The following is a 110,780-nucleotide window of genomic DNA, read 5'->3' as shown; positions in this document are numbered from 1 at the left end:
CTACACGGTGGCACTCGGCCGGCCGCCTCAGTAGAGCCGCGTCTGGTAGGACGCGGCGATCGTCGCCTCGGCCTCCGCCACGTCGGCCGCCGCGGTCCGGTCGGACGGGATGCGGCCGAGGCTCGGGAAGCTGTTCCGCGCGGCGGGGCCGCGCCGGTCGAGCGGGATCAGGGCCAGACGCGGATCGCCACCGGGCGGCGCAGCAGGTCGCGGTCGGAGGTGATAGTGCAGCCCTCCGTGCGCAGGCTCGCGTAGGTCAGCAGCGCCCGGTCGCCGACGTCGTCGAAGTTGCGGCCGCGCGCGTCCGGGTCGAGCAGCGACGGGTAGGCGAGGAGCGGCGCCGTCGCCGCGCACGGGTCGTCGTAGAGGGTTGCGCCCTCGAGCAGCAGGCGCGGGCTGTCCCAGGTGATCAGGTCGCGGGAGGTGGTCCAGTAGAAGCCCGACCGGGGAAAGCCCTCCCCCGCCTTGGCCATGAACACGGCGATCCAGGCGCCCGTGCCGCGGTGTCGAACGACGGCGCCGACCGGGCCCGGGAACGGCCCGACCGGCCGGCAGGTCGCCGTGTTCGGGCGGGCAGCGCGGTAGGGGTCCGGGAAGGCGGCGTTGAAGCCGGTGCCGGTCCAGGCCCGCCAGCGGGTCGGATCGGCCGGGTCGTCGCTGCGGAACAGGCAGACCCCGGCCTCCTGACCGCTGCCCGGTCGGGTCCAGCCGGTGGTCGAGGCGAGGAAGTACCGCCACGTCCCGTCCGCGACGATGTTCGACGGGTTGAAGAAGCCGCGGTGGCGGCCCTGGTCGATCTCCTGCCGGAACGGCGCCCCGGCGACCACGACAGGCGGGCTCTGCCGCTTGAAGCTGCGGCCGCCATCCGTCGAGGCGGCGGCCGTGATCGTGTTGTACCAGCAGGCCATGTAGCTGGCCGCCGGGCAGCGGCCGGGATGTTCGTTGGCTTGGTACTCGTGGTGGAGGAGCGCGGCCACGCGGCTCCCGTCCTCGGTCCAGGTGGCGGTGATCCAGGAGCGGTCGTCGTAGGCGGCCGGGTCGGGCTTCTCGCCCGAATCGAGCACCACCGCGCAGTCGATCTTGAGATGCTCGAGGTCGGGACCGCGCAGCGCCCGGTTGCGGTAATGCATCCCGTAGAGCGCCACCGCGCCCGACGCGTCCCGGAAGGCGCGCGCCGGCGCGTCGGGCACGTCGGCGCCGTCGCAGGCGTCGCGCCCCGCCTTGAAGACGAGCGCGGGCGGCCCGACCAGCGTCAGCGCCGACAGCGGCGGCTCGGGCGCGGCCGCGGCAACGCGCGCGAGGAGCGCCAGGGATAGCGCCAGGGGGAGCGCCAGGGAAAGCGTCGGCAGGATCCGGCGCGCCGCCGTCCCGGAGCCGGTTGGGCGCGCGGCGCGCGTCCGTCCGGCGATCCCGTCCGCCCAGCCCATGGTCGCCATCCGGCTGCGTCCCGGCCGCGCCTGGACAAACAGGCGGAGATTCGCTTGAGAACCGTTACAGAGTGCTTGCCGCCGACCGACCGCGCGGCCCGACCGAAAGTCATCCATGGTTCTCCTGATCCTCGGGCTGGTGCTGTTCCTCGGCACCCACGCCTTCTCGATGGCCCGCACCCGCCGCGCCGCGATCGTCGGCCGGATCGGCGAGGGCCGCTACAAGCTCGGCTACACCGCCCTGTCGCTGCTCGGACTGGTGCTGATCGGGATCGGCTTCCACGATTACCGGCTCGCCGGCTACATCCCGGTCTGGGACCCGCCGGTCTGGACGCGCCACCTCGCCCTGACGCTGGTCTGGGCCGCCTTCGTGTGCCTCGCGGCCGCCTACCTGCCGGGCCACATCCGCGCCAAGGCCAAGCACCCGATGCTGCTCGCCGTGAAGATCTGGGCGACGGCGCACCTCCTCGCCAACGGCGATCTCGGCTCGATGCTGCTGTTCGGCGGCTTCCTCGCCTGGGCGGTGACCGCCCGGATCAGCGCCAAGCGCCGGAATCTCGCCCCGGGGGCGGTCGCGGCCCAGCACGGCGGTCCGGCGGCGGCCCCGCTGGGATGGCGCAACGACGTCCTGGCCCTGGTGATCGGCACGGCCGCGTGGTTCGTCTTCGCCCGCTACCTGCACTACCCGGTGATCGGCGTGCCGGTCTGGCCGGGCACCCCGGCCTGAGCCGCCCCCCGAGACGACACACGAGGCGGCCCCGAGACATGGCCTGTCGCCAACCCGGCGCCCGTGTGTTAGGCGCGGGGCCCGAACGCGACGAGGTGGCCCGCTGAGATCATGCGGGCCGGGATAGAATGGCCGAGAACAACGAGTTCCTCCGCGAAGTCGACGAGGATTACCGCCGCGACCGGATCCTCCAGATCTGGAAGCGCTACAGCGGCGTGATCATCGCGCTCGCCGTGCTCCTGGTGGCGGGCGTCGCGGGCTGGCGCTACTGGCAGGCCCAGCAGCGCGCGGCGGCCGAGGTGGCCTCGGTGCAGTTCGACGACGCCAACCGCCTCGCCAAGGACGGCAAGGTCGCGGAGGCCGACAAGGCCTTCGACGCCCTCGAGGCGCAGGGTCCGGCCGGCTACCGCCTGCTCGCCCGGTTCCGCGCCGCGGCGGAGACCGGCAAGCGCGACCCGGCGGCCGGGGCCGCGGAGTTCGACAAGCTCGCCGACGATACCGGCCTCGGCGACGGCCTGCGCGACCTCGCGCGCCTGCGCGCCGCGCTGCTGCGCCTCGACGGGCAGAACCCGGATCCGGCGCTCGCCAACCTCCAGGGCCTCGCGGCCGGGACCCCGTTCCGCCACACCGCCCGCGAGATGCTGGGCCTCGCCGCCCTGAAGAAGGGCGATTACGAGGACGCCAGCCGCTGGTTCGACCAGATCGTGGCCGATCCCGACACGCCACGGAACCTGCGCGAGCGGATCGAGGTCTACGCGGCGATCGTGGCGGGCGGTCCCGTGACGGTGACCGCGGCCAAGCCCGAGCCCGCCGCGCCGCCGCCGCCGATCACGCGCTGATTTCATCGTCCGGACTGTCTCGAGAACCACCATGGATATGCCGACCGTCGCGATCGTCGGGAGGCCGAACGTCGGCAAGTCGACCCTGTTCAACCGCCTCGTGGGCAAGAAGCTCGCGCTGGTCGACGACCGCCCGGGCGTGACCCGCGACCGGCGCGAGGGCGACGTCGCGTTCGGCGGCCTCCAGTTCCGGGTGATCGACACCGCCGGCCTGGAAGAGGCCGACGAGAAGACCCTCACGGGCCGGATGCGGATGCAGACCGAGGCGGCGATCCTCGCCGCCGACGTGGTCCTGTTCGTGATCGACGCCCGCGCCGGCGTGCTTCCGGCCGACCAGCCCTTCGCCGAGCTGGTGCGCCGCGCCGGCTGCCCGGTGATCCTGATCGCCAACAAGGCCGAGGGCGGCGCCGGCCTCGCCGGCGCCTACGAGGCCTTCACCCTCGGGCTCGGCGACCCGATCCCGTTCTCCGCCGAGCACGGCGAGGGCCTGGGCGAGCTGCACGAGGCGCTCAAGGGCGCCCTGCCCCAGCGCGACGAGGACGAGGAAGCCGACGACGACGCCCCCGGCGGCCGCGCCCTGAAGGTCGCGATCGTGGGCCGCCCGAATGCCGGCAAGTCGACCCTGATCAACAACATGCTCGGTGAGGACCGGCTGCTCGTCGGCCCCGAGGCCGGCATCACCCGCGACTCGATCTCCCTGGACTGGGAGTGGCGCGGGCGGCGGATCAAGCTGCACGACACCGCCGGGATGCGCCGCCGCGCCCGGATCGACGACAAGCTGGAGAAGCTCGCGGTCTCGGACGGCCTGCGCGCGGTGCGCTTCGCCGAGGTGGTGGTGGTGCTCCTCGACGCGACGATCCCGTTCGAGAAGCAGGACCTCACCATCGTCGACCTCGTCGAGAGCGAGGGCCGCGCCCTGGTGATCGGCCTCAACAAGTGGGATCTGGTCGCCGACCAGCCGGGCCTGCTCAAGCAGCTCCGCGAGGATTGCACCCGGCTGCTGCCGCAGGTGCGCGGCGTCGGTGTCGTGCCGCTCTCGGGTCTCGCCGGCGACGGCGTCGACAAGCTGATGCAGGCGGTGGTGCAGGCCGCCGAGGTCTGGGACCGGCGCGTCTCGACCTCGCGCATCAATGACTGGCTGAACGAGGCCACCTCCCGCAACCCGCCGCCGGCGGTGTCGGGCCGGCGGATCAAGATCCGCTACGCTACCCAGGTGAAGAGCCGGCCACCGCACTTCGCGCTGTTCGGCAACCAGCTCAACGCCCTGCCGAAATCCTACACGCGCTACCTCGTGAACGGCCTGCGCGAGGCGTTCGACCTGCCGGGCACGCCGATCCGCCTGTCCCTGCGCACCTCGCAGAACCCGTTCGACAAGGGCTGATCCGAGCTCCTGTCGTCCTTGCGAGCGGAGCGAAGCAACCCAGTGTCGCGCCGCGCTGGTCGAGGTCGCGGCACCCCGGGTCACGTCGCTCCGCTCGTGATGACGGCGCGGATGCGGCAGTGCTCAGCGCGCCGCGTCGGCGATCCAGTCCACCGCGGCCGCCAGCGCGGCGCGCTCGTCCTGATCCGCGGCGAGCGCGGCCTCGTAGGCCGCGATCTGCCCGTCCGCGCTGGTCCCCTCGGCCACGATCGCCCGCGCGCGGGCCACGTCCGCCGCGCAGCCGAGAGCGTCCGCGTCCTCGGCCACCAGCGTGAGCACCGCCTCCAGCGCCTCGGCGAACGGCACGGCCTCGCCGCGCGCCTCGTCGATCAGGGACGCGGCGACGCCGCTGTGCTGGGCGCGCCAGAGGTTCTCCGAGGCCAGCGCCCGCGAGACGCCGTCGAGCCCGGCATGGAGGTCCGGCCGGCGCGCGCACAGGCGTACGAGGCAGCGGAACAGCGCGGCGACGCAGAGCGAATCGTCGAGGCGCGTGCAGGCGTCGGCGATGCGCAGCTCCAGGGTCGGGAACTTGATGGAGGGCCGCAGCGACCACCACAGGAAGCTCGCGTCCGCGATGGCGCCCGACCGGGTCATGATGGCGACGAACCGCGCGTGGGCGTCCGAGTCAGTGAACAGTTCCGGCAGGCCGGTGCGCGGCAATTCCCCGAAGACGCTGAGCCGGTAGGCCCGCAGGCCCGTCGCCTCGCCCTGCCAGAACGGCGAGGAGGCCGACAGCGCGAGCAGCAGCGGCTGGAACGGCAGCAGCCGGTTCATCAGGTCGACCCGGGCGTCGGGGTCCGGAACCTGGACGTGGACGTGCATGCCGCAGATCAGGGCCCGCCGCGCCGCGATGCCGACATCCGACAGGATGCCCTTGTAGCGCGCGCCGTCGGTGGCGGTCTGGCGCGACCAGCGCGCGAGGGGGTGCGTGCCGCAGGCCAGCAGCCGGAGGCCGTTCTCGGCCGCGATCCCGGCGAGCTGCGCCCGCTGGCCGCCGAGGTTGTCGCGGGCGGCCGCCGCGTCGGTGAGCGGCGGCGTGCAGACCTCGACCTGCGCGGCGACCAGCTCGCGGCCCGTCTCGGGGAGCTCCGCCTTGACCCGCGCGTGGAAGGCGGCGAGGTCGCCCCGCGGCGTCCCCCGGGTCTCGGCATCGGCCAGGAAGTACTCCTCCTCGATGCCGAAGCGGTAGCTGGGGGCGCTCATCGTGGTCTCCGGAAACGCGACGCGTGCGCCAACGCGCCGGCCCGCAGGAAGGTGCCGCTCAGGGCGTCCGCAGCGGCCCGCCGACCAGCCAGGCGGGGTCGAACCAGCGGTCGGCCTCGCCGTCGTAGGGCAGGCGCGTGATGTCCCAGTTCTGGATGTACCGCGCGTAGACGTTCCACACCGCGATCCCGCCGCCGACGAAGATCCGCCGCCCGGGATAGCGCTTGAGCACCGCCTCCGGATCCTCGTGGCTGCGGATCACGTCGATGGTGCGGTCCTTGAAGGCGAATTCGGGTACCGAGGCCACCGTCTTCGGCCCGGCGATCAGCACGTGGCCCATGGTGAGGGCGAAGAAGCGCGTGACGTCCTCCACGAAGAGCGGGTCGGTGTTGCCCTCCCAGGGCAGGTGGCCGTTGAGGCCGAGCTGGCCTCGCAGGCCGATCGCGCAGATGCAGCGGACGTCGATCATCGTGATGAACTCAGAGAGGAAGATCAGGCCCGTCCCATACAACCCCTCATCCCGAGATGCCCGCGCGAGCGGACCGCGAAGGAGGGCTCCAGGGATCGCGCGACCTCCGGGCCGTTCTCTCGAGGCCTCCGCTTCGCTCCGGCACCTCAGGATGAGGCAGGCGGTGGGATGTGCGTTCGAATAGCAGCGCAGGGGCTCACTCGGGTGCGCGGAAACTCAGCACCCGGTCGGTGGGGAAATCGTAGAGCTTGCCGGTCTCGGCCCAGTCCGGCGCCGCGAGCCGCACGAAATGGGGGGCGAGCTCCTCGGGCGTCCGGAGGGTCTCGGGGTCCTCGCCGGGCATGGCCGAGCGGCGCATGCCGGTCCGCAGGGGGCCGGGATTGAGCAGCATGGCCCGGATCGCCGTGCTCTCGTTCTCGGCCGCGTAGGTCCGCACCAGGGCCTCCAGCGCCGCCTTCGAGACCGAGTAGGGCCCCCAGTAGGGCCGGCACTTCGAGGCCGCCCCCGACGAGACGAAGATCGCGCGGCCCGCGTCCGACATGCGCAGCAGCGGGTCGAGGGAGCGGATCAGGCGCCAGTTGGCGGTGACGTTCACGTCCATCACCTGCCCCCAGATCTTCGGGGTGATGTGGCCGATCGGCATGAGCGCGCCGAGGATGCCGGCATTGGCGACCAGGATGTCGAGGCGCTTCCAGCGCTCGTTGATCGCCGCGCCGAGGCGGTCGATGGCGTCGTAGTCGGCGAGGTCGAACGGCACCAGGGTGGCGCTGGAGCCGGCGGCGCGGATCGCGTCGTCGAGCTCCTCGAGGGCGCCCACGGTCCGGGCCACCGCGATGACGTGCGCGCCGGCCCCGGCCAGCGCGAGGGCGGCGGCGCGCCCGATGCCGCGGGACGCGCCGGTGACGACCGCGACGCGGCCTTCCAGGATTCTCTGAGACTCAGCCATGGCGAGGACCTAGCGCATTTCCGCGCGCAGGGGATGCCCGATCGCGCGAAACGGCCGGATCCTGTCAGTCGGCCTCGGCCAGCATGGCGAAGCGCTTCGGGCCGGCGATGGACAGGTCGGTCAGGCCCGTTGGGTAGTCGCCCGTGAAGCAGTGGTCGGTGTATTGCGGGCAGGCCGCGTTGCGCGCCTCCTCGCCCATCGCCCGGTAGAGGCCGGGAATCGACAGGAAGGCCAGCGAATCGGCGCCGATATACTTGCGCATGGCCTCGAGATCGTGGGTCGCGGCGAGCAGCTTCTCCCGCTCGGGCGTGTCGATCCCGTAGAAGTCCGGGTAGGTGATCGGCGGCGAGGCGATCCGGAAATGCACCTCCGCGGCGCCGGCCTCGCGCATCATCCGGACGATCTTCACCGAGGTCGTGCCGCGCACGAGGCTGTCGTCCACGAGGACGATGCTCTTGCCCTCGATCGCCGCGCGGTTGGCCGAGTGCTTCATCCGCACGCCGAGCTCGCGCACCGACTGGGTCGGCTGGATGAAGGTCCGGCCGACATAGTGGTTGCGGATGATGCCCATCTCGAACGGGATCCCGGTCTCCTGCGAGAAGCCGAGCGCCGCCGGGACGCCGGAATCCGGCACCGGCACGACGATGTCGGCGGGCGCCGCGGCCTCGCGGGCCAGCTCCCGGCCGATCGCCTTGCGCACCGCGTAGACGCTCTTGCCGTTCACCACCGAGTCCGGCCGGGCGAAGTAGATGTACTCGAAGATGCAGGGCCGCATCGGCACGGCGTCGGCGAAGCGGATCGACTCGATCCCCTCCTCGGAGATCACCACGATCTCGCCGTTCTCGATGTCGCGCACGAAGCGGGCGCCGATGATGTCGAGCGCGCAGGTCTCGGAGGCCAGCATGTAGCGGCCGTCGAGTTCGCCCAGCACCAGCGGGCGGATGCCCAGCGGGTCGCGGGCGCCGATCAGCTTCTTGTTGGTCAGCGCCACGATCGCGTAGGCGCCCTGAATCGCCTGCAGGGCGTCGATGAACCGCTCGATGATCCGCGGCTTCCGCGAGCGGGCCGCGAGGTGCAGGATCACCTCGGTGTCGGAGGTCGACTGCGTGATCGCGCCGTCGCGCACGAGGTCGCGGCGGATCGACAGGGCGTTGGTGAGGTTGCCGTTGTGGGCGACCGCGAGGCCGCCGCTGGCGAGCTCGGCGAAGAGCGGCTGGACGTTGCGCAGGATCGTGCCGCCGGTGGTCGAGTAGCGCACGTGCCCGATGGCGGCGCGGCCCTTGAGGCGGGCGATCGTGTCGCCGTCCGAGAAGGAATCGCCGACGAGGCCGGGGCGGCGCTCGGAGTGGAACACCGAGCCGTCGAAGGAGACGATGCCGGCCGCCTCCTGGCCCCGGTGCTGCAGGGCGTGCAGGCCGAGCGCGACGATCGCCGAGGCGTCCGGATGGCCGAAGATGCCGAAGACGCCGCACTCCTCGCGGAGCGTGTCGCCGTCAAGATCGAGATCGAAGGTGTCGGTGGAGGCGGCGGCGTGTGACATGGGGCTGTCGATCACTCACAGATCCCGGCGGCGACGGGCCGGCGCGCCGGTCGTCGCGGAAGCAATCCGTACACCACCGGAACCGCTATCTAGGCGTTCCGCGCGACAAGACCTACGGCGAATACCGCAGATCAGCGTCGCGTCGGGGTCGGCGCGGTCTCGGTCCGGCGCTGCGGCGCCGCGTCGGTCTCGGCCGGGGCGTCGGCGGAATCGCTCGGCGGCGCGCCGGTCTTCGGCTTCTTGAACTGCTTGAGGAAGCCTTCCGGATTCTCGGGCAGCTGCGCCACCAGGGCGTCGCCGGACTTCTCCAGCATCGGGCGCGTGCGGGCCTGGGCGGCCCAGTCCGGCACCTTGCCCTGCACCAGCCACGACAGGAACACCCAGCCGATCACGCAGATCAGGAAGCCGCGGGCCGCGCCGAACAGGAAGCCGAGGGAGCGGTCGACCGCGCCGATCCGCGAGTCGAGCACGACGTCGGAGATCTTCACCGTGATGATCGACACGACGATCAGGGTGCCGAGGAAGATCGCCGCGATCGAGGCGACGAGCGCCACGGTGTCGCTGTTCACGTGCTGCTTCACGGTGGGCAGCAGCATGGGGTGGAGCGTCCACGCGACCGCGGCGGCCGCCACCCAGGCGACGATCGCCAGGACCTCGCGGGTCACACCACGCACGGCCGCGAGCAGCGCGGAGACCGCGACGATGCCGAGCACGGCGAGATCCAGGACGGTAAACGGCATCGTTGAGCTTTTTGGTACCCGCGGGGATAGCGCGTCGGCCGTGCGGCTCCCCCGGGCCGCGGCGGATTTATACCAAGCCCGACCTCGGCCGTCACCCTGGCGCGCCCGCCTGATCGCGCGCCTGTGCCGTCCGTGCATCAGACCGTGCATCGGACGCGCCGATCACCGTGGCGCGCGCCGCCGCGCGGAATGCCCGGCTCCACCCGGGCACCGTCCCGGTGCTATGGGTCGCGCCCGGGGTCCGGTCCGCGCGTCCGGACTCCCGGTGGCGAATGGATGGAGGCGTTCCGCGTGTCCGAGGCCGGACCTGTGACGGAGATCGGCGCCCACGGCGCCCGGCTGACGATCGACCTCGGGGCGATCGCGGCCAACTGGCGGATCCTGGCGGCCCGCGGCGCAGGCGCCGACTGCGCCGCCGTGGTGAAGGCCGACGCCTACGGCTGCGGCGTCGGCCGCGTCGGGCCGGCCCTGTGGGCCGCCGGCTGCCGGACCTTCTTCGTCGCGCACCTGTCCGAGGGCGTCGCCGCCCGGGCCGCCCTGCCGGAGGCCGCGATCTACGTGCTGAACGGCCTGCCCCCGGGCGCCGCGGCGGCCTTCGCGGCCCACGGTCTGCGCCCGGTGCTCGGCAGCGTCGAGGAGCTGTCGGACTGGGCAGCGTTCCCGGGGAACCGGCCGCCCGCGGCGCTCCACGTCGATACCGGCATGAACCGGCTCGGCCTGTCGGTGCCCGAGGCGCTGGACCTAGCCGGGGACGCGCGGATCGCGGCGGCCGGGATCGACCTGCTCCTCAGCCACTTCGTCAGCGCCGAGAAGCCGGAGGACCCGGTCAACGCCCGGCAGATCGCCGATTTCGCGCGGGTCCGGGCCGCCTATCCCGGGCTCCGGGCCTCGCTGGCGAACTCGTCGGGAATCTTCCTCGACGGGGCCCGGCACGATCTGCTGCGGCCGGGCTACGCCCTGTTCGGCGGCAACCCGACGCCGGGCGCCGCGAACCCGATGCGCCCGGTGGTGCGGCTGGAGGCGGCGATCGCGCAGGTGCGCGGCGTCGCGGCCGGTGCCACCGCGGGCTATAACGGCCGCTGGACCGCCGCCGCGCCGAGCCGGCTGGCGACGCTCTCGCTCGGCTACGCCGACGGCGTCCCCCGGGCGATCAGTGGCCGCGGCCACGCGCTGGTCGGCGGCGTCCCGTGCCCGATCCTGGGCCTCGTCTCCATGGACCTGATCATCCTCGACGTCACGGCGGCACCCGCGGCCCGGCGCGGCGCGGAGGCGGTGCTGATCGGCGACAGCCTCGACATCGACGCGGTCGGCCGCGCCGCCGGCACGATCGGGTACGAGATCCTGACCGGGCTGGGTTCTCGGTATGTTCGAACTTATGTAGGCTGACGCGACTCCCCCTGAAACGCCGGACGGCCGGCGCCCGGACCCGAATGGCCAAGATCCACCAGACCTTCGTCTGCCAGTCCTGCGGGGCGGTCTACAACCGCTGGCGCGGGCGCTGCGAGGCCTGCAACGGCTGGAACACGATCGTCGAGGAGGCGCCCTCGGCGCCCGGCCAGTCGGGTCCCGCCGCGACCCGGCCGTCGCGCAACCGCGGCCGGGTCTTCCCCCTCGAGGGCCTGACCGGCGAGGCCAAGGAGGCGCCGCGCATCCCCTCGGGGATCGGCGAGCTCGACCGGGTGACCGGGGGCGGCTTCGTGCGCGGCTCGGTGATCCTGCTCGGCGGCGATCCCGGCATCGGCAAGTCGACCCTGCTGATGCAGGCCTCGGCCGCCATGGCGGGCACGGGCGAGCGGGTCGCCTACATCTCGGGCGAGGAGGCGGTCGGGCAGGTGCGCCTGCGGGCCGAGCGGCTGGGCCTGAGCGCGCGCCCGGTCCAGCTCGCCGCCGAGACCAACGTCGAGGACATCGTCGAGACCCTGAGCCAGGGGCGCCCGCCCGCGCTCGCGATCATCGACTCGATCCAGACCATGTGGACCGAGACGGTGGAATCGGCCCCCGGCACGGTCACGCAGGTGCGCTCCTCCGCGCAGGCGCTGATCCGCTTCGCCAAGACCACCGGCACGGCGGTGATCCTGGTCGGCCACGTCACCAAGGACGGGCAGATCGCCGGTCCCCGCGTGGTGGAGCACATGGTCGACGCGGTCGCCTCCTTCGAGGGTGACCAGGGCCACCATTTCCGCATCCTGCGCGCCGTGAAGAACCGGTTCGGGCCCACCGACGAGATCGGCGTGTTCGAGATGACCGACGCGGGCCTCAGCGAGGTGCCGAATCCCTCAGCCCTGTTCCTGGCGGGCCGCGACCATCAGGCGGCGGGCACCGCGGTCTTCGCCGGCATGGAAGGCACGCGGCCGCTGCTGGTGGAGATCCAGGCGCTGGTGGCGCCCTCCTCGCTCGGCATGCCGCGGCGCGCCGTGGTCGGGTGGGACCCGAACCGGCTGTCGATGGTGCTCGCCGTGCTGGAGGCCCACGGCGGCATCCGGCTCGGCAGCCACGACGTCTACCTGAACGTGGCGGGCGGCCTGCGCATCACCGAGCCGGCGGCCGACCTCGCGGTCGCCGCCGCCCTGGTCTCGTCGCTGTCGGGGGCCGTGCTGCCGCCCGAGACGGTCTATTTCGGCGAGATCGGCCTGTCGGGGGCGATCCGGCCCGTGGCGCAGGCCGGCTCCCGGCTGAAGGAGGCGCAGAAGCTCGGCTTCGCCAAGGCGCTGATCCCGCAGGGCCGCGGCGAGGGCGAGAAGGCGCTCTCCGTGGAGACGCTCCGCCACATCGCCGACCTGGTGGCGGGGATCAGCGCGGGCGCGCCGCGGCGGGGATCCGGCCAGCGCGGGCGGCAGCAGGCCCGCTACGCCGACGAGGAGATGTGAGCGCGTCCGTCATTGCGGGCGCAGCGAAGCAATCCAGGGATGCGCTACGGTCGGGAAGGGCCCGCTGCCCTGGGTTGCTTCGCTGCGCTCGCAAAGACGGAGGCGGTCAGCCCCCCGTCACGCTCATGTGCCGCGGCACGGCGGCCGGGCGCTGGCGCTCGATGACGAAGTCGTGGCCCTTGGGCTTGCGGGTGATCGCCTCGACCACCGCCGCGGCCAGCACCGCGTCGTCCTGGGAGGCGCGCAGGACCGCGCGCAGGTCGGCCGAATCCTCCTGGCCGAGGCACATGTAGAGCTGGCCCGTGCAGGTCAGGCGGACCCGGTTGCAGCTCTCGCAGAAATTATGGGTCAGCGGCGTGATGAAGCCAAGCTTCCCGCCGGTCTCCTCGACCCGCACGTAGCGCGCCGGGCCGCCGGTGCGGTCGGGCAGCGGCGTCAGGGTGTAGCGGGTCTCCAGGCGCTGCCGGGCGACCGACAGGGGCAGGAACTGGTCGGTCCGGTCCGCCTCGATCTCGCCGAGCGGCATGACCTCGATCAGCGTCATGTCCATGCCGAGGCCGTGGGCCCAGGCGATCATGCCGGGGATCTCGTCGGCGTTGACGTCGCGCAGCGCCACGGCGTTGATCTTCACCTTCATCCCGGCGGCCCGCGCCGCCGCGATGCCATCGAGCACCACCTTCAGGTCGCCGCGGCGGGTGATCTCCCGGAACTTGTCCGGGTCGAGGGTGTCGAGCGAGACGTTGATCCGGCGCACGCCCAGGCTCGCCAACTCGTCGGCGTAGCGCGTGAGCTGCGTGCCGTTGGTGGTGAGCGTCAGCTCCTCCAGCGCCCCCGAATCGAGGTGGCGCGAGAGCCGGCGGAACAGGTGCATGATGTCGCGGCGCACGAGCGGCTCGCCGCCGGTGATCCGGAGCTTGCGCACGCCCCGGGCGATGAACACGCCGCAGAGCCGGTCCAGCTCCTCCAGGGTCAGCAGGTCGCGCTTGGGCAGGAACTCCATGTGCTCGGACATGCAGTAGGCGCAGCGCAGGTCGCAGCGATCCGTCACCGAGATGCGCAGGTACGAGATCGCCCGCTGGAACGGGTCGATCAGCGGCGCGGGCCCGGCGGGCGCGCCGACCACGGACGTCTGCGGCGTCAGGGAGCTGTCATCGAGCATCGTCCGGCATATGATGCCACCGGCGGTCGCGGGCAAGCCGATCCCGCGCCGCAGTCCCAGATTGCGTGAGGAGTGTGACCCGTGAGCGAGGATCTGTGGCCGACCGAGATCCGCCTGTCGGCCGACCGGCGGGTGCTCAACGTCGCCTTCGAGGACGGGGCACGCTACGCCCTGCCGGCCGAGTACCTGCGGGTGTCGAGCCCCTCGGCCGAGGTGCAGGGCCACTCGCCGCTGGAGCGGAAGGTGATCGGCGGCAAGCGCGCCGTGGCCATCCTGGCGGTGGAGCCGGTCGGCAACTACGCGGTGAAGCTCGGCTTCGACGACATGCACGACACCGGCATCTACGGCTGGGGCTACCTCCACACCCTGGGCCGCGAGTACGAGACGCGCTGGAACACCTATCTCGGCGAGCTCGCCGAGCGCGGCCTCGACCGCGAGACCGCGCGCACCGCCCCGGTGAAGCAGGGCGGGGGCTGCGGGTCGGGCTCGTGCGGCTGCCACTGAGGGCAGCCGCTCCCGCTCACTCCGGCCCCGAGCCTCGTCTTTGCGAGCGGAGCGAAGCAATCCAGAGTGGCGCCACGATTTTCGGCGTCGCGCATCCCTGGGTCGCTTCGCTGCGCTCGTGATGACGGCGGCGTCGAGCCGCGCACCCGTCAGCCCGCACCTTCGGAGCCGCCATGGCCTTCGCCTGCACCATCCCCGCGACGCCCACGATCCAGCAGGACGACGCCGCCGTGCGCATCACGCGCTGGGATTTCCCGCCCGGCGGCGTGACCGGCTGGCACGAGCACGGCTGGCCCTACTTCGTGGTGATGCTGGTGGACGGGATCCTGCGCGTCCACGACGGCGCGGCGGTCAACGAGACGGCCCTCGCGGCCGGGCAATCGTACATGCGCCCGGCGGGCATCCGACACGACGTGATGAACGGGTCCGACCACCCGATCGCGTTCGTCGAGATCGAGGTGAAGCGCCCGGACGCGCTGGTGACGCTGCCGTGATCCGGTTTCCGTTTGAACGCTTCGGTTGATGTGCCTATCCCGTCATCACGAGCGAAGCGAAGTGACCCAGGGCAGCGCGACCTCTGCAGGCGTGGCGCCGCTGGATTGCTTCGCTCCGCTCGCAAAGACGGCTGTGCCGAAGCCATCGACCGGAAACCCTACGAAACGCAAAAAGGGCCGACCTCGCGGCCGGCCCCCTCGTCGAAGCTCCGAAAAGGAATCAGCGCTGGACGATGACCTTCGTGCCGACCTTGGCGCGGGTGTAGAGGTCCGTCACGTCGTCGTTGGTCATGCGGATGCAGCCCGACGAGACGGCCGTGCCGATCGTCTCCGGCTCGTTGGAGCCGTGGATGCGGTAGATCGAGCCGCCGAGATACATGGCGCGGGCGCCGAGCGGGTTCTCGAGGCCGCCCTTCATGTAGCGCGGCAGGTCGGGCCGGCGCTTCAGCATGGTCGACGGCGGGCGCCAATCCGGCCACTCGCGCTTCATCGTGATGGTCTGCACGCCGCCCCAGGTGAAGCCCGGCCGGCCGACGCCGACGCCGTAGCGCAGGGCCTGGCCGCCGCCGAGCACGTAGTAGAGCCGCCGCTCGGCGGTGGAGACGACGATCGTGCCGGCGCCGTAGGGGCCGTTATAGGCCACCGTCTCGCGCGGGATCGCCGACATCTGCGGGACCGCCGCGTCGGCGCTCAGCGGGTCGGCGGGGTTCAGGGCGGCGTTGGCCACCGGCACCGCGACGGTCTCGACGGCCTGCGGGCGGACGCGCACGGTGAGCGCGTCGTTCAGCGGCTGGCGGGTCAGCGGGTCGATCTCGTAGGCCAGTGCCGGCGCGGCGCAGGCGGCCGCGCCGAGAAGCCCGATCAGGGCGGGGAGAAAACGACGCATCAAAGCCTCTCGGGGCAGGCGCGGACTATGGCGGGAACGCGGCGAAGACCGCGGCACGATGCCGTGCCGATCCTCGCCAAGGGGTAAACGCTCGCGCCTCAAATCCAAGCCTGAAACCGCCCAGCCGGGGCGGTTCCGCCCGCCCGTGACTCGATGGCAACACTGTGGCAGCTTGGCCGTAAGAGCCGGGATGACGGACGCGGATCCGCGCGTTCGCGCGCCCCGTCAGGCCTCGTCGGCAGCGAGCCAGATCGCCGGCTCGCGCGCGGCGGGGCGGTGCGGGGTCGGCGCGGCGGGCAGGCCGCGCAGCTGGGCGAGTTCGGCGAGTTCCGGCGCCTGCGCGGTGTCGTCGGCGTTCAGGAACAGGCCCCGCGCCCGGGCGGCGCGGCCGAGATCGGCGCGGCTGGTCCAGACGCTCTGGGCCGGACTCGTGAGCAGCGCCAGGGCGATCGGCGCCAGCCAGAGGGCGAGCCACGGGTTCCCGACGAGGACCAGGGCGAGCACCATCAGCGCGCCGACCACCACGGCGTCGGCCTGGAGCCGGAACGCCTCCGCCCAGGAGACCTGCCGGTCGTCCCGATCCTGCGTCTCCCAGCGGACCACCCGGCCGAAGAAGGTCGAGACCACGGCGCCGGCGGTGAACAGGGTCAGGACCGGCCACAGGACCACCCACACCGCCTGCTCCAGGGCGGCGCTCGCGAGCAGCACCCGCGCGCCGCCGAAGGCCGCCCGGCGCTCCGCGGAGGCGAGGACGTGGCCGAGGCTCAGGAGCTTCGGCAGGGCAAGCACGGCGACGCTGAGGGCGGCGAGCGCGTGGGCGGCGGCGCCCTGCCCGGTCAGACCGTAGGCCAGGAGGCCGAGATCGCCGGTCCGGGCGGCCTGCCACGCGGCGAGGCCCAGGAAGGCGATCCAGAGCGGCAGCACCCCGTAGGAGAGGATGCCGACGAAGAGGTGCCAGCGGCTCGCGCCGTGAAGGCCCGCCCAGGGCAGCACCCGCAGGTGCTGGAGGTTGCCCTGGCACCAGCGGCGCTCGCGGCCGAGCAGGTCGACGAGGTTGGTGGGCATCTCCTCCCAGGTGCCGCCCATCTCGGGCAGCAGCCGCACCTCCCAGCCGGCGCGCACCATCAGCGCGCCCTCGACGATGTCGTGGCAGAGGATCTCGCCGCCGAGCGGCTCCCGGCCCGGGAGCTTCGGGAGCTGCGCGTTCTCCGCGAAGGCCTCGACCCGCAGGATCGCGTTGTGGCCCCAGTAGCTGCCCTCCGGGCCCTGCCAGGTCTCCAGGCAGCGCAGGGCCAGCGGCGCGTAGAGCCGGACGGCGAATTGCTGGATGCGGGCGAAGAGCGTGTCCCGGCCGGCCGCGTACGAGACGGTCTGGATCAGGCCGGTGCGCGGGCTCGCCTGCATCAGCCCGACGAGCCGGCCCATGGCCGCGCCGGTCATCAGGCTGTCGGCGTCCAGCACGATCATGAAGGCGTACTCGCCGCCGTAGGTGCGGCAGAACTCGCCGATATTGCCGGCCTTGCGGCCGACATTCTCCGTCCGGCGCCGGTAGCGGATCCGCGGCAGCGCCGGGTCGGAGGCCGCCCAGGCCTGGATGCGGGCGTACTCGTGCTCCTCCACGGCGGCGATCGCGCCGTCCCGGGTGTCGGAGAGGACGAAGATGTCGATGCCCCGCGCCTCGGCGCGGGCGAGCGAGCGGGCCATCACCCGCAGGCGGGCGAAGACCGCGACCGCGTCCTCGGCGTGGATCGCCACCACGGCGGCGGTGCGTCCGGCCCCGTCCGCCGCGGCGCCCGCCTGCTCGGAGCGGCGCTCCAGCGCGGATTTTGCCCGGTCGCCCAGGAGGGCGGCGACGAACCCGTAGACGTACTGGCAGGCGACGAAGGCCTGCCAGCCCATCACGAGGCCGAACAGCACCAGGACCGCCCAGGCCAGCGGGCTGACACCCGCCGGGTAGGCGAGCGCGGCGAGCCAGACGAGGCCGCCGGCGGTGGCGAGGCTCGGGACGGCCAGGGCGAGGCGGCGGGCGCGCAGGGCGCCGCGCGGCGCGTCGGTCCAGACCTCGCGGCAGGCTGCGTTCTCCGACGGATCGGGTATGGCGGGAGCCGCGTTCCGGTGCGACCGCTCGGCGGAGGAGGTGACGCGTGACGACATGGCGCGAGGAACTCGACCGTGGAAGGCTGCCGGCCGCCCGACCGTGCGGGGCCGGGAACCGATGACCGTGGATACCGATGTGCGGGGTGAGGATACGGAGCCGAGCCGGCAGCCCAGGCCGCCGGAAGCCGAACGGATCAATCCCCCCTCCCGGCGCCGCGTTCTTCGAACAGTCCTGGCCGCGGCTGCCGGCACGGTTCTACCTAGCGCGACGGATCTGAATGGGTCCAGAACGTGGGCCGGGCCGGCGCTTCCGCCGCAGGGCGACGCGATGACCTTCGAGAGCCTGTCGGCGCAGGCGGCGCAGCGCGCCGCAGCGCCCTACGCCCCGCCGCCCGAGGACCTGCCGCCGGCGCTCGCCGCCCTCGACTACGACGGCTACCGGGCGATCACCTTCCGGCCGGACGCGAGCCTGCGGCTCGGTGCGCATTTCAGCGCCCAGCTGTTCCACCGCGGCTTCCTGCAGCGCCGGCGCGTGGCGCTCCACCTCCAGCCGCTCCGGGGGCCCGCGCGGCCGATCCCCTACGACACGGGGCTGTTCGACCTGGGCGCGCGGCTCACCGGCCAGGGCTTCCCGGCGGATCTCGGCTTCGCGGGCTTCCGCCTGCACTACGCCTTCCCGGACACGCCCGCCTGGCGGCCGAAGGGTTTTCAGGAGGAGTTCCTCGTCTTCCTAGGCGCCTCCTACTTCCGCCTGCGGGCGGCCAACCAGGAATACGGGCTCTCGGCCCGGGGCCTCGCCATCGGCACCGGCGCGCCGGAGGGTGAGGAATTTCCCGACTTCGTGGCCCACTGGATCTGCGAGCCGGAGCCGGAGGCGCGCACCCTCACGGTGCTCTCCCTCCTCGACAGCCCGAGCGTGGCCGGCGCCTACCGGTTCGAGATCGCGCCCGGCGACCCGGCCCGGATCGCCGTCACCGCGGCGCTCCACCCGCGCCGGGCGCTCCCGAAGCTCGGGCTGGCGCCGCTCACCAGCATGTTCCTGTACGGCCAGAACGGGCCCGGGGCCCGGGGCGCCAAGCCCTTCGACGATTTCCGGCCGCAGGTGCACGACTCCGACGGGCTCTGCGTCGCGGCCGGGGCCGACCCGGCGCGGATCGACCGGATCTGGCGCCCCCTGGTCAACGGGCGGGCGCAGCCGCAGATCTCCGCCTTCGCGGCCCGGCCGCTCGCCGGCTTCGGGCTGCTGCAGCGGGAGCGGAGCTTCGCGGCCTACCTCGACGTGGAGGCGCGCCACGAGGCGCGGCCGGGCCTGTGGGTGGCGCCGGATTCCGCCGGGGGCGCCTTCGCGGACGGCGCCGTGCAGCTCTTCGAGATCCCGTCGGGCGAGGAGTACATGGACAACATCGTGGCGGCCTTCGTGCCGGCGGCCCCGGCGCAGCCCGGCGCGCCGCTGCACGTCCGCTACGGGCTGACCACGGTGGGGGCCGAGCCCGTGCCGGCGATCCCGGAGACCGCCCTCGCCCGGGTGACGTCGACGCGACTCGGCTCGGCGCAGCGCCTGCGCCCGTCGAACCCGCCCGACCCGCGGCGGCGGCTCTGCGTCATCGACTTCGAGGGTCCGGGCCTGCCGAAGGGTCCCGACGACGCGGTCGCCGCGGAGGTCTCGGCCAGCGCCGGCACACTGCACGATCCGGTGGCCAACTTCGTGCCGCAGACCGGAGGCTGGCGGATCTACGTCGAGTGGCGCCCGCCGGAGCCGGTGCCGCCGGGCGACGTCGTGCTGCGCGCCCGGCTGGTCCGCGGAACCGTCCCCCTCAGCGAGACCTGGGACGCCGCCGTCTAGGCTCCGTCATCGCGTCGCCACGCTCGCGAAGACGGCGTGTCTCAGGCGGTCCGGCGCTCCTGCTCCAGGCGCCGGGCCAGGCGGGTGGCGCCGTAGACCTCGCTCAGGCGGCGGCGGGCCGCGGTGACCGGCGGCGCCTGCCGCTCGTCGTGGGCGGCCGCGATGACGCGCAGGGCGGCCGCGACCGAACGCTCCAGGCGACGCTCGGCCTGGACGGCCGCGTCCCGATGATGGTCCAGCATGTGATGATCCCTCGTGCTGCGCCGTCTCCACCCTCTGGCGGGGCGGTATCCGGCAGCGCCGACACATTTCACATCCGGCTTGACCGTATCAAGGCAGCTTGGCCGTGAGCCGCGGCGCGTCGTTACCGCAATTCCTCGTGCCACGTCCGGCCGTCGCGCTCGATCAGCGCGATGGCGGCGGTCGGGCCCCAGCTCCCGGCCGGGTAGGGCCGGGGCGCCTCGGGCCGGTCGGCCCAGGCCTTGAGCACGCCGTCCGCCCAGGCCCAGGCGGCCTCGACCTCATCGCGGCGCATGAACAGCGTCGCGTTGCCGCGGACCACGTCCATCAGCAGCCGCTCGTAGGCGTCGGGGTAGCGCTGCTTGAAGGTCTCCTCGAAGGAGATGTCGAGGTCGGTCGGGCGCAGCCGCAGGCCGCCGGGCCCCGGGTCCTTGGTCATCACCTCGAGCTTCATGCCCTCCTGCGGCTGCAGGCGGATCACGAGGCGGTTCGGCTCGCGGCCGAAGGCCTCCTCGGGGAAGATCGAGAACGGCGAGGCGCGGAACTGCACCACGATCTCGGAGAGCTTCTGGGGCAGGCGCTTGCCGGTGCGCAGGTAGAACGGCACCCCGGCCCAGCGCCCGGACTGGATCTCGACCTTCATGGCCACGAAGGTCTCGGTCCGGCTCTCGTGGCCGAGCTCGGCGAGGTAGCCCTCGACCGGTTTGCCGTCGACGGCGCCCGCCACGTACTGGCCGCGCACCGTCACCAGCGGGATGTCCTGGCTGGTGATCGGCTTCAGGGCGCGCAGCACCTTGAGCTTCTCGTCGCGGACGGAGTTCGCCTCGAGATTGAGCGGGCTCTCCATGGCGGTGAGGCAGAGGAGCTGCAGGATGTGGTTCTGCAGCATGTCGCGCATCGCGCCCGACGTGTCGTAGTAGCCGGCCCGGCCCTCGACCCCCACCGTCTCGGCGACCGTGATCTGGACGTGGTCGATCACGTCGGAGGTCCAGAGCCGCTCGAAGATCGTGTTGGCGAAGCGGAGCGAGAGCAGGTTCTGGACCGTCTCCTTGCCGAGATAGTGGTCGATCCGGAAGATCTGCGATTCGGGGAAGACCTCGCCGACCGCGTCGTTGATCGCCCGGGCCGATTTCAGGTCCTTGCCGATCGGCTTCTCCAGCACGACGCGGGACTTCTCCCCCACGAGCCCGTGGGCGGCGAGGTTGCGGCAGATCGAGCCGTAGAGGTCGGGCGAGGTGGCGAGGTAGTAGGGCCGGACCTGGTCGGGCCGCTCGTCGAGCTTGGCGACGAGGTCGGTCCAGCCGCTGTCGCCGGCCCCGTCCACCGCGACGTAGTCGACGTGGTCGAGGAAGCGGTGGAGCATGTCGTCGGACAGGTCGGCCGCCGGCACGAAGCGCTTGAGCGCGTCGCGGGCGTGCTCGCGGAAGGCGTCGAGGGACAGTTCCGAGCGCGAGGCGCCGATGATCCGGCTGGTCTCGGGGATCTGGCCGTCGCGAAATCGGTAGAACAGGGCCGGCAGGAGCTTGCGCGCGGTCAGATCGCCGGTGGCGCCGAACACGACGCAGTCGAAGGAAGCGACGGGGATGATCGTGGCCAAGTGCGGCTCCCGGTTGTCGTGCGCTGGTCTCGTGCGGCGGCTGCGTCGCACTGACCTAGCCCGTGTGCAAGGGCTTCGCCAGACGAGGGGCGCAGGCCAGCGCTGTCCGGTTCAGGGGGCGGCCGGGACAGATCCGGGCAAGTCCACGCTGCCACGCTCCGTCCTTGCGAGCGCAGCGAAGCAACCCAGGGCAGCGCGGCGGCGCCGAAGGACAGCACGATGCGCGAGCCGGCCGTCTACATCATGGCGAGCCGCCGCAACGGCACGCTCTACACCGGCGTGACCTCGGACCTCGCACGGCGGGTCCACGAGCACCGGGATGGGCTGCTTCCCGGTTTCACGAGCCGCTACGCTTGCCAACGCCTCGTCTGGTACGAGCGCTATCCCACGATGAATGAGGCCATCACCCGCGAGAAGCAGATCAAGGCGGGCTCACGGAAGAAGAAGCTCGCGCTGATCGAGGCGATGAATCCGGACTGGAACGACCTGTATCCCGATCTCGCGTGAACGGGTCCGGCGTCGCGGATCCCTGGATTGCTTCGCTGCGCTCGCAAAGACGGCGAACGCGGCATCCCGCGCAGTCACGCAGCGGGTCTCGCTCCTCCGTCATCACGAGCGGAGCGAAGTGACCCAGGGCAGCGGGCCGCCGGGGGTTCAGCCCTCCATGTAGCGCTTGAACGCCTCGGCGTAGTCCGGATGCCAGCGCGAGAGGGCGGGCCGGTTCTCGACGATGTCGCCGGACGCCCAGGCGATCCGCTTCGCGTCCTGGGCGCGCGTGGTCTCGTTGTCGGGGCAGAGGATGTAGAAATCGCCGGCGGCGAGCCGCTCCAGCAGGAAGGCCACGGTCTCGTCGGGCGTCCAGGCCCCGGTGGGCTTCTCGGCGACGCCGCGGGCCTTGGTGAGCCCGGTATAGACGAAGCCCGGGATCAGCAGGTGGGCGGTGGTGTGGCAGCCCTCCCGGTTGCGCAGCTCGTGGGCGAGCGCCTCGGTGACCGCCTTCACGCCCGCCTTCGAGACGTTGTAGGGCGCGTTGCCCGGCGGGGTGGTGATGCCCTGCTTCGAGCCCGTGACGACGATCGCCCCCGGCCTGCCGCCCTCGATCATGCCGGGCGCGAAGGCGTGGATGCCGTTGACCACGCCGCCGAGATTCGTGCCCAGGATCCGCGTCCAGGTGTCGGCGTCGGAGAACAGTTTTCCGCCGGCCTCGATCCCGGCGTTCAGCATCACCAGGGCGGGCGGCCCGCCCTTGGCGACGGAGGCCGCCAGGGCCTCGACGGCGCCCCGGTCCGACACGTCGGTGGGCACGGCGCGCACCTCGACGGCGGCGAGTTCGGCGACGGCGGCCCGGGCCGCGTCCAGGGCCGGGCCCGGCAGGTCGGCGAGCCAGACGTTCATGCCGGCCTGGGCGAAGGCCTGCGCGGCGGCGAGCCCGATGCCGCTCGCAGCCCCGGTGACGACCGCGCTGCGGCCCGGACTGATCGCGGGGTGCTGGCTCATGACGGATCCTCGGCTGACGGGCGCCCATCAGATGGGGCGCCCCGGGGCGGAAGGCGAGTTCGCGCCGCGGTCCCGCGCCGCCCCGGCAGAACCTGCGGATCGCCGCCGCGGCGGCTTCTGCTAGGGTGGCGGGCACGTCACGGAACGAAGCACCCGGATGCCCCCTCTCCCGCACCGCCGGTCGATCCTCGCCGGCGCGGCCGCCCTCGGCCTCGCCGGCGCGGCGCGCGCGGCCGGCCCGGCGGGGTTCGGTCCCCTCGGCCGGCCGTCCTGGTCGGCCGACAGCCTCCAGGCCGCCGCGGCCGCCAAGGGCCTGACATACGGCTGCGAGGTGCCGTTCCACCGCTTCGACGCGACGCCCGCCTACCGGCAGGCGGTGGCGCGGGAATGCGGCATCCTCGTCTGCGGCACCGAGATGAAGATGGAGGAGGTCCTGCCGGCGCCGGGCAAGACCGACTTCGCCCGCGGCGACGCCATCCTGCGCTTCGCGAGAGCGAACGGCCAGCGCATGCGCGGCCACACGCTCGTCTGGCACGCGGCGCTGCCGCCCTGGGTCGGACCGCTGCTCGGCCGGGCGAGCGCCGTCCAGGCCGAGGACTTCATGCGGCGCTGGATCGAGACGGTGGCGGGCCATTACCGCGGCCAGATCGTCGCCTGGGACGTGGTCAACGAGATCCTCGGCAACGAGTCCGATCCCGACCGCGGCGGCGGCCTGCGCGACTCGCCCTGGCTCGCCGCGATCGGGCCCGGCTACGTCGACCTCGCCTTCCGGATCCTGCACGAGACCGATCCGGCCGCCGCCGGCACGTGGAACGAGGACGCGGTGGAGCAGGGCGTGCCCTGGATGGAGGCCAAGCGCACCAAGGTCCTGCGCCGCCTGGAGGCGATGCGGTCCCGGGGCGTGCCGATCCGGCGCTTCGGGCTCCAGTCGCACCTCACCAGCACGATCCCGATCGACCAGGGCCAGCTGCGGCGCTTCCTGCGGGAGATCGGCCAGATGGGTCTCGGCATCGAGATCACCGAGCTCGACATCGACGACCGCGCCTTCCCGTCCGACGTGGCGACCCGCGACCGGATGGTGGCCGATTTCGCCCGCCGCTACCTCGACGTGGTGCTGGACGAGCCCGCCTGCCTCGACGTCCTGACCTGGGACATCTACGACCCGGACACGTGGCTGAACGACCACCCCTACCGCAAGCGGCCCGACGGCCTGCCGCAGCGGGCGCTGCCGCTCGACGCGCAGTTCCGGCGCAAGCCCCTGTGGCACGCCATCAAGGCGGCCTTCGAGGCCGCGCCCGATCACAGGGCCGCCCGCGAGAAGCTCAGGCGGGCGTGACCTCGGCCCGGCGGCCGTCCTCGGCCAGGCTCGGCTCCGGCGGCCGATCCGCCAGGAGCCGGCGGCGGAGGCGCGCGCAGGGGCGCTCGACGAGGCCGTACATGCCCCAGCACCACAGCAGGGTCACCGGGAAGGCCGCCAGCATCAGGCCGACGCCGTGCAGCCCGGGCCGCAGGTGCAGCACCAGGGCCACCACGGTCATGTGCGCGAGGTAGAAGCTGTAGGACCAGAGCCCGAGCCGGCGCATCGGCCGGCTGGCCAGCAGCCGCACCAGAGGTCCCTCGCCGTGCAGCAGGTACGCGAAGGGCAAGAACAGGGCGGCGCTCTGGAGCGTGTAGCGCAGACTCTCCCGGAAGGCGGGATCGCGGACCGCCAGGGTCCCGAGGATCACCGCGAGGCTCGCCGCCACGTGCCAGGGCGCGGGGCGCCACGCCCGGTCGGCCGGGACCACCGGGTTGTTCCACAGCCCGAGGCAGCACCCGAACAGGATCGCGTCGATCCGGGTGTGGGTCCAGCTGTAGTTCAGGCTGTAATCCGGCAGCCGCCAGACGTTGACGCACCGGATCGCCAGGACCGCCGCGCAGAGCCCCAGGCAGGCCAGGGCCGCGCGGCGCGGCCGCAGGCGCCCGAGCCAGAGCAGGAAGACCAGCGGGAAGACGAGGTAAAAGTGCTCCTCGATGGCGAGGCTCCAGAGCGGCACCGGCAGCACCGCCTCGGTGCCGAACAGGCCGGGATAGTTCGTCAGGAAGGTCGCCTGCCCGAGGACCGCCGCCGGCGCGACCGGCATCCAGTCGAGCCACCCCGCCGCGTAGAGCGCGCCGGAGGCGAGCAGGGTCAGGTACATGGGCGGCAGGATGCGCAGGCTCCGCCGGAGGTAGAAGGCGGGAAGCGACACCGTTCCGGTCCGCGCCCGCTCGATCCGCAGGAGCGTGGTGATCAGGTAGCCGCTGAGGAAGAAGAAGACGGTCACGCCGAAGCCGCCCGGCACCACGTGGCCGTAGCCGCAATGGGCCGCGAACACGATCAGGATGGCGAGCGCCCGCACCCCGTCGAGCTGCGGCAGGTAGGGCATCGTCCTCGGGATCGGATCACCGGAATCCGGCATGCTGGGGACCGATCTCCTGTCCGGGCCTGGGCAGCCGTGGCGGCCCGGCCACGCGGTGTCCGACGGAACGCTTCGATGAAGGTGTCCTACTCCGTCATCGCGGGCGGAGCGAAGTGACCCGGGGCAGCGCGACGACGGGCGGCGTCGCGCCGTCTGGATCGCTTCGCTCCGCTCGCAAAGACGCGGGCGCCGGAGCCAGCAACGCATGAATGTATGAGCGCTACGTTCACGCCGACCGACATCCGCGACGTCACACGCGGATGAGTCAATTGCGGGATCGTGAATCCCGATCCTGCCAGCTTTCAGGGTCGGAGGAGATTGGTAACCACGCCGGCCCATCATCCGGCCCGGTCGCGCCGCCTGAGCGCGTCGGGAGTGTTGCGTATGGTCCCGGTCCAGCCCCGCCGTCACGCCCGCCCGCACGCCGCGCTGGGTGCGGGCCTGTCCCTGCTGGCCCTGCTCGGAGCGCCCGGCGTCGCCCTGGCGCAGGGGACCGGCGCGGCGCAGGGCGGCCCCGCGCCGGTGCCGCCGCTCGCCGCGCCGGTCGCGGTGCCGCCCGCCGCGGGCGAGACCGCGAAGAGCCAGGAGCCCCGCGCACCGGAGGCGAAGGGTGAGGCGAAGGGCGCGGCCGGCAAGCCGGCGGAGGCCAAGCGGGCCGAGACCAGGCCGGCCGAGCCCCGGGCGACCGAGGCCGCGCCGGAGCCTGTCCCGGCGCAGGGCAAGGCGCAGGACGCGAAGGCACAGGACGCGAAGGCCCAGGACAGCAAGGCGTCGGACAGCAAGGCGTCGGACGCCCGATCGGCCGAGAGCAAGTCCCAGCCGGCCAAGCCTCAGGAAGCTGCGAAGAGGTCCCGCGAGCCGGCGCCGCTGGTCTACGCCAAGGTCTCCGCCGACCCGAACCCGACGCTGACGCCGCGGACGTTCCTCGACACGCTCCGGGCGGCCGAGCGCTACGCGGCCTTCGCGGAGGCCGGGGGCTGGGAGCGGCTGCCAGACGATCTCGCGCGCCTCAAGCCCGGCGAGCGCCACCCGGCGATCCCCGCCCTGCGCCACCACCTGACGCTGACCGGCGACCTGCCGGCGGATGCCCCCGCGAACGACCGCCTCGACCCGCCCCTGGTGGCGGCGATCGCCGCCTTCCAGGGCCGCCACGGCCTGCCCGACAGCGGTATCCTTGGCCGGCTCACGATCAACGCGCTCAACGTGCCGGCCGCGGTGCGCCAGCGCCAGCTCGCCGCCTCCGCGGCCCGGCTGATGGGCTCGAAATTCCCGTTCGGCGAGCGCTACGTGGTGGTCAACATCCCGTCCGCCGCCGTGGAGGCGGTGGAGAACGGCGCCGTGGCGCGCCGCTACGTCGCGGTGGTCGGCTCCCCCGACAAGGCGACGCCGTCCGTCGAGACGCGGATCACCGACATCAACTTCAACCCGACCTGGACCGTCCCCGCCTCGGTGGTGAAGAACGAGATCATCCCGGCGATGCGCAAGAACCCGGGCTACCTCGCCAAGAACCGCATCCGGATCCTGGGCCCGGCGGGCGAGGTCGACCCGACCCGGATCGACTGGGCGGGCCAGAAGGCCGTCAACTACACGCTGCGCCAGGATTCCGGCCTCGACAATTCGCTGGGCCAGGTGCGGATCGACATGCCGAACCGCTTTGCCGTCTACATGCACGATACGCCGGCGAAGTCGCTCTTCGCCGCGAGCGTCCGCTTCCACAGCCACGGCTGCGTCCGGGTCGGACAGGTGAAGGAGCTGGTCGGCTGGCTGCTGCAGGGCACGGACGGCCCCAACGGGCCGGGCACGAGCTGGGGGCCGATCGAGATCGAGACCGGCATCGCCGACGGCGAGCGCCGCGACATCAAGCTCACCAAGCCGATTCCGGTCACCTTCGTGTACCTCACCGGCTTCGCCACGCCGGACGGGAAGGCGCATTTCCGCGACGACATCTACAACCTCGACACGCCGGCGCCCGAGCCCGCCGCCACCGGCGCGATCCCGCCCGCGGCGGGCGCGGACGCCGCGAAGCCGGCCCCCGCCACCGCGCCGGCCCCGCCCCGGCCCGGTGCCGCCCACGACGCGAAGCCGGCTCCCGCGCGGGCTGCCGCGGCCAAGGCCGCGACGGTCGGGCCCGCGCCGGTCAGGCCCGCACCGGCGAAGCCGTCGCCGGAGCGGCCCGTTACCGAGCACCGCAGTTTGGAATCCGTCGAACCTATCCGCTAAAGCCAACCCAGCTATGCGATTCTCGGCACGCCGGAACATCCCGGCGGGCCGGCCATTGGCCTGCAGAAGGCGCGTTCGCCCCTCCGCGGCGTGACGGAGCGGCGCGCCGAGCCAGCGAATCGCATTGGAGACGACCATGGCCAAGGCCAAGCCGAGCAGCCGCATCGAGAGCGCGCGCCTCAACACCCCGACCGACCTCGATCCGAGCGACGTCCGGACGATCGCCGAGGGCCTGACGGTCCTGAGTTCGGACCTGTTCGCCCTCTACATCAAGACCAAGAACTTCCACTGGCACATGAGCGGGCCCCATTTCCGCGACTACCACCTGCTGCTGGACGAGCAGTCGGCCCAGATCTTCGAGATCATCGACGCGGTGAACGAGCGCGCCCGCAAGATCGGCGGCACGGTCCTGCGCTCGCTCGGCCAGGCCAAGAGCCTGACCCGCGTGGCCGACAACGATGCCGAGTACGTCTCGCCCCTCGACATGCTCAAGGAGCTGCGCGACGACAACAAGGCCCTCACCGCCAACATGCGGACCCTCCACGGGGTCACCGACGAGGCCGGCGACGTGGCGACCACCTCGCAGCTCGAGGAGTGGATCGACCAGTCCGAGGAGCGGACGTGGTTCCTCTACGAGACCACCCGCAACGCGACCGACAGCGGCCACTGAGCCGCGCCCCCCGGCACCGGCGCGGCCGGCGCCGGGTCGGGCCTCGCCGCGCCGCTAGCCGGTTGCGAGATCGAGGTGCACCTTCACGAGGCCCGGATCGTCCGGGTCGCGCCCCTGCGTGAAGCCGAGGCGGCGGCACACCGCCAGCATCGGTCGGTTCTCGGCCAGCACCGTGCCCTCGACCCGGCCGATCCCCTCGGAGCGCGCCCAGTCGATCATCAGGCGCATCAGCGCGAAGGCGAGGCCCGTCCCGCGGGCGTCGCGGCCCACCGCGATCGCGTACTCGCCGCTCTCGTGGTTGGCGTCGGCGTGGAGCCGGACCGCACCGAGCATGCGCTCGCCGCCGCCCGGCCCGATCTCCGTGGCCACGAACGCGATGGCGCGGGCGTAGTCGAGCTGCGTCAGGCGGGCCAGGAAGGCGTGGCTGAACTCGCGCACCGGCCCGAAGAACCGCAGCCGCAGATCCTCCGGGTCGAGACCCTTGAAGAAGGCCAGGAACAGGCCCTCGTCCTCCGGGCGCACGGGCCGCACCCGCACGGTCCGGTCCTTGAGGTTGAGCGTGCGGATCCACTCGGCCGGATAGGGCCGGATCGCGAAGCGCGGGTGGCCGCGGCCGTGGGCGCTACCGTGGGCGCTGCCGTGGTCGCCGCGCTCGGCGCGCCCGATCCGGACCCTGGCGTCGAGGGCCAGCACGCCGGTCTCGTCGGCCAGGAGCGGGTTGATGTCGAGCTCGCGCACCTGCGGCAGGTCGGCGGCGAGCTGCGACAGCTTCACCAGCGTCAGCGCGATCGCCCCGAGATCGGCCGCCGGCACGTCGCGGTAGGCCTCGAGGCGGCGCGCGACCCGGGTGCGGGCGATGAGGTCGCGCGCCAGGGTCAGGTCGAGCGGCGGCAGGCCGAGGGCGCGGTCGTCGATCACCTCCACGGCGGTCCCGCCCCGGCCGAACACCACCACCGGGCCGAACACCGCGTCCTCAGCGAGGCCGGCGATCAGCTCCCGGCGCTGGCCGCGGCGGACCATCGGCTGCACGGCGAAGCCGGTGACCCGGGCGTCGGGCCGCTCCCGGCGGGCGCGGGCCAGGATGCTGCGGGCGGCCTCCGCGACGTCGGCCTCGCTGGTCAGGTCGAGGTGGACGCCGCCGATGTCGGATTTGTGCACGATGTCCGGCGAGACGACCTTCAGCGCCACCGTCCCGCCCGCCGCGATGATCGGCCACGCGGCCGCCGCGGCCGCGTCCGTGTCGGGGGCGAGCGTGATCGGGACGGTCGGGATCCCGTAGGCCTGCAGGAGGCCGTTCACCGCCACCGGGTCGAGCCACGCGGCGCCCTGGCGCAGGGCGCCGGCGACGATCGAGCGGGCCCGCGCCGTATCGGGGGAGAAGTCCCGCGGCAGCGAGTCCGGCGTGCGCATCAGGTCGTCCTGGGCCTCGCGGTAGCGCACGAGGTGCAGGAAGCCCTCGATCGCCTCGGAATCGGTGGTGAAATGCGGGATCCCGGCCTGCGCGAAGGTCTCGCGCGCCGCCTCCGCGTCGCCCAGCGTGACCGCGAAGACCGGCTTCTTGCGGGTCTGGCCGGCGCGGGCGGCCTTGACCGTCGCGGCGACGGCCTCGGCCACCGCGCCGGCCTCCGAGCGGGTCGTCGGCACGTGGATCGCCAGCACGGCGTCGCTCGTCCGATCCGTCAGCAGCGGCGTCAGCGCGGACGCGAAGGCCGGACCGGCGGCGTCGACGCCGAGGTCGAGGGGGTTTCCCGGCGCGCGGCCCTCCGCCTCGGCGGGCGCCGCCAGGGTCCCGGCCCGCTCGATCAGCCGGTCCGCCGCGAGGAGGCCGATGCCGCGGCCGTTGGACACGATCGCCAGCCGGTGGCCGGGGAACGGCCGCTGCCGCCCCAGGGTCTCCACGGCGGAGAACATCGCGTCGAGGTCCGGTACGGCCAGCAGGCCGGCCCGCCGGAAGGCCGCGGCGTAGACCGCGTCCGGGCGAGCCAGGGCGCCGGTATGGGTGACGGCGGCGCGGGTGTCGGGCCGGTGCCGCCCGGCCCGCAGGACCACGACGGGCTTGGCCCGGGCCGCGGCGCGGGCGGCCGACATGAACCGGCGGGCATCCGCGACCCGGTCGAGGCAGAGCAGGATCGCGCGGGTGCGGAAATCGGCGGCGAAGTGGTCGAGGCAGTCGGCCACGCCGATGTCGAGGACGCTGCCGAGCGACAGCACCGCCGAGAAGCCCGTGCCGTGGCGGGCGCCCCAGGCGACGATGGCGGCCGCGACCGTGCCGGATTGCGAGACGAGGGCAAGGTCGCCGGCCTCGGGCGCCTGGGCGAACAGGCTGGCGTTGAGCCTCGCGCCCGGGACCGCCAAGCCGGCGCTGTCGGGCCCGAGCAGGCGCAGGCCGTGGGCGCGGGCGATCCCGTGGGCGACCGGACCGGGATCCTCCGGCCCGGATCCGAGCCGCGCCGTGAGGATCACGGCCGCCCCGGCGCCGATCGCAGCGGCCTGCGCGACGACCTCGGGCACGCTCGGCGGCGGCACCGCGATCAGGACGAGGTCGGGGGCGGCGGGCAGATCCGCGACCCGCGGCACGCAGGCCAGCCCCTCGACGGCGGCCTGATCGGGCTGGACCGGCATGATCGCGCCGGGAAAGCCCGCGGCGCGCAGGCTGTCGAGCACGCTGCGTCCCAGCGAGCCCTCGCGCCCCACCGCCCCGACCAGGGCGATCGAGCGGGGCGCCAGCAGCTTGTCGAACCGGTAGGTGCTCACGACCGGCGGCTCACGACATCGTCACGGGACGCGGTCCCGCAGGCCGTTCCTGGCGGCACGCATCTGGCCTCTCGCTCACGTCCGAACGGACGAGGCGCCGGGGCGCCCGCCGCCCTCCCAGATGGCGCGATCCGGCGCGCCTGCAACGCCCGGTCGGCACGCTCCGGCCGGAAATCGCGTGGTGGACGCCAGCGCGGTCTCCAGACCTCCTTTTGTTCAATATCGGGCGCCATTTATCCACTCTAAGACGGCACTTGTGGGCATGTGTGGATTGGACTTGCTATTGAATTCACACCACCATAGTAACTGCCCATTAACTACCCTGTATCGGGTCGAGCAGAGACAGATCCCGGCCGGCGTCGGTGGCCGGCTGGGATCGATTGGAGGTTACGGGATGGACGCCACGGGTGAAGGGCAACCGGACTATCTCACGCTGTCCGTCGACATCGTGTCGGCCTTCGTGAGCAACAATCCGGTCCCCGCGCCGGAACTGCCCGGGCTGATCGCGGCCATCCACGCGACGCTGCACGGGCTCGCCGAGCCGTCCGCCCCGCCGGCGGAGCAGCTGCGGCCGGCCGTGCCGGTCCGGCGCTCGGTCCAGCCCGACTTCATCGTCTGCCTGGAGGACGGCAAGAAGTTCAAGTCGCTGAAGCGCCACCTGCGGACGCACTACAACCTGACGCCCGAGGAGTATCGGGGAAAGTGGGGCCTGCCGCCCGACTACCCGATGGTGGCGCCGAACTACGCCGCGGCGCGGTCCAGCCTCGCCAAGAGCATGGGCCTCGGCCACCAGCGCCGGAAGGGCTGACGGCGCGGCGCTCTCATCCGCGTCCGCGTCCACAGCTTTCGGAGGCGGGTTAGGCATCGGGCAAGCCGCGCTTGCGAGGGTCGGGGGCCCGTCAGCGCCCCCGAGACCCGATGCCCGGCAAGCCCAGCCTCGTCGCCCGCCTGTTCTGGACGGCCGTGATCGGCCTTCCCCTCGGGCTCTGGTACGGCCGGCCGGCGCTCGCCGCGACGGGACTCGCCCTCGCGCTCGTCCTGCTGCGGCATCTCGGGCGCCCGCGCCGGTTCCGGGCCCGGGTGCGCCGGATCGCCCGCGCCCATGCCGAGACGCTGGCGCTGCGGCGGCGGCAGGAGAGCTACACCGACCCCTACGGCAACCGGATCGAGGACGGCTGGCTGCGCGAGCGCGATTATTTCCTCGAGCGGACCGTCCTGCCGCAGCTCGGCCCGCGCTTCGCCGACCTCGCCGAGGCGGAGCACGCGCGGATGCTGGCGATCGTCGAGGCCGAGGCCGCCGCCGTCGCGCTCCCGGAGGAGGACGAGGCGCCCGGGGACGGGCTGGACTACGAGCGCTACTGCGCCGAGCGCCTGGTCCGGGCGGGCTGGCGGGCGCACCGGACGCCGGCGAGCGGCGACCAGGGCGCCGATATCGTGGCGGTGCGGGACGGGCTGCGCCTAGTCGTGCAGTGCAAGCGGCTGAGCAAGCCCGTGGGCAACGCCGCCGTGCAGGAAGCCGCCGCGGCCCTGCGCTACTGGGACGGGGACCGGGCCGCCGTGGTGTCGAACGCCGGCTTCACGCCGGCGGCGCGCCGGCTCGCCACGGCCACCGGCGTCCTCCTCCTGCACCACGACGCCCTCGAGGCGATCGAGGCGTTCGACCTCGCGGAGACGTGATGCCCGTCAGGCGAGCGGGCCGGGGATGGCGATCTCCGCCTCGTTGAGCAGGCGCGCCTCGTGGCGGCGCACGAACAGCCACAGGGCCAGGCCGCCGAACACCACCAGGGCGAGCAGGGTCAGGCCCACCGGGCCGACGATGTGCTCGATCTGGCGCCCGCAATAGTACGAGCCGATGCCCATGCTGCCGGCCCAGACGATGCCGCCGAGGGCGTTGAAGGCGAAGAAGCGGCGCGCGTCCAGGCGGTTGACCCCGGCGAGCAGGGCCGCGTAGGCGCGCAGCATCGCGGTGAAGCGGCCGAAGAACACGATCTTCCCGCCGTGCTGGCGGAACAGGTACTGGCCGAGCTTGAGCCGCCCGTGGTCGAGGGCGATGAGATGGCCGTAGCGGAGCAGCAGCGGCATGCCCCAGCGCCGCCCCGCCCAGTAGCCGACATTGTCGCCCAGGATCGCGGCCGTCGCCGCCGCGGCGATGACCAGGCCGATGTTCAGGTTCCCGGTGCTGCCGGCGTAGACGGCGGCCGAGATCAGCACCGTCTCGCCGGGGCACGGCACGCCGGCGCTCTCGAGGGTGATGATCACGAAGATCGCGATGTATCCGTAATTCGCGATCAGGTCGGCAATGGGCAGGTCGTTCAGGAAGGCCATGCGGTCCTCGGGCCGGTCTCCGGGCAGAGCCCGGCGACACAAGCGGACGGAACGTGGCCTTAAGAGGGCCGATCTGCGGCCAGCGGCGTCCTCAGAGGACCTTCAGCAGTGCCTCGGCGCCGGACGCCTCGGCCTTCGAGGGTGTCTCCTCGACGTTGAGGATCCGGACGACGCCGTCCTCGACCAGCATCGAGTAGCGCTTCGAGCGCATCCCGAGGCCGAAGCCGGTGCCGTCCATCTCCAGGCCGAGGGCCTTGGCGAAATCGGCGTTGCCGTCGGCGAGGAATTCCAGCCCCTCGGCGCCGCTCGCCTTCGACCACGCGTCGAGCACGAACACGTCGTTGACGCTCGTCACCGCGATGGCGTCGATACCGCGCCCGAGGATCTCGTCCCGGTGAGTGACGAAGCCCGGCAGGTGGTTGCGGTGGCAGCTGGGGGTGAACGCCCCCGGCACGCCGATCAGGACCACGCGCCGGCCCTTGAACACGTCGTCGGTGGTGCGCGCGATCGGGCCCTCGGGGCCGATCACCCGGAAGGTGGCCTGGGGCAGGTGGTCGCCGACCTGGATCATCGCGGGTCCCTCGTTGTCGCGCGCTGGGATGGCGCGCGTGAGCAGCGCGCCTGACCTAGCGTGGCAGGGGGTGCCTGTCGAGGATGCGGCCGGCTCCGGCTTGCAACGCCCTCACGGGCCGATCAGCTTGATGAAGGCCGCCCCGGCCCCGCAGAAGGGCGCGACATCCGCCATGACCAGCGAGCCTCAACGGTGACCGCGCCGGCCGCGACGCGGACCGACCCGGGTATTGTGGGACAGGGATTGAGACCCGCACAAGCTTGGGGGAGGCTTGCTGCGTCCCTTTTGCCCGCTGGACAACCGAGGGGCGCGGCGTAGCATGGACGCATGGCGCACCCTCCGCACCGCAGGCCCGATCCCATGTCGGCAGCGTCGTCGCAGGCCGAGAAGGCCGCGTCGCCGCTCCGGACGGAGCTGTCGGGCCCGCACTTCCTCGACGGGCAGTTCCTCGTCGCCATGCCCGGCATGGCCGACGAGCGCTTCGCCCGCTCGTTGATCTACATCTGCGCCCATTCCGCCGACGGGGCCATGGGCATCATCGTCAACAAGGCGGCGACCGACATCAGCATGCCGGACCTCCTGGTCCAGCTCGACGTCGCGCCCGAGGCGGACGCGATCCGCCTGCGCGAGCGGGTCGGCCACATGCCGGTCCTGATGGGCGGCCCGGTCGAGGGACGGCGCGGCTTCGTGCTCCACAGCGACGATTTCCACATCCAGCAGTCGACGCTGATCATCGACGACGGCATCTGCCTGACCGCGACCGTGGAGATCCTCCGCGCCATCGCCAGCGGCGAGGGCCCGGCCAGCGCCGTGCTGGCGCTCGGCTACGCCGGCTGGCAGGCGGGGCAGCTGGAGAGCGAGATCATGGCCAACGGCTGGCTCAACTGCCCGGCCGACCCGGCCCTGATCTTCAACGCCGACCTCGACGCCAAGTACGACCTCGCCCTGCGGGCGAACGGCATCGACCCGGCGATGCTGTCGATGACCGCCGGCCGGGCCTGAGCCGGGCGCGCTCGCCAGGGCGGCACGGCGTCTTCGCGAGCGCAGCGAAGCAGTCCAGGGCAGCGCGATGCTGGCCGGCGTAGCGTTCCTGGATTGCTTCGCTCCGCTCGCAACGACGGTTGCGCCGGGCCGCTGGCCGTCACCGGGCGGTCTTACTCCGGAACGGCGTCGCCGCCGCCGACCGCGTCCGGGTTCATGCCCTCGACCGCGGGCTTGGGCCGCGGCCGGCGGGGCGCCACGGAGGCGGTAGGCGTCGCCGTGTTGGCGCCGAGCCGGGTGGCCAGGGCCAGGGCGCGGTTCTCCGTCACCCGCAGATGGCAGAACCCGTGCGTGCCCTCGCGCGCGTAGGTGCGGCAGAGCTGCTCCCGGTCCGACGAGAACGCCGCCTGTTCGCTGACGATCGGCCGGACATCCTCGCGCCGGGCCCGCTGGGTCATCAGCTTGTAATTGTCCCGGACGGCCTTGTCGGCCACGCCGCGGGCGGTGTCGAACTCGCCGGCCCGCGGGATCAGGGTGGCGGCGCCCGGCCCCCAGAGGCCGACCGGCGTGGTCGCGCAATCCGCCGCCGAGAAGGTGCAGACCGGGCCCGAGCCCAGGCTCGAGACCAGGACGCCGCCGTCGGTCACGTCGAAGCGCAGCGGGCACTCGGCCCCGGCGGCCTCGAAGCGCGGCACGCCCTCGGGCTTGCCCTCGGCGGTGAGCGTCACCGGATTGCCGCCCGCGAGCGGCACCGTGCACGAATCCGCCGGCTGCGAGATCTTGGTCCCGGGCAACTTGATCCGCGCCGTGACGGCCGTGCCGGAGCGCTCGAGCTTCAGCGAGCCGGACAGGCCGTTGAGCTGCAGCTCCTGGCCGATCACGCCGTCCTCGGAGGGCGTCTTCAGCACGACCGGGCGGGCCGGCGCGGGGGCCGGCCGGGGCGCCTCGGGGGCCGCCGCGGGCGGGCCCGGCTCGCCCGGTGCCCCGGGCGCGGGCGCCGGCTCCGGCAGGCCGCGCGGCGGCACCGGCGGCCGCTCCGGCTTGATGCCGAACAGGCGCTCGAAGAAGTTCTGGGCCCGCGCGGGGGGCGCGGCGAGCATCTCGGGCGCCGCGACGGCGACCGCCAGGATCGGGAGCAGGAGGCTGCGGGTCGGGCGCATCGGACTCTACGACGGGGACACGAAGTGGCGGGGCCACGCGCAACCCCTTGTCGAAACGTTAACACGCCGTCGATGGCGCCGACGTGGCAGCGGAGCAACAAAATGCAGCCACGCCACCGGGCCGACGTCGGCCGTGCGGCGAGATCCTGCCGGAATGCCAAGGGGATGGCGCGGATTCGCGTGGCCGATCCCGCCGCGCAGGCTTCGCCTTGCGGGCCCGGAACGGGCTTCTTATATCGCCCTCGACGCGGGATTGCGCGCTGGGTTTCAGCCGTTCACGGCCCTTGATCCGGCCCGGGTCCCATACTCACATCACCCCCGACACCGCCATGGGCCGAGCTGCTTCGGGGCTCGGCGGTCTGCTTGAACGCGACACAAAGAGGGATCCCACCATGGGTAAAGTTATCGGCATCGACCTCGGCACCACCAATTCCTGCGTGGCCGTGATGGAAGGCACGCAGCCCAAGGTCATCGAGAATTCGGAAGGCGCGCGCACCACGCCGTCCATCGTCGCCTTCACGGACGACGGCGAGCGGCTCGTCGGCCAGCCGGCCAAGCGCCAGGCGGTCACGAACCCCGAGCGCACGTTCTTCGCCATCAAGCGGCTCATCGGCCGGACCTACGACGACCCGATGACCCAGAAGGACAAGGGCCTCGTGCCCTACAAGATCGCCCGCGGCGATAACGGCGACGCCTGGGTCGAGGCGGACGGCAAGAAGTACTCGCCCTCGCAGATCTCCGCCTTCACTCTGCAGAAGATGAAGGAGACCGCCGAGTCGCATCTCGGCCAGCCGGTCACGCAGGCGGTCATCACGGTCCCGGCCTACTTCAACGACGCCCAGCGTCAGGCCACCAAGGACGCCGGCAAGATCGCGGGCCTCGAGGTGCTGCGCATCATCAACGAGCCGACCGCGGCGGCGCTGGCCTACGGCCTTGACAAGAAGAAGTCCGGCACGATCGCGGTCTACGACCTCGGCGGCGGCACCTTCGACGTCTCCATCCTGGAGATCGGCGACGGCGTCTTCGAGGTGAAGTCGACGAACGGCGACACCTTCCTGGGCGGCGAGGACTTCGACAACCGGATCGTCGAGTACCTGACGGCCGAGTTCAAGAAGGAGCAGGGCATCGACCTGACCAAGGACAAGCTCGCCCTCCAGCGCCTCAAGGAGGCCGCCGAGAAGGCCAAGATCGAGCTGTCCTCGGCCACCCAGACCGAGATCAACCTGCCCTACATCACCGCCGACAACACCGGCCCGAAGCACCTCGCGCTGAAGCTCAGCCGCGCGAAGTTCGAGTCGCTCGTCGACGATCTGGTTCAGCGGACGATCGAGCCCTGCCGCAAGGCGCTCAAGGATGCCGGCGTGTCGGCCTCCGAGATCGACGAGGTGGTTCTGGTCGGCGGCATGATCCGCATGCCCAAGATCCAGGAGGTGGTGAAGGCCTTCTTCGGCAAGGAGCCCCACAAGGGCGTCAACCCGGACGAGGTCGTGGCCATCGGCGCCGCCGTTCAGGCGGGCGTGCTCCAGGGCGACGTCAAGGACGTGCTGCTGCTGGACGTGACCCCGCTGTCGCTCGGCATCGAGACGCTGGGCGGCGTGTTCACCCGGCTCATCGACCGCAACACCACGATCCCGACCAAGAAGTCCCAGACCTTCTCGACCGCCGAGGACAACCAGAACGCGGTCACGATCCGGGTCTTCCAGGGCGAGCGCGAGATGGCGGCCGACAACAAGCTGCTCGGCCAGTTCGACCTCGTCGGCATCCCACCGGCGCCCCGCGGCATGCCGCAGATCGAGGTGACCTTCGACATCGACGCCAACGGCATCGTCAACGTGACGGCCAAGGACAAGGCGACCAACAAGGAGCACCAGATCCGCATCCAGGCCTCGGGTGGCCTGTCGGACGCCGACATCGACCGGATGGTGAAGGACGCCGAGGCGAACGCCGAGGCCGACAAGAAGCGGCGCGAGCTCGTCGAGGTGAAGAACCAGGGCGAGAGCCTGATCCACGCCACCGAGAAGTCGGTGACCGAGTACGGCGACAAGGTCCCGGCCGCCGACAAGGGCGCGATCGAGACCGCGATGACCGCGCTCAAGACCGCGCTGGAGGGCGACGACGTCGAGACCATCAAGGCCCGGACCACGGACCTGATGCAGGCCTCGATGAAGCTCGGCGAGGCCATGTACGCCGCCAACCAGGCGGCCGGCCCGGATGCCGGTGCCGAGGCGGCGGCCTCCGAGAAGAAGGACGACGTCATCGACGCCGACTTCCAGGAGGTCGACGAGAAGGACCAGAAGAAGCGCGCCTGAGGCGCGGATCTGATACGACCGCGCGGGGCCGGAGCGATCCGGCCCCGCCTTTGCGTGAGAAGCGTATTCAGAAGCTCCGTCATGCCGGGCCTGCGGGGCCCGGAACCGGGAGCCGCCGGCCGATCGCGGATCCGCGTCGTCGGCGCCTCCGGTTTCCGGGCTCGTCGCGGCCTCCCGGAACGGCGGCGCGGTGGTAGAGAAGCGTCGCGGCCCGGGGTACGGGACGGGACGGGAAGGCACCTGAGGGCGGGATGTCGAAGCGGGACTACTACGAGATCCTGGGGGTCACCAAGACCGCCACGGAAGGCGAGATGAAGGTCGCCTTCCGCAAGCTCGCGATGACCTATCATCCCGACCGGAATCCCGGCGACAAGGACGCCGAGATCAAGTTCAAGGAAATCAACGAGGCCTATCAGTGCCTCTCCGACGGCCAGAAGCGCGCCGCCTACGACCGGTTCGGCCACGCGGCCTTCAGCCAGGGCGGTGCCGGCGGTCCCGGATTCGGCAACGAGTTCGGCGACTTCATGTCGGACATCTTCGACAATTTCTTCGGCGACGGCCGCGGGGCCGCCGGCGGTGGCCGCGGACGCGGCGGCACGCCGGGCCGCGAGCGCGGAGCCGACCTGCGCTACAACCTCGAGATCACCCTGGAGGAGGCGTTCACCGGCAAGGCCGAGACCATCAAGATCCCGACCTCGATCACCTGCGAGGTCTGCGACGGGTCCGGCGCGAAGCCCGGCTCGAAGCCGCGGACCTGCGCGACCTGCGCGGGCTACGGACGGGTCCGGGCGGCGCAGGGCTTCTTCGCCATCGAGCGGACCTGCCCCAACTGCCACGGCCGCGGCGAGATCGTCGACGACCCCTGCACCGCCTGCCAGGGCGCCGGGCGCGTCAACCGCGAGCGCACCCTCTCGATCAACGTGCCGGCGGGCGTCGATGACGGGCTGCGGATCCGGCTCGCCGGCGAGGGCGAGAGCGGGCTGCGCGGCGGGCCGGCGGGCGACCTCTACGTCTTCCTGTCGATCAAGCAGCACGAGTTCTTCCAGCGCGACGGCGCCGACCTGTTCTGCCGGGTGCCGATCTCGATGGTCACGGCCGCGCTCTCGGGCGAGATCACCGTGCCGGTGATCGACGGCTCGCAGACGCAGGTGCGCATCCCGGCGGGGACGCAGACCGCCAAGCAGTTCCGCATCAAGGGCAAGGGCATGCCGGTGCTGCGCTCGCGGGAGGTCGGCGACCTCTACATCCAGGTCTTCGTCGAGACCCCGCAGAACCTGACCAAGCGCCAGCGCGAGCTGCTCCAGGAGTTCGACCAGTCGGCCTCCCCGGAGAACCATCCGGAGTCCGCGGGCTTCTTCTCGAAGGTGCGGGACTTCTTCGGGGGCGCGGTCCGGCCGTGAGGCCGGATCCGAATCCCGGGAAGACCCGTTATGCAAGCGGCCGGCGTGGCTTGCATCCCCTAGGCGCGGCGCCGGCTTGACTGTAAGACAGCGCCGTCCCTAGCCATTCATTCTCATCCGGCATCAAGGAATCCAGGACTTGCCGCCGCTCCGCCGTCCCAACGCGAAGGCTCCTGCGGGCAGGAGCGCGATTTTCGGGCCGCGGCGCGACCCCCTCGAGGACGAGGCCCGATTCCTGCGGTCCTGGCTGGAGCGCCCCCTGGTCACGGGGGCCGTGACGCCCTCGGGCAAGATGCTCGCCCGGACCATGGCGGCCTACGTCGACCCGCGCCTCGAAGGGCCCGTGGTCGAGCTGGGCCCCGGCACCGGTCCTGTGACCGAGGCGCTGATCCGGCGCGGCGTCGCGCCGGAGCGGCTGATCCTCGTGGAGTTCAACCCCGATTTCTGCCGCCTCCTGACCCATCGCTTCCCGGGCGTGCGGGTCATCCAGGGCGACGCCTACAACATGCGCGCGAGCCTCCAGGACGTGCTGACGGAGCCCGCCGCCGCGACGATCTCGAGCCTGCCGCTGTTCACCAAGCCGCTGGAGCAGCGGCTCGACCTGCTCAACACCGCCCACGACCTGATGCGGCCGGGCGCGCCCTTCGTGCAGTTCACCTACGCGGTCGTTCCGCCGATCCCGGCCCGCTGCGAGGCCGGCAGCTACACCGCCGATCGCTCCAACCGGGTCTGGCTGAACCTGCCGCCGGCGCGGGTCTGGGTCTACCGCCGACCCTGACCTGAACACGGCCTGAGCGAACAGGTCACGTTTGCGTCAACTGGAAAGGCGCACACCTGGGACACGGCCGGACGCCACAGGGCGACCGGCGTGGATCAGGAGAACGCCGATGTTCACCAAGACCGCACGGACCCGTTTGGCCGCCGCCCTGGCCTTCGGCGGACTCGCCTTCGCGGCGCCGGCCATGGCCGCGCCCCTCGGCCGCGATGCCGGCCTGCAGGCGGAAGCCGGCGACGTCCAGACCGTCCAGTACGGCTACGGCTACGGGCACCGCCACGGCGGCTGGGGTCACCGCGGCTACGGCCCGCGCCATCACCACCACGGTTGGGGCCGGGGCCACCATCACGGCTGGGGGCACCGCGGCTTCGGCCCGCGTCACCATCACCACGGCGGCTGGGGCCATCGCCACGGCTACGGCCGCTGGTAAGGGCTCCGAGCCCGCCGCGCCCGGCCACGGCTCCGTGATGGCCGGGCGCCCGCTAGCCGGCGCCCACCCGCTCGAGGACGGGCGGGCGCTCCGGCGGCGCGTCGCCCATCCGGTAGGCCGCCCGCAGCGCGGCCTCCGCCCGGTCCGCGGCGGCCTCGTCGGCCGCGTGGACGATCCCGAGCAGCCCGCCGGACGCTCCGGGACCGGCGAGATCCGTGAAGCCGACCCGCGGGTCGACCGGATCCTCCGGCCGCGTGCGGCCGCCGCCCAGCCCGATCACCGCTAGGCCCAGCGCCCGCGTCGCGATCCCCGCGACGGTCCCGTCCTGACGGACCGCCCGGCGCACCGGCGCGGCGGGCAGGTGCGCCTCCGGCCGCTCGAGGAGATCGCCCGGTCCGCCGAGCGCCGCGACCATGCGGCCGAAGCCCTCGGCCGCCCGGCCCGAGGCGAGGGCCTGCTCCAGCCGCTCCGCGGCGCTGTCGCGGTCCGGCGCCAGGCCGCCGACGACCAGCATCTCGGCGCCCAGCGCCACCGTGACCGCGTGGAAGCGCGGCTCGCGGCGCGCGCCCGTCAGGTAGTCGAGCGCGTAGGCGACCTCGACGGCGTTGCCGGCCGCGCTGGCGAGCGGCGCGTCCATGTCGGTGATCAGCGCGGCGGTGTGCAGGCCGGCCCCCTCCGCAACCGTGACGATGCTCTGGGCCAGCGCCCGCGCCTCAGGCACGCCCGCCATGAAGGCGCCGGAGCCCTGCTTGACGTCCATCACGAGCCCGTCGAGCCCGGCGGCGAGCTTCTTCGACAGGATCGAGGCGGTGATCAGGTCGCGGGACTCGACCGTGCCGGTGACGTCGCGGATCGCGTAGAGGCGCCGGTCCGCGGGCGCGAGTTCGGCGGTCTGGCCGATGATGGCGCAGCCGACCTCCGCGACGACCCGGCGGAACGCGTCGAGCCCGGGCGTGGCGTCGTAGCCCGGGATGCTGCCGAGCTTGTCCAGCGTCCCGCCGGTATGGCCGAGGCCGCGCCCCGAGATCATCGGAACGTAGCCGCCGCAGGCCGCGACCATCGGGGCGAGCGGCAGGCTCACCGCGTCGCCGATGCCGCCGGTGGAGTGCTTGTCGAGGACGGGCCCGGGCAGGTCCCAGGCGAGGGTCCGGCCCGACTCCGCCATCGCGCGGGTGAGCGCCACCCGCTCCGGCAGCGACAGGCCGCGGAAGAACACCGCCATGGCGAAGGCCGCCGCCTGCCCCTCCCCGACCGTGCCGTCGGTGAGGCCGCGGATGAAGGCCCCGATCTCGTCGGGATCGAGGGGCTGGCCGTCGCGCTTGGCCCGGATCGTCTCCTGAGGCAGCCGCACGCTCACAGCGTCCGTGCCCGCATCAGGGTCTCGAACAGGCTGCTCGCCCCGAGCCGGAAGGTTCTCGGGCTCACCCAGCCGGGACCCATCAACCGGTCGGCGAGGTCGAGGTAGGTGGCGGCGTCGGCGACGCTGCGCAGGCCGCCGGAGACCTTCAGGCCCGCGGCGCGGCCGCCGGCGCGGATCTCGGCCAGCATCGCCTCGGCGGCTTCCGGGGTCGCCGAGACCGGGCTCTTGCCCGTGGAGGTCTTCAGGAAGTCGGCGCCCGCCTCCAGGGCGATCCGGCTGGCCTCCCGGATCCGCTCCGGCTCGGCGAGCGCGCCCGTCTCCAGGATCACCTTCAGGGTCGCGGATCCGCAGGTGTCGCGCACGGCCTCGACCATGTCGCGGGCGACCGCCGTCTCGCCCCGCAGCAGCGCGCCGTAGGGCAGGACGAGGTCGATCTCGTCGGCGCCGTCGCGCAGCGCCTCGGCGGTGTCGTCGGTGGCGCGGGCGCAGTCCTCGCCGCCCGCGGGGAAGTTGATGACCGTGGCGATCCGGATCCCGGTGCCCGCGAGCGCCCGCGCGCCCTGCGCGACGAAGCGCGGCCAGACGCAGATCGCCGCGACGCCGCCGCGCTTCGCGTCCCGGCAGAGGACGTCGATCCGGGTCTCGGTGCAGGTCTCACCGAGATCGGTGAGGTCGAGGAGCGGCAGGGCCCGGCGTGCGACCGCGCCGGCTTCGGGGTCAGTCATCGGCTGTCTCTCCGTCGGGCAGGCCGGCCACGAACGCCCGGACCAAGCGGCCGAGATCCTCCGCGGCCCGGGCCGCGACTTCCTTCGTCTCCGCGTGGTGCGGCGCGCCGCCGGCGATGCCGGCCGCGAGGTTCGTCACCACCGAGACCGCCGCCACCGGCAGGTCGAGGAACCGGGCGAGGATCACCTCCGGCACGGTGGACATGCCCACGAGGTCGGCGCCCAGGATGCCGGCCATCCGCACCTCCGCGGGCGTCTCGAAGCTCGGGCCCGAGAACCACGCGTAGACCCCCTCCCCCAGGGGCACGCCGCAGGTCTCGGCCGCCGCGCGGAGCCGCGCCCGCAGATGCGGGTCGTAGGCCTCGGTCATCGGCACGAACCGGGCGTCGCTGGCCTCGCCGATCAGCGGGTTCAGGCCGGAGAGGTTGATGTGGTCGGCGAGCAGCACGAGGCAGCCGGGCCCGGTCGCGGGCCGCAGCGATCCGGAGGCGTTGGTGAGGAGCAGGCGGCGGGCGCCGAGGTGCCGGGCGCAGGCGAGCGGCACCCGCATCGCCGCCGGGTCACCGCGCTCGTAGGCGTGGGCCCGCCCCTCGAAGATCAGGACCGGCCGCCCGGCGAGGCGGCCGCGATGCAGCCGGCCGCCGTGGCCGCTGACGCCGGGTCCGGGAAATCCGGGGATCGCCGTGTAGTCGACGGCGCTCGCGTCCGTGAGGGCCGCCGCGATCCCGCCGAGGCCGGTGCCGGTCACCACCGCGCAGGCGTAAGGACCCGCGAAGCCGGCGGCGCGCAGGGCGTCGCGGGCGGCCGCCTCACTCACCGAGCGTCTCCGGGCCGAAGGATTCCGGCAGCAGCTCCGCCAGCGTGAAGGTGCGGGCGACCCCGCCCGGACCGGCAGCGTGGATCGGGGTGTCCGGCCGGGCGAATTCGCGGATGCGCTGGCGGCAGGCGCCGCAGGGCGTCACCAGGCCGTTGCCGTCGCCGCAGACCAGGATCGCCGCGATGCGCCGGCCGCCGGTCGCCACCATGGCGGCGATCGCCCCGGCCTCCGCGCAGGTTCCGACCGGGTAGGCGGCGTTCTCGACGTTGCACCCGGCGTGGATCGCGCCGCGCTCGTCGCGCAGCGCGGCCCCGACAGGGAAGCGGGAATAGGGCGCGTGCGCGTGCGCGCGCACCGCGCGCGCCGCCTCGAACAGGGCTGCGAGCCCGTCATCGTCCCGTGCTGGATCCGCGGCCTGCATGGCCGATCTTTGGCACCCGCCGGGGCGCCCTGTCGAGGCCCCGGGCGAGGGTCCGACGCGGCGCTCAGCGGGTCGCCGGACCGGCGCCGAGGAGACTCGCCGCCTGACGGAGGTCCGCGTCGCTGCGCGGACCGCTCAGGGCGTAGGCGGTGTCGCCCGCGTTCCACGAGACGACGTCGCCGTCGTCCGAGCCGGTGATGAGCGTCGTCGGTCCGCCGCGGATGCCGCGGGTGGCGAACAGCGACGCCTCGCCGAAGCGCTCGGTCTCGAGGGCGACCTCGATCCCGGTGCCGTGCCGGGCGGGGAAGACCTGGATGTCGCGCACCCGCCAGCCGTCGGGCAGGGCCGGCAGGTCGATGCCGGTCGCCGAGCGGAGGCGCGCCCGGTCGTAGACCGGATCGTCGGCCTGGCCACCGATGCTCTTGCGCAGCTGCGCCACGACCCGGGCCTGCCGCGCGTCGGCGATCAGGGCCGGATCCGGGGTCGCCGCCAGGGTGTCGGGAACGCCGAAGCGGCCGATCTCGTCGTGGGCCAGCCAGCCCGCGCCCACGAGCACCGCGATCGCGGCGGCCCGCTTCAGGCGCGAGGCGACGCGGCGCCAGCGCAGGTTCCGGTCGAAGCGGCGCGCCAGGACCATGTTCCGGTCCGGCCCGGGCCCCGGAACGCGCTCGAAGCAGGCCCTAAGAGCGTCGCGATCGTGCATCTCGGCCATCACCCGGGCCGCGGCCTCGGGATTGGCCGCGAGGTGCGCCTCGACGTCGAGACGGCGCATCGGGTCGATCTGGCCGTCGACGAAGGCGATGAGATCGTCGTCTGTGATCGGATCGATCATCGTGAAGTCCTCGAATCCAGCGTGCCCGGAGGCGATCCGCCGGTCGCAATCGTCAGTCGGCACCGGCGCCCGCGGGTGCCGGTCCTTCATCAGCTCCGTGCTCAGCTCTCTCCGACGGCGCGTCGCAGAGGCCAGGCGGACCTTTCCCGCGGCTCGTCGGACACGACGAGCCGGAGGGTGGAGGGCGGTCCGCGCCGCGTCTCGGGTGTCTTGGCGGGCTCCGCCTCGTCGGAGCCGCGGTCGGTCCGCGTCCCCTCCTCGAAGGCCCGCAGGGCCGCCCGGCCGCGGCCGAGACGGGACATCAGCGTGCCGATTGGGATGCCGAGGACAGCCGCCGCGTCGGCGTAGGCCATGCCTTCCAGGGTGACGAGGTGGAGCGCGGCGCGCTGCTCCTCCGGAAGCTTGAGGAAGGCCTGCCGGATCTGGGCGAGGCGCACCTGACCCTCCTGGGCCGGCGGCGCCATGTCCTCGGACATCCGGACCAGCGTGTCGGCGTGCCGCGCCTCCACCTGCCGGCGGCGCTGCTCGTCGATGAAGGCGTTGTGCAGCACCGTCATCATCCAGGTGCGCAAATTGGTGTTCGGCCGGAGCGAGCCCTGCATCTCCAGGGCCCGCACCAGCGTGTCGTGCACGAGGTCATCGGCCCGCAGCGTGTCGCGGGTGAGCGATCGCGCGTAGCGCCGCAGGGGCACCAGCAGGTCGAGGAGGTCCGGGCGCTTGTTCTTGTCCGATGCCATGATGTGTGAACGCGGGGGCCGCGCGTTTAATCCCGCCTGCCGGCCCGGCGTCGCGGTCAGGCCTGGTCGAGGGTGGCGGCGATCCCCGAGATCACCCGCGGATCGGTCGGCTCGACCTGCGTGGCGAAGGCCGCCGCGAGGGTGCCGTCGCGGGCGATCAGGTATTTGTGAAAGTTCCAGCGCGGCGTCTCGGCGGGGCGCTCGGCCGCCGCCCAGCGGTAGAACGGGTGGGCGCCCGGCATCTTCACGCGGGTCTTGGCCGTGAGCGGGAAAGTGACGCCGTGATTCCTCCGCGCCGCCTCCGCGATGGCCGGGCCGTCCAGGGGTTCCTGGTTGCCGAAATCCGGCGACGGCACGCCCAGCACGATGAGCCCGCGATCGCCGAACCGCGTCCAGAGCGTCTGCAGCCCGGTGAGCTGCCCGGCATAGCCGCAAGCTGTCGCGGTGTTGACCACGAGGATCGGCTTTCCCGCGTAGGCGGAGAGCGGCATCGGCGCGCCCTCGGGCGTCTCGAAGGTGAAGTCCGTGGCCCGCGCGGCCTCGGCGGCGCGGGCGGTGCCGGCGAGGCCGGCACCGATCAGGATGAGAGCCTCGCGGCGCAGCAGGGTCATGTCAGATCTCCGGCTCGGACCGCCCACGGCCCCGATGGGCCGGGTCGGACGCGGGATTACCTCACTGATATGCCTGCTGCAGGTCGACCGTACAGTCTCGGCCGACTGCGTCATAATTCTCGGCGAGCCAGGCCTGCGCGGCGGCGCGGCCCTTGTCGCGCAGGCGCTTGAACACGGTCCAGCGCGCGTCGAGCTTGGAGGCGGCGTTGTAATCCTCAAGGGCGTCGGTGCCGTCGATCCGGTGCACGAGGACCCGGCGGTACTGGCCCTGGCCGAGGGTGCCCTCCTCGATCAGCCCGTCGAGGAAGTCGATCGCCCGCAATTCCCGCATCAGATTCGCGTTGAAGGTGATCTCGTTGAGCCGGTCGCGGATCTCCGCCTCCGTGCGCGGGGTCTCGCGCCGCTCCACGGGGTTGATCTGCACGAGCAGGATGTCGCGGGTCTGGGCACCGCGGTGCAGGGGGTAGAGCGGCGGGTTGCCGAGGTAGCCGCCGTCCCAGTAGGGCACACCGTCGATCTCCACCGCCTGGAAGACCGTGGGCAGGCAGGCCGAGGCCATCAGGTGGTCGACGGTCAGGCGCTCGCGCTCGAACACCGCGAGCTTGCCGGTCCAGACGTTGGTCGCCGACACGAACAGGCCCGCCGTGTCGGCCTCGCGGAGGCGGTCGAAATCGACCTGCTCGGCGAGCGCCTTGCGCAGCGGATTGATGTTGAGCGGGTTCGACACGTAGGGGCTCGGCGCCAGCATCTTGGCCCAGAACTCGGCCACCGGGTTGCCTTTCCACAGGCTGAACAGGCCGCTCACGAGGTTGCGCTGGGCCGGCCCCAGGTCGCCGTCGAGGCTGACCTCGCGCCAGAACCGCTCCAGACCCTCGCGGGCCCCGTCCGGGCCGCCCTTCAGCCAGCCATCCACCAGGACGACGGCGTTCATCGCCCCGGCGCTCGCCCCCGTCACCGCCTCGAAGCCGAGGCGGCCGTCCTCGATGAGCGCGTCGAGCACGCCCCAGGTGAAGGCGCCGTGCGCGCCGCCGCCCTGGAGGGCGAGCGCCACCGGCTTCTCGAACTTGGGCCCGGCGAGCGCGGGGCCCGGCACCTGCGCCGGCTGCGCCTCGATCGCGTCGGTGACGGGCGATTCGGGAACGGCGGTGGCGGGGTTGTGCGGCTCGGCGCCACCGAATTGCTCGCTCATGTCGGCCTCCTGATCCACCACACAGATGGGATGCTGCGATGCAGCATCAACCGTGCGACGGGATCGCGGCGGGGTGCCCGCCCCACGCCGGCACCTGTCCCGGCCCGAGCGAATCGGCAACAGAGTCCGACGAAAACCGGCTGGCGGCGGCGGCGGGTGCCTCCGGGACGTGCAGGAAACTCGACATCCGCGCCCGGATACGACATGACAGCCGCGATGCTGTCCTGCGCGATGCTGCCCCGCGCGGCGCCGGGTTGACGCGGCGCCGGGTCGTCCGCAGCTAACCCGCGGCAGCCCCGAAGTTCCGGCGAGGCGTGTCCCCGGGACCGGCCCGGCAGCCGTCACGGCTCCGGCACCCGCGAGGCGCGCCCGCGAAAGTCCACGATGGAAGTCATGGAAGCCACCCGTTCCGAGAACCCCGCCGACAACCCGCTGGCCGGCGGCGGACCGGAGATCGCCGGCCCCGCTCCGCGCCACCGCACCGTCGGCGTCACGGTCGGCGAGGGCGAGGGCGCGGTCACCGTCGGCGGCGGCGCCCCGATCGTCGTCCAGTCGATGACCAACACCGACACGGCCGACATCGACGCCACCGTGGCGCAGGTCGCCCAGCTCGCCCGGGTCGGCTCGGAGCTAGTGCGCATCACGGTCGACCGCGACGAGGCGGCGGCCGCGGTGCCGAAGATCCGCGAGCGCCTCGACCGGATCGGCGTCCACGTGCCGCTGGTGGGCGACTTCCACTACATCGGCCACAAGCTGCTCGCCGACCATCCGGCCTGCGCGGAGGCGCTTGCCAAGTACCGGATCAACCCCGGCAACGTCGGCTTCAAGGACAAGAAGGACACGCAGTTCTCGGCGATCATCGAGCAGGCGATCAAGCACAACAAGACCGTGCGGATCGGCGCCAACTGGGGCTCGCTGGACGGCGAGCTGCTCACTCACCTGATGGACGAGAACGCCAAGGCGCCGCGGCCGATCGACGCCCGGGCGGTGATGCGCGAGGCGATGGTCCGCTCGGCGATCAGCTCGGCCGACCGCGCCGTGGAGCTCGGCCTGCCGCAGAACAAGATCATCCTCTCGGCCAAGGTCTCGGCTGTGCAGGACCTGATCGCCGTCTACCGCGAGGTGGCGCGCCGCTCGGACTACGCCATCCATCTCGGCCTCACCGAGGCCGGCATGGGATCGAAGGGTCTCGTGGCCGCCTCGGCCGCCATCGGCGTGCTGCTCCAGGAAGGGATCGGCGACACGATCCGGTACTCGCTGACCCCCGAGCCCGGCGGCGACCGGACCGTCGAGGTCAAGGCCAGCCAGGAACTCCTGCAGACCATGGGGTTCCGCACCTTCGTGCCGATGGTGGCGGCCTGCCCGGGTTGCGGCCGCACGACCTCGACCACGTTCCAGGAACTCGCCCGCGATATCCAGAACTGGATCGTCACCTCCATGCCGGAGTGGAAGAAGACCTATCCGGGCGTCGAGGGGCTGAACGTGGCCGTGATGGGCTGCATCGTGAACGGCCCGGGCGAATCGAAGCACGCCGATATCGGCATCTCGCTGCCCGGCACCGGCGAGACCCCGACCGCGCCGGTCTTCATCGATGGCAAGAAGGCGATGACGCTCCGCGGCCCGACGCTGGCCAAGGACTTCGAGACGATCGTGATCGACTACATCGAGCGCCGATTCGGCCAGGGCGGGAACCGCACCGCCGCCGAGTGACGGGCGGGCCGACGCGCAGGTCCCGCGAGACGGAGACCGCGTCGCCTCCCGCCGTCGCTCCGGGGCGCCGCGCGTCCGGTTAACGTTGGCGGCGTGGCCCGCCGTGCCGAGACCCAGCTCCGCGTTCTTCGCGGGTGCACACGGTTTCCGGGCGCACGAGGGCATGATAGCAAGGCCGCACGATCCCGCGAGCGGTCGGCCCGGTGGCCGGCCCGCACGGTTCGGCGGAGTCTTCGCGTTTTCTGCCCGGCCCCGACTGGCCCCTGAGCCGAACCGCGAAGCGCCGGCCACGCCCGAGCTTCCGACATCCGCATGAGCCAAACCTTCGCACCCGGCGTAGCCCCCCAGCCCGCGCCCGCAGCCCCCGACGCCGCGCGCGCGGCCGCCCAGGCCGCCGACGAGACCGGCGCCCCGGCGCCGACGCACGGGCCGGCCACCGCCGGCAGCCTCGACGCCCCCGAGAAGGCCGAGACCCAGCACGGCCATGCCGGGTTCTGGACGCTGCTGGTCGGCTCCGTCGGCGTCGTCTACGGCGATATCGGCACCAGCCCGCTCTACGCGTTCCGCGAGGCCCTGGTCCCGGCCCGGACCGACGGCATCCTGCTGCCCGAGGAGGTGATCGGCACCGTGTCGCTGATCCTCTGGGCCCTCTTCATGATCGTGACGGTCAAGTACGTCGCGATCCTGCTGCGCATGGACAACAACGGCGAGGGCGGCATCCTCTCGCTGATGGCGCTGGCCCGGAAGGCGCTCGGCGGCTCGCGCATCGTGTTCATGCTGGGGCTCCTCGGCGCCTCGCTGTTCTACGGCGACGCGGTGATCACGCCGGCGATCTCGGTCCTCTCGGCGGTGGAGGGCCTGAAGCTCGTCACGCCCGCCCTCGACGAGTACGTCCTGCCGATCACCGTGGTGATCATCGTCGCGCTGTTCCTCGTGCAGAACCGCGGGACCGGGAAGGTGGCGGCCTTCTTCGGGCCGGTGACCGTCGTGTGGTTCCTCGCCATGGCGCTCGCGGCGCTGCCGCACATCACCCTGCACCCGGAGGTGTTCCGCGCGCTCAATCCCTGGCACGCCGTGCACTACCTGCTCGGCCACGGCAGCGGCGCGCTGATCGCCCTGGGGGCGGTGTTCCTGGCGGTGACCGGGGCCGAGGCCCTGTTCGCCGATCTCGGCCATTTCGGCCGCAAGCCGATCCAGGTGGCCTGGATCTGCCTCGTCTTCCCGGCGCTCGCCCTCAACTATCTCGGGCAGGCGGCCCTGGTGCTGGAGAAGCCCGACACGGCCGATCCGTTCTTCCAGCTCGTGCCCGCCTGGGGCCTGCTGCCGATGGTGGTGCTCGCCACGATCGCCACCGTGGTGGCGAGCCAGGCGGTGATCACCGGCGCCTTCTCGCTGTCCCGGCAGGCGATCCAGCTCGGCCTGCTGCCGCGGCTGGAGATCCGCCACACCTCCGAGTCGCATGCCGGCCAGATCTACCTGCCGCAGATCAACGCCCTCCTGATGTTCGGCGTCGTGCTGCTCGCCGTGCTGTTCAAGACCTCGTCGTCGCTGGCCTCGGCCTACGGCATCGCGGTGACCGGCACGATGCTGCTCACCGCCTCGCTGACCTTCCTGGTGATGTGGCGCATGTGGAAGTGGTCGCCCGTGGCGGCCGCGGCCGTGATGCTGCCCTTCATCGTCCTCGAGTTCCTGTTCCTGCTCTCCAACCTGATCAAGGTCGTGGAGGGCGGCTACGTACCCCTGCTGCTCGCGGGCGGCCTCATCATCCTGATGTGGACCTGGGTGCGCGGGGTAACGATCCTGTTCAACAAGACCCGCAAGACCGACGTGCCGCTGGTCGAGCTGGTCGGCATGCTGGAGAAGAGCCCGCCCCACCACGTGCGCGGCACTGCGGTGTTCCTGACGAGCGATCCCGAGATCGCCCCGGCGGCGCTCCTGCACAACCTCAAGCACAACAAGGTGCTGCACGAGAAGAACGTGATCCTCACCGTCGAGACGGTGGACACGCCGCGCTCGAACGAGGCCGACAAGGTGCGGATCGAGCCGGTGGGCCCGCATTTCTACAAGGTCGTGATGAAGTTCGGCTACATGGAGACGCCGAACATCCCGAAGACGCTGGTGCTGCTGCGCCGCCAGGGCTTCAAGTTCGACATCATGGCGACGTCGTTCTTCCTGTCGCGCCGCTCGATCCGGCCGGCGGCGCATTCGGGCATGCCGCTCTGGCAGGATCGGATCTTCATCACCCTCGCCAAGAACGCCAACGACGCCACGGACTTCTTCCAGATCCCGACCGGGCGCGTGGTGGAGGTCGGGACGCAGGTGACGGTCTGAGGGCCGCGCCGCCATGGTCATCGGCGCGCGCGTCCTGATGATCCGGGCTCCGGACGGCGATGTCCCTGTCCCGGTCCGGCTCCGCGCGCCGGAATACGCGGACGGGAACTGGATCTGTCGCTACACGATCGGTTGGCCCGAGCAGCCGCGAGACAAGTTTCGGAGCCGGCGCGGACGCGCTGCAGGCGCTCCATCTGGCGATGCAGAAGATCGGTCTCGATCTGTACGTCAGCGCGGCCAATAAGGCCGGCGTCCTGATATGGGAGAAGCCCGGTGACGGGTACGGCTTCCCTATCCCGAAGAACGGCCGCGATCTTCTGGTCGGCGCCGACACGACTTTCGAGGGCTGAGCTGCCGGCCCGACGGAGCTCGACAGCGGGCGCCTGTCATCGCGCGCAGCGAAGCGTCCCAACCCGAGGTGCAGCGCTGGGGCGCCAAGCGGAGCGATGTGCGTCGCTCCGCCCGCGGCCACGGCGCGCGGCGAACCGGACCGCCTGACCGAATCGACCCGCCCGCGTCCCCGTGTCGATGGTCACCCATGTGCGCCGCCGCACGCGGCATGCCCCGGGCGCAGAGGCTCGGGGATGACCGGCCGCGTCCCCGCGTTGCGCCCACCCCGCCACGTGCCTTAGAATATTTATTATTCTGAGCTTGAGCGTTCGCCCCGCGGCCTGTCCGCACCGGGGAACGTGAGCCGGCTAAGCCGGCCGAGGCCCCCGGCCCGGCTCGGACCCGACTGATCGCCGCTCCGGCGCCGCCAGACAGGACGCAACGATGATCAAACTCACCGTGAACGGGGCTGCGCGCAGCTTCGACGGCGACCCCGACATGCCGCTGCTGTGGTACCTGCGGGACGAGCTCGGGCTCACCGGCACCAAGTTCGGCTGCGGCGTGTCGCTCTGCGGGGCCTGCACCATCCATCTCGGCGGCGCGGCGACCCGCGCCTGCATCACGCCGGTCTCGGCGGCCGCCGGCCAGGAGGTCGTGACCATTGAGGGTCTGTCGCCGGACGGCAACCATCCCGTGCAGGTGGCGTGGCGCGACCAGAACGTCGCCCAGTGCGGCTTCTGCCAGTGCGGCCAGATCATGCAGGCGGCCGCCCTCCTCAAGGACACGCCGAAGCCCACCGACGACGACATCGACACCACGATGAGCGGCAACATCTGCCGCTGCGGCACCTACCCGCGCATCCGCGCCGCGATCCATCAGGCCGCCGGCCAGACGGCTCCCGCCAGCAAGGGAGAGCGCCTGTGATTCACGACGCCAAGCTCACCGCTGAGCGCGCCGCCGGCACCACGCCGGCCCTCGACAACGTCAGCCGCCGCGGCATCCTCGGCGGCGCCGGCGCCCTGGTTCTGGCCCTCTCGCTGCGCCCGGCCCGGGCCGACGAGACCCAGACCAAGGAGCAGAAGGAGCAGAAGTTCGGCGCCGACGGCATGCCGCACGGCTGGCGCGACGACCCGAAGGTCTTCGTCGCCATCGCGCCGGACGGCACCGTCACGGTGACCAATCACCGCTCCGACATGGGCCAGGGCATCCGCACCTCTGTGGCCTTCACGGTCGCCGACGAGCTGGAGGCCGACTGGGCGAAGGTGAAGGTCGTCCAGGCCTGGGGCGACGAGACCCGCTTCGGCAACCAGGACACGGATGGTTCGCGCTCGACCCGCCACTTCTTCCAGCACTTCCGCCACGCCGGCGCCGCCGCGCGGCTGATGCTGATCCAGGCGGCGGCCAAGCAGTGGGGCGTGCCGGCCTCCGAGGTGACGGCCGTCAACCACACGCTGACCCACGCCAAGTCGGGCCGCACCCTCGGCTACGGCGCGGTCGCCAAGGCCGCCGCCGAGCTGCCGGTGCCCACCGACGTCAAGCTGAAGGATCCCAAGGACTTCCGCTACATTGGCACCGGCAAGATCGGTCTGATCGACAATTTCGACATCACCACCGGCAAGGCGGTCTACGGCCTCGACACCAAGCTCGACGGGATGCTGTACGCGGTCGTCGCGCGCCCGGCCGTCTACGGCGGCACGGTGAAGTCCTTCGACGACAGCGAGGCCAAGAAGGTCCCGGGCGTCGTGAAGATCTTCAAGATCGACGCCACCCCGATCCCCTCGGAGTTCATGCCGCTCGGCGGCGTCGCCGTGGTGGCCAAGAACACCTGGGCAGCCCTGAAGGCCCGGGACGCGCTCAAGATCACCTGGGACGACGGCCCGAACGCCGGCTACGATACCGACGCGTTCCGCAAGGAGCTGGAGGCCGCCGCGCGCAAGCCCGGCAAGGTCGTGCGCACGCAGGGCGACGTCGACGGCGCCATGGCCAAGGCCAAGACCAAGGTCCAGGCCGAGTACTTCGTGCCGCACCTCGCCCAGGCCCCCATGGAGCCCCCGGCGGCGGTAGCCCGGGTGAAGGATGGGTTCTGCGAGGCCTGGGCCTGCGTCCAGGGTCCGCAGGCCGCCAACGACCGCCTGATGAAGGCGCTCAAGCTGCCCGACGACAAGGTCAAGGTGAACGTCACGCTGCTCGGCGGCGGGTTCGGGCGCAAGTCGAAGCCCGATTACGTGGTCGAGGCGGCGCTCTGCTCGCAGGCCGTCGACGGCGCGCCGGTGAAGCTCGCCTGGACCCGTGAGGACGACCTCCACCACGGCTTCTACCACACGATCTCGGTGGAGCGGCTGGAGGCCGGCCTCGACGACAAGGGCATGCCGGTGGCGTGGCTGCACCGCTCGGTGGCGCCGACGATCGGCTCGATCTTCGCGCCCGACCCGAAGCACGAGCTGCCGTTCGAGCTCGGGATGGGGTTGGTCAACACGCCGCTCGACATCCCGAACATGCGGCTGGAGAACCCCGAGGCCGCCGCGCATGCCCGCATCGGCTGGTTCCGCTCGGTGTCGAACATCCCGCACGCCTTCGCGATCCAGTCCTTCGTGTCGGAGTTGGCGCACGCCGCCGGCCGCGAGCCGAAGGAGTACCTGCTCGCGCTCATCGGACCGGATCGCAAGATCAGCCCGACCGAGATCGGCGACGTCTGGAACTACGGCGAGGACCCGAAGCGCTACCCGATCGAGACCGGCCGCCTGCGCGGCGTGATCGAGGCGGCCGCCAAGGGCGCGGGCTGGGGTCGCCAGATGCCGAAGGGCACCGGCCTCGGCATCGCCGGCCACTACAGCTTCGTCACCTACACGGCGGTGGCGGCCGAGGTGGAGGTCGACGACAAGGGCCAGGTCCAGGTGAAGGCGATCGACATCGCGGTCGATTGCGGCCCGCAGGTGAACCCGGAGCGCATCCGCTCGCAGATGGAGGGCGCCGTGGTCATGGGGATGGGGCTCGCCCTCACCTCCGAGATCACCTTCAAGCAGGGCCGGGCGGTCCAGAACAACTTCGACGGCTACGAGGTCCTCCGGATCGACGCCGCCCCGAAGGCGGTCCGCGTGCACTTGGTGCCGACCGGCCGCTGGGACGGTCCGCTCGGCGGCGTCGGCGAGCCCGGCGTGCCGCCGGTTGCGCCGGCCATCGCCAACGCGATCTTCGCGGCCACCGGCCGGCGGGTCCGGCAATTGCCGATCCGCGATCAGCTGAGCGCCTGAACCGTCACCCGTCGCGAGGCGTTGGGGCCGTGGGGAAACCCGCGGCCCCATTCTCTTGGAAAGTACTCGACCCGATGATGCGTCCCGCCCTGACGGCCTGCCTGACCCTGATCCTGACGGCGGCCCCCGCCCTCGCCTCGCCCTGCGGTGACCGGATCGAGGGCATCTCCAAGCGGGTCCAGTCCGAGCTGACCCAGTCGATCTCCGCCTCGACCAGCGGCCAGGGTAACGCCGCCAAGCGCGGCGGCGAGGGTGTCACCGGGACGGAGGGCCAACGGGCGAACGAGTCGCCGCAGGCGCCGCCGGAGAAGTCGGCCCAGGCCGGCCAGGGCGCGGACGCCGCCCAGCAGGCGAAGGTCGCCCTGGAAGAGGCGCGCACGGCGGATCAGAAGGGCGACGCGCAGGCGTGCGAGGCGGCGCTCACCCGCGCCGAGCAGCAGCTGAAGAAGGCACCCTGAGGGGCTGATACGCTTTCCGGTTATCCGCTTCTGTCCCACCGTCTTTGCGAGCGGAGCGAAGCAACCAGGGTCACGCCAAGCCTTCCGAGGTCGCGCTGCCCTGAGTCGCTTCGCTCATGATGACGGAGCGCGTAATACCCCAGCCTCCGTCAGGTCCGCGCCGGCCCGTCACGGTTGGCTCGGGGCCGGCCGCGAGCGCAAAATTCGATCCGCGTGACGTACGTCCGGGGAGAGCCCCGTCACCGCCCCAGCGCGCTGATCTCGATCACGAATTTCCGCCGCAGCGCCCGCGAGAAGTCGCCGTAGCCGGCGGCCGCCAGCAGGAAGGCGCCCGGGCCTCCGATGACGTGGGCGCGGTACCACTGCTCCAGGCCCGTGCGCGCCTGCGGCAGCGGCGTCGGGAGCAGGCCGTAGCCGGGCGCCCGGTAGGCCCCGGCCCCGACCACGTCGTTCTCGCCCGGCACCAGGATCGGCAGGCCGTTGACCGTCGCGCCGGTGTCGAGCAGCGACCGGTGCGCCTCCGCGAGGCTGTCGGCGTCGGTGCAGTTGTCGATCCCGTCGCCGGAGACGTCGACCACCACGCGCTCGGCCGGGACCGGGAGCGCCGGGAGCACGGCGGCGGTCACGGTGCGGAACATCTGGCCGAGGCAGGTGAACTCGCCCGCCTGCCGCGGCGTCGCCCGCACCAGGGCCGCGGCCGCCGCGGCATCGGCCCGGCCGGCGATCCGCCGCCAGCCGACCGCGAGGGTCGCCCGGTCGGCCCAGGTCACCATCGCGAACAGGATCCCGCCCGGATTGCCGGTGATCGCGCCGAGGACCGACGGATCCTCCAGGGCCTCGGCGATGCCCTCCATCTGCAGCCGGAAGCGCGCCTCGTCGACGGATTGCGACACGTCCACGGAGACGACCAGCGCGGTGGCGACGCTCTCGGGCGCGGCCTGAACGGGCTCGGGTGTGGCGGGCGCGAGCCCGAGGAGCAGCAGGACGGCGCCCCGCAGGACGCCGCGGCGGATCCGTCGCGAACCCGTCCGCATCATCGGCCTCGGCGCTCCCGGAAGGCGCGGCCCTGCGGCCGTCGCGCATCCGTTAGGCCACGTTTCGGCGTCGCGCGAAACCGGCCTTTCGGGGGGCCCGCCGCGCGGACCCACCCGTCGGACCGACGCGCCGCGGGGCAGGCCCGGATGCGCGTCGGCAGGGTGTGGTTCGGGCGCGAAGCCCGGCCCCGGTGAGGAAGGTTCGCTCCGGCGGCGGTGGCCCGCTCATCTCGGAGGTTGCCCGTCCTCCGGCCCCGTCCCTGGGCCGGCCGCGGGTCGTCGAGGGCGGCCTCGGCCGCCCCGGAAGCTGCCTCAGGCCGCCGCGGCGGCGAGGGCGTGCGGGTTGCCGTTCAGGCCGGCGCAGAGATCGTCGATCTCGGCGAGGTCCAGCGCCTCGCCGGCCCGGCCGGCGATGGTGTCGATCAGGTGATCTTGACGGGGGTCGAACGGATGACCCTGCATCCGGTAGAACTGGTAATAGCGCAGTGCCGCCAGGACGGTGTCACGCTCGCGGTCGGTTACGGTGAAGTGCTGCATGGGTAGTTGCTTCCCCTTGTGGCTTCAACGAACGCTCGGGTAGGCCGCGACGCCGATCCCGAGCTTGACTGTTGTAACCCGTGGGCAACTGCCCGACCAGTTCTTGACAGCTCGCGCCGATGTGATTCGCGTCATTTAAGATTTTGATCCTGGCCCGGTCCGGCAGATCACGGGCCGAGAAACCCCGTTCGCACAACAGGTTGGCGAGCCCGACGGCGAACGCGGCGTGGTGGGCCCCGTCTGCGGCCGGCCCCGAATCCCCGCCGTCGGCCGGTCGCCCCGCTAGAGGCCGAGCTCGTCGAGGTAGCGCGGCAGCGCGACGCTCGCCGGCCCGTAGCGGGTCGCGTCAAAGGCGTCGGCGTTGTCGGACGGCTCCAGGTTGACCTCGCAGGTCGGGATGCCGAGGGCCTGGGCCTGCCGCACGTAGCCGGCCGCCGGGTAGACCGCCCCCGACGTGCCCACGGCCACGAACAGGTCGGCCTCGGAGAGCGCCGCCTCGATCGCGTCGCGGTGCATCGGCATCTCGCCGAACCAGACCACGTCCGGCCGCATCCGGCCCGGAGTGCTGCAGGTGGGGCAGCTGTCCGCCTGGCTCAGATCGGCGCGCCACGGGGTGACCGCGCCGCAGGCGCAGCAGCGCGCCTTGAGCAGCTCGCCGTGCATGTGGGTGACCGCCCGCGAGCCGGCCCGCTCGTGCAGGTCGTCGACGTTCTGGGTGCACAGGAACAGCCGCCCGCCCCGGTCGGCGATCCGCGCCTCGGCCCGCGCCAGAGCGAAGTGCGCTGCGTTCGGCTCGGCCGCGACCACGCCGCGGCGGCGATGGTCGTAGAAGTCGAGCACCGTGTCGGGATCGGCCGCGTAGGCCTCCGGTGTGGCGAGCTTCATCGGGTCGAACCGCGCCCAGATCCCGCCGCGGTCGCGGAACGTGCCGAGCCCGCTCTCGGCCGAGACGCCGGCCCCGGTGAGCACGAAGATCGTCTTGGGATGGTCGCTCACGCGCGGCTCCTGTTCGCCCGAGAATGGCCGGATATGTCCGCTCGTTGGCGGTGCGGTTTCTTTCCCGCCGGGTCCCGCCGGTGAATGCTGCGGCTCGCTTCACCGAACGGGAGACACGAAATGTCCGATGTTGCGCTGCTGGTCATCGATGTCCAGGAATCCTTCCGGCACAGGCCCTTCTGGAACGACGCCGATGTCCCGCCCTTCACCGCGCGCCTGCAGGCGCTCATCGACGGCGCCGCCGCGCGGCGGATCCCGGTCCTGCAGGTGTTCCACGTGGCCGAGAGCGGCCCGTTCGCCATTGCCTCCGGCCACGTCCGTACCCTCGCGCCGGTCGTGATCGCGCCGACGGCCACCTTCCACAAGCGCCGGCACAGCGCCCTGGTCGATAGCGGCCTGTCGGGCTGGCTGACGCAGCACGGCATCCGCCGGCTGATCGTGTCGGGCATCCGGACCGAGCAGTGCTGCGAGACCACGGCCCGCCACGCCTCCGACAGCGGCTGGCAGGTCGACTACGTGACCGAGGCCACCCTGACCTTCGCCATGACCCACCCGGACGGCCGCCGCTTCGGCGCGGACGAGATCAAGGCCCGCACCGAGCTGGTGCTGACCGACCGGTTCGCCCGGATCGCCACCGTGGACCAGGCGCTGGCCGGCCCGGACCTGCCGGTCGCCGCGTGAGCGGGGCGGCGCGGCACATCCCGGTCCTCGTGGTCCTGCCGCCGCGCGCGCTGCTGCTCGACCTCGCCGGCCCGCTGGAGGTCCTGCGGATCGCCGGCACCGTCCAGGACCGGGTCGGCTTCGCGGTGGCGTACGCGGGGCCGCGGGCGCTCACCCGCTGCTCGATCGGGCTCGACCTGGGCGGGGCCGGACCGTTGCCGGAGACAGTGGCCGACGGGACGGTCGTGCTCCTGCCGGGCTCCGCCACGCAGGTGCTCGGCGACGGGCCGGCCGGAGCGGCCGACGCCGACGCGGAGGCCGAGATCGTCGCGTGGCTGCGCGGCGCGGTCCGGCCGGGCCACATCGTGGCGACCGTCTGCGAGGGCGCGCTGCTCGCGGCGCGGGCCGGGCTCCTCGACGGCTACGCCTGCACCACCCACCATGCCAGCTGCGACCGGCTGAGGGCGGCGGCCCCCGGGGCCCGAGTCCTGGACAACCGCCTGTTCGTGCAGGACCGCGACCGGTTCAGCAGCGCCGGCGTCACGGCCGGCATCGACCTGATGCTGCACCTCGTAGCGGAGTGGGCGGGCCCGGCGACGGCGGTCGCCGTCGCGCGGACGCTCGTCGTGTACATGCGGCGCGGGCCCGACGATCCCCAGCTCTCGCCCTGGCTCGAGGGGCGCAGCCATCTGCACCCGGCGGTCCACCGGGCCCAGGACGCGATCGCCGCCGACCCGGCCCGGGACTGGTCGCCGGCGCTGCTCGGCCGGGTCGCGGGCGCGAGCCCGCGCAACCTCGCGCGGCTGTTCCGGCTCCACGCCGGCATGACCGTGACGGACGCGGTCAACCGGTCCCGCGTCGCGCTGGCCCGGGATCTGATCGCGCAGAGCGACCTCGGCCTGGAGCGGGTCGCCGAGCGCGCCGGCTTCGGCTCCACCCGGCACATGCGCCGCGTCTGGCGGCAGTTCCACGCGGCGGCGCCGTCGAGCCTGCGTACCGGACCCGCGGACGGAGCGTCCGCGCCGGTCCGACCGAGGCACCCCGCGAGACACCCGTCCTTGCGAGCGGAGCGAAGCAATCCAGGGTAGCGCTCCGCTTTCCGGCGTCGCGCGCCCCGGGGTCACGTCGCTGCGCTCGTGATGACGGGAGAGCGACGACGGCCGAAGGCTTCGGCTGGAACCGCGTGCGTCAGGCCGTGCCGCTCGCGGCCCGCTGGACCCGAACAGCGGCCTGTGACCTCCTGCCGTGCCGAACCGGTCAGCCCGAATCGGCGCGGACCGTGCATCGGCCCGGCGCGCCCGCTGGCGCGGAGGAGTGAGCGGCATGCCCGAATTCGACCTTGCCATCCGGGGCGGCACGGTGGTCACGGCGAGCGACACGGTCCGGGCCGATATCGGCGTGCGCGGCGGGCGGGTCGTCGCGGTGGCCGAGGGTATCGCCGACGCCGCCCGGGTGATCGACGCCTCCGGCCTGCTGGTCCTGCCGGGCGGCATCGACAGCCACGTCCACATCGCCCAGGATTCCGGCCCCGGCATCGTCATGGCCGACGACTTCGCCAGCGCCACCCGGGCGGCGGCGGCCGGCGGCACCACCTGCGTGATGCCCTTCGCGCTCCAGCCCCGGGGCGCCTCGCTGCGCGGCGCCGTCGACGCCTACCGGGCCAGCGCCGAGGGCCAGTGCCACGTCGACGTGGCGATCCACATGATCATCTCGGACCCGACCGAGGCGGTGCTCGGCCAGGAGCTGCCGGCCCTGGTCGCCGACGGCTACACCTCGTTCAAGGTCTTCATGACCTACGACGACCTCGTCCTGAACGACCGCCAGCTCCTCGACGTGTTCCACGTCGCGCGGCGGCAGGGCGCCCGGGTCATGGTCCACGCCGAGGGCTACGACGCGATCCGCTACCTCAGCGAGCGACTGGAGCGGGCGGGCGAGACCCGGCCCTACGGCCACGCCCTGTCGCGTCCCGAGATCGTCGAGCGGGAGGCGGCCCACCGGGCGATCAGCCACGCCGAGCTGATCGACCTGCCGATCGTGATCGTCCACGTCTCGGGGCGCGAGGCCACCGAGCAGATCGCCTGGGCGCAGGCGCGGGGCCTGAAGATCCGGGCCGAGACCTGCCCGCAATACCTGACGCTGACTGCCGAGGACATGAAGGGGCTCGGCCAGGAGGATCCCATGGCGGGGGCGAAGTACGTCTGCTCGCCGCCCACGCGGGACGTCGAGAGCCAGGAGGCGGTGTGGTCGGGGATCCGGCGCGGGATCTTCGACGTGGTCTCGTCCGACCATTGCCCGTTCCGCTACGACGATCCGCAGGGCAAGCTGAACCCGCGGGGGAAGACCTCCTTCCGCTGGATCCCGAACGGCATCCCCGGCATCGAGACGCGCCTGCCGGTGTTCTTCTCGGAGGGCGTCTCGAAGGGGCGCATCAGCCTCAATCAGTTCGTCGCGCTCACCGCCACGAACCACGCCAGGCTGTACGGGCTCTACCCGCGCAAAGGCTCGATCGCCCCCGGCTTCGACGCCGACCTCACCCTGTGGGATCCGAACAAGCGCGAGACGATCCGCCAAGCGAACCTGCACCACGGCTCCGACTACACGCCGTGGGAAGGCTTCGACGTCACCGGCTGGCCGGTCATGACGATCGCGGGCGGGCAGGTCATCGCCGAGGACGGCAGGGTCCTGTCCGAGCCGGGGCGCGGGCGGGTGCTCGACCGGGCGGTCGATCCGGCCGAGCGGCGGGACGCCTGACGGCCGCGCTGGCCCGCCGCTTGCCTGCAGCTCCCGGGGGAGAACCGCATGGACGTCGAGCTGATCGGCCTGACCAAGCGCTACGGCGCGGCCATTGCGGTCGACGGCATCGACCTGAAGGTGCCGTCCGGCGCCTATTGCTGCCTGCTCGGCCCCTCCGGCTGCGGCAAGACCACGACGCTGCGGATGATCGGCGGCCACGAGCGCGCCAGCGCGGGCGACGTGGTGATCGGCCCGAAGGCGGTGGGCGACGCCGCCCCGGCCGCGCGCGGCACCGCCATGATGTTCCAGAGCTACGCGCTGTTCCCGCATCTCGACGCGCGCGACAACGTCGCCTTCAGCCTCAAGATGCGCGGCATCGGCAGGGCGGAGCGCCGCGCCAAGGCGATGGCGATGCTCGACCTCGTGCAGATGAGCCACCTGGCCGGGCGCCTGCCGGCCCAGCTCTCGGGTGGGCAGCAGCAGCGCGTGGCCCTCGCCCGCGCCCTCGTCACCGGCCCGAAGGTGCTGCTGCTCGACGAGCCGCTCTCGGCCCTCGACCCGTTCCTGCGGGTGCGGATGCGGGTCGAGCTGAAGCGGATCCAGACCGAGCTGGGGCTCACCTTCATCCACGTCACCCACAGCCAGGAGGAGGCGATGGCGCTCTCCGACCTCGTGGTCGTGATGAATGCCGGGCGGATCGAGCAGGCCGCCGACCCGCGCACCGTGTTCGAGCGCCCGGCCACCGCCTTCGTGGCCCGGTTCATCGGCGGCCACAACGTGATCCGGCTGCCCGACGGGCTCGTCGCCGTGCGGGCCGACCGGATGCGGCTCGGCGCCGAGGCCGGCCCCGGCGCGCTGCCGGCCCGGGTGGTGGCGGTCGAGTACCAGGGCACCAGCGTCCATGTCGGCCTCGACGCCGACGGGCTGGAGCGGACGCCCGAGAGCCCCGCCGCCCTCACGGCGATTCTCAGCGACGCGGATTTCGCGAGCCGCCCGCTCCGCCTCGGCGACACGATCCCGGTCGGCTGGGACGCGGCCGCCGCCCACCACCTCGATGCTTAACGGAGACCACCATGGACCTGCCCCAGAAGCCGAGCCGGCGCACGCTCCTGAAGGGGGCCGCCGCGCTCGCCGCGACGCCGGTGACCGGCTTCCCGGCGGTGCACGCCGCCGAGCCCGTGACCCTCCGCTATCTCGGCACCGCCGTGAACCAGTCCGCCGACATCGCCAAGAAGGTGAAAGAGGATCTGGGCATCACCCTCGAATACATTCCGGTGGTGACCGACGAGGTGACCAAGCGGGCGGTCACCCAGCCGAACTCCTTCGACCTGATCGACACCGAGTATTTCAGCCTCAAGAAGATCCTGCCCTCCGGCAACCTGCAGGGCATGGACGCCAAGCGGATCAAGCTCGCCGACAAGATTTCTTCGGTCTTCACCAAGGGCGAGGTCGCGGGCAAGAAGATCGGCGACCAGGGCACGGCGCCCAAGAAGGTCTTCTACCTGGAGGGCATCGACTCCAAAAAATTTGCCGGCGAACAGACCGGGTGGATCTCGCTGATCCCGACCGTCTACAACGCCGACACGCTGGGCATCCGGCCGGACCTGATCAAGGTGCCCGTCACGAGCTGGAAGGAGCTCCTGAACCCCGCCTTCAAGGGCAAGGCCTCGATCCTCAACATCCCGTCGATCGGCATCATGGACGCCGCCATGGTGGTGGAGGCGACCGGCGACTACACCTACGGCGACAAGGGCAACATGACGAAGCCCGAGATCGACCGCACCATCAAGGTGCTGATCGAGGCCAAGCGCGCCGGCCAGTTCCGAGCCTTCTGGCAGGACTTCAACGAATCCGTGAACCTGATGGCCTCCGGCGAGACGGTGATCCAGTCGATGTGGTCGCCCGCCGTCACCAAGGTTCGCGCGCAGGGCGTGCCCTGCACCTACCAGCCGCTGAAGGAGGGCTACCGGGCCTGGGCCTCGGGCTTCGGCATCCCCAAGACCCTGAGCGGCAGGAAGCTCGACGCGGCCTACGACTTCATCAACTGGTTCCTGTCCGGCTGGGCCGGGGCCTACCTCAACCGGCAGGGCTACTACTCGGCCGTGCTGGAGACCGCCCAGGCGAACATGCAGCCCTACGAGTGGGCCTTCTGGATGGAGGGGAAGCCCGCCGAGAAGGACATCCTCGGCCCCGACGGCACCCTGATCGAGAAGGCCGGCGCCACCCGCGACGGCGGCTCCTTCGACGCGCGGATGGGCGCCGTCGCCTGCTGGAACGCCGTGATGGACGAGAACACCTACATGGTGCGCAAGTGGAACGAGTTCATCGCGGCGTGAGGGCGGTGCGCGCCGCCTCCCCGCCCTCCTCTCTCCAAGGGCACTCGGAGACGCCCATCTGGCGCAGCGACGCGGCCGCCGGATGGAACGCGGGTCCCCTCTCCCGTGCGGGAGAGGGACAGGGTGAGGGATGCGACTTCTCCGGAAGGACCGGCCCCCTCACCCCAACCCTCTCCCGCACGGGAGAGGGGGCGCGGCGCGCCTCGCAGGAGCCGATGTATGAACGTCGGACCCCGCAGAGGTGGAGGGAAGCGTCGGCACGCGTGGGGCGTATCCGATGACCGATCTCGCCCTGCCCGCCGCCGCGTCCGCCGAGCGGACCGCGGCGCCCACCGTCGCGGCCCGCCCGCGCGGCCGCGCCCTCGCCTACCTCCAGGCCGCGCCGCTGGCCCTCGTCTTCCTGATCTTCTTGGTGGTGCCGCTGGTGCTCACCGGGATCGTCTCCCTCTGGGAGTACAACGAGTACGAGATCATCCCGGCCCTGACCCTGCAGAACTACGCCGACGTGTTCGACGGCTGCCTGTCGGCCGACCTCTGCACGACGGTGCGCACCTACCTCTCCACGGCGAAGTTCGTCGCGCTGACGCTGACGATCACCCTGCCGCTGGGCTTCGCCATCGCGTATTTCCTGGCCTTCCACATCCGCTCCGGCACGGTGCGGATGGGCCTGTTCCTGCTCTGCACGATCCCGTTCTGGACCTCGAACGTGATCCGCATGATCTCGTGGATCCCGCTGCTCGGCCGCAACGGCCTCGTCAACGACACGCTCCGCACCCTCGGGCTGATCCGGCAGCCGATCGACGGCCTGCTCTACTCCGACTTCGCGGTGGTGCTGGCCTTCGTGCACCTCGACACGGTGTTCATGATCGTGCCGATCTTCAACAGCCTCGCGCGGATCGACCGGCGGCTGATCGAGGCGGCGCGCGACGGCGGCGCGTCCGGCGCGCAGATCCTCTGGAACGTGATCCTGCCGCTCGCCAAGCCCGGCATCGCCATCGGGACGATCTTCGTGACGACCCTGGTGATGGGCGACTTCGTCACCGTGGGCGTCATGGGCGGCCAGCAGATCGCCAGCGTCGGCAAGGTGATCCAGGTGCAGATGTCCTACCTGCAGTTCCCGGCCGCCGCCGCCAACGCCGTGGTGCTGCTCGCCGCCGTGCTGCTGATGATCCTCGGGCTCACCCGGATGATCGACCTCCGGCGGGAATTGTAGCGATGGACCAGCCCCGCGGCCGCGCCTTCTACCTGCTGGCGGCGGTCTTCGCCCTCTACGTCCTGTTCCTCTACGGGCCGACTCTGACGATCCTGGCGCTGAGCTTCCAGGGCCCGTCCGGCGGCCTGACCTTCCCGATGAACGGCGTCTCGACCCACTGGTTCGCCAAGCTGTGGGAAGGCGTCGGCGTGATCGACATCTGGGCGGCGCTGCGGCGCTCGCTGGCCCTCGGCCTCGTGGTCATGGCGCTCACCGTGGGAATCGCATTCTACGCGGGCCTCGCCTTCCGGAAGGGGTTTCGCGGGGCCGGCCTCGTCTTCGCCCTGGCGGTCTCGAGCCTGATCGTGCCCTCGATCGTGGTCTCGCTGGGCATCGGCCTGGAGTTCCGGCTCCTCGACGACGCCGTGAAGGCGCTCGCCGCCGCCACCGGCTGGGGGTTCCTGCAGGATCACGGCACGCTGATGGGCCTCTACAGCTCGGCGCTGGGCGCGCATCTCACCTGGACCCTGCCCTTCGGCCTGCTGATCATGTTCGCGGTGTTCAACCGGTTCGACCCGGCCTACGAGGAGGCCGCCCGCGACCTGGGCGCCAGCGGCCCGCAGACGCTCCGGCACGTGGTGGTGCCAATCCTCGCGCCCGCGCTCGTCGGCGTCGCGCTGTTCGGCTTCACCCTGTCGTTCGACGAGCTCGCCCGCACCAGCCAGGCGATCGGCGGCCGCAACACCCTGCCGCTGGAGCTGCAGGGCCTGACCACGACGGTGACGACGCCGGAGATCTACGCCCTCGGCACGGTCACCACGGCCGTCTCGGCGCTGGTGATCGGGACCGCGCTCGGCCTGACCCTGTGGCTGCAGAAGCGCCGGGCGCGGCGGGCGCTGGCGGGCCCGTGATCGATGCCGGACGGCCGGGCCGCCGCGGGTCGGCGGCGCCGCCGCATTGCCAATCCGCCCCCGCCCGTGTATGCGCACGGCGCGCCCCCGAGACACCCTTGGAGGCAGGGGCGCGCCGGGAAGGATGTGGCCGTCCGCCAGGGGCGGCCTTTTCGTTTTCCGGCTCCAGCAATCGTAAAGGATCACGCCATGAGCGCTGTGAAGACGCTTGAGGCCGTGGCACGCGACCGGGTCGGCAAGGGGGCCGCCCGGGCCGTTCGTCGCCAGGGCCAAGTTCCCGCCGTCATCTACGGGGGTGGCCAGCCGCCGCAATCCATCGCGGTCGACCTCATCCGCACCCGCACCCTGATCTACGCCGGCGGCTTCAAGACCACGCTGTTCGAGATCAACGCCGGCGGCAAGAAGGTCCGCGCGATCCCGCGCGACTTCCAGCTCGACCCGGTGACCGGCGTGCCGCTGCACGTCGACTTCCTGCGCGTCGTCTCGGGCCAGACCGTCACGGTCGAGGTGCCGGTGCACTTCGTCAACGAGGACGCGGCCCCCGGCATCAAGAAGCTCGGCGGCACCCTCAACATCGTGGCCCACACGCTGAGCCTCGACGTCGCCCCCGACCAGATCCCGGACGCGATCGAGGTCGACCTGACCGGCCGCGCGATCGGCGACGTCATCCACGTCTCCGACATCAAGATCCCGGCCGGCATCTACACCGGCGAGCAGACCGACCCGGTGGCCAACATCGTGCCGCCGACCGTGCTGGGTGCCGAGGTGGAGGCCGAGGAGGCCGCCATCGCCGAGGCGCAGTCGGCCGAGGCCGCCGAGGAGAAGGCCGAGGAGTCCGCCGAGGACGAGAAGAAGGACGGCGAGGAGGCCTGAGCCTCAGCGCCACCCGTCACGCGACGCGAGAGCCCCGGCCCTGCCGGGGCTCTCTGCGTTTCGGCTTGATGTCAGGGATAGAGCCGCGCCCGGCTCCAGCCCGCGCCCGTCCGGGTGAAGCGGACCCGGTCGTGCAGGCGGAAGTCGCCGTTCTGCCAGAACTCGACGCTCACCGGCGCGATCCGGAATCCGGTCCAGTGCTCCGGCCGGGGGATTGGCCCGTCGCCGTACCGCTCGGACAGCTCCGCCACCGCGTTCATCAGCGTGGCGCGGTCGGCCAGCGGGCGGGATTGCTGGCTGGCGATCGCCCCGAGCCGGCTCTCGCGGCGGCGGCTCTGGAAATACGCGTCGGCCTCCGCGGCCGTGACCGGCGTGATCGGCCCGCGGGCCCGCACCTGCCGGCGCAGGCTCTTCCAGTGCAGCACCAGGGCCGCCTGGGGGTTCTGCGCCAGCTCCTCCCCCTTGGTGGACTGCGTGTTGGTGTAGAAGACGAAGCCTCGGGCGTCGAAGCCCTTCAGCAGGACCATCCGCACGTCCGGCAGCCCGTCCGATCCGGCGGTGGCGAGCGCCATCGCGTTCGCGTCCTCGGGTTCGGAGGCCTCGGCCTCCTTGATCCAGGCCGCGAACAGCCCGACGGGGTCCTCGCTCAGCGTGAAGTCCGCGCTCTTCGGGTCATCGGTCCTTAACTGATCCACGCCAAGACTCCTGCCAGCCGCGTCCAGGGCCTGAGGGGGCACCGACATCGGCATGTTCGGTCGAGCGAATAGCCCGTCGTGAGTCAGGTGTAATGCGGGGATGCGCGTGTAAAGGGCCAAGCCGGCGGTCGCGCATCTGCGCGTCCGTGTCGGTAGTGTCGATGGCGATGGCGATGGCCCTGTGCGGCTGCAGCCAGCCCCTGCTGGTCTTCCGGGGCGATCCGCCGGCGGCGCCGCCGCGCGTCGTCGAGGAGCCGACCGTCACCGGCAGCATCGAGAAGCGGCCCGTGAGCTTCGGGGACGACCTCGCCGAGGAGGATTGGCGCCGGGCGCGGGCCGCCCTGAGCGTCGCCCTGGATCCGCAGGGCAACGGGCGGCCGGTCAAGTGGGACAACCCGGAGACCGGGCTTCACGGGTCGGTCAATCCGACCGGGCTCCCGTACGTCTCGGACGAGCTGATCTGCCGCAACTTCCTGGCATCGGTGATCGCGCCGACCCGCAGCCGCTTCGTCCGCGGCACCGGCTGCAAGCTCTCGGGCGGACCGTGGACGCTCAAGCGCGTCCGGGCCGCGAGCGGCCTCGGACGCTCCTGAACGACGAGGCCGTCGCGCGACGGCCTCCGCGGATCGCCTCAGGCAGATCGCCTCAGTAGGGGTACCCGTAATACGGCCGCACGCGCAGGCGCGGCTGCGCGGCCGGCGGCGCCGCGTAGCGGGCCGCAGCCTCCGGATCGTAGGTCCGGATGTAGGGGTCGAGGGCCGGGTCGCGATAATTGCCGTTGTTGACCCCGGCCGAGCGGTCGTTGCCGCTCAGCGCCGCGTAGGGGGAGAGGCCGCTCCCGCTGTCGCCGCCGCCACCGCCGCCACCGCCCCAGGCGAAGGCCGTTCCCGGAATGGCGGCGAGGAGCATCGCCGCGAGGGGCATCGTCAGCGTCTTGCGCGTCATGTCCTGTCTCCGCACCACGTCCTTGACTGGCGAACGGTCCAGCTGGAGGTGAAGTTCCCCTCGGCGAACCGCCACCGCCTCGAGACATTGTATCACGACCCGCCAACACGCGTTTATTTGAAGGACGGCGTTTCGATTTTTCCGGTTCATCGTCCAGAAATCGTCCCGCACGTTAAGCTTGAACCGGTAGACAGCCACGCGGCCGTGCTTGATCGTGGCGCGGCGTAACAGCATTCGAGCCTGGCTCGACCGTATCGAGGGTCGAGGCCGGGCGCATCTTGGGTCTGGCCGCCGTGAGCGTCGATACGAAATCCGGCACGCGGGGCGCGGGGCCGACCGGCTGATGGAGCGGGTGATCGGAGGCACGGACCGGCCGTCGGCGACCGGTAGCCGGGCTCCCGCCCGGACGGAGCCGTCGCCCTCCGGGACGCGCGCCCGCACCCGGACCATCGTCGTGCGGCTCGACCGCCGGTCCCTGCGCGGCTGGCACATCCGGCTCCTCGACCAGCTCGGGCAGCGGCCCGACCATCGGATCCGCGTCGCCTGGGTCGAGCACGCGGAGGGCCTGCCGCCGAACGCGGAGCTCCTGTTCCGCCTGGAGGCCGCCATCCACGGCCTGCCGCGGCCGGGCCTGGCGACCGCGGCGGAGCCGGTGGCCCTCGCCCCCTACGAGGCGAGCCCCGACGGCGCGGAGCCCGGCGGGAGCGCCGCCGACCTCGTCCTCGACCTCTCGGACAGCCCCGCGGATCCGGGCCCGGCGCCGGCCTGGCGGCTCGATTACGACGGGATGCCGGGCGAGGCCGGCCTCCTCGCCGCCCTGTTCGCCCACGGGGCGCCGGTGGCGGCCCTGCGCGGTCCGGACGGTGCGCCGGTGGCGATCGGCCGCCTCGGCACGGAATCGCACACGGTGATGCTCACGGCCTTCGAGGGTTACCTCGCGCGGACCATCACGCTGATCCTCGCCGCCCTCGACGGCGCCGCCTCGACGGCGCTCCCCGACGGAGCCGGAGCACCCCTGCGGCCGGCGGCCGCCTACGACCTCGGTGGCCTGGGCGCCCGCCGCCGGGCCGCCGGGGGGCTCGCCCGGCAGATCGCCCGCCGGCTCTACGCCCTCTGCTTCCACGGCCCGCACTGGCGGGTGGGCTGGCGGAGGATCGTCGGCCCCGACCTGATCGACCTGCGCCGGCATCCCGAGGGCGGCTGGCAGGTCCTTCCCGACGACGGGCGCCGCTTCTACGCCGACCCCTTCGCGATCGCCCGGGACGGCGCCGTGACCCTGTTCGTGGAGGAATTCGACTACCGCCGCGGCAAGGGCGTGATCGCCGCGGTGGATTTCGGGGCGAACGGCCCCCGCGGCCGCCCGGAGCCGGTGCTCGAGCTCGAGACCCACCTCTCCTACCCGTTCGTGTTCGAGGCGGACGGGCAGGTCTGGATGATCCCGGAATCCCACGCCTCCGGGACGATCGACCTCTACCGGGCCACCGACTTCCCGCGCGGGTGGGTCCACGAGGCGGTTCTCCTCGACGGGGTCGTGGCCGGGGACGCGACCCTGCTGCAGCACGGCGGCCGCTGGTGGATGTTCGCCACGGTCCGGGCCGGCGGCGGCAGCTACTCCGACACGCTCCATCTCTGGCACGCGCCGCATTTCCGCGGGCCCTGGACCCCGCACCGGCACAACCCGGTGCTGATCGATATCGGCTCCGCCCGGGCCGCGGGGCCGATCGTGGCGCGCGACGGCGGCCTGATCCGGCCCGTCCAGGATTGCCGCCAGGGCTACGGCGCGGCGCTCGGCCTCGCCCGGATCCTGCGCCTCGACGAGGAGGCCTACGCGCAGCGGGTCGAGACGCGCCTGTACCCGGGCGCGGCCTGGCCGGGCACGCGCCTGCACATGCTGAGCGCCGCCGGCGGCTTCGAGTTCATCGACGGATCGCACCGGGCGCGCCCCCGCCTCTTGGGCTGAGCGCGTCTCTGGGCTGAGCGCGTCTCTGGGCTGAGCGCGTCTCTGGGCTGAGCGCGCCTCTCGGGCCGAGCCGCGGCCGAACCGCCCCGCGCGGGCCCGTCGGTGCCGAACGGCACCCGCTTACGGCTCGCATCCCGGCCCCGTGCGCGCTAAGCGGGGGCTCCACCTGCGCCGATCCAGCAGAACCGCCGGGACGATCACCATGGCGAGCCCCGTCGAACATGCGAGCTTCCTGCCGCCGGTCCTGACCTTCCTCACGGCGGCCGTGATCGGCGTGCCGATCTTCCGGCTGATCGGGCAGAGCGCCGTGCTCGGCTACCTCGTGGCCGGCGTGCTGATCGGGCCCTCCGGCCTGTCGCTGATCGCCGAGCCCGACACGGCCGCGAGCGTCGCCGAGATCGGCGTGGTGCTCCTGCTCTTCATCGTCGGGCTGGAGCTGCACCTGTCGCAGCTCGTCTCGATGCGCCGCGACATCTTCGGCCTCGGCGCCGCGCAGCTCGTCGTCTGCGCGCTCGTGCTCGGCGGCGCCGGCCTCGTGGCGGGCCTCAGCTTCGGCGCCGCCGCGGTGATCGGCCTCGCGCTCGCCCTCTCGGCCACCGCGGTGGCCCTGCAGCTCCTGGAGGAGCGGGGCGATCTCGGCAGCGCCTACGGCGCGCGCGCCTTCGCGGTCCTGCTGTTCCAGGACCTGTCGGTGGTCGGCATCCTGGCGCTGATGCCGCTGCTGGCCTCGGCCGGCGAGGCGACCGACGTCTCCTGGCTCGGGGAGGCCGCGGTCTCCACCGGCAAGGCGCTCGCGGCGATCCTCGCGGTGGTGCTGGTCGGCCGCTACGGCCTGAACCCGTTCTTCCGGCTGCTCGCGGCGAGCGGCGCCCGGGAGGTGATGACCGCCGCGGCGCTCCTGGTGGTGCTCGGCACCGCGCTGCTCATGGAGCAGGTCGGCCTGTCGATGGCGATGGGCGCGTTCCTCGCCGGCATCCTGCTCGCCGAGTCGAACTTCCGCCACCAGCTGGAGGCCGACATCGAGCCGTTCCGCGGCATGCTACTCGGCCTGTTCTTCATGAGCGTCGGCATGTCGATCGACGGCGCGCTCGTGCGCGAGGTCTGGCCGGCCCTGTTCGGCGCGACCCTGGCGGCGATCCTGGTCAAGGTCGCCATCGTGGCCGGCCTGTTCCGGCTGTTCGGCTCGGACACCCTCGGGGCCCTGCGGGGGGCCGCGGTCCTGGCGCCCGCGGGCGAGTTCGCCTTCGTGCTGCTGCCGCAGGCCCAGGATCTCGGCCTCACCGGCGTCACGGCGACGCGCTTCGCGGTGGCGCTCGCCGCGCTGACCATGCTGATCGGCCCCATCGCCGCCAAGGGTCTCGACAAGCTGATCGAGCGGCGCAACGCGCGCAGCACCTTCGCGCTGGAGGAGCCGTCCACCGAGCTGTCCGAGAGCGGCGACGCGCGGGTGCTGGTGATCGGCTTCGGCCGGTTCGGGCAGGTGCTGACGCACGTGCTGATGGCCGAGGGCATCCCGGTCACGGTGATCGACAAGGACGTGGAGCAGCTGCGCGCGGCCTCGCGCTTCGGCTTCCGCATCTACTACGGCGACGGCACGCGCCTCGACGTGCTCCGCGCCGCCGGGATCGGGCGGGTCGAGCTGGTCTGCATCTGCGTCGACGACCGGGAGGGCGCCCTCAAGATCGTCGACATCGTCCACGAGGAATTCTCGAGCGTGCGGACCTTCGTGCGGGCCTACGACCGCCTGCACGCGGTGGAGCTGATGAACCGGGACGTCGACTACCAGATCCGCGAGACCGCCGAATCCGCCCTCGCCTTCGGGCGGGCGGCCCTGGAGGGGCTCGGCCTGTCGCCGGAGGCCGCCACGGCCCGGACCGACGACGTGCGCAAGCGCGACATCGCGCGGCTGGTCCTGCAGCAGGCGGGCGCCCTGCCGGACGGGTCCAGCTGGATGCGCGGCGCCGCGGCCGGGCTGAAGCCCGAGCCGCTGACCGCCCCGGTCCGGCCGGCCCGGGCGCTCAGCACCGAGACCCGCGACCTCGTGGGCAGCGACCGGCGCGAGGCCGCCGAGCGGCTCTTGGAGAAGCCCGCCCTGGCCCCGCAGGAGACGGAAGCCGCCGAGGATCCCGATCCGGAGGCCGAGCTCGAGGTGGAAGGCAGCGCCCGGGATGCGTGACGGGCGGGATGTCTGACATGTCCGACGGGCCGCCCCCGGCGGAGGCGGGCCGCTTCGTCACCGGCTCGATCCTCCGCCACGTCGTGGTGATGGCGGCCACCGGCTCGGTGGGCCTGATGGCGATCTTCGTCGTCGATCTCCTGTCGCTGCTCTACGTCTCGACGCTGGGCGACCCGAACCTCACGGCGGCGGTCGGCTTCGCCGGCATCGTCCAGTTCTTCGCCACGGCGGTGAATATCGGCCTGATGATCGCCGCCGGCGCCCTGGTCGGGAAGGCCGTCGGCGCGCGCGACCGCGCGGCGGCGCGGCGCCTCGCGACCTCGGCGCTGGTCCTCGGCAGCCTCGTGGCCGCCCTCATCGCGGGGCTGATCGCGCTGCTGGCCGGCCCGCTCCTGGCCCTGATCGGCGCGCAGGGGGAGGCGCTGCGGGTGGCCGTCCTGTTCCTCTACATCACCCTGCCATCGAACCTTCTGCTCGCCGCCGGCATGCTGTTCACCGGGCTGCTGCGCGCGGTCGGCGAGGCGCGGCAGGCGATGTCGGTCACCCTGGCCGGCGCCGTGATCACCGCGCTCCTCGATCCGCTGCTGATCTTCGGGGCCGGCCTCGGCGTCACGGGCGCGGCGATCACGGTCTGCGCGGCGCGTGCGACCTTCGTGGCGGTGGGCGTCCGCGGCGTCGCCCGGCACGGTCTCCTCGGCCAGCCGCGCCTGTCCGATCTGCCGGCCGACGCGGCCTCCCTGGCGGGTGTCGCGGGCCCGGCCGTGCTCACGAACCTCGCCCCCTCGGTGGCGAGCGCCTTCCTGGCACGCCTGTTTGCCGGCTATGGAGCGGACGCGGTCGCGGCCGCGTCGGTGATCGACCGGCTGACGCCGGTGGCCTTCGGCGGCCTGTTCGCGCTGTCGGGGGCGATCGGCCCGATCCTGGCGCAGAACTGGGGCGCCGGCCTGTTCGACCGGATGCGCGGCGTGCTCGGCGCGGCGATCCGGGTGACGCTGGCCTACTGCGCCGCGGTCTGGCTCCTCCTCGCTCTGGCCCGGGGGTGGCTCGCCGGCCTGTTCGGCCTGCAGGGGGTCGCGGCCGAGCTGTTCGGCTTCTTCTGCCTCGTCGGCGGCGCGATCTGGTTCTTCAACGGGCTCCTGTTCCTCGGCAACGCCGCCTTCAACAATCTCGGCTTCCCGCTGCGCTCGACGCTGCTGAACTGGGGCCGGGCGACGCTCGGGACGATCCCGCCGGCCATGCTCGGCGCGGCACTCTACGGCCCCCGCGGGGTGGTGGCCGGGATGGGGATCGGCTCCCTGGTGTTCGGGGCGCTCGGCATCCTGCTGGCCCGCCGCACGGTCGACCGGCTCGAGGGTGTGGGCCCGCGTCGGCCGGGGCCCGACATCGCCGCGGAGGCGCCCCAGCGGGCGGCGCCGCTGCCGCCGGGGCACGCCCATCCCGAGCCGCTGAGCTGAGACGGCGGCGCGGAGGCACAAGTTCCGCGGGTGGGAACTGGTATTTCCCCGCGCAAAGGGTCACGATGCCCTGTCCCGGGCGGTCCCGGCCGGGACAGGATCGAGGCGTCATGTTCAACCCGCTCGAGATGTTCCAGGCCCAGGGCGAGGCCGGGCTTCAGGCCATGGGCCAGCCGTTCGGCCTGACGACCGAGCAGACGGCCCGCGCCTTCGAGGCGCTGATGCCGGCCCTGACGCTCGGCCTCCAGCGCAGCGTCGGTCTGGACCCGACCGGCTTCGCGCGGATGTTCGGTCTGGAGGCCGCCAAGCCGGCGCCGGCGCAGGGGTTCGAGGCCCTCGGCCAGATGTTCGGCTCGGCGCAGCTGATGCAGGCGGTGCTGCGGCAGGCCTCGGCAACGAGCGGCGTCGGCGCGCAGGTCCTGCGCCAGATGCTGCCGATGATGGCGGGCGCCGTGGTGGCGAGCATCGTCCACGTCATGCTGAACCAGCCGCAGGCCGAGCCGGCGCGGCCGAGCGCGCCGCCGCCGCCCGTGCCGTTCCCGTTCGGCCCGGCCTGGGCCGAGATGGCCAGGGCGATGATGCCGGCGGTCGAGCCGCCGGCTCCGCCGAAGCCAGCCGCCAAGCCGGCCGCCAATCCGCAGGCGAGCGCGGGCGAGGCCGGCTCCGACATGTTCCAGCAGATGCTGCGCACCGGGGCCGAGGTTCAGGGCAACAACATCCGGGCGATGCAGGAGCTATTCGAGACCTTCTGGCCCACCTCCGGCACGCCGTCCGCGAGCGCCGTGCCTCCGGCGCCGTCGACCAACCCGGCCCGACCGGATCCGGCGCCAGCCGACCCCGCGGCCGGCAAGGGCCGGCGCGGCCGCCAGCCCGGCGGGACCGGTTGACGCGGGGGCGGGGTCCGGTCGAGCGTTGACCCGACCGATCGGAGCGGCACCCTGCCGGCGAGGAGACCCGTGATGAGCGATTACCTGACCGCCTGGGACGACCGCGCCGAGAGCCTCGTCGGGAACGGCGTCGCCAAGCGCACGATCCCGGGCTCGGGCGCCCGCCTCGTGCGCGTGGTCGTCCCGGCCGGCGTCTCGGCGCCGGCGCACAGCCACGATCACGAGCAGTTCGTGCAGGTGCTCTCGGGCTCGGGGATCCTGGAGACCGAGCGGGGCCGCGAGCCGTTCTCGGCCGGCAGCGTGTTCCACTTCCCGGCAGGGGCGTGGCACGCGGCCGCGTTCGAGACCGAGACGGTCCTGATCGAGACGAACCTCGCCCCGCGAGCCTGACGGCGCGACACGCCGTCCGGCCTCAGCCGCCCGCCGAGGCGTCGAACTGCACGTCCAGACTGACGATGCGCGCCACCGTGTCGCGCGCGTAGCGGATCGCGTTCTCGGCGGTGAGCAGATGCCCCTCTTGCGGATTGAAGACGATACCGCCCGACCGGGCCACGCAGGCCGCGACAGCCATCCACGCGCCGGCGCAAGCCGGGAGCGTGGCGAAGTAGAAGGCATAGACGCACGTCCACGGCCCACCGAAGTCGATGTCGGTATAGGTGTCTGTCAGATCCGACAGCGGAATGATCTGGCATTCGAAGCCGGCCTCGCGGCGCCGCCAGGTCGCGGGCAGATGCCCTTGCGTGGCCGGCGGTATGCGCGCGGCGTCGAGTTTCAGATCGAACCCGATCGCGTCGATGGCCGCCTGCCATTCCGCCACGTCGGGCATTTCGCGCGCGCACAGCGCGTAGGCTTCCATGCTCATGCCAACCCCTCCCCGAACAGAATCGCGGACATCGACCGGCCCTTGACCGAGTTTCCTCGGCTCAAGTGGACCTCTATGACGGGAACACTGTGATCCACGCCGACATTTCGGCGCAGTTCGCGCGCGCGAGCCAGCGACAACTGCGCTTTGCCTGTCTTGATATCCCAGATCGCTCGAAACGGGGCAGCGCTGGTCCTGCCGTCGCGGAGGATCACGTCCGTCCGGACGCTGCCGTCCAATCCGTAACGCACCAGATCACCGGCGCTGAAACTCTGCTCGATCCCGTGTCGCCCGATGCCGGGCAGGTCGAGTTCCCGCATCCGTGCCGCGAACTTCGTGTGGACCTCGATGCCGTACAGGGGACCCTGTCCGGGATCACAGGTCTGGACGACCTCGCTCAAAACATCGACGATGGCGTCGGTTTTGCCGTCGACCCGAGGATCTCCCGTCTTGTCCTTCCGCGCGACGACGACCGAGCCGCTCCCACCGCACCAGCGGCCGTTGCAGCTGCGCGGCTGGTCCTGCCGAAAGCCGGCCCTTATCTCCAGCAAGTCCAGAGCGATGAAGGCCAGTCCGAGCCGAAGCTCAGCGATGTGACGATCCAGGACATCCGGGAGTTCGTAGTACCGCATCGCGTCTCTGACCCTCGAAGCGTTCATGTTTTATTCCATGAATATTTTCCTTTTGTCAAGCGATTCGCGGCCGAGAAGGAAAATATGCCGGCACGCCTCCGGCGTGGTCGCGGCCAGCTGCGACAAATTATTCTTGGCGCGCGAGCAAAATGCCTGTGCTTGGCCTGAGCCCTCGGCGCGTGTAGGAATCCCACCTTCAACGCCCGCCCGTGCACGCCGACGAAAGGCCGGGCATCGCCCCTACCAGAACAGAGGCAGACCATGAGCGCCGGTACCGCCGCCGACAAGCACTTCTCCAACAGCTTCTTCGCCGCCCCGCTGACGGAAGCCGACCCCGAGATCGCCGAGGCGGTGGCCAAGGAGCTCGGCCGCCAGCAGCACGAGATCGAGCTGATCGCCTCGGAGAACATCGTCTCCCGCGCCGTGCTGGAGGCTCAGGGCTCGGTGCTCACCAACAAGTATGCCGAGGGCTATCCGGGCCGGCGCTACTACGGCGGCTGCCAGTTCGTGGACATCGCCGAGGATCTCGCCATCGAGCGCGCCAAGCGCCTGTTCGATTGCGGCTTCGCCAATGTGCAGCCGAATTCCGGCTCGCAGGCCAACCAGGGCGTGTTCCTCGCGCTCATGCAGCCCGGCGACACGTTCCTGGGCCTCGACCTCGCCGCGGGCGGCCACCTGACGCACGGCGCCCCGCCGAACGTCTCGGGCAAGTGGTTCAAGCCGGTCTCCTACACGGTGCGCCGCGAGGACCAGCGGATCGACATGGAGCAGGTCGCCCAGCTCGCGCAGGAGCACAAGCCGAAGGTGATCATCGCCGGCGGCTCGGGCTACCCGCGCCACTGGGACTTCGCCAAGTTCCGCGAGATCGCCGACTCGGTCGGCGCCTACTTCATGGTCGACATGGCCCATTTCGCGGGCCTCGTGGCGGCCGGCGTCCACCCGTCGCCGTTCCCGCACGCCCACGTCGCCACCACGACGACCCACAAGACGCTCCGCGGCCCGCGCGGCGGCATGATCCTGACGAACGACGAGGCGCTCGCCAAGAAGTTCAACTCGGCGATCTTCCCCGGCATCCAGGGCGGCCCGCTGATGCACGTCATCGCCGGCAAGGCCGTGGCCTTCGGCGAGGCGCTGAAGCCCGAGTTCAAGATCTACGCCCGCCAGGTGGTGGAGAACGCCCGGGCGCTCGCCGACACGCTGATCTCGGGCGGCTACGACATCACCTCGGGCGGCACCGACAACCACCTGATGCTGGTCGACCTCCAGCGGAAGGGCCTCACCGGCAAGGCCGCCGAGGCGGCCCTGTCGCGGGCGCACATCACCTGCAACAAGAACGGCGTCCCCTTCGACACGCAGAAGCCGACCATCACGTCGGGCATCCGGCTCGGCACCCCGGCCGGCACCTCGCGCGGCTTCGGCGTCGCCGAGTTCAAGCAGATCGGCGGCTTCATCGTCGAGGTGCTGGACGGGCTCGCCGCCAAGGGTGAGGCGGGCGACAGCGCGGTCGAGGCCGACGTCAAGACCCGCGTCCACGCGCTGACGGACCGGTTCCCGATCTACGGCTGAGGCGAGAGGGCCGTCTGAGCGGGGCCGGTCTTCCGGGCCGGCCCGCGGTGGATTAGGAAACGGCCGCGGATCCGACCGGTCCGCGGCCGTTTCCATGCCCGAGTAGCGAAATCCATGCGGTGTCCTTACTGCGGCGGCTCCGAGACCCAGGTGAAGGACTCGCGGCCCTCCGAGGACGGCGCCGCGATCCGGCGCCGCCGGGTCTGCCCGGACTGCGCCGGCCGCTTCACCACCTTTGAGCGCGTGCAGCTCCGCGAGGTCGTGGTGCTCAAGCGCTCGGGCAAGCGCGTGCCGTTCGACCGCGACAAGCTCCAGCGCTCCATCGACGTGGCGCTGCGCAAGCGCGCCGTCGACCCGGAACGGATCGAGCGGCTGGTCAGCGGCATCACCCGGCAGCTGGAGAGCGCCGGCGAGCCCGAGGTGACCTCCGAGGCGATCGGCGAACTCGTCATGGCGGGGCTCAAGGGCCTCGACGACGTCGCCTACGTGCGCTTCGCCTCCGTCTACAAGAACTTCCGCGAGGCCCGGGACTTCGAGGAGCTGCTCGGCACGCTGAGCGACGGCATCCCGGTGCCGGCGGCCGCGCCGGAGCCGGAGGGCGGCCCGGAGCCCGAGGCGTCGGGGCGGCGCCGCGCCGGGCGCCCATGAGCGGCGACCCGAACTTCATGCGCCTCGCCCTGGCGCTGGGCCGGCGCGGGCTCGGCACCACCTGGCCGAACCCGTCGGTCGGCGCCGTCGTGGTCGAGCCCGGGACCGGCCGCATCCTCGGGGCGGCGGCCACGGCGCCGGGCGGGCGCCCGCACGGGGAGCCCGTGGCGCTCGCCGCCGCCGGCGAGGCCGCCCGCGGCGCGACCCTTTACGTCACCCTGGAGCCCTGCTCCCATCACGGCCGCACGCCGCCCTGCACCGACGCCATCCTGGCCGCCGGGATCTCCCGGGTGGTCAGCGCCCTGGAGGATCCCGACCAGCGCGTGGCGGGGCGTGGCCACGACCTCCTGCGGCGGAGCGGCGTCGCGGTCGAGACCGGGCTGATGCGCGACGAGGCGGCGCGCGACCATGTCGGCCACGTCACCCGGGTGACGCGCGGACGCCCGGCCCTGCACCTCAAGCTCGCCCGCACCCGCGACGGCTTCTGCGCCGCCGCCGGGCCGGAGCGCCTGCGGATCACCGGGCCGGTGGCGGACGGGGCGGTCCACCTCTGGCGGGCGCACGCCGACGCGATCCTGATCGGCATCGGCACCGCCCGGGCCGACGACCCGTCGCTGACCGTGCGGCTGCCGGGCCTGGGCGCGCGCTCGCCCCTGCGGGTCGTGCTCGACACGCATCTGCGGCTCTCCCCGGCGAGCGTGCTCGCCCGGACCGCCCGCGACACGCCGACCCTCGTGCTCACGTCCCGCTCGGCCCCGGCCCACGCGCGGCGGGCCCTGGAAGCCCTCGGCGTCGAGGTCGCGACCGTGCCGGCGGACGCGGCCGGCGGGATCGATCTCCCGGCGGCCCTGGCGCATCTCGGCGAGCGCGGCCTGACCCGCCTGTGCAGCGAGGGCGGCCCCCGCCTTGCGGAGGCGCTCGCCCGGGCCGATCTGATCGATGCCTGCACGCTGGTCACCGGACCGGCGGAGCTCGGGCCGGCGGGCGGCCTGCCGGCCGTGGGCCCGGCCCTGGCGGAGGCCCTGGCGGGCGATCGGTTCCGCGAGGCCGAGCAGCTGCAGCTCGGGCCGGACGCCGCCGTGACCTACGAACGCAACAGGACGTAAGCGATGTTCACCGGCTTGGTCAGCGCCATCGGCACGGTCGTCTCGGTCTCCGGCGCGGGCGACCTGCGCCGGATCGCGATCCGCGCCGCCTACGACCCGGCCACGATCGCGCTCGGCGCCTCGATCGCCTGCGCGGGCCCGTGCCTCACGGCCGTGTCGGTAGAGCCGGCGGAGAACGGCTGCGTCTTCGCGGTGGACGCCGCCGCCGAGACGCTGGCGCGCACCACGGTGGGCGCCTGGGTCGCGGGCACGCGGATCAACCTCGAGCGCTCCCTGAAGATCGGCGACGAACTGGGCGGCCACCTGGTCACCGGCCACGTCGACGGCCTCGCCGAGATCGTGGAGCGCGCGCGTGTCACGGCCGATGCCTGGGGCGCCAGCGAGCGCTTCACCCTCCGGGCGCCGTCGAACTTGACCAAGTTCATCGCCGAGAAGGGCTCGGTCTGCCTCGACGGCACCTCGCTCACCGTGAATGCGGTCGAGGACGACCTGTTCTCGGTGCTGCTGATCCCGCACACGCTCCAGGTCACCACCTGGGGCGAGCGGCGGCAGGGGGACCGGCTCAACCTGGAGGTCGACCTGATCGCCCGCTACGCCGCACGGCTCGCCGAGGCGCGGGCCGGCTGAGGATCGTCTCTGCGAGCGCAGCGAAGCAATCCAGGGACACGCCACGTCCGGAGATCGCGCGCTGCCTTGGGTTGCTTCGCTCCGCTCGCGAAGACGGCGCGTCAGCGCGGCGGGATCGAGTAGGTCCCGGTGGCGTGGCAGACGAGATCGGGGTTGCCCGCGGCGGTGATCGACACCTCGCCGACGGCGAGGCGCCGGCCGAGCTTGAGCAGCCGGCATTCGGCCACGAGATCCCCGGTGGCGGGCCTGCGCAGGAAGTTGAAGGTGAGGCTGGTCGTCACCGCGAGCGCCACGGGACCGATATTGGCCAGGATCGCCGCGTAGAGGGCATAGTCGGCGAGCGCCATCATGGCCGGCCCCGAGACGGTCGCGCCGGGCCGGAGGAAGCGCTCGTGGGCCTCCAGCCGCATCCGCGCCGCGAGCGGGCTTACGGCTTCGAGATGGTAGGCCCGCCCACCCGCCTGCATCTGCGGAAACTCGCGGTCGAGGAAGTCGCTGGTCTCGGCGAGGGTGAGGATCGTGGCGGTCATCGCCCCATGCAGCACGGCGGTACCGCCAAGGCAATCACGAGGTCCTCCGAGGCGCCTCCCTCATCGAGAGATACCGCTCGCGCCGCCGGTGTCGTCTCCGCGAGCGACGCGAAGCGAAGCGATCCAGTCGGCGCTACACACACGGAAGTCGCGCAACCCTGGGTCACTTCGCTGCGCTCGTGATGACGGAGGGCTGCCTCCATCGGAATGCTCGACCGGACGCCCCGTCAGAAGAAGATCGGCCGCGCGCTGGCGGTGATCTCGCCCAGCACCGTGCCGGTGGCGGGCTCGATCTCCTTGAGCACCACGTCGTAGCCCCAGAGGTCGGCGAGGTGCTGCAGCACGCGCTTGGCGTCGTCCTTCTGCAGGGTGATCTTGTTGATCGCCTTGTGGTGCAGGATCAGGCGCCGGTCGCCCTCTAGGTCCACGTCCACCACCTCGATGTCGGGATCGAGCCACGCCACGTCGTACTGACGCGCGAAGGAGCGGCGCAGCTTGCGGTAGCCGCGCTCGTCGTGGATCGCCTCCACCCGCAGTTCCGGCTCCTCCGGATCGTCGACCACGTGGAACAGGCGCAGGTCGCGCATCAGCTTGGGCGACAGGAACTGCTGGATGAAGCTCTCGTCCCGGTAATTCTCCCAGCAATCGCGCAGCACCGCCATGGCGTCGCCGACCCCGGCGATGTCGGGGAACCATGCCCGGTCCTCCTCGGTCGGCTGCTCGGCGATGCGGGCGATGTCCTGCATCATGGCGAAGCCGATCGCGTAGGGATTGTGGCCGCCGTAGGAGCGGTCGTCGTAGTTCGGCTGCCGGATGACGTTGGTGTGCGACTGCAGGAACTCGAGATAGGCCGCCTCGGTGATCTGCCCGGATTCCGACAGGGCGTTCATGATCCGGTAGTGGCAGTAGGTCGCGCAGCCCTCGTTCATCACCTTGGTCTGGCGCTGCGGGTAGAAGTACTGGGCGACCAGGCGGACGATGCGCAGGATCTCGCGCTGCCAGGGGCGCAGGCGGGGCGCGGCCTTCTCCAGGAAATACAGGATGTTCTCCTGCGGCAGTTCGAGCAGCGCCTTGCGCCGCTCGGCGGCCGCGTCCGGACGCGCCGTGCCGATTTTCTGCGGCAGGGTGCGCCAGAGATCGTTGTAGATCTGCTCGCCGTGCTCGATCCGCTCGCGCTCGCGCCGCTGCTCGGAGGCGAGGTCCGGCCGCTTCTTGCGCGGGTAGCGGTGGACGCCCTGGCTCATCAGCGCGTGGGCGGCGTCGAGCACCTGCTCCACCGCCTGGTGGCCGTAGCGCTCCTCGCAGCGGGCGATGAAGCCCTTGGCGAAGTCGAGGTAGTCGAGGATGCCCTCGGCGTCGGTCCACTGCCGAAACAGGTAGTTGTTCTTGAAGAAGTGGTTGTGGCCGAAGGCGGCGTGCGCGATGACGAGCGTCTGCATCGTCGCCGTGTTCTCCTCCATGACGTAGGAGATGCACGGGTCCGAGTTGATGACGATCTCGTAGGCGAGCCCCATCAGGCCGCGCCGGTAGCCGGCCTCGTGCTGGGCGAAGTGCTTGCCGAACGACCAGTGCTTGTAGAACAGCGGCATGCCGATCGACGCGTAGGCGTCGAGCATCTGCTCGGCCGTGATGATCTCGATCTGGTTCGGGTACCACGACAGTCCGAGTTGCGGCCCGGCCACCGCCTCGCAGGCGTCGTGGATCCGCCGGATCGTGTCGAAATCCCAGTCGTTGCCGGTGAACAGCGGCTTCTGGTTGCCCGCGATGATCTGGGGCGTGCGTGCCTTGACGAGCGTCATGCGGCCTCCCGATCGGTCGATGCGTGCGACGGCATCACGCCTCCGCCTCGGCGCGGCCTTCCTTGCGTCCGAACAGCTCGCGGAAGACCGGGTAGATCTCCCGGCGGTGGTTGACCTTGCGCATGGCGATCGGGCCGCCGGCCTTGGCGATGGCCTCGTAGGTTCGCCACAGGGTGGTGCGGTGCTCGACGAAGCCGGCGCGGGGACCGTTCTCGTCGCCCACCTCCAGATAGGCGAAGTGCTGGCAGGCGGGCAGGATGTGCGACCGCAGCAGCTCCGTGGAGGTCGGCCCGTCGGAGGAGACGTTGTCGCCGTCCGAGGCCTGGGCCGCGTAGATGTTCCAGTCGTTCGGGTCGTAGCGCTCGGCGATGACGCGCTTCATCTCCACGAGCGCCGACGAGACCAGGGTGCCGCCGGTCTCGCGGGAGCCGAAGAAGGTCTCCTCGTCCACCTCGGTCGCCCGGTCGGTGTGGCGGATGAACACGATCTCGACGTGCCGGTAGCGGCGCGTCAGGAAGATGTGCAGCAGGATGTAGAATCGCTTGGCGAGGTCCTTCATGTGCTCGGTCATCGAGCCGGACACGTCCATCAGGCAGAACATCACCGCCTGCGCGATCGGCCGCGGATAGGGCTCGAACCGGCGGAAGCGCAGGTCGATCGGGTCGACGTAGGGGATGCGCTTCGCGCGCTCGCGCAGCCGGAACAGGGCCTGCTCCAGGTCCGGCCGCTCCGGGTGCCCCTCGGCGAGGGCGTCGAGCCGGGCCTCCAGGGCCGCGACCTCGTCGGGCTTCGGGCGCTTGAGGGCGATGCGCCGCGACATCGAGTTCCGCAGGGTGCGGGTGAGCGCGAGGTTCGCCGGCGAGCCGGTGACCGTGTAGCCCGCCCGGCGCAACCCTTCCGTCTCGACGATGGCGAGGCGACGCTTGGCGAGGTCCGGCAATTCCAGATCCTCGAGGAAGAGTTCCAGGAACTCCTCGCGGGTGAGCACGAAGCGGAACGCGTCCTCGCTGTTCTCGCCGCCCTCCCCGCCCTCGCCGGAGCCGCGACCGCCGCCGCTGCCCGGCGGGCGCTCGATCGTGTCGCCCTCCACGTAGGTCTTGTTGCCGGGCAGGATGTGATCCTGCAGGCCGGTGCCGGGCTGGCGCGAGAAGCGGGGCTCCCGGACGCCGTCCGCCGGCACGGTGACGCGGCCGTCCTTGCCGAGATCCTTGATGTCCTTCTCGCGGGCGGATTCCCGCACCGCGCGCTGGGCCACGTCCTTCACGCGCCGCAGGAAGCGCTGGCGGTTCGGGAGGCTCTTGCCGCCCGGGTTCAAACGTCGGTCGACGATGTGCATCCGCTGCGAAAACCCTCGTCCGCGTGCTCCGGCCGGGTCCGGACCCTTGTCGTACCATGCTGTCACCGGAGGGAAGGATCCCTCTTTGGCAGCAGGGCCGCGATCTTCGCCGGCCGGTCGTCCGAAACTGTGGCGGCGGAGGGTCGGAACGGGGCCCGGCCGACCGAGCGGGCCGGTCGAGCCCCGTCGCCCCTCAGCCGGCCTGCTTCACCCGCATGTACCACTCCACCAGGCGGCGGACCTGCCGCTCGGTGTAGCCGCGCGCCACCATGCGCTCGACGAACTCGCCGTGCTTCTTCTCGGTCTCGCCGTCCTTCTTCGAGCCGAAGGAGATCACCGGCAGCAGTTCCTCCACCTGGGAGAACATCCGCCGCTCGATCACCTCGCGCAGCTTCTCGTAGGAGGTCCAGCTCGGGTTGCGGCCGCCGTGCTGCGCCCGGGAGCGCAGGGCGAACTTCACCACCTCGTTGCGGAAGTCCTTGGGGTTGGCGATCCCGGCGGGCTTCTCGATCTTGGTCAGCTCCTGGTTCAGGAGCTCCCGGTTCATGAGCTGGCCGGTCTCGGCGTCCTTGAAGTCCTGGTCCTCGATCCAGGCGTCGGCGTAGTCGATGTACCGGTCGAACAGGTTCTGCCCGTAATCGTGGTACGATTCGAGGTAGGCCTTCTGGATCTCGTGGCCGATGAACTCCGCGTAGCGCGGGGCCAGTTCGGTCTTGATGAATTCCAGGTACTTCTTCTCGGTCTCGGGCGGGAGCTGCTCGCGGCGCAGCGACTGCTCCAGCACATACATCAGGTGCACCGGGTCGGCCGAGACCTCGGTGGTGTCGTGGTTGAAGGTCGCGGCCAGCACCTTGAAGGCGAAACGGGTCGAGATCCCGTCCATGCCCTCGTCGACGCCGGCCGTGTCCTTGTACTCCTGCATCGAGCGGGCGCGGGGATCGACCTCGCGCAGGGACTCGCCGTCGTAGACCCGCATCTTGGAGAAGACGTTGGAATTGGCGTGCTCGCGGAGCCGCGACAGCACCGAGAACCGCGCCAGCATCTCCAGCGTGCCGGGGGCGCAGGCCGCGTCCGACAGCTCCGAGCCGGAGATCAGCTTCTCGTAGATCCGCTGCTCCTCGGTGACGCGCAGGCAGTACGGGACCTTGATCACGTAGATCCGGTCGATGAAGGCCTCGTTGTTCTTGTTGGTCTTGAAGGTCTGCCACTCGGCCTCGTTCGAGTGCGCCAGGATCACGCCGGTGAACGGGATCGCGCCGATATTCTCGGTGCCGACGTAGTTGCCCTCCTGCGTCGCGGTGAGCAGCGGGTGCAGCATCTTGATCGGCGCCTTGAACATCTCGACGAACTCGAGGATGCCCTGGTTCGCCCGGTTCAGGCCGCCCGAGTACGAGTAGGCGTCGGGATCGGCCTGCGACAGCGTCTCCAGCCGCCGGATGTCGACCTTGCCGACGAGCGAGGAGATGTCTTGGTTGTTCTCGTCGCCCGGCTCGGTCTTGGCGATGGCGATCTGGCGCAGGCGCGACGGCCGGACCTTGATCACCTTGAAGCGCGAGATGTCGCCGTTGAACTCGTCGAGGCGCTTCAGCGCCCAGGGGCTCATCAGGCCGGTCAGCCGCCGGCGCGGGATGCCGTAGCGGCGCTGGATCTCCTCGCCCATGGTCTCGGGGTCGAATAGGCCCAGCGGGCTCTCGAAGACCGGCGACACTTCGTCCCCAGCCTTAAGTACGTAGACGGGGTGAACCTCCATCAGGAGCTTCAGCCGCTCGGCCAGCGACGACTTACCGCCGCCCACCGGCCCGAGCAGGTAGAGGATCTGCTTGCGCTCTTCCAAGCCCTGCGCGGCGTGGCGGAAGAACGAGACGATCCGCTCGATCGTCTCCTCCATGCCGTAGAATTCGCGGAAGGCCGGGTAGGTCCGGATCGTCCGGTTCATGAAGATCCGGCCGAGGCGCGAATCCCTGGCGGTGTCCACGAATTCCGGCTCGCCGATCGCCGCGAGGATGCGCTCGGCGGCCGAGGCGTACATCAGGGGCTCGTCGCGACAGGCCTCGAGATACTCGGAGAGCGTCATCTCCGTGTCGCGGCGGGCCTCGTACCCTCGGGCGAAGCTCTGGAAAAGGTCGTTCGTCGCATGCATCGGCATTCGATAACCCTCTCAGACCGTGACAGCTTCATCCTGTCTTGGCTCGGATGCAACCGACAGGCCCGCTTTTGTCGCAGTGCGGCGAGCATGGCGCCCGGCATGTCGATTGCATGCAACACTCAGGAGCGCTGAAGGCGTCACGGACGAGACTCCGTGACGCCCCCGGACGGCTGCCCGGGCCGAAGGACTGGGCAGATACCGTTTCGGCCGGAGCCTGCTCACAAATCCGTGCCCTCTTTCTTGCCGTCCTCTCCTGATTTGGTCCCCGCGCCTCCGACCGTGATCTTGACGGTCTGCGTCTGGACTTGGCCGTCGGAGCTCTTGACCTCGAACGTCACTTCGTCGGTGCCGGTGAATCCGTTGTTGGGCTGGTAGAACAGCGCCTGGACGGCCGCTTCCTTGTTGGGGCAGCGGTAGCTCGCCGGCGTCTTCAGCTTGCCGACCTTGGTGATCACCGACCCGTTCTTCGGCGGGCCCGAGACCTTGAACTCCGGCATCGGCCCAGGAGAACAATCCTTCTTGAGGTTGGGCGCGATCTCGATGCGGACCGTCTTGCCGGGCGCCACCGTCTTGGTTCGGCTGGACGGCGTCTGGGCCAGGGCGGGCCCGGCCAGTGCCATGCTCCCTGCGAGCAGCGCGGCGAGCGGACGTAGGGCAATCATGGCAGCGTCTCTCCAGTGCCGACCCGGGACCTCTCCCCGGACACGCGTCCGGATGTCCCGTTCATCGGTGGAGACCATGTGGGGACGCCGCGCACGGGCGTCGAGGGCTCGGGCGGCGGGTTAATTCTGGAGGGCCGCCGCGACGATCCCGGTGATGCGGGCGATCTGCGCCGCGTCGAACTCGCCGGCCAGGGCGGCGGCGAGCCGCCCCTCGACCCGCGCCCGCTCCCCGGCATCGGCCACCGGCACGGGGGGAATCTCGTCCTCGGCCAGCCGGCAGACCCGGCGAATCGTCTCGGCGGCCGCCAGGAGTTTCTCCCGGTCGGTGGGACCCATCTCCCAGAGCGGGTTGCGCAGGCGGCTGATCACCCGCTTGGCGTCGCGATAGTCCCGGTCGACCCCGGTGGCCGCCTCGATCTGGCTGACGAGGAACATCAGCTCCAGGACTTCGGACGCCGCCTCCGGGCAGGAGCGGACGATCCGCATGATGCGGGCCATCAGTTCCTGGCTGGGCGTCAACTTGGGTTTGGGCGCGGCCATGCGGGCGACAACGCGACGTGTTGCCGGAAAGTTCGCCCGCCGCGCGCGGTGCCGGGGTCGTCGAGCCCGGCAGGGCCGCTCAGGCCCGCTCAGGCCTCCATGTCGGGCAGGTCGCGCAGCCCGTCGAGCAGGGCGCGGCAGGCGCGCAACTCGTCCAGGGCCTCGGCCAGGGCCGCCCGGTCCGACACGCCGAACGTTGCGCCCCCGGTCCCGCTCCGGGCTCCCGCCTCGGTCTCGACCTCCTGAAGCAGCGGCTCGGCCGCCACGGCCTCGCCGCGGCCGACGGCCTGCACGAAGCGGACGCCGTTCTCCTTGAGGACCCGCTGCGCCCCCGCGATGGTGTAGCGCTGCACGTGCAGGAGGTGGCGGATGCCGGCGACGAGCTCGATGTCCTGGGGCCGGTAGTAGCGGCGCCCCCCCGCCCGCTTCACGGGGCGGATCTGGCCGAAGCGGGTTTCCCAGAACCGCAGGACGTGCTGGGGCACGTCGAGTTCCTCGGCCACCTCGCTGATCGTCCGGAACGCGTGGGCACTCTTCTCGCCGATCCCGGTCGGCGGTTCGTCGGTCGAGGCGGCGGCGAGGGCTGGCGGCATGGGCGTCTTACGGAGCGGGGCGAAGCGGCCCGATCTTGCCGGCTCGCGGAGCCGCACTCAAGCCTGAAGAGCCCGCCCGAAGCGCTCGCCGACGCGGCCGCATTCGCGGCGCGCTCACTCGTCGTCGTGGTCGCCCGCGCCGTTCAGGCCGTTGATCTTGGCCTTGAGCACGTTGGAGGGCTTGAACACCATCACCTGCCGCGGCTCGATCGCGACCTCGACCCCGGTCTTGGGATTGCGGCCGACGCGCTTGCCCTTGCTGCGGACCACGAAGGAGCCGAACGAGGACAGCTTCACCGTCTCGCCGCTCGCGAGGCAGCTGCAGATCTCGGACAGCACGGTCTCGACGAGGGCGGCCGACTCGGTCCGCGACAGGCCCACCTGGTGGTAGACGGCCTCGCTCAAGTCGGCGCGCGTCACCGTCTTGCCTGCCATGCCGTGTCCCCTCGCCCGCGTCGCTCGCCCCATGACGCATGGCGCAGCACCCTTGGCCGCGCCGAACGCTGAAGGCGTATCCCTATGATCCGGCACGCTAATCGGCGCTCCGCCCCCGGTCAACCGCGCCGGGACAGCGAATCGTTTCGGGCGCGCCGCCCGAAACGCTACCAGCGGATCAGCGCGGCGCCCCAGCTGAACCCGCCGCCGATCGCCTCGATCATCACGAGGTCGCCCGCCCGGATGCGGCCGTCCCGCCGCGCCACGTCGAGGGCCAGGGGTATCGAGGCCGCCGAGGTGTTGCCGTGGCGGTCCACCGTCAGGACGATCTTGTCCCGGGCGACACCGAGCTTGTCGGCCGAGGCCTCGATGATCCGGCGGTTGGCCTGATGCGGCACGAACCAATCGAGTTCCTCCGCGGTGATGCCCGCCTGCGCGAAGGCCTCGACGATCACGTCGGTGACCTGCCCGACGGCGAATCGGAACACGTCGCGGCCCTCCATGCGCAGGTGGCCGGTGGTGCCGGTGGAGCCGGGGCCGCCGTCGACGTAGAGCTTCTCCCGGTGGCGGCCGTCCGACCGCAGGCTCGCGCTGAGGACGCCGCGGTCCCCGGCCCCCTCCTGCGCCTCCAGCACGACGGCGCCGGCCCCGTCGCCGAACAGCACGCAGGTGGTGCGGTCCTCCCAGTCGACGATCCGCGAGAAGGTCTCGGCGCCGATCACGAGGGCCCGGCGGGCGGCCCCCGTGGTCAGGAACTTGTCGGCGGTCGAGACCGCGAAGACGAAGCCGGCGCACACCGCCTGCAGGTCGAAGGCCGCGCCCTGATGGATGCCCAGTGCCGACTGGATCTGGGTCGCGGTCGCCGGGAAGGTGTGATCCGGCGTCGAGGTGGCGCAGATGACGAGGTCGATGTCGTCCGCGCTCAGCCCGGCATCGTCGAGGGCCGCCCTGGCGGCGCGCGTACCGAGGACCGAGGTGGTCTCGTCGGGTCCCGCGAGGTGGCGCTGGCGGATCCCGGTCCGCTGGACGATCCACTCGTCGGACGTGTCCACCCGCTCGGCGAGGTCGGCGTTCGTCACCACCCGCGCGGGCAGGCTCGAGCCGGTCCCGACCACCACCGAGCGCAGAGGGGGGACGCGCCGGTGCTGCTCGGGGTCAGTGCGGAGGGTTGCCATCATTGTCCTTCCCGGACGATCCAGCTTCACAATCGCCGGTTGTGAAGCCGCGGGCGTCCGATTTCCATCCCGTCCGTCGACGGAGGCCCGGTGCCGGCGTCAGGCCGGCGCCAGCGCCGCCGTCTGGTCGAGCATCTCGCGGATCGTGCGGATCATGTCGTGGCGCGCCATGTCGTGCGCCAGATCGATCGCCGCGGCGAAGCCCTGCGCGTTCTCCGAGCCGTGGCTCTTGATGACGATGCCCTCGAGGCCGAGGAACACCCCGCCGTTGGCCCGGCTCGGGTTCATCTTGTCCTTGAGGGCCTTGAAGGCCTGCCGCGCGAACAGGGCGCCGATCTTGGCCGCCAGCGTCCGGGTCATGGCGGCGCGGAGATAGGTGCCGATCTGCTTGGCGGTGCCCTCGGCGGTCTTGAGGGCGATGTTGCCGGTGAACCCCTCGGTCACCACCACGTCGACCGTGCCGCGCCCGAGATCCGTGCCCTCGACGAAGCCGTGATAGGTCAGGCCGGGGCTCTCCATCTCGCGCAGGATCCGGGCAGCCTCTTTGACCGCCTCGTTGCCCTTCATCTCCTCGGTGCCGACGTTGAGCAGGCCGACGGTGGGGCGCTCGAGGTCGAACACGATGCGCGCCATGGCCGAGCCCATCACGGCCATCTCGACGAGGTGCTCGGCATCCGTGCCGATCGTGGCGCCGACGTCGAGCACGACGCTCTCGCCGCGCACGGTCGGCCACAGGCAGGCGATGGCCGGGCGCTCGATGCCCGACATGGTCTTCAGGCAGATCTTCGACATCGCCATCAGCGCGCCGGTGTTGCCGGCCGACACGCAGGCATCGGCCTGCCCGTCGCGGACCGCCTGGATCGCCTGCCACATCGACGACTTGCCCCGGCCCTGGCGCACCGCCTGGCTCGGCTTGTCGTCCATGGCCACGGCCACGCTGGTGTGGCGGATCTCGACGCAGTCCTTGAGCCGGGGCTCCTTGGCGACCAGCGGCGCGATCACCGCCTCGTCGCCGAACATCAGGAAGGTGGTGCCGGGATGGCGCTCCCGGGCCAGCGCCGCGCCGGGCACGACCGTGGTGGGCCCGTGGTCGCCACCCATGGCGTCGAGCGAGATGCACACGCGTTGGGACATGTCGGTAGCGGGTCGCGGGTCTCGGCGGGAAAGGGGTCGGACGGCGGCGGGACGGGGCCCGCCGGGCGCGGCGGACCATAGCGATACCGGCCCGGCGGGCAAATGAAATCGGGCGGCCGGCGGTTCCGGCCGGACGCGGCGGCCTCAGCCGTCGCGGTCGCGGAGCTTGCGCAGGCCGTCGAGGGGTCCGGCCTCGTCGCCCGCCACGACCGGCTCGAAGGCGATGCCGGGCTTGCGCGGGTACGGGTCGAGGCCCAGCGCCAGGAACTCGGCGGTGAGCGCGCCGAAATCGATGCGGCCGCCGACCAGGGGGTCGGGGATGTCGGCGTCCTCGGCATCGGTGCCGGCGAGCCGGTCGGTGTCGGTGAACACCACCTCGACCGGCTCCCGGACCGGCGCCTCGAAGGGTTCGAGGCTGACGGTGCAGACCTGGGTCACCAGGGCCTCCACGGTGCCGGTCACGGTGAGGCGGCTGGTCGCCCCCTCGATGGCGAAGCGCCCGACGAGGTCGCGGATCCCCGGGATGCCGAAATCGGCGGCCAGCGCCGCGCACTCGGCCGGGCTCGCCTCCACGGTGACGGCGCCGCGCCCCTGGGGCAGGCGCTCGACATTGACCCAGCGCGCGAGCGGGAAAGCGTCCTGGCCGGCATCGCGGCTGCTGGCATCGCGGCTCATGCGCGTCCTCCGTGGTCAGGGCCGGCCGGTACCGGCGCGAAGCCGTCGGGCTCCGGGAAGGGCGGCCCGGCCGCGAGCAGCCCGTCGAGATCGGCCCCGGCGAGGGCGGCGTCGGCCGCCCGCACGTAGGCGGCGAGACCGCGCCCGTCCCCCTCGCCGCCAAGCACGTTGCGGACGAGGGCGGCCGCCAGGGCCGCGGCGTCGCCGGCCTCCAGGGCCGCGTCGTAGCCCTCGGCCCGGCCGTAGAAGGCGGCGCCGAGCTTCTTCATCCGCTTGGACACGCCCATGTCGCCGACGCCGAGTTCGCGCAGGGAGGCGTCGAGCTGGGTGAAGACCGAGTTCACCAGATCCTGCGCCACCTCGGCGGCCGGCGGCGGCAGCCGGTTCAGCCGGCGCAGGACTAGGATCGCGTGCAGGCACAGGGATTCGAACCGGCCCTCCACGGTGTCGGGCACGCCGAGATCCGTGTAGAGGCCCGGCCGGCGCGCGGCCTCACTCAGGGCGACGTGCAGCCCCTCGACGGCGCGGCGGCGCGCGCCCGCGCGGCGGAACAGCCCGGCGATCATCGGTGTCGAACCCCGGCCCTCTGTGGCCAAGCTTGCCTTGTCAAAGCCATAACCCCGCGGTACGGCAACCCACGCCCAGGGCGCAAGCGCCGTCGGAGCCCCGTGCCGGCGGCGACGGTCGCGCCCCGTCCGTCAACACGCTCTCTGGGGGCCCGATGCGGCGCCGTTTCGTCCAGTCCTTCGCGCGCCTCGCCCTGCTCGGCCTCGCGGCAACCGGTCTGTCGGGCTGCATCGGCGAGGAGCTGCGCCACGGCTACCAGGTCGATCAGGCGGCGCTCGCCACGATCAAGCCCGGCATGGGCCCCGAGCAGGTGCTGCAGATCCTGGGCACGCCCTCGACCGTGTCCACGGTCGGCAACAAGTCCTGGTACTACATCTCGCAGAATACCCGCCGGACGATCATGTTCCTGGGCGAGCAGGTCGAGGACCAGAAGGTCACGGCCGTGTACTTCACCCCCGCCTTCAAGGTCGAGCGCGTGGCGCTCTACGGCCTGCAGGACGGCCGGATCTTCGACTTCATCGAGCGCACCACGCCGACGAGCGGCGCCGACCGCGCCTTCCTCAGCCAGCTGTTCCGCGGCCTGACCCGCTACGAGCCGTTCGGCAGCGGCAGCGGCACCAGCGTCGTGCCGGGCGCGAATCGCGGCATGTGACCGGCCTCGCCCGCCACGAGGCGGGCGATCGCCCCGGGCTCCGGGAACAGGTGCTCGGGGCCGTGGGACACGAGGGCCCGTGGGTCGGTGTAGCCCCAGGCCACGGCGCCGAACGGGCAGCCCAGCGCCCGCGCCGCCTCGATGTCCCGGATCTCGTCGCCGACGCAGAGGGCCCGGTGCGGCGGAACCCCGGTCCGCGCGAGCAACGCCCGCAGCCGGCGCGCCTTCCCGAAGATCGACGCCCCGCAGGCGTAGCTGCCGATGCGGGCGGCATTGTCCGGTCCGAGCACCCGCCGCACCGTGTCGGCGCGATTCGACGACAGGATCGCCAGCGGCACGCCCGCCGCCGCGATCGCGGCCAGCATCGCCGGGACGCCGGGAAACAGGGCGATCTGCGCGGCGTCGCGGGCGGCCAGCGCGTGCATGTGGCGGGCGATAAGCGGCAGCTTCCAGCGCGGGATGCCGAGATGGGCGACGATCGCCCGGGCGCCCTGGAGCCGGAGCTCCTCCACCTCGTGGGCCTCGACCCGGCGGAAGCGGTAGCGGTCGGCGACGCCGTTCAGCACCGAGCAGAACCACCCGAAACTGTCGGCCAGCGTGCCGTCGAAGTCGAGGACGACGAGACCCGGCCCGGGCGCGGCCGGCATCCGGGCCGGCATCCGAGCCACGTCAGGTCCGCAGGTTCTCGAGCGGGACGCTGAGCCGCATCAGGAGACCGCCCGGCGCCCAGTCGTGCTCCAGCGCCCCGTCGAGCTGGCCGGCGACGCTGCGCTCGGCCAGCACCGTGCCGAATCCCTTCCGGGACGGCGCGCCGGCGATCTGCGGGCCGCCCTCCTCGCGCCAGGTCAGCGTGTAGCGGCCCGCCTCGCGGGTCCCGCTCAGCGAGACGCCGCCCTCCCGCGTCGACAGGCCGCCGTACTTGACCGCGTTCGTCGCCTGCTCGTGCATGATCAGCGCGAGGGCCGTGGCGGTGCGCTCGCCGATCTCGGCATCGTCCCCCGAGATCACCACGCGGGCGCGTCCGTTCTCCTCGTAGGCGGCCATGATCAGGCGCATCAGCCCGAGCACCGTCTGGCCAGCGACCGGCGGGGCGCTGTCGGGGGAGTGCGGGCGGACGTATTCGTGGGCCCGGGCCAGGGCGCCGAGCCGCTCGCGGAACGCGGCCACAAAGGGCTTGGCCGCGGGGTCGGTCCGCGCGGTCAGGGCGGCGAGGCCGCCCACCACCGCGAAGATGTTCTTGATCCGGTGCGACAGCTCGCGGATCAGCAGGTCGCGGGCCTCCTCGGCGCGCTTGGCCTCGCGCAGGTCGCGGGTGACGGTGGCGTAGCCGAGCTCGGTCCCGGTCGGGTCGCGCACCGGGAAGATGTTGTAGAGCACGGCCAGGGGCTCGCCGGTGACGAAGTGTCGGAAGGCGAGTTCGCCCTCCCAGAACCCGTCCCGGCGCACCGCCGGCATCACGGTCTCGGCCAGGATCCGGCGGCTGTCGTCGGTGAAGAAGTCGGGTACCTTCTTGGCGCGGGCGGCGGCGAGATCGGGCAGGCCGACCAGGGCCATGGCCGCCTCGTTGAGATGGGTGATCGCGCCCTCGAGGGTGCTGAGCCCGATGAAGTCCTTGGACGTCTCGACGATCGCCGCGAGCTTGCGGGCCTCGGCCTCGGCGCGCTTCAAATCGTCGATGTCGGTGCAGGTCCCGAACCACCGCTCGATCCGCCCCTCGGCGTCCCGGATCGGCATGGCCCGCCCCAGGGTCCAGCGGTAGTCGCCGCTGTGGTGGCGCAGGCGATACTCGATCTCGTAGGGCTCGCCGGTCGCGAGGCAGTGGCGCCACCGCGCCCAGGCCCTGTCCTGGTCCTCGGCATGGAACACACCGTTCCAGCCCTCGCCGTCGGTGGAGCCGTAGGGGACGCCGGTGAACTCGTACCAGCGGTCGTTGTAGTAGTCGTGGAACCCGTCCGGCCGCGTGGTCCAGACCATCTGGGGCATCGCCGAGGTCATCACGCGGAAGCGGCGCTCGCTCGCGGCGATCTCCGCCTCGCGGGCGGCGACCTGCGCCAGCGTCCTGCGGTGCTCCAGCAGGCTGGAGATCTGGCGCGCCAGCGCCAGCAGGGTCGCGGTCTGCTCCGAATCGAGCCCCTCCGGCCGCGGGACGCGGTCCAGCACGCACAGCGCGCCGAGCGGGATGCCGTGGCTGCCGCGGATCACCGCACCCGCGTAGAACCGGAAGGCCGGCGCCCCGGTGACCAGGGGATTCTCGGTGGTCCGGGGGTCCGCGGTCAGGTCCGGGATGACGAGAAGGTCGCCGGCCTCGATCGTGTGGGCGCAGACCGAGCAATTGATCGGCAGCTCGCGCTTGCCGAGGCCCACCTCCGACTTGAACCACTGCCGCTCGGCATCGACGAGGCTGACGAGCGCGACCGGCGCCCGGCAGACGTAAGCGGCGACCCGCACGAGGTCGTCGTAGAGCGGCTCGGGCTCGGAATCGAGGATCGCGAGGTCGCGCAGTTCGGCGATCCGGTCGGCGGCGCGCCAGCGCCCGTCGGTCGGTCCGGCTTCCGCGAGCGCGTGAGGTGCAGGCACATCCATGGTCCTGCCCTCACATAGGCGCGCGACGGCCCGCTGCCAAGGAACCGCCGCGGTTTCCTGCCGCAGCCCTCCGGGCCGCGGCAGGGCGCGCGACCGCGGCGCGTCAGGCGGCGCGGGACTCGGTCAGGGTCGGGTAGTCGACGTAGCCCTCGGGGCCCTGGCTGTACCACGTCGCGGCGTCGTCCTTGGCGAGCGGCGCCTTCCTGGCGATCCGCTCGGCGAGGTCCGGGTTGGCGATGAAGGTCCGGCCGAACGCGATGGCGTCGGCCTCGCCGGCATCCAGCGCCTTCTGGCCGCTGACCCCGTCGTAGTCGGCGTTCAGGATCATCGGGTTGCGGAACACGCGCCGCATCGCCGGGGCGATCGGCGGGTGGTCGGCCTTGCCGAAGGTGCCGTTCGGCCCCGGCTCGCGCATCTCCAGGAAGGCGATCCCGGCATCGGCGAGCGCCTGGGCGGCGGCGACGAACAGCGGCTCCGGGTTCGAGTCGTTGCAGCCCTGGATCGCGCCGTTCGGCGAGAGGCGCACGCCGGTGCGCTCCGGCCCGGCGACCTTCGCCACCGCCTCGGTCACCTCGCGCAGGAGCCGCACGCGGTTCTCGACGGACCCGCCATACTGGTCGGTGCGGTGGTTGGTGCCGTCGCGGAGGAACTCGTCGATCAGGTAGCCGTTCGCGGCGTGGATCTGCACCCCGTCGAACCCGGCAGCCAGGGCGTTGGCGGTGGCCCGCTCGTAATCGGCGAGCAGGCGCGGGATCTCGGACACCTCCAGGGCGCGGGCCTCGCTGTAGGGCTTCTTGCCGGAATAGGTGTGGGCCTGGTCGGGGGCCGTGGTGGGCGAGGACGAGACCGGCTTGGCGCCGCCGAGGAAGTCCGAATGGACCATCCGGCCCATGTGCCAGATCTGACAGACGATCTTGCCGCCCCGGTCGTGAACGGCCTTCACGATCGGCCGCCACGCGTCGACCTGGGCGTCGGACCAGATGCCGGGCGCGTAGGGCCAGCCGAGCCCCTCCTGGCTGATGCCGGTGGCCTCGGTGAGGATCAGGCCGGCGCCGGCGCGCTGCGCGTAGTACTCGGCCATGATCGGGGTGGGGACGTGCTCGCGGGTGCCGCGGCCGCGGGTCAGCGGCGCCATGAAGATCCGGTTCTTCGCCTCGATGGCGCCGATGCGGATCGGGTCGAGCAGGGACGGCATGGGTTACCTCGTGCTGGTGCGGCGGGGGCCGCGTCCGGGTTTTAATCCGGCGCCGAGGTGGCGCTGCGGCGCCGCGATGCCAAGGTGCTGCGCCGCGGGACTGACCGTCGCGTGCGGGGGCGCACACGGTGAAACGGGCAGGGCCGGGCTCGCCCGGAGCCCGGCCCTGCTGCTCGATCGGATCCGCGCGAAACTCAGCTGTGCGCCAGCACGGCGAGCAGCAGCAGGGCGATGATGTTGGTGATCTTGATCGCCGGGTTCACCGCCGGACCGGCGGTGTCCTTGTAGGGGTCGCCGACCGTGTCACCGGTCACCGCCGCCTTGTGGGCGTCGGAGCCCTTGCCGCCGTGGTGGCCGTCCTCGATGTACTTCTTGGCGTTGTCCCAGGCGCCGCCGCCCGAGGTCATCGAGATCGCCACGTAGAGGCCGGTGAGGATCACGCCGAGCAGGCTCGCGCCCACGGTGGCGAAGGCCTGGCTCTTCCCGGCGATGAACTGGATCACGAAGAACAGCACTATCGGCGACAGGACCGGCAGCAGCGACGGGATGATCATCTCCTTGATCGCCGCGCGGGTGAGCATGTCCACCGCCCGCCCGTAATCCGGCCGGTCCGTGCCCTGCATGATGCCGGGCTTGGCCCGGAACTGGCGCCGGACCTCCTCGACCACCGCGCCCGCCGCGCGCCCGACCGCCGTCATGGCGATGCCGGCGAACAGGAACGGGATCAGGCCGCCGAGCAGCAGCCCGACCACGACGTAGGGGTTGGAGAGCGAGAAATCGACGCTGACGCCCTGGAAGAAGCGGTACTGCGTCGGGCTCGCATGGGCGATGAAGTAGTTCAGGTCCGACGTGTAGGCGGCAAACAGCACCAGCGCGCCGAGACCCGCCGAGCCGATCGCGTAGCCCTTCGTCACCGCCTTGGTGGTGTTGCCGACCGCGTCGAGGGCATCGGTCGACTTGCGCACCTCCGAGGGCAGGCCCGCCATCTCGGCGATGCCGCCGGCATTGTCGGTGACCGGCCCGAAGGCGTCCAGAGCCACGATGAAGCCCGCGAGCGCCAGCATGGCGGTGACCGCGATGGCGATGCCGAACAGGCCGGCGAGCGCGTAGGTGCTGATGATGCCTGCCACGATCACGATGGCCGGCAGCGCGGTCGATTCGAGCGAGATCGCCAGCCCCTGGATCACGTTGGTGCCGTGGCCGGTCACCGACGCGTCGGCGATCGACTTCACCGGGCGGAAGTTGGTGCCCGTGTAGTACTCGGTGATCACGACGATCAGCGCCGTGATGGCGAGCCCGATCACCGCGCAGCCGAACAGCGCGGCCGACGTGAAGGTCAGGCCGGTCGAGGTGGTGAAGCTCGTCGAGAAGCCGCCGAGCAGGGTCATGTTGACCGCCGCGATCGCCGCGATGGAGAGCACGCCGGCGGCGATCAGCCCCTTGTAGAGCGCCCCCATGATCGACTGGTTCGCGCCGAGCCGCACCGCGTAGGTGCCGGCGATGGAGGTGAGGATGCAGGCCGACCCGATGGCGAGCGGGTACAGCATCATCGGCTCGAGGACGTCGCGGTTGCTCCCGCCCGCGCCGGAGAAGAAGATCGCGGCCAGCACCATCGTGGCGACGACCGTGACCGCGTAGGTCTCGAACAGGTCGGCCGCCATGCCGGCGCAGTCGCCGACATTGTCGCCGACGTTGTCGGCGATGGTGGCAGGGTTGCGCGGATCGTCCTCCGGGATGCCGGCCTCGACCTTGCCGACGAGGTCGCCGCCGACATCGGCGCCCTTGGTGAAGATGCCGCCGCCGAGCCGGGCGAAGATCGAGATCAGCGAGGCGCCGAAGCCGAGCGCCACGAGGGCGTCGATCACCTCGCGGCTCGACGGCTCGAGATGGGCGGCGCGGGTGAGGAACAGGTAGTAGAGGGCCACGCCCAGCAGCGCGAGGCCCGCCACCAGCATGCCGGTCACCGCCCCCGACTTGAAGGCGACGTCGAGGCCGCCGCCCAGCGAGGTCGAGGCGGCCTGGGCCGTGCGGACGTTGGCCCGCACCGAGACGTTCATGCCGATGAAGCCGGCCGCGCCCGACAGCACGGCGCCGATCAGGAAGCCGACCGCGACCTTGATCCCGAGGAAGACGGCGAGGAGGACGAACAGGACGACGCCGACGAGGCCGATCGTCGTGTATTGCCGCCGGAGATAGGCCTGCGCGCCCTCGGCGATGGCGGCGGCGATCTCCTGCATGCGCTGCGTGCCGGCGTCGCGCCGCATCACGTCGAGGATCGTGACGATGCCGTAGGCGACGGCGCAGAGCCCGCCCGCGATGATCAGGACCAAGGGAATCATTCGACCGTCCTTGTTATTATCGTGCCTGGCGTGGGCTTGTGATTGTCGAGCTTGGCCGCCGGACGACGGCCATGGGACGCGGCGCTCGGATTCGGGGCTTTCCTTCCCAGAACAATGCCTTGATTGCCAAACTTCGCCGGGGAGCGCAAACGCCGCGTCGGCGGGCGACGCCGGGAATCGGGCCTCACGACCCGGGGGCTAAAAAGCCCTCGAACCCGCAATGCTGCATTATGTTGCATATCTGGTTTCCCGCCGGCCGCTGCACCCGGTTCCATGGGCGCGAGCCCCCTCTTCCGTGCGGGAGAGGAGGCCGAGCGCGGCTCCCGCGAGCGGAGATGCCCGTCCCCCGAACCGGAACATCACGAACGCGAGCGGCTCGAGCGGCCGTTAACGTCGCCTTAACCAACCGATATTCTATTTTTGGTTGTATTTGGACGAGGGACTCGCCATGAGCAGCGACCAGGCCGCCAGGTTGGCGGCGACCATCGAGGTGTTGAGCGGCGCGGTCGGCTTCCTGATCGCAGAGCGGGTCGCGGCGCAGCCGGTCACGATCCAGGACGACCTGCTCTGCGTGCTGCAGCGCGCCCTGTCCCGGGCGCCGGGCGCGGGCGGGAACCCGGCCGGCCGCTGGATCCCGGTGGTCGCCGCCGCGATGATCGGCGAGGTCCGGCGCCAGATCGGCCACCCGGTCGGGGATTCCGCCGGCCCGATGATCTCGGGACCGGACGCGATCTGGGCGTCAGAAGTGGCTGAAGGCTCCGGCCGCGAACACGCGCTCGGCGCCATCGCGCATTTCGAAGCGCGGCGGGCCGTCGCCTGAGGTGACGGTGCCGATGGCGGCGACGGCGATCCCGGCCGCCGCGGCCTCAGCCCGGAAATCCGCCATGCGCTCCGGCGCGACGGTGCAGAGGATCTCGTAATCGTCGCCGCCGGTCAGGACCGCCTCGATCAGGGCGGGGTCCGCCGCGCAGGCGCACCGGGCCGCCTCCGAGAGCGGCACGTCCGCCGTCGCCACCCGGGCGGTGCGGCCCGCGCCCAGCATCTTGGCGAGATCGCCCGCGAGGCCGTCGGAGACGTCCATGGCCGCCGAGGCGTGGCGGCGGATGGCCGGCGCGGCGGCGAGCCGCGGGCGCGGGTGCAGGTAGCGGTCGGCGAGTTCGGCCCGCAGCGCCGGATCGAGGCCGGCCGCCCAGGGGGCGTCGCCCTCCAGGCGCATCCGCAGGCCGAGGGCGGCGTCGCCGATCGTGCCGGTAACGCAGATCCGGTCGCCGACCCGCGCGGTGGTGCGCCGCACGATGGTGCCGGTCGGCAGCTCGCCGAACACGCTCACCGAGATCAGCGCGGGGCCGCCGGAGCGCACCGTGTCGCCGCCCAGCAGCGGGCAGCCGGCCGCCTCGGCCGCCGCGCCGAGCCCCTGCGCGAATCCGGCGAGCCAGGCCTCCGTCCAGTCGTCGGGCAGCGCGAGGGTCAGCAGGAAACCGCGCGGGACCGCGCCCTTGGCGGCGATGTCGGAGAGGTTCACGCCGAGCGCCTTGCGGGCGATCGAGGCCGGCGGATCCTCCGCGAAGTAGTGAACGCCCGCCACCACGGCGTCGGCGGTGAGGACGAGGTCGTGGCCCGGCGCCGGTGTCAGCGTGGCGGCGTCGTCCCGGAGTCCGTCGGCGCCCGGCCCCGCGAGCGGGGCGAAGTAGCGGGCGATCAGCCCCTCCTCGGAGGCGCGGGCCGGCCCGGCCAAGACTCAGGCCTTCCCGGCCGACGGTTTCCCAGCCGCAGCTTTGCCGGGGAGCGGCTTGGACGAGCCCGGCTTGCCCGAGGCCTTCGGGGCCCCGACCTCGCCCGGCCGGACCTCCCGGGCGACCCGGTCGAGGACGGCGTTGACGAGGCCCGGCTCGTCGGCCGTGTAGAAGCTGTGGGCGACGTCGACGTATTCCGAGATCGCCGCGGCCGCCGGCACGTCGCGGCGGAACATCAGCTCGTAGGCGCCCGCCCGCAGGATCGCCCGGAGCACGATCTCGATGCGCCGCAGCGGCCAGCCCTGGGCGAGGGCCTGGTCGAGCTTCGGGTCGATGGCGCGCTGCTCCTCGACCGTGCCGCGCAGCAGGTCGCGGAAGAACGCGGTCTCGGCCGGGGGATGGGCGATCCCGTCGACCTCCTGGCCGATCCAGAAGGCCTCGAACTCGGCGAGGGCGTCGAGCACGCCCTTGCCGGAGACGTCCATCTCGTAGAGCGCCTGCACCACCGCGAGGCGGGCGCCGCTGCGCAGGCTGATCTTGGCGGGGGCGCCGGCGGTGCCGGTGCCATTCTCCGCGCCGGTCTCCGGCTGGGTCTCGGGGGTCCCGGTCATGGGTGTATCCGTCATCGCGGGCGCGCGCCTTCGGCCGCACGCTTCAGGGCGAGCACGCCGAGCGCCGCCTCGGCGGCGCCGCCGCCCTTGTTCATCTCGGCGACCCGGGCGCGGGCGAGCGCCTGAGCCTCGGTCTCGACCGTGAGGATGCCGTTGCCCAGCGGCACGCGGCGCTGCACCGACAGGTCCATGAGCGCCCGGGCGCTCTCGCCGGCGACGATGTCGTAGTGGCCGGTCTCGCCGCGGATCACGCAGCCGAGCGCCACCACGGCGTCGTAGGCGCCCGTGTCGAGCAGGATCGCTACGGCGGCGGGGATCTCCAGGGCCCCCGGCACGGTGACCACGGTGGCCTGCGCGTCGGCGGCCGCGATCGCCGCCAGGGCGCCGGCCAGGAGTTCGTCGGCGATCGCGTCGTAGTAGCGCGCCTCGACCACGAGGATCCGGGCGCCGGCGAGCGCCGGGTCGGTGGGCTTGGGCGCCGAATCGGCGCGGGTATGGGCGACCATGGCTCTCGTCCGGCCGGGTTTTCGGGAACGGGCGGGCGGCACGTCGGGCACCCGCACGGGGGAGGACGGTTAGACCGAAGCGGCCGGCGCCACAAGCCGCGCGGGATCGCCCCCGGCCCGCGCCGCGGCCGCGGCGGCGCGCCCTACCCGACCAGCGGCGGCAGCGGCGGGGCCGCGGGGCCGCCCTCCGGCAGGGCCGTGCGGGCGACGTTCATCGTCATGGCGAGCAGCGCGTAGTAGCCGTTGATGCCGGTCAGATCGATCGCCCCCTGCTCGCCGAAGCGCGCGACCAGGGCCGCGTAGGTCGCGTCGCTCACCGCGCGGTTGCGCATCAGCTCGGTCGAGAACGCGTAGGCGAGGGCCTCGTCGGCGCTCATCGTGTCGGGGCGGCGCCCCTCGGCCAGCGCCCGCGCAGTCTCGGGGGCGACGCCGGCCTCGAGGGCGATCGGGTGGTGGATCGCCCACTCGACCGGCTGGCTCCACTCCCGCGCGACCACCAGGATCGCGAACTCGCTGATCCGCAGCGGCAGGACGCTGCCGTAGCGCAGGTACTGGCCCATCCGGCTCGCGCACAGCATCAGCTCGGGGCTGCGCAGGAGTGGCACGAACGGCCCGAAGACCGGAACGCCGCGCTCGGCCCGGAACGCGGCCGCCGCCTCTTCCTGCGCCGGGGACAGGCCGCCGGCCGGAATCTCCGGCATGCGCTCCGCGCTGGTCTGCCCGCTGGCCATGCGTTTCCCCTCCGTGCTCCGGCGCCGACGCGCGGCCCGCTCTGGATTTCCGGTGCCCGTGCGCCTAGACCATTGGGGCTCACCGGCACGCACCGCGCCCGACCGGGCGGCGATCCCTGAACGCCAGCGAGGCTTACGGCTTTGGCCCTCCCCGTCAACGAACGCCGGCGCATCATGCTGCTCACGGGCGCGAGCCGGGGCATCGGCCACGCCACCGTCAAGCGCTTCTCGGCCGCGGGCTGGCGCGTGATCACCTGCTCGCGCCACGCCTTCCCGGAGAACTGCCCCTGGGAGATGGGGCCCGAGGACCACCTGCAGGTCGACCTCGCCGACGCGCAGGACACGGTCCGCGCCGTCGAGGAGGTGCGGGGCCGGCTCGCCGCCGAGGGCGGGGTGCTGCACGCGCTGGTCAACAATGCCGGGATCTCGCCGAAGGGGCCGGAGGGCGAGCGCCTCGGCGCGCTGGCCACCGAGTTCGACACGTGGCAGCGGGTCTTCCAGGTCAACCTCTTCGCCACGATCCTGCTGGCCCGGGGCCTGCGCGAGGAACTGGCCCGGGCCAAGGGCTCGGTCGTCAACGTGACGTCGATCGCCGGCTCGCGCGTCCACCCATTCGCGGGGGCGGCGTACGGCACCTCCAAGGCGGCGCTGGCGGGCCTGACCCGCGAGATGGCCGCCGATTTCGGGCCGCTCGGCGTGCGGGTGAACGCGATCTCGCCGGGCGAGATCGACACGTCGATCCTGTCGCCCGGCACCGAGAAGCTCGTCGAGCAGATCCCGCAGCGCCGGCTCGGCACGCCGGACGAGGTCGCCAAGGCGATCTACTTCCTGTGCACCGAGGCCTCCTCCTACGTGAACGGCGCCGAGCTCCACATCAACGGCGGCCAGCACGTTTGACCAGATCGGTCGCTTCCTGGGGCGCTTCCGCGCGCACGGCGTTACCGCGTCGGCACCCGGCGGCGCGCCGCGGGCGGGTCGCGCTCGTCCTGGGCCTCCTCGCGTGCGTCGCGCCCGTCGCGGGGGCGCGGGCCGAGCCCGGGATCCGGATCCTCGACCTGCCCTTCAAGGTGCGGGCGCTGCGCGGCTCGCGCAGCGAGGCCGCGGTCTCGGTGGCGACCTCCGGGCTCCTGCCAATCACCGGCGGCACGGCAGGGGCAAAGGCCGGCGCGCAGGGCGGTGGCCAGCAGACCGGCGACGAGGAGAGCGCGCCGATCGCCGTGGTCTGGGGCGACGACGGCGGCGCCGTGCTCGCCCTCGCGGAGGGCGGCGTCACCGTGCTGCCGATCGGCCGGGACGCGGTCGAGGGGCTGACCGCCGCCGAGACGCCGCGCGGGGCCCTGCCGGGCTCGCGCCGGGCCCTCTCGGGCCCCCTGAGCGCCTATCTCACCGGGCGCACCCGCGCCCCCGACGGCGGCGCGGCCGCCGCGGTGCTGACGATCCGCGAGCGCCAGCCGATGGCGGTGAGCACCGATCCGAAGCCCGTCCCCGTGGCCACCGTGACGGTGCCGGCGGGGGGCGAGGCCGTGTTCGCGCCGCTGCGGCCGCGCCTGCTGCGCCTCGGGGACCGCCCGGCGCTGCTGGCGGCGACGCTGTCCGGCGCGGATGCCGGCGGCCTCTTGCTGATCGACCGGCCCGCCGACGATCCGGGCGCGGCCTGGGCCGTCGCCGCCCGCACGCCCGCCCAGCCGGGCCCACCCCTCAAGATCGCCGGCATCGCGGATTTCTCCGGATCGGGCGCCACCCAGGCCGCGACGGTCAGCGCCAAGGGCCGGCTCCAGCTCTGGACGCTGCGTCCCGACGCGATCGAGCCCGCCGGCGAGGCCGCGGGCTACGCGGCCGGCGACGGCGATTCGGATCTCGCCGTGACCGTTCCGGCCGGCGGCAGCCCCGAGCTCGTCCTGCCGGTGGCGGGCCGGCCGGAGATCGCCTTCGTGGCGGCCAAGGGCGGCCTGCGCGAGCGGGCGCGCGTGCCGCTTCCGGCCCCCGCGGAGAACGGCATCGTCGTCCTCGGCGAGGGCGCGGCGGCGCGGCTGCTCGTCGGCCTCGCCGACGGCCGAGTGGCCGTCGTGGCACCGGACGGGGGCAAGCCGTGACCGCGGGCGCACCGGATCCCGACAGCCGGCTGTTCCCGGCCCGGCCCTTCGTGGGCGCGTCGATCGCGGTGATCCGCGGCGAGCGGGTCCTGCTGGCGGCGCGGGCCAACGAGCCGATGCGCGGCGTCTGGACCCTGCCGGGCGGCCTCGTGGAGGCGGGCGAGTCCCTGGCCGAGGCGGCCCTGCGCGAACTGTCCGAGGAGGTCGGCCTGCCCGCCGAGGTGGTCGGCGTGCTCTCGCCCACGGAGATCATCGTCCGAGACGAGGCCGGCCGGGCCCGCCACCACTACGTCGTCCACCCGCACGCCGCCCTGTGGTGCGGCGGCGAGCCGGTGGCCGGGCCCGAGGCCCTGGGCACCCGGTGGGCGACGCTCGCGGAGGTCGCGACCCTTCCGACCACCCCCGGCTTGGTCGACACCCTGCGCGAGGCCTTCGCGCGGGTGGCGGCCCGGGACACGGACGGGAGCGCGGATCGGCGCGTAAATCGCGCGGGAATGCCGGGCGGGGAGCCGACGGCGTGAGGCGCCCCGCGACCCTCCTGTGCCTGCTGGCGCTCCTGGCAGGCCCGGTCTCCGCGCCGGCGCTGGCGCAGCAGCGCTCCGGCCGGAGCGGCGCGCCCGCCAAGGAAGCCGCGAAGGAGCCGTCCAAGGAGGCGCCCGCCCCCGCGGACGTGCCCGCGCCCTACGACCGCGACCTGCTGCGCATGTCCGAGATCATCGGGGCCCTGGCGTTCCTGCGGAACCTCTGCGCGGCCCCGGACGCGGCCGACTGGCCGGCCCGCATGAAGGCGCTGATCGACTCCGAGGGCGTGACCCCGGCCCGCCGCGACCGGCTGGCCGGCGCCTACAACCGCGGCTATCGCGGCTACGCGCTGACCTACCGGGTCTGCACGCCCGCGGCCCACGAGGCGGCCGCACGGTACGTCGCGGAGGGCGACCGGCTGTCGCACGCTCTGGCCGGGCGTTTCGGGGGGTGATGCAGGTACAGCACACATACCGGCGATGCCGGCGAAACATCGGATTTGAGCGCTCGCGTTAACCGATCCGAAATTCTCGGCTGGCCGAGCCGCCGGGACCTGCTTATCATCCATTGCGTCCGCCGGGCCCCGTGTCCGGCGCAATGGAAGTATCCGGCCATGCAGCACAGCTCTCACACCGCCCCCATCGAGGTCGATGTCGAGGAGAAACGCGTCGCGCTGAGTTACGTCTCGGAAGCGTTCGCGGAAGGCTGCCTCGATGGTCTCGACGGTGACTGCATGGCCCAGGCCGCCCTGTTCGCGGCCTTTCAGGAACTCGTGACGACGTACGGCGAAGAAGCCACGGCCCGTTACGCGGAGGGATTCCCGGAGCGCATCCGCGGGGGCGCGTTCACCACGACGCTCCAGCATTGAGCAGGTGAGCGCGGACGGTTGAGGCGCGGGCGGTCAGCGACTACGTCCCGGGTCCGCGGTCCGGTCAGCCGGACCGTTCGCGCCCCGAGGAATCGCCGCCCATGCCCGTCGCCCTGCTGCCGGACCGCGCCCTGGTCACCGTCACCGGACCGGACGCCACGACGCTGCTCCAGGGCGTCCTGACCTGCAACGTCGAGACGCTCCAGCCCGGCGAGGCGCGCCTCGGCGCCCTGCTCACGCCGCAGGGCAAGATCCTCTTCGATTTCCTGGTCTCGCGGATCCCCGACGGCTTCCGGTTCGACGTGCTGGCCGACAGGGCCGCGGACCTCGCCAAGCGCCTGACGCTCTATCGCCTGCGCGCGCAGGCGACCATCGCGGCCGACCCGACCGTCGCGGTCGCGGCGGCCTGGGCCGGCGCGGCCCCGCCCGCCGCGGAGGCGCTGGCCGATTCCCGCGCGGCCGATCTCGGCGCCCGTCTCTACGCCGAAGCGGGCGCCTTCTCGGCGGACGCCGCCGAGGCCGAGTACCACGCGCACCGGATCGCCCTCGGTGTGCCCGAGGGCGGACGCGACTTCGCCTTCGGCGACGCCTTTCCGCACGAGGCGCTGATGGATCAGCTCGGCGGCGTCGACTTCCGCAAGGGCTGCTACGTCGGCCAGGAGGTGGTCTCGCGGATGCAGCACCGCGGCACGGCCCGAACCCGCATCCTGGCGGCCGCCTACGCGGACGCCGCGCCCGCGCCCGGCACCGAGATCACCGCGGGCGGCAAGGTGCTCGGCACCACGGGCAGCGCCGCGGGGAACCGCGGCCTCGCCACGGTCCGCCTCGACCGACTGGGCGACGCGCTCGCCTCCGGCGAGACCCCGCGCGCGGGCGACCAGCCCGTGACGCTGGCGCGCCCCGCCTGCGCGACCTTCGCCATGCCGGACGCGGCGGCGAGCGCGGCCGGGTAGGATCGCGACGCGCGGGATCGGGCCGCGTGACCGCGGCTCGTCTTGCACCGGCGGAAGGGACCGTCGAAGTGGCCGTGCGGCCGCCGCCGCGACGGTGGCGTTCCGCTCCTGTTCTCGTTACCATCGCCGTATGTCCGAGACCGGCCTCATCGCCCATCCTGACGGCTGCCCGCGCTGCTGGTGGGCCGGGCTCGACCCGCTCTACGTCGCCTATCACGACACCGAGTGGGGCGTGCCCGAGCATGACGGCCGCGCCCTCTACGAGAAGCTGATCCTCGACGGCTTCCAGGCCGGGCTGTCGTGGATCACCATCCTGCGCCGCCGGGACGGGTTCCGCGACGCCTTCGCGGATTTCGATCCCGAGCGGATCGCCCGCTTCACCGAGGCGGACGTCGCGCGGCTGATGGCCGACACCCGCATCATCCGCAACCGCGCCAAGATCCAGGGCACCGTCGCGGGCGCCCGGGCGTGGCTGCGGATCGAGGAGCGCGGTCCCGGCTTCGCGCACTTCCTGTGGGACTTCGTCGACGGCCGGCCGGTCCAGGGCACGGCCCGGACCCGCGCGGAGATCGCCACCGAGACGCCGGTCTCCCGGGCGATCGGCAAGGCCCTGAAGGCCGAGGGCTTCTCCTTCTGCGGGCCGACCATCGTGCACGCGTTCATGCAGGCGGTGGGCATGGTCAACGATCACCTCGTCGGCTGCCACCGGCACGGGCCCTGCGCTGCGCTCGGCGGGTCCCGGTGAGCGCGCCGCCGCGCGCGTGGCAGCGCATGCTCTCTGGCCGCCGCCTCGACCTCCTCGACCCGGCGCCCGGGGACATCGAGATCGCCGACATCGCCCACGGCCTCGCCCGGGTCGCGCGCTGGAACGGCCAGACCCGCGGGCCGCACGTCTTCTCGGTGGCCCAGCACAGCCTGCTGGTCGAGGCGGTGGGCCGCCACCTCGCCCCCGGCTGCACCGACCGGGACGGGCTCGAGCTGCTCCTGCACGACGCGCCGGAATACGTGGTCGGGGACATCATCTCGCCGCTCAAGGCCGCCATCGGCGACGCCTATCGCGGCGTCGAGCTGCGCCTGCTCGCGGCGGTGCGCCGCCGCTTCGAGCTGGCCGCCCCCTCGCCCGCCCTCACCCGGCTCGTGAAGCGGGCCGACCGGATCGCCGCCCACGCCGAGGCGGTGCGCCTCGCCGGCTTCGCGCCGGAGGAGGCCGAGCGCTATTTCGGCCCCTCGGTCGACCTGCCCGAGCCAGTGTCGGCCCTGGCCGGGCCGTGGCCGACCGCCGAGGCCGAGGCGCGATTCCTCGCGCGCTTCACCGCTCTGTCCCCGCCCTGACGGATCTTCGCCCTCGATCCGTCACGATCGCAGGTCACTGGCGCCCCACCATGCCGACCCTCCACGTCTGTCCGCTCTCGCGCCTGCCCGAGACCGTCGCCGCCACGGGCGCGAGCCACGTGCTCACGCTGATCAATGTCGGCACGCCGCTGGAGCGGCCGGCCGTGATCGACGCCGCGAACCACGCCATCATCTGGGTCAGCGACATCGCGGCGGCCCGGGACGGACACGTTTTGCCGGCTGAAGAACACGTGGCCCGGCTTCTCGACTTCGTCCGGACCTGGCCGCGGGAGAAGCCGCTGGTGATCCACTGCTACGCCGGGATCAGCCGCTCGACGGCGGCCGCCTACATCGCGGCCTGCGCGCTGGCGCCCGAGCGCGACGAGGCGGCGATCGCCGACGCCCTGCGGTCCGCCTCGCCCTCGGCGACGCCCAACGCCCTGTTCGTGGCGATCGCCGACCGGATGCTCGACCGCGACGGCCGCATGGTCGCGGCGATCGCCCGCATCGGGCGCGGCGCCGACGCCTTCGAGGGCACGCCGTTCACCCTCGCGCTGGCGTGAACCGAACGCAGGTGCGAAGTGTGGCGCAAACGCCGCCGCGGCCGTCCAAAACGGTGCTGACCCGGCCGGCGGACTGGCCCCCAGGGTTGTGGCGACCGGGGATCGCGCCGTACAAACACCCCCAAAGGAAGTATCTGGGATGAGTGCGAGCAGACCCGAGGTGGCCCCCGCCGCCGGCGACCTGCCCTTCGAGAAGGCGCTGGAACAGCTCGAGGAAATCGTCCGCCGGCTCGAGCGCGGCGACGTGCCGCTCGACGAGTCGGTGGCGATCTACGAGCGCGGCGAGGTGCTGAAGAAGCATTGCGAGGCGCTGCTGAAGCGGGCCGAGGCGCGGATCCAGCGGATCACGCTGGGCTCCGACGGGCGGCCCGAGGGCGTCGCCCCGCTCGACATGTCCTGAGGCTCGGCGGTCGAACCGATCCCATCCGTTAGAGGTTGATGCCGTGGCGATTACCCCCGAGCAGAGTGCACTTCTCGACCGCGTTCCGTCTCCTTCGGCGCTGCGGCGTCTTCCGGAGTCGGAGCTGCAGGCGGTGGCGGACGCGGTGCGCGCCGAGATGATCGACGCGGTCTCGATCACCGGCGGCCATCTCGGCTCGGGGCTCGGCGTGGTCGAGCTGACCGTGGCGCTCCACCACGTGTTCGACACCCCCGACGACCGCATCGTCTGGGACGTCGGACACCAGTGCTACCCGCACAAGATCCTCACCGAGCGCCGCGACCGCATCCGGACGCTCCGCCAGGGCGGCGGCCTGTCGGGCTTCACCAAGCGCTCCGAGAGCGTCTACGACCCCTTCGGCGCCGCCCACTCCTCGACCTCGATCTCGGCCGCGCTGGGCATGGCGGTCGCCCGCGACCTCGACAACGCCGCCGCCAAGGCGAAGAGCCGCCCGCCCAAGCGCCGCAACGCCATCGCGGTCATCGGCGACGGCTCGATGTCGGCCGGCATGGCCTACGAGGCCCTCAACAACGCCGGCGCCCTGCACTCGCGCCTGATCGTCATCCTCAACGACAACGACATGTCGATCGCGCCCCCCGTCGGCGCCATGTCGGCCTACCTCGCCCGCCTCGCCTCGGGCGGCGCCTACCAGTCCCTGCGCGAGACCGCCAAGCAGCTCGGCAAGCTCCTGCCCAAGGCGCTCTACCAGCGCGCCGCCGCGGCCGAGGAATACGCCCGCTCGCTCGTGGTCGGCGGCGGCACCATGTTCGAGGAGATGGGCTTCCACTACGTCGGCCCGGTCGACGGGCACAACCTCGACCACCTGCTGCCGGTCCTGAAGAACGTCCGCGACGCCGAGCACGGCCCGATCCTGCTCCACGTCGTCACCCAGAAGGGCAAGGGCTACGCGCCGGCGGAAGCCTCGGCCGACCGCTACCACGGCGTGGTCAAGTTCGACGTGGTGTCGGGCGTCCAGGCCAAGGCCAAGCCGAACGCGCCGGCCTACACGCGGGTGTTCGGCGAGAGCCTGATCAAGGCGGCCGACGCCGACGACAAGGTCGTGGCGATCACCGCGGCGATGCCGGGGGGCACCGGCATCGACCTGTTCGGCAAGGCGCACCCGGACAAGACCTTCGACGTCGGCATCGCCGAGCAGCACGCGGTGACGTTCGCGGGCGGTCTGGCCACCGAGGGCTACCGGCCGTTCGTGGCGATCTACTCGACCTTCCTGCAGCGGGCCTACGACCAGGTGGTGCACGACGTGGCGCTGCAGAACCTGCCCGTGCGGTTCTGCCTGGACCGGGCGGGGCTGGTCGGCGCCGACGGGGCGACGCACGCGGGCGCGTTCGACCTGGCCTACCTGTGCTGCCTGCCGAATATGACCGTGATGGCGGCCTCCGACGAGGCCGAGCTGGTGCACATGGTGGCGACCGCCCACGCGCACGACACGGGCCCGATCGCGCTGCGCTACCCGCGCGGCGAGGGTGTGGGCGTCGAGCTTCCGGAGCGGGGCGAGGCGCTGGCGATCGGCAAGGGCCGGGTGGTGCGGCGCGACGCGGAGGCGCGTGTGGCGCTGCTGTCGCTCGGCACGCGCCTGTCGGAGGCGCTGAAGGCGGCCGACACGCTGGCCGAGCAGGGCGTGGCGGTGACGGTGGCGGACGCGCGGTTCGCCAAGCCGCTGGACGAGGCGCTGATCCTGGATCTGGCGCGCGACCACGAGGTTCTGATCACGATCGAGGAGGGCTCGCGGGGCGGGTTCGGCGCGATGGTGCTGCACCTGCTGGCGGAGCGGGGCGCGCTGGACGCGGGCGGGGTGCGGGTGCGGACGATGACGCTGCCGGACGCCTACCAGGACCACGACAGCCCGGAGAAGATGTACGCCGAGGCGGGCCTCGACGCCACGACCATCGTCAAGACCGCCCTCGACACCCTGCC

Annotated in this window: 109 protein-coding genes (1 of these 109 running past the window's edge); 57 read left to right on the top strand and 52 right to left on the bottom strand. The window is 72.3% G+C overall.

The window, feature by feature from the left end; translation table 11 throughout:
• Positions 1–34, top strand: partial view of a hypothetical protein gene (locus BM419_RS19125; RefSeq protein ID WP_091927369.1) — the final stretch only. Its footprint begins 188 nt before the window's first position; only the last 34 of its 222 coding nucleotides appear in the window; the start codon falls outside the window, past its left edge; its stop codon occupies positions 32–34.
• 133 nt (positions 35–167) lie between these two features.
• On the opposite strand, the gene BM419_RS19120 is transcribed toward BM419_RS19125, so the two are convergent.
• On the bottom strand, positions 168–1,427 hold the full coding sequence (locus BM419_RS19120) for a hypothetical protein (protein WP_244540800.1): 1,260 nt from the start codon (positions 1,425–1,427) through the stop codon (positions 168–170).
• A gap of 115 nt (positions 1,428–1,542) precedes the next feature.
• Between BM419_RS19120 and BM419_RS19115 the strand changes: the two genes are divergently transcribed.
• The 3 genes from BM419_RS19115 to der all read left to right on the top strand — a co-directional run bounded on the left by BM419_RS19115 (position 1,543) and on the right by der (position 4,374).
• On the top strand, positions 1,543–2,154 hold the full coding sequence (locus tag BM419_RS19115) for an NnrU family protein (protein ID WP_091927368.1): 612 nt from the start codon (positions 1,543–1,545) through the stop codon (positions 2,152–2,154).
• 128 nt (positions 2,155–2,282) lie between these two features.
• Positions 2,283–2,993 (top strand): tetratricopeptide repeat protein, encoded by a 711-nt coding sequence (locus BM419_RS19110; RefSeq protein WP_091927367.1) that lies wholly within the window; start codon positions 2,283–2,285, stop codon positions 2,991–2,993.
• Positions 2,994–3,024: 31 nt separating this feature from the next.
• Positions 3,025–4,374, top strand: coding sequence for a ribosome biogenesis GTPase Der (gene der / locus BM419_RS19105; RefSeq protein WP_020093798.1), 1,350 nt, complete (start codon positions 3,025–3,027; stop codon positions 4,372–4,374).
• A gap of 123 nt (positions 4,375–4,497) precedes the next feature.
• On the opposite strand, the gene BM419_RS19100 is transcribed toward der, so the two are convergent.
• From BM419_RS19100 to BM419_RS19080, 5 genes are all read right to left on the bottom strand, one after another.
• The gene (locus BM419_RS19100) at positions 4,498–5,616 is read right to left on the bottom strand and encodes a carboxylate-amine ligase (RefSeq protein ID WP_091927366.1); all 1,119 of its coding nucleotides are present in this window, start codon (positions 5,614–5,616) and stop codon (positions 4,498–4,500) included.
• Positions 5,617–5,674: 58 nt separating this feature from the next.
• Positions 5,675–6,085 carry a dihydrofolate reductase gene (locus tag BM419_RS19095; protein WP_012320823.1) on the bottom strand — a complete coding sequence of 137 codons (411 nt, stop codon included), beginning with the start codon at positions 6,083–6,085 and terminating at the stop codon, positions 5,675–5,677.
• A gap of 196 nt (positions 6,086–6,281) precedes the next feature.
• Positions 6,282–7,031 carry an SDR family NAD(P)-dependent oxidoreductase gene (locus tag BM419_RS19090; protein WP_091927365.1) on the bottom strand — a complete coding sequence of 250 codons (750 nt, stop codon included), beginning with the start codon at positions 7,029–7,031 and terminating at the stop codon, positions 6,282–6,284.
• Between the two features lie 64 nt (positions 7,032–7,095).
• The gene (gene purF, locus BM419_RS19085) at positions 7,096–8,571 is read right to left on the bottom strand and encodes an amidophosphoribosyltransferase (protein ID WP_091681890.1); all 1,476 of its coding nucleotides are present in this window, start codon (positions 8,569–8,571) and stop codon (positions 7,096–7,098) included.
• Positions 8,572–8,702: 131 nt separating this feature from the next.
• Entirely contained in the window at positions 8,703–9,311 is a 609-nt protein-coding gene (locus BM419_RS19080; RefSeq protein ID WP_056523728.1) for a CvpA family protein, read from the bottom strand.
• Positions 9,312–9,587: 276 nt separating this feature from the next.
• Here BM419_RS19080 and alr point away from each other — a divergent pair, with 276 nt between their 5' ends.
• Together alr and radA are read left to right on the top strand one after the other, a co-directional pair.
• Complete coding sequence (alr, locus tag BM419_RS19075) at positions 9,588–10,697, top strand: alanine racemase (RefSeq protein WP_139257076.1); 1,110 nt, start codon at positions 9,588–9,590, stop codon at positions 10,695–10,697.
• A 44-nt stretch (positions 10,698–10,741) separates the two neighbouring features.
• Positions 10,742–12,178, top strand: coding sequence for a DNA repair protein RadA (gene radA, locus BM419_RS19070; RefSeq protein ID WP_091681792.1), 1,437 nt, complete (start codon positions 10,742–10,744; stop codon positions 12,176–12,178).
• Positions 12,179–12,284: 106 nt separating this feature from the next.
• Here the strand turns inward: radA and moaA are convergent, their stop codons facing one another.
• On the bottom strand, positions 12,285–13,337 hold the full coding sequence (gene moaA / locus BM419_RS19065) for a GTP 3',8-cyclase MoaA (protein ID WP_091927364.1): 1,053 nt from the start codon (positions 13,335–13,337) through the stop codon (positions 12,285–12,287).
• 81 nt (positions 13,338–13,418) lie between these two features.
• On the opposite strand from moaA, the gene BM419_RS19060 reads away from it, so the two are divergent.
• Together BM419_RS19060 and BM419_RS19055 are read left to right on the top strand one after the other, a co-directional pair.
• Positions 13,419–13,841, top strand: a complete 423-nt coding sequence (locus BM419_RS19060; RefSeq protein WP_056523722.1) for a gamma-butyrobetaine hydroxylase family protein — start codon at positions 13,419–13,421, stop codon at positions 13,839–13,841.
• Positions 13,842–14,014: 173 nt separating this feature from the next.
• A complete protein-coding gene (locus BM419_RS19055; RefSeq protein WP_091927363.1) occupies positions 14,015–14,335 on the top strand; it encodes a cupin domain-containing protein in 321 nt (106 codons plus the stop codon).
• Positions 14,336–14,555: 220 nt separating this feature from the next.
• On the opposite strand, the gene BM419_RS19050 is transcribed toward BM419_RS19055, so the two are convergent.
• Entirely contained in the window at positions 14,556–15,221 is a 666-nt protein-coding gene (locus BM419_RS19050) for a L,D-transpeptidase (protein ID WP_091681796.1), read from the bottom strand.
• Positions 15,222–15,446: 225 nt separating this feature from the next.
• Complete coding sequence (gene mdoH / locus BM419_RS19045; protein ID WP_091927362.1) at positions 15,447–17,375, bottom strand: glucans biosynthesis glucosyltransferase MdoH; 1,929 nt, start codon at positions 17,373–17,375, stop codon at positions 15,447–15,449.
• 271 nt (positions 17,376–17,646) lie between these two features.
• Here mdoH and BM419_RS19040 point away from each other — a divergent pair, with 271 nt between their 5' ends.
• Positions 17,647–19,161 carry an OpgD/OpgG family glucan biosynthesis protein gene (locus tag BM419_RS19040; protein ID WP_091927361.1) on the top strand — a complete coding sequence of 505 codons (1,515 nt, stop codon included), beginning with the start codon at positions 17,647–17,649 and terminating at the stop codon, positions 19,159–19,161.
• A 41-nt stretch (positions 19,162–19,202) separates the two neighbouring features.
• Here the strand turns inward: BM419_RS19040 and BM419_RS19035 are convergent, their stop codons facing one another.
• Both BM419_RS19035 and zwf read right to left on the bottom strand, forming a co-directional pair.
• The gene (locus tag BM419_RS19035) at positions 19,203–19,403 is read right to left on the bottom strand and encodes a hypothetical protein (RefSeq protein ID WP_056523710.1); all 201 of its coding nucleotides are present in this window, start codon (positions 19,401–19,403) and stop codon (positions 19,203–19,205) included.
• A gap of 122 nt (positions 19,404–19,525) precedes the next feature.
• Positions 19,526–20,998 (bottom strand): glucose-6-phosphate dehydrogenase, encoded by a 1,473-nt coding sequence (gene zwf, locus BM419_RS19030; RefSeq protein WP_020093813.1) that lies wholly within the window; start codon positions 20,996–20,998, stop codon positions 19,526–19,528.
• A gap of 219 nt (positions 20,999–21,217) precedes the next feature.
• Between zwf and BM419_RS19025 the strand changes: the two genes are divergently transcribed.
• Entirely contained in the window at positions 21,218–21,505 is a 288-nt protein-coding gene (locus BM419_RS19025) for a GIY-YIG nuclease family protein (protein ID WP_091927360.1), read from the top strand.
• Between the two features lie 147 nt (positions 21,506–21,652).
• On the opposite strand, the gene BM419_RS19020 is transcribed toward BM419_RS19025, so the two are convergent.
• Positions 21,653–22,495 (bottom strand): SDR family NAD(P)-dependent oxidoreductase, encoded by an 843-nt coding sequence (locus BM419_RS19020; protein ID WP_091927359.1) that lies wholly within the window; start codon positions 22,493–22,495, stop codon positions 21,653–21,655.
• A 157-nt stretch (positions 22,496–22,652) separates the two neighbouring features.
• On the opposite strand from BM419_RS19020, the gene BM419_RS19015 reads away from it, so the two are divergent.
• Positions 22,653–23,831 carry an endo-1,4-beta-xylanase gene (locus BM419_RS19015; protein ID WP_091927358.1) on the top strand — a complete coding sequence of 393 codons (1,179 nt, stop codon included), beginning with the start codon at positions 22,653–22,655 and terminating at the stop codon, positions 23,829–23,831.
• Here BM419_RS19015 and BM419_RS19010 read toward each other — a convergent pair.
• Positions 23,818–24,936: an acyltransferase family protein gene (locus tag BM419_RS19010; RefSeq protein ID WP_091927357.1), complete on the bottom strand. Its 1,119-nt coding sequence runs from the start codon at positions 24,934–24,936 to the stop codon at positions 23,818–23,820. The genes BM419_RS19015 and BM419_RS19010 overlap by 14 nt on opposite strands.
• Positions 24,937–25,320: 384 nt before the next feature.
• Here BM419_RS19010 and BM419_RS19005 point away from each other — a divergent pair, with 384 nt between their 5' ends.
• Positions 25,321–27,156, top strand: coding sequence for a L,D-transpeptidase family protein (locus tag BM419_RS19005; RefSeq protein ID WP_091927356.1), 1,836 nt, complete (start codon positions 25,321–25,323; stop codon positions 27,154–27,156).
• A gap of 136 nt (positions 27,157–27,292) precedes the next feature.
• The gene (locus BM419_RS19000) at positions 27,293–27,826 is read left to right on the top strand and encodes a Dps family protein (protein ID WP_020093819.1); all 534 of its coding nucleotides are present in this window, start codon (positions 27,293–27,295) and stop codon (positions 27,824–27,826) included.
• Between the two features lie 54 nt (positions 27,827–27,880).
• Here the strand turns inward: BM419_RS19000 and BM419_RS18995 are convergent, their stop codons facing one another.
• A complete protein-coding gene (locus BM419_RS18995) occupies positions 27,881–30,580 on the bottom strand; it encodes a bifunctional acetate--CoA ligase family protein/GNAT family N-acetyltransferase (protein WP_091927355.1) in 2,700 nt (899 codons plus the stop codon).
• A gap of 394 nt (positions 30,581–30,974) precedes the next feature.
• On the opposite strand from BM419_RS18995, the gene BM419_RS18990 reads away from it, so the two are divergent.
• Together BM419_RS18990 and BM419_RS18985 are read left to right on the top strand one after the other, a co-directional pair.
• The gene (locus BM419_RS18990) at positions 30,975–31,388 is read left to right on the top strand and encodes a Ros/MucR family transcriptional regulator (RefSeq protein WP_091927354.1); all 414 of its coding nucleotides are present in this window, start codon (positions 30,975–30,977) and stop codon (positions 31,386–31,388) included.
• A gap of 110 nt (positions 31,389–31,498) precedes the next feature.
• A complete protein-coding gene (locus tag BM419_RS18985) occupies positions 31,499–32,257 on the top strand; it encodes a restriction endonuclease (protein WP_091927353.1) in 759 nt (252 codons plus the stop codon).
• A 6-nt stretch (positions 32,258–32,263) separates the two neighbouring features.
• On the opposite strand, the gene BM419_RS18980 is transcribed toward BM419_RS18985, so the two are convergent.
• Positions 32,264–32,905 (bottom strand): DedA family protein, encoded by a 642-nt coding sequence (locus BM419_RS18980; RefSeq protein WP_020093823.1) that lies wholly within the window; start codon positions 32,903–32,905, stop codon positions 32,264–32,266.
• 91 nt (positions 32,906–32,996) lie between these two features.
• Positions 32,997–33,476, bottom strand: coding sequence for a peroxiredoxin (locus BM419_RS18975; protein WP_020093824.1), 480 nt, complete (start codon positions 33,474–33,476; stop codon positions 32,997–32,999).
• A gap of 360 nt (positions 33,477–33,836) precedes the next feature.
• Between BM419_RS18975 and BM419_RS18970 the strand changes: the two genes are divergently transcribed.
• Positions 33,837–34,478 carry a YqgE/AlgH family protein gene (locus BM419_RS18970; protein WP_091927352.1) on the top strand — a complete coding sequence of 214 codons (642 nt, stop codon included), beginning with the start codon at positions 33,837–33,839 and terminating at the stop codon, positions 34,476–34,478.
• A 152-nt stretch (positions 34,479–34,630) separates the two neighbouring features.
• Here the strand turns inward: BM419_RS18970 and BM419_RS18965 are convergent, their stop codons facing one another.
• Positions 34,631–35,617, bottom strand: a complete 987-nt coding sequence (locus BM419_RS18965) for a hypothetical protein (RefSeq protein WP_091927351.1) — start codon at positions 35,615–35,617, stop codon at positions 34,631–34,633.
• Positions 35,618–36,009: 392 nt separating this feature from the next.
• Between BM419_RS18965 and dnaK the strand changes: the two genes are divergently transcribed.
• The 4 genes from dnaK (at position 36,010) to BM419_RS18945 (ending at position 40,531) form a co-directional block, all read left to right on the top strand.
• Entirely contained in the window at positions 36,010–37,926 is a 1,917-nt protein-coding gene (dnaK, locus tag BM419_RS18960) for a molecular chaperone DnaK (protein ID WP_056523672.1), read from the top strand.
• Positions 37,927–38,177: 251 nt separating this feature from the next.
• The gene (gene dnaJ, locus BM419_RS18955; protein WP_091927350.1) at positions 38,178–39,326 is read left to right on the top strand and encodes a molecular chaperone DnaJ; all 1,149 of its coding nucleotides are present in this window, start codon (positions 38,178–38,180) and stop codon (positions 39,324–39,326) included.
• A 139-nt stretch (positions 39,327–39,465) separates the two neighbouring features.
• Complete coding sequence (locus tag BM419_RS18950; protein WP_020093830.1) at positions 39,466–40,104, top strand: class I SAM-dependent methyltransferase; 639 nt, start codon at positions 39,466–39,468, stop codon at positions 40,102–40,104.
• 109 nt (positions 40,105–40,213) lie between these two features.
• Complete coding sequence (locus tag BM419_RS18945; RefSeq protein ID WP_020093831.1) at positions 40,214–40,531, top strand: hypothetical protein; 318 nt, start codon at positions 40,214–40,216, stop codon at positions 40,529–40,531.
• 52 nt (positions 40,532–40,583) lie between these two features.
• On the opposite strand, the gene deoA is transcribed toward BM419_RS18945, so the two are convergent.
• From deoA to BM419_RS18905, 8 genes are all read right to left on the bottom strand, one after another.
• Positions 40,584–41,882, bottom strand: coding sequence for a thymidine phosphorylase (deoA, locus tag BM419_RS18940; RefSeq protein WP_091927349.1), 1,299 nt, complete (start codon positions 41,880–41,882; stop codon positions 40,584–40,586).
• 2 nt (positions 41,883–41,884) lie between these two features.
• Complete coding sequence (deoC, locus tag BM419_RS18935) at positions 41,885–42,616, bottom strand: deoxyribose-phosphate aldolase (protein ID WP_091927348.1); 732 nt, start codon at positions 42,614–42,616, stop codon at positions 41,885–41,887.
• A complete protein-coding gene (locus tag BM419_RS18930; protein ID WP_091927347.1) occupies positions 42,609–43,433 on the bottom strand; it encodes a purine-nucleoside phosphorylase in 825 nt (274 codons plus the stop codon). The genes deoC and BM419_RS18930 overlap by 8 nt, the downstream gene beginning before the upstream one ends.
• Entirely contained in the window at positions 43,426–43,854 is a 429-nt protein-coding gene (locus BM419_RS18925) for a cytidine deaminase (protein ID WP_091927346.1), read from the bottom strand. Before BM419_RS18925 ends, BM419_RS18930 begins: the two co-directional genes overlap by 8 nt.
• Positions 43,855–43,918: 64 nt before the next feature.
• Positions 43,919–44,686, bottom strand: coding sequence for an anti-sigma factor (locus BM419_RS18920; protein WP_026605029.1), 768 nt, complete (start codon positions 44,684–44,686; stop codon positions 43,919–43,921).
• A 101-nt stretch (positions 44,687–44,787) separates the two neighbouring features.
• Entirely contained in the window at positions 44,788–45,423 is a 636-nt protein-coding gene (locus tag BM419_RS18915; RefSeq protein WP_091927345.1) for a sigma-70 family RNA polymerase sigma factor, read from the bottom strand.
• A 56-nt stretch (positions 45,424–45,479) separates the two neighbouring features.
• Positions 45,480–46,034, bottom strand: coding sequence for a glutathione peroxidase (locus BM419_RS18910; RefSeq protein ID WP_091927344.1), 555 nt, complete (start codon positions 46,032–46,034; stop codon positions 45,480–45,482).
• Between the two features lie 61 nt (positions 46,035–46,095).
• A complete protein-coding gene (locus tag BM419_RS18905; protein WP_091927343.1) occupies positions 46,096–47,223 on the bottom strand; it encodes a patatin-like phospholipase family protein in 1,128 nt (375 codons plus the stop codon).
• 384 nt (positions 47,224–47,607) lie between these two features.
• Here BM419_RS18905 and ispG point away from each other — a divergent pair, with 384 nt between their 5' ends.
• The 6 genes from ispG (at position 47,608) to BM419_RS18880 (ending at position 55,303) form a co-directional block, all read left to right on the top strand.
• Positions 47,608–48,933 carry a flavodoxin-dependent (E)-4-hydroxy-3-methylbut-2-enyl-diphosphate synthase gene (gene ispG, locus BM419_RS18900; RefSeq protein WP_026605032.1) on the top strand — a complete coding sequence of 442 codons (1,326 nt, stop codon included), beginning with the start codon at positions 47,608–47,610 and terminating at the stop codon, positions 48,931–48,933.
• Between the two features lie 312 nt (positions 48,934–49,245).
• Positions 49,246–51,264 carry a potassium transporter Kup gene (locus BM419_RS18895; protein ID WP_056523636.1) on the top strand — a complete coding sequence of 673 codons (2,019 nt, stop codon included), beginning with the start codon at positions 49,246–49,248 and terminating at the stop codon, positions 51,262–51,264.
• A gap of 200 nt (positions 51,265–51,464) precedes the next feature.
• Positions 51,465–51,614, top strand: coding sequence for a DUF6968 family protein (locus BM419_RS32435; protein ID WP_020093843.1), 150 nt, complete (start codon positions 51,465–51,467; stop codon positions 51,612–51,614).
• 424 nt (positions 51,615–52,038) lie between these two features.
• Positions 52,039–52,518: a (2Fe-2S)-binding protein gene (locus BM419_RS18890; protein WP_020093844.1), complete on the top strand. Its 480-nt coding sequence runs from the start codon at positions 52,039–52,041 to the stop codon at positions 52,516–52,518.
• Positions 52,515–54,845: a xanthine dehydrogenase family protein molybdopterin-binding subunit gene (locus BM419_RS18885; protein ID WP_020093845.1), complete on the top strand. Its 2,331-nt coding sequence runs from the start codon at positions 52,515–52,517 to the stop codon at positions 54,843–54,845. Before BM419_RS18890 ends, BM419_RS18885 begins: the two co-directional genes overlap by 4 nt.
• Before the next feature lie 74 nt (positions 54,846–54,919).
• Positions 54,920–55,303, top strand: coding sequence for a hypothetical protein (locus BM419_RS18880; RefSeq protein WP_091927342.1), 384 nt, complete (start codon positions 54,920–54,922; stop codon positions 55,301–55,303).
• Positions 55,304–55,542: 239 nt separating this feature from the next.
• Here BM419_RS18880 and BM419_RS18875 read toward each other — a convergent pair whose 3' ends face one another.
• The 3 genes from BM419_RS18875 to BM419_RS18865 all read right to left on the bottom strand — a co-directional run bounded on the left by BM419_RS18875 (position 55,543) and on the right by BM419_RS18865 (position 57,870).
• The gene (locus tag BM419_RS18875) at positions 55,543–56,337 is read right to left on the bottom strand and encodes a DUF1194 domain-containing protein (RefSeq protein WP_091927394.1); all 795 of its coding nucleotides are present in this window, start codon (positions 56,335–56,337) and stop codon (positions 55,543–55,545) included.
• A 312-nt stretch (positions 56,338–56,649) separates the two neighbouring features.
• The gene (locus tag BM419_RS18870) at positions 56,650–56,874 is read right to left on the bottom strand and encodes a hypothetical protein (RefSeq protein ID WP_012320868.1); all 225 of its coding nucleotides are present in this window, start codon (positions 56,872–56,874) and stop codon (positions 56,650–56,652) included.
• A gap of 282 nt (positions 56,875–57,156) precedes the next feature.
• A complete protein-coding gene (locus tag BM419_RS18865; protein WP_091927341.1) occupies positions 57,157–57,870 on the bottom strand; it encodes an SIR2 family NAD-dependent protein deacylase in 714 nt (237 codons plus the stop codon).
• 120 nt (positions 57,871–57,990) lie between these two features.
• Between BM419_RS18865 and BM419_RS18860 the strand changes: the two genes are divergently transcribed.
• From BM419_RS18860 to BM419_RS18820, 8 genes are all read left to right on the top strand, one after another.
• Positions 57,991–58,551, top strand: coding sequence for an isochorismatase family protein (locus BM419_RS18860; RefSeq protein ID WP_020093849.1), 561 nt, complete (start codon positions 57,991–57,993; stop codon positions 58,549–58,551).
• Entirely contained in the window at positions 58,548–59,618 is a 1,071-nt protein-coding gene (locus BM419_RS18855) for a GlxA family transcriptional regulator (protein ID WP_091927340.1), read from the top strand. The genes BM419_RS18860 and BM419_RS18855 overlap by 4 nt, the downstream gene beginning before the upstream one ends.
• Positions 59,619–59,853: 235 nt before the next feature.
• Positions 59,854–61,281 carry a dihydropyrimidinase gene (hydA, locus tag BM419_RS18850; protein WP_091927339.1) on the top strand — a complete coding sequence of 476 codons (1,428 nt, stop codon included), beginning with the start codon at positions 59,854–59,856 and terminating at the stop codon, positions 61,279–61,281.
• Positions 61,282–61,329: 48 nt separating this feature from the next.
• Positions 61,330–62,325 carry an ABC transporter ATP-binding protein gene (locus BM419_RS18845; protein WP_091927338.1) on the top strand — a complete coding sequence of 332 codons (996 nt, stop codon included), beginning with the start codon at positions 61,330–61,332 and terminating at the stop codon, positions 62,323–62,325.
• 11 nt (positions 62,326–62,336) lie between these two features.
• Positions 62,337–63,599 carry an ABC transporter substrate-binding protein gene (locus BM419_RS18840; protein WP_091681841.1) on the top strand — a complete coding sequence of 421 codons (1,263 nt, stop codon included), beginning with the start codon at positions 62,337–62,339 and terminating at the stop codon, positions 63,597–63,599.
• A gap of 277 nt (positions 63,600–63,876) precedes the next feature.
• The gene (locus BM419_RS18830; protein WP_091927336.1) at positions 63,877–64,812 is read left to right on the top strand and encodes an ABC transporter permease; all 936 of its coding nucleotides are present in this window, start codon (positions 63,877–63,879) and stop codon (positions 64,810–64,812) included.
• A 2-nt stretch (positions 64,813–64,814) separates the two neighbouring features.
• Positions 64,815–65,702, top strand: a complete 888-nt coding sequence (locus tag BM419_RS18825) for an ABC transporter permease (RefSeq protein WP_091927335.1) — start codon at positions 64,815–64,817, stop codon at positions 65,700–65,702.
• 189 nt (positions 65,703–65,891) lie between these two features.
• A complete protein-coding gene (locus BM419_RS18820; RefSeq protein ID WP_091927334.1) occupies positions 65,892–66,575 on the top strand; it encodes a 50S ribosomal protein L25/general stress protein Ctc in 684 nt (227 codons plus the stop codon).
• 71 nt (positions 66,576–66,646) lie between these two features.
• On the opposite strand, the gene pdxH is transcribed toward BM419_RS18820, so the two are convergent.
• On the bottom strand, positions 66,647–67,270 hold the full coding sequence (gene pdxH, locus BM419_RS18815; RefSeq protein WP_091927333.1) for a pyridoxamine 5'-phosphate oxidase: 624 nt from the start codon (positions 67,268–67,270) through the stop codon (positions 66,647–66,649).
• Between the two features lie 92 nt (positions 67,271–67,362).
• On the opposite strand from pdxH, the gene BM419_RS18810 reads away from it, so the two are divergent.
• Complete coding sequence (locus tag BM419_RS18810; RefSeq protein ID WP_026605034.1) at positions 67,363–67,863, top strand: RT0821/Lpp0805 family surface protein; 501 nt, start codon at positions 67,363–67,365, stop codon at positions 67,861–67,863.
• Positions 67,864–67,915: 52 nt separating this feature from the next.
• Here BM419_RS18810 and BM419_RS18805 read toward each other — a convergent pair whose 3' ends face one another.
• A complete protein-coding gene (locus BM419_RS18805; RefSeq protein ID WP_020093859.1) occupies positions 67,916–68,215 on the bottom strand; it encodes a hypothetical protein in 300 nt (99 codons plus the stop codon).
• Between the two features lie 343 nt (positions 68,216–68,558).
• On the opposite strand from BM419_RS18805, the gene BM419_RS18800 reads away from it, so the two are divergent.
• The 5 genes from BM419_RS18800 (at position 68,559) to BM419_RS18780 (ending at position 75,082) form a co-directional block, all read left to right on the top strand.
• On the top strand, positions 68,559–70,175 hold the full coding sequence (locus BM419_RS18800; protein WP_091927332.1) for a glucosamine inositolphosphorylceramide transferase family protein: 1,617 nt from the start codon (positions 68,559–68,561) through the stop codon (positions 70,173–70,175).
• Positions 70,176–70,377: 202 nt separating this feature from the next.
• Positions 70,378–72,351, top strand: coding sequence for a monovalent cation:proton antiporter-2 (CPA2) family protein (locus BM419_RS18795; protein ID WP_091927331.1), 1,974 nt, complete (start codon positions 70,378–70,380; stop codon positions 72,349–72,351).
• 17 nt (positions 72,352–72,368) lie between these two features.
• Positions 72,369–73,805, top strand: a complete 1,437-nt coding sequence (locus tag BM419_RS18790; protein ID WP_091927330.1) for an MATE family efflux transporter — start codon at positions 72,369–72,371, stop codon at positions 73,803–73,805.
• 110 nt (positions 73,806–73,915) lie between these two features.
• Complete coding sequence (locus BM419_RS18785) at positions 73,916–74,692, top strand: DUF937 domain-containing protein (RefSeq protein ID WP_091927329.1); 777 nt, start codon at positions 73,916–73,918, stop codon at positions 74,690–74,692.
• Positions 74,693–74,764: 72 nt separating this feature from the next.
• The gene (locus BM419_RS18780; protein ID WP_091927328.1) at positions 74,765–75,082 is read left to right on the top strand and encodes a cupin domain-containing protein; all 318 of its coding nucleotides are present in this window, start codon (positions 74,765–74,767) and stop codon (positions 75,080–75,082) included.
• 22 nt (positions 75,083–75,104) lie between these two features.
• Here BM419_RS18780 and BM419_RS18775 read toward each other — a convergent pair whose 3' ends face one another.
• Positions 75,105–75,554, bottom strand: a complete 450-nt coding sequence (locus tag BM419_RS18775) for a hypothetical protein (protein WP_091927327.1) — start codon at positions 75,552–75,554, stop codon at positions 75,105–75,107.
• Positions 75,551–76,186, bottom strand: coding sequence for a hypothetical protein (locus BM419_RS18770; RefSeq protein ID WP_139257075.1), 636 nt, complete (start codon positions 76,184–76,186; stop codon positions 75,551–75,553). The genes BM419_RS18775 and BM419_RS18770 overlap by 4 nt, the downstream gene beginning before the upstream one ends.
• Positions 76,187–76,447: 261 nt before the next feature.
• On the opposite strand from BM419_RS18770, the gene glyA reads away from it, so the two are divergent.
• The 4 genes from glyA (at position 76,448) to BM419_RS18750 (ending at position 80,133) form a co-directional block, all read left to right on the top strand.
• Positions 76,448–77,752 (top strand): serine hydroxymethyltransferase, encoded by a 1,305-nt coding sequence (gene glyA / locus BM419_RS18765; protein ID WP_091777886.1) that lies wholly within the window; start codon positions 76,448–76,450, stop codon positions 77,750–77,752.
• Between the two features lie 114 nt (positions 77,753–77,866).
• Positions 77,867–78,400, top strand: a complete 534-nt coding sequence (gene nrdR / locus BM419_RS18760) for a transcriptional regulator NrdR (protein ID WP_091927325.1) — start codon at positions 77,867–77,869, stop codon at positions 78,398–78,400.
• Positions 78,397–79,506: a bifunctional diaminohydroxyphosphoribosylaminopyrimidine deaminase/5-amino-6-(5-phosphoribosylamino)uracil reductase RibD gene (gene ribD, locus BM419_RS18755; protein WP_091927324.1), complete on the top strand. Its 1,110-nt coding sequence runs from the start codon at positions 78,397–78,399 to the stop codon at positions 79,504–79,506. The genes nrdR and ribD overlap by 4 nt, the downstream gene beginning before the upstream one ends.
• Positions 79,507–79,509: 3 nt before the next feature.
• Entirely contained in the window at positions 79,510–80,133 is a 624-nt protein-coding gene (locus tag BM419_RS18750) for a riboflavin synthase (RefSeq protein ID WP_091927323.1), read from the top strand.
• A 101-nt stretch (positions 80,134–80,234) separates the two neighbouring features.
• Here the strand turns inward: BM419_RS18750 and BM419_RS18745 are convergent, their stop codons facing one another.
• The 12 genes from BM419_RS18745 to BM419_RS18690 all read right to left on the bottom strand — a co-directional run bounded on the left by BM419_RS18745 (position 80,235) and on the right by BM419_RS18690 (position 91,724).
• Positions 80,235–80,663: a PaaI family thioesterase gene (locus BM419_RS18745; protein WP_091927322.1), complete on the bottom strand. Its 429-nt coding sequence runs from the start codon at positions 80,661–80,663 to the stop codon at positions 80,235–80,237.
• Positions 80,664–80,890: 227 nt separating this feature from the next.
• Positions 80,891–82,462 (bottom strand): SpoVR family protein, encoded by a 1,572-nt coding sequence (locus BM419_RS18740; protein WP_091927321.1) that lies wholly within the window; start codon positions 82,460–82,462, stop codon positions 80,891–80,893.
• Between the two features lie 34 nt (positions 82,463–82,496).
• Positions 82,497–83,798: a YeaH/YhbH family protein gene (locus BM419_RS18735; protein ID WP_020093871.1), complete on the bottom strand. Its 1,302-nt coding sequence runs from the start codon at positions 83,796–83,798 to the stop codon at positions 82,497–82,499.
• Between the two features lie 193 nt (positions 83,799–83,991).
• A complete protein-coding gene (locus BM419_RS18730) occupies positions 83,992–85,944 on the bottom strand; it encodes a PrkA family serine protein kinase (RefSeq protein ID WP_020093872.1) in 1,953 nt (650 codons plus the stop codon).
• 218 nt (positions 85,945–86,162) lie between these two features.
• Positions 86,163–86,606, bottom strand: a complete 444-nt coding sequence (locus BM419_RS18725) for an Ig-like domain-containing protein (RefSeq protein WP_091927320.1) — start codon at positions 86,604–86,606, stop codon at positions 86,163–86,165.
• A gap of 120 nt (positions 86,607–86,726) precedes the next feature.
• The gene (locus tag BM419_RS18720) at positions 86,727–87,146 is read right to left on the bottom strand and encodes a hypothetical protein (RefSeq protein ID WP_026605037.1); all 420 of its coding nucleotides are present in this window, start codon (positions 87,144–87,146) and stop codon (positions 86,727–86,729) included.
• Between the two features lie 89 nt (positions 87,147–87,235).
• A complete protein-coding gene (locus BM419_RS18715) occupies positions 87,236–87,739 on the bottom strand; it encodes a MerR family transcriptional regulator (RefSeq protein ID WP_091927319.1) in 504 nt (167 codons plus the stop codon).
• A gap of 114 nt (positions 87,740–87,853) precedes the next feature.
• Complete coding sequence (locus BM419_RS18710; protein WP_020093876.1) at positions 87,854–88,174, bottom strand: integration host factor subunit alpha; 321 nt, start codon at positions 88,172–88,174, stop codon at positions 87,854–87,856.
• 167 nt (positions 88,175–88,341) lie between these two features.
• Positions 88,342–89,349, bottom strand: coding sequence for a beta-ketoacyl-ACP synthase III (locus BM419_RS18705; protein WP_056531284.1), 1,008 nt, complete (start codon positions 89,347–89,349; stop codon positions 88,342–88,344).
• A gap of 99 nt (positions 89,350–89,448) precedes the next feature.
• Positions 89,449–90,483, bottom strand: a complete 1,035-nt coding sequence (gene plsX, locus BM419_RS18700; RefSeq protein ID WP_091927318.1) for a phosphate acyltransferase PlsX — start codon at positions 90,481–90,483, stop codon at positions 89,449–89,451.
• A 144-nt stretch (positions 90,484–90,627) separates the two neighbouring features.
• On the bottom strand, positions 90,628–91,158 hold the full coding sequence (locus tag BM419_RS18695) for a YceD family protein (protein WP_020093879.1): 531 nt from the start codon (positions 91,156–91,158) through the stop codon (positions 90,628–90,630).
• Positions 91,155–91,724, bottom strand: coding sequence for a ubiquinol-cytochrome C chaperone family protein (locus BM419_RS18690; RefSeq protein WP_020093880.1), 570 nt, complete (start codon positions 91,722–91,724; stop codon positions 91,155–91,157). Before BM419_RS18690 ends, BM419_RS18695 begins: the two co-directional genes overlap by 4 nt.
• Before the next feature lie 155 nt (positions 91,725–91,879).
• Here BM419_RS18690 and bamE point away from each other — a divergent pair, with 155 nt between their 5' ends.
• The gene (bamE, locus tag BM419_RS18685; RefSeq protein WP_020093881.1) at positions 91,880–92,377 is read left to right on the top strand and encodes an outer membrane protein assembly factor BamE; all 498 of its coding nucleotides are present in this window, start codon (positions 91,880–91,882) and stop codon (positions 92,375–92,377) included.
• On the opposite strand, the gene BM419_RS18680 is transcribed toward bamE, so the two are convergent.
• The 4 genes from BM419_RS18680 to BM419_RS18665 all read right to left on the bottom strand — a co-directional run bounded on the left by BM419_RS18680 (position 92,314) and on the right by BM419_RS18665 (position 98,494).
• The gene (locus BM419_RS18680) at positions 92,314–93,024 is read right to left on the bottom strand and encodes an HAD hydrolase-like protein (RefSeq protein WP_244534968.1); all 711 of its coding nucleotides are present in this window, start codon (positions 93,022–93,024) and stop codon (positions 92,314–92,316) included. The genes bamE and BM419_RS18680 overlap by 64 nt on opposite strands.
• Positions 93,025–93,046: 22 nt before the next feature.
• Positions 93,047–94,960 carry a PAS domain S-box protein gene (locus tag BM419_RS18675; RefSeq protein WP_091681868.1) on the bottom strand — a complete coding sequence of 638 codons (1,914 nt, stop codon included), beginning with the start codon at positions 94,958–94,960 and terminating at the stop codon, positions 93,047–93,049.
• 103 nt (positions 94,961–95,063) lie between these two features.
• Positions 95,064–96,155, bottom strand: a complete 1,092-nt coding sequence (locus BM419_RS18670; RefSeq protein ID WP_091927316.1) for an alkene reductase — start codon at positions 96,153–96,155, stop codon at positions 95,064–95,066.
• Between the two features lie 194 nt (positions 96,156–96,349).
• Positions 96,350–98,494, bottom strand: a complete 2,145-nt coding sequence (locus tag BM419_RS18665) for a sodium-translocating pyrophosphatase (protein ID WP_091927315.1) — start codon at positions 98,492–98,494, stop codon at positions 96,350–96,352.
• Positions 98,495–98,942: 448 nt separating this feature from the next.
• On the opposite strand from BM419_RS18665, the gene BM419_RS18660 reads away from it, so the two are divergent.
• Entirely contained in the window at positions 98,943–99,314 is a 372-nt protein-coding gene (locus tag BM419_RS18660; protein ID WP_091927393.1) for a hypothetical protein, read from the top strand.
• On the opposite strand, the gene thiL is transcribed toward BM419_RS18660, so the two are convergent.
• The 4 genes from thiL to BM419_RS18640 form a co-directional block, all read right to left on the bottom strand.
• Positions 99,234–100,229: a thiamine-phosphate kinase gene (thiL, locus tag BM419_RS18655; protein ID WP_091927314.1), complete on the bottom strand. Its 996-nt coding sequence runs from the start codon at positions 100,227–100,229 to the stop codon at positions 99,234–99,236. The genes BM419_RS18660 and thiL overlap by 81 nt on opposite strands.
• A gap of 3 nt (positions 100,230–100,232) precedes the next feature.
• Entirely contained in the window at positions 100,233–100,838 is a 606-nt protein-coding gene (gene nusB, locus BM419_RS18650; RefSeq protein WP_170863012.1) for a transcription antitermination factor NusB, read from the bottom strand.
• Positions 100,839–100,849: 11 nt separating this feature from the next.
• On the bottom strand, positions 100,850–101,344 hold the full coding sequence (ribH, locus tag BM419_RS18645; protein WP_020093929.1) for a 6,7-dimethyl-8-ribityllumazine synthase: 495 nt from the start codon (positions 101,342–101,344) through the stop codon (positions 100,850–100,852).
• 143 nt (positions 101,345–101,487) lie between these two features.
• Positions 101,488–102,075: a carboxymuconolactone decarboxylase family protein gene (locus BM419_RS18640; protein ID WP_091927313.1), complete on the bottom strand. Its 588-nt coding sequence runs from the start codon at positions 102,073–102,075 to the stop codon at positions 101,488–101,490.
• A gap of 174 nt (positions 102,076–102,249) precedes the next feature.
• Between BM419_RS18640 and BM419_RS18635 the strand changes: the two genes are divergently transcribed.
• The 11 genes from BM419_RS18635 to dxs all read left to right on the top strand — a co-directional run.
• The gene (locus BM419_RS18635) at positions 102,250–102,972 is read left to right on the top strand and encodes an SDR family NAD(P)-dependent oxidoreductase (RefSeq protein ID WP_041372745.1); all 723 of its coding nucleotides are present in this window, start codon (positions 102,250–102,252) and stop codon (positions 102,970–102,972) included.
• Positions 102,969–104,168 (top strand): hypothetical protein, encoded by a 1,200-nt coding sequence (locus BM419_RS18630; protein WP_091927312.1) that lies wholly within the window; start codon positions 102,969–102,971, stop codon positions 104,166–104,168. The genes BM419_RS18635 and BM419_RS18630 overlap by 4 nt, the downstream gene beginning before the upstream one ends.
• Positions 104,165–104,689, top strand: coding sequence for an NUDIX hydrolase (locus tag BM419_RS18625; RefSeq protein WP_091927311.1), 525 nt, complete (start codon positions 104,165–104,167; stop codon positions 104,687–104,689). The genes BM419_RS18630 and BM419_RS18625 overlap by 4 nt, the downstream gene beginning before the upstream one ends.
• Entirely contained in the window at positions 104,686–105,144 is a 459-nt protein-coding gene (locus tag BM419_RS18620; RefSeq protein WP_020093933.1) for a TIGR02301 family protein, read from the top strand. Before BM419_RS18625 ends, BM419_RS18620 begins: the two co-directional genes overlap by 4 nt.
• A gap of 159 nt (positions 105,145–105,303) precedes the next feature.
• On the top strand, positions 105,304–105,558 hold the full coding sequence (locus BM419_RS18615; protein WP_012320917.1) for a hypothetical protein: 255 nt from the start codon (positions 105,304–105,306) through the stop codon (positions 105,556–105,558).
• Positions 105,559–105,659: 101 nt separating this feature from the next.
• Positions 105,660–106,511 (top strand): CAF17-like 4Fe-4S cluster assembly/insertion protein YgfZ, encoded by an 852-nt coding sequence (locus BM419_RS18610; protein WP_091927310.1) that lies wholly within the window; start codon positions 105,660–105,662, stop codon positions 106,509–106,511.
• Between the two features lie 130 nt (positions 106,512–106,641).
• Positions 106,642–107,256 (top strand): DNA-3-methyladenine glycosylase I, encoded by a 615-nt coding sequence (locus tag BM419_RS18605; protein ID WP_091927309.1) that lies wholly within the window; start codon positions 106,642–106,644, stop codon positions 107,254–107,256.
• A 26-nt stretch (positions 107,257–107,282) separates the two neighbouring features.
• Complete coding sequence (locus BM419_RS18600; RefSeq protein ID WP_091927308.1) at positions 107,283–107,843, top strand: HD domain-containing protein; 561 nt, start codon at positions 107,283–107,285, stop codon at positions 107,841–107,843.
• A 50-nt stretch (positions 107,844–107,893) separates the two neighbouring features.
• Positions 107,894–108,406, top strand: coding sequence for a tyrosine phosphatase family protein (locus BM419_RS18595; protein ID WP_020093937.1), 513 nt, complete (start codon positions 107,894–107,896; stop codon positions 108,404–108,406).
• A 139-nt stretch (positions 108,407–108,545) separates the two neighbouring features.
• On the top strand, positions 108,546–108,806 hold the full coding sequence (locus BM419_RS18590; protein ID WP_012320922.1) for an exodeoxyribonuclease VII small subunit: 261 nt from the start codon (positions 108,546–108,548) through the stop codon (positions 108,804–108,806).
• Between the two features lie 43 nt (positions 108,807–108,849).
• On the top strand, positions 108,850–110,780 hold a 1,931-nt coding region (gene dxs, locus BM419_RS18585), incomplete at its 3' end, for a 1-deoxy-D-xylulose-5-phosphate synthase (RefSeq protein WP_091927392.1).

The sequence above is a fragment of the Methylobacterium sp. yr668 genome (assembly GCF_900116245.1).
In the GTDB taxonomy this organism is placed as follows: domain Bacteria; phylum Pseudomonadota; class Alphaproteobacteria; order Rhizobiales; family Beijerinckiaceae; genus Methylobacterium.
Note: the sequence above shows the minus strand (reverse complement) of the source record. Positions and strands in the feature narration are given on the sequence as shown.

Excerpts from the sequence above, each read along its gene's own strand:
- BM419_RS18830 (WP_091927336.1), top strand. The coding sequence starts at position 63,877 with ATGACCGATCTCGCCCTGCCCGCCGCCGCGTCCGCCGAGCGGACCGCG.
- BM419_RS18750 (WP_091927323.1), top strand. The coding sequence starts at position 79,510 with ATGTTCACCGGCTTGGTCAGCGCCATCGGCACGGTCGTCTCGGTCTCC.
- BM419_RS19035 (WP_056523710.1), bottom strand. The coding sequence starts at position 19,403 with ATGCTGGACCATCATCGGGACGCGGCCGTCCAGGCCGAGCGTCGCCTG.
- BM419_RS18690 (WP_020093880.1), bottom strand. The coding sequence starts at position 91,724 with ATGATCGCCGGGCTGTTCCGCCGCGCGGGCGCGCGCCGCCGCGCCGTC.
- BM419_RS19025 (WP_091927360.1), top strand. The coding sequence starts at position 21,218 with ATGCGCGAGCCGGCCGTCTACATCATGGCGAGCCGCCGCAACGGCACG.
- BM419_RS18990 (WP_091927354.1), top strand. The coding sequence starts at position 30,975 with ATGGACGCCACGGGTGAAGGGCAACCGGACTATCTCACGCTGTCCGTC.
- BM419_RS18705 (WP_056531284.1), bottom strand. The coding sequence starts at position 89,349 with ATGGCAACCCTCCGCACTGACCCCGAGCAGCACCGGCGCGTCCCCCCT.
- deoC (WP_091927348.1), bottom strand. The coding sequence starts at position 42,616 with ATGACTGACCCCGAAGCCGGCGCGGTCGCACGCCGGGCCCTGCCGCTC.
- BM419_RS18665 (WP_091927315.1), bottom strand. The coding sequence starts at position 98,494 with ATGATTCCCTTGGTCCTGATCATCGCGGGCGGGCTCTGCGCCGTCGCC.
- BM419_RS18660 (WP_091927393.1), top strand. The coding sequence starts at position 98,943 with ATGAGCAGCGACCAGGCCGCCAGGTTGGCGGCGACCATCGAGGTGTTG.
- BM419_RS18720 (WP_026605037.1), bottom strand. The coding sequence starts at position 87,146 with ATGGCCGCGCCCAAACCCAAGTTGACGCCCAGCCAGGAACTGATGGCC.
- alr (WP_139257076.1), top strand. The coding sequence starts at position 9,588 with ATGGAGGCGTTCCGCGTGTCCGAGGCCGGACCTGTGACGGAGATCGGC.
- BM419_RS19120 (WP_244540800.1), bottom strand. The coding sequence starts at position 1,427 with ATGGGCTGGGCGGACGGGATCGCCGGACGGACGCGCGCCGCGCGCCCA.
- nrdR (WP_091927325.1), top strand. The coding sequence starts at position 77,867 with ATGCGGTGTCCTTACTGCGGCGGCTCCGAGACCCAGGTGAAGGACTCG.
- ispG (WP_026605032.1), top strand. The coding sequence starts at position 47,608 with ATGGAAGTCATGGAAGCCACCCGTTCCGAGAACCCCGCCGACAACCCG.
- BM419_RS18635 (WP_041372745.1), top strand. The coding sequence starts at position 102,250 with ATGCTGCTCACGGGCGCGAGCCGGGGCATCGGCCACGCCACCGTCAAG.
- BM419_RS18925 (WP_091927346.1), bottom strand. The coding sequence starts at position 43,854 with ATGCAGGCCGCGGATCCAGCACGGGACGATGACGGGCTCGCAGCCCTG.
- BM419_RS19100 (WP_091927366.1), bottom strand. The coding sequence starts at position 5,616 with ATGAGCGCCCCCAGCTACCGCTTCGGCATCGAGGAGGAGTACTTCCTG.
- BM419_RS18740 (WP_091927321.1), bottom strand. The coding sequence starts at position 82,462 with ATGACGCTCGTCAAGGCACGCACGCCCCAGATCATCGCGGGCAACCAG.
- BM419_RS19115 (WP_091927368.1), top strand. The coding sequence starts at position 1,543 with ATGGTTCTCCTGATCCTCGGGCTGGTGCTGTTCCTCGGCACCCACGCC.
- BM419_RS18615 (WP_012320917.1), top strand. The coding sequence starts at position 105,304 with ATGCAGCACAGCTCTCACACCGCCCCCATCGAGGTCGATGTCGAGGAG.
- BM419_RS18820 (WP_091927334.1), top strand. The coding sequence starts at position 65,892 with ATGAGCGCTGTGAAGACGCTTGAGGCCGTGGCACGCGACCGGGTCGGC.
- BM419_RS18910 (WP_091927344.1), bottom strand. The coding sequence starts at position 46,034 with ATGACCCTGCTGCGCCGCGAGGCTCTCATCCTGATCGGTGCCGGCCTC.
- BM419_RS18795 (WP_091927331.1), top strand. The coding sequence starts at position 70,378 with ATGGCGAGCCCCGTCGAACATGCGAGCTTCCTGCCGCCGGTCCTGACC.
- der (WP_020093798.1), top strand. The coding sequence starts at position 3,025 with ATGGATATGCCGACCGTCGCGATCGTCGGGAGGCCGAACGTCGGCAAG.
- BM419_RS18915 (WP_091927345.1), bottom strand. The coding sequence starts at position 45,423 with ATGGCATCGGACAAGAACAAGCGCCCGGACCTCCTCGACCTGCTGGTG.
- BM419_RS18600 (WP_091927308.1), top strand. The coding sequence starts at position 107,283 with ATGCTCTCTGGCCGCCGCCTCGACCTCCTCGACCCGGCGCCCGGGGAC.
- dnaJ (WP_091927350.1), top strand. The coding sequence starts at position 38,178 with ATGTCGAAGCGGGACTACTACGAGATCCTGGGGGTCACCAAGACCGCC.
- BM419_RS19110 (WP_091927367.1), top strand. The coding sequence starts at position 2,283 with ATGGCCGAGAACAACGAGTTCCTCCGCGAAGTCGACGAGGATTACCGC.
- BM419_RS18680 (WP_244534968.1), bottom strand. The coding sequence starts at position 93,024 with ATGCCGGCCGCGCCCGGGCCGGGTCTCGTCGTCCTCGACTTCGACGGC.
- BM419_RS19000 (WP_020093819.1), top strand. The coding sequence starts at position 27,293 with ATGGCCAAGGCCAAGCCGAGCAGCCGCATCGAGAGCGCGCGCCTCAAC.
- BM419_RS18640 (WP_091927313.1), bottom strand. The coding sequence starts at position 102,075 with ATGGCCAGCGGGCAGACCAGCGCGGAGCGCATGCCGGAGATTCCGGCC.
- nusB (WP_170863012.1), bottom strand. The coding sequence starts at position 100,838 with ATGACCGGGACCCCCGAGACCCAGCCGGAGACCGGCGCGGAGAATGGC.
- BM419_RS19050 (WP_091681796.1), bottom strand. The coding sequence starts at position 15,221 with ATGCGTCGTTTTCTCCCCGCCCTGATCGGGCTTCTCGGCGCGGCCGCC.
- dnaK (WP_056523672.1), top strand. The coding sequence starts at position 36,010 with ATGGGTAAAGTTATCGGCATCGACCTCGGCACCACCAATTCCTGCGTG.
- moaA (WP_091927364.1), bottom strand. The coding sequence starts at position 13,337 with ATGCTCGATGACAGCTCCCTGACGCCGCAGACGTCCGTGGTCGGCGCG.
- hydA (WP_091927339.1), top strand. The coding sequence starts at position 59,854 with ATGCCCGAATTCGACCTTGCCATCCGGGGCGGCACGGTGGTCACGGCG.
- ribD (WP_091927324.1), top strand. The coding sequence starts at position 78,397 with ATGAGCGGCGACCCGAACTTCATGCGCCTCGCCCTGGCGCTGGGCCGG.
- BM419_RS18670 (WP_091927316.1), bottom strand. The coding sequence starts at position 96,155 with ATGCCGTCCCTGCTCGACCCGATCCGCATCGGCGCCATCGAGGCGAAG.
- BM419_RS18975 (WP_020093824.1), bottom strand. The coding sequence starts at position 33,476 with ATGATCCAGGTCGGCGACCACCTGCCCCAGGCCACCTTCCGGGTGATC.
- BM419_RS18775 (WP_091927327.1), bottom strand. The coding sequence starts at position 75,554 with ATGAGCATGGAAGCCTACGCGCTGTGCGCGCGCGAAATGCCCGACGTG.
- BM419_RS19005 (WP_091927356.1), top strand. The coding sequence starts at position 25,321 with ATGGTCCCGGTCCAGCCCCGCCGTCACGCCCGCCCGCACGCCGCGCTG.
- mdoH (WP_091927362.1), bottom strand. The coding sequence starts at position 17,375 with ATGTCGTCACGCGTCACCTCCTCCGCCGAGCGGTCGCACCGGAACGCG.
- BM419_RS18880 (WP_091927342.1), top strand. The coding sequence starts at position 54,920 with ATGATGCGTCCCGCCCTGACGGCCTGCCTGACCCTGATCCTGACGGCG.
- BM419_RS18800 (WP_091927332.1), top strand. The coding sequence starts at position 68,559 with ATGGAGCGGGTGATCGGAGGCACGGACCGGCCGTCGGCGACCGGTAGC.
- BM419_RS18920 (WP_026605029.1), bottom strand. The coding sequence starts at position 44,686 with ATGATCGATCCGATCACAGACGACGATCTCATCGCCTTCGTCGACGGC.
- BM419_RS18970 (WP_091927352.1), top strand. The coding sequence starts at position 33,837 with ATGTCGGCAGCGTCGTCGCAGGCCGAGAAGGCCGCGTCGCCGCTCCGG.
- BM419_RS18860 (WP_020093849.1), top strand. The coding sequence starts at position 57,991 with ATGTCCGATGTTGCGCTGCTGGTCATCGATGTCCAGGAATCCTTCCGG.
- BM419_RS19010 (WP_091927357.1), bottom strand. The coding sequence starts at position 24,936 with ATGCCGGATTCCGGTGATCCGATCCCGAGGACGATGCCCTACCTGCCG.
- BM419_RS18845 (WP_091927338.1), top strand. The coding sequence starts at position 61,330 with ATGGACGTCGAGCTGATCGGCCTGACCAAGCGCTACGGCGCGGCCATT.
- BM419_RS18875 (WP_091927394.1), bottom strand. The coding sequence starts at position 56,337 with ATGCGGACGGGTTCGCGACGGATCCGCCGCGGCGTCCTGCGGGGCGCC.
- BM419_RS18735 (WP_020093871.1), bottom strand. The coding sequence starts at position 83,798 with ATGCACATCGTCGACCGACGTTTGAACCCGGGCGGCAAGAGCCTCCCG.
- BM419_RS18605 (WP_091927309.1), top strand. The coding sequence starts at position 106,642 with ATGTCCGAGACCGGCCTCATCGCCCATCCTGACGGCTGCCCGCGCTGC.
- purF (WP_091681890.1), bottom strand. The coding sequence starts at position 8,571 with ATGTCACACGCCGCCGCCTCCACCGACACCTTCGATCTCGATCTTGAC.
- BM419_RS18710 (WP_020093876.1), bottom strand. The coding sequence starts at position 88,174 with ATGGCAGGCAAGACGGTGACGCGCGCCGACTTGAGCGAGGCCGTCTAC.
- BM419_RS18805 (WP_020093859.1), bottom strand. The coding sequence starts at position 68,215 with ATGACGCGCAAGACGCTGACGATGCCCCTCGCGGCGATGCTCCTCGCC.
- BM419_RS18895 (WP_056523636.1), top strand. The coding sequence starts at position 49,246 with ATGAGCCAAACCTTCGCACCCGGCGTAGCCCCCCAGCCCGCGCCCGCA.
- BM419_RS19055 (WP_091927363.1), top strand. The coding sequence starts at position 14,015 with ATGGCCTTCGCCTGCACCATCCCCGCGACGCCCACGATCCAGCAGGAC.
- BM419_RS19090 (WP_091927365.1), bottom strand. The coding sequence starts at position 7,031 with ATGGCTGAGTCTCAGAGAATCCTGGAAGGCCGCGTCGCGGTCGTCACC.
- BM419_RS18730 (WP_020093872.1), bottom strand. The coding sequence starts at position 85,944 with ATGCCGATGCATGCGACGAACGACCTTTTCCAGAGCTTCGCCCGAGGG.
- BM419_RS18745 (WP_091927322.1), bottom strand. The coding sequence starts at position 80,663 with ATGACCGCCACGATCCTCACCCTCGCCGAGACCAGCGACTTCCTCGAC.
- BM419_RS18785 (WP_091927329.1), top strand. The coding sequence starts at position 73,916 with ATGTTCAACCCGCTCGAGATGTTCCAGGCCCAGGGCGAGGCCGGGCTT.
- BM419_RS18890 (WP_020093844.1), top strand. The coding sequence starts at position 52,039 with ATGATCAAACTCACCGTGAACGGGGCTGCGCGCAGCTTCGACGGCGAC.
- BM419_RS18790 (WP_091927330.1), top strand. The coding sequence starts at position 72,369 with ATGTCCGACGGGCCGCCCCCGGCGGAGGCGGGCCGCTTCGTCACCGGC.
- BM419_RS18870 (WP_012320868.1), bottom strand. The coding sequence starts at position 56,874 with ATGCAGCACTTCACCGTAACCGACCGCGAGCGTGACACCGTCCTGGCG.
- BM419_RS19015 (WP_091927358.1), top strand. The coding sequence starts at position 22,653 with ATGCCCCCTCTCCCGCACCGCCGGTCGATCCTCGCCGGCGCGGCCGCC.
- glyA (WP_091777886.1), top strand. The coding sequence starts at position 76,448 with ATGAGCGCCGGTACCGCCGCCGACAAGCACTTCTCCAACAGCTTCTTC.
- BM419_RS19040 (WP_091927361.1), top strand. The coding sequence starts at position 17,647 with ATGACCTTCGAGAGCCTGTCGGCGCAGGCGGCGCAGCGCGCCGCAGCG.
- BM419_RS18770 (WP_139257075.1), bottom strand. The coding sequence starts at position 76,186 with ATGCGGTACTACGAACTCCCGGATGTCCTGGATCGTCACATCGCTGAG.
- BM419_RS18780 (WP_091927328.1), top strand. The coding sequence starts at position 74,765 with ATGAGCGATTACCTGACCGCCTGGGACGACCGCGCCGAGAGCCTCGTC.
- bamE (WP_020093881.1), top strand. The coding sequence starts at position 91,880 with ATGCGGCGCCGTTTCGTCCAGTCCTTCGCGCGCCTCGCCCTGCTCGGC.
- BM419_RS18715 (WP_091927319.1), bottom strand. The coding sequence starts at position 87,739 with ATGCCGCCAGCCCTCGCCGCCGCCTCGACCGACGAACCGCCGACCGGG.
- BM419_RS18840 (WP_091681841.1), top strand. The coding sequence starts at position 62,337 with ATGGACCTGCCCCAGAAGCCGAGCCGGCGCACGCTCCTGAAGGGGGCC.
- ribH (WP_020093929.1), bottom strand. The coding sequence starts at position 101,344 with ATGGTCGCCCATACCCGCGCCGATTCGGCGCCCAAGCCCACCGACCCG.
- radA (WP_091681792.1), top strand. The coding sequence starts at position 10,742 with ATGGCCAAGATCCACCAGACCTTCGTCTGCCAGTCCTGCGGGGCGGTC.
- BM419_RS18595 (WP_020093937.1), top strand. The coding sequence starts at position 107,894 with ATGCCGACCCTCCACGTCTGTCCGCTCTCGCGCCTGCCCGAGACCGTC.
- BM419_RS18985 (WP_091927353.1), top strand. The coding sequence starts at position 31,499 with ATGCCCGGCAAGCCCAGCCTCGTCGCCCGCCTGTTCTGGACGGCCGTG.
- BM419_RS18725 (WP_091927320.1), bottom strand. The coding sequence starts at position 86,606 with ATGATTGCCCTACGTCCGCTCGCCGCGCTGCTCGCAGGGAGCATGGCA.
- BM419_RS18965 (WP_091927351.1), bottom strand. The coding sequence starts at position 35,617 with ATGCGCCCGACCCGCAGCCTCCTGCTCCCGATCCTGGCGGTCGCCGTC.
- BM419_RS32435 (WP_020093843.1), top strand. The coding sequence starts at position 51,465 with ATGCAGAAGATCGGTCTCGATCTGTACGTCAGCGCGGCCAATAAGGCC.
- BM419_RS18590 (WP_012320922.1), top strand. The coding sequence starts at position 108,546 with ATGAGTGCGAGCAGACCCGAGGTGGCCCCCGCCGCCGGCGACCTGCCC.
- BM419_RS18825 (WP_091927335.1), top strand. The coding sequence starts at position 64,815 with ATGGACCAGCCCCGCGGCCGCGCCTTCTACCTGCTGGCGGCGGTCTTC.
- BM419_RS18945 (WP_020093831.1), top strand. The coding sequence starts at position 40,214 with ATGTTCACCAAGACCGCACGGACCCGTTTGGCCGCCGCCCTGGCCTTC.
- BM419_RS19080 (WP_056523728.1), bottom strand. The coding sequence starts at position 9,311 with ATGCCGTTTACCGTCCTGGATCTCGCCGTGCTCGGCATCGTCGCGGTC.
- BM419_RS19020 (WP_091927359.1), bottom strand. The coding sequence starts at position 22,495 with ATGAGCCAGCACCCCGCGATCAGTCCGGGCCGCAGCGCGGTCGTCACC.
- BM419_RS19095 (WP_012320823.1), bottom strand. The coding sequence starts at position 6,085 with ATGATCGACGTCCGCTGCATCTGCGCGATCGGCCTGCGAGGCCAGCTC.
- BM419_RS18675 (WP_091681868.1), bottom strand. The coding sequence starts at position 94,960 with ATGGATGTGCCTGCACCTCACGCGCTCGCGGAAGCCGGACCGACCGAC.
- BM419_RS18695 (WP_020093879.1), bottom strand. The coding sequence starts at position 91,158 with ATGAGCCGCGATGCCAGCAGCCGCGATGCCGGCCAGGACGCTTTCCCG.
- plsX (WP_091927318.1), bottom strand. The coding sequence starts at position 90,483 with ATGTCCCAACGCGTGTGCATCTCGCTCGACGCCATGGGTGGCGACCAC.
- BM419_RS18980 (WP_020093823.1), bottom strand. The coding sequence starts at position 32,905 with ATGGCCTTCCTGAACGACCTGCCCATTGCCGACCTGATCGCGAATTAC.
- BM419_RS18610 (WP_091927310.1), top strand. The coding sequence starts at position 105,660 with ATGCCCGTCGCCCTGCTGCCGGACCGCGCCCTGGTCACCGTCACCGGA.
- BM419_RS18810 (WP_026605034.1), top strand. The coding sequence starts at position 67,363 with ATGCGGGGATGCGCGTGTAAAGGGCCAAGCCGGCGGTCGCGCATCTGC.
- BM419_RS18905 (WP_091927343.1), bottom strand. The coding sequence starts at position 47,223 with ATGAGCGAGCAATTCGGTGGCGCCGAGCCGCACAACCCCGCCACCGCC.